The sequence below is a fragment of the Paraburkholderia sp. MM5477-R1 genome, assembly GCF_050436385.1.
Classification (GTDB): Bacteria; Pseudomonadota; Gammaproteobacteria; order Burkholderiales; family Burkholderiaceae; genus Paraburkholderia; species Paraburkholderia tuberum.
In genome coordinates this window covers 287945-403287 of sequence record NZ_JBNDMC010000010.1, presented here as the reverse complement: position 1 = coordinate 403287, position 115343 = coordinate 287945, and the positions used below count along the sequence as shown (strand labels likewise).

General features: G+C 63.3%; 101 protein-coding genes and 6 pseudogenes (2 of these 107 running past the window's edge). 68 read left to right on the top strand and 39 right to left on the bottom strand.

From position 1 onward, the window contains the following. Window positions 1-280 carry the end of an ABC transporter ATP-binding protein gene (locus OKW35_RS45680; protein WP_429555502.1) on the top strand. Its footprint begins 647 nt before the window's first position, so 280 of the gene's 927 nt are visible here — the last part of the coding sequence; its start codon lies off the left edge, out of view; it ends in the stop codon at window positions 278-280. Continuing rightward, window positions 277-1038: an ABC transporter permease gene (locus OKW35_RS45675; protein WP_184060479.1), complete on the top strand. Its 762-nt coding sequence runs from the start codon at window positions 277-279 to the stop codon at window positions 1036-1038. Before OKW35_RS45680 ends, OKW35_RS45675 begins: the two co-directional genes overlap by 4 nt. An 82-nt stretch (window positions 1039-1120) precedes the next feature. Here the strand turns inward: OKW35_RS45675 and OKW35_RS45670 are convergent, their stop codons facing one another. Then, the gene (locus OKW35_RS45670) at window positions 1121-2122 is read right to left on the bottom strand and encodes an autoinducer binding domain-containing protein (protein ID WP_429555501.1); all 1002 of its coding nucleotides are present in this window, start codon (window positions 2120-2122) and stop codon (window positions 1121-1123) included. Window positions 2123-2304: 182 nt separating this feature from the next. On the opposite strand from OKW35_RS45670, the gene OKW35_RS45665 reads away from it, so the two are divergent. The 3 genes from OKW35_RS45665 to OKW35_RS45655 all read left to right on the top strand — a co-directional run bounded on the left by OKW35_RS45665 (window position 2305) and on the right by OKW35_RS45655 (window position 5108). Continuing rightward, a complete protein-coding gene (locus OKW35_RS45665; RefSeq protein WP_184037292.1) occupies window positions 2305-3216 on the top strand; it encodes an AraC family transcriptional regulator in 912 nt (303 codons plus the stop codon). Window positions 3217-3516: 300 nt separating this feature from the next. Next, window positions 3517-3942: a DUF3830 family protein gene (locus OKW35_RS45660; RefSeq protein WP_018424716.1), complete on the top strand. Its 426-nt coding sequence runs from the start codon at window positions 3517-3519 to the stop codon at window positions 3940-3942. Between the two features lie 131 nt (window positions 3943-4073). Continuing rightward, window positions 4074-5108, top strand: coding sequence for an SGNH/GDSL hydrolase family protein (locus tag OKW35_RS45655; protein WP_429493514.1), 1035 nt, complete (start codon window positions 4074-4076; stop codon window positions 5106-5108). A gap of 74 nt (window positions 5109-5182) precedes the next feature. Here OKW35_RS45655 and OKW35_RS45650 read toward each other — a convergent pair whose 3' ends face one another. From OKW35_RS45650 to shiA, 3 genes are all read right to left on the bottom strand, one after another. Next, on the bottom strand, window positions 5183-5311 hold the full coding sequence (locus OKW35_RS45650) for an MFS transporter small subunit (RefSeq protein ID WP_090809263.1): 129 nt from the start codon (window positions 5309-5311) through the stop codon (window positions 5183-5185). Window positions 5312-5321: 10 nt separating this feature from the next. Further along, window positions 5322-6725: an L-lactate MFS transporter gene (locus tag OKW35_RS45645; RefSeq protein WP_187613591.1), complete on the bottom strand. Its 1404-nt coding sequence runs from the start codon at window positions 6723-6725 to the stop codon at window positions 5322-5324. A gap of 414 nt (window positions 6726-7139) precedes the next feature. Then, the gene (gene shiA, locus OKW35_RS45640) at window positions 7140-8459 is read right to left on the bottom strand and encodes a shikimate transporter (RefSeq protein ID WP_187613592.1); all 1320 of its coding nucleotides are present in this window, start codon (window positions 8457-8459) and stop codon (window positions 7140-7142) included. Window positions 8460-8833: 374 nt separating this feature from the next. On the opposite strand from shiA, the gene OKW35_RS45635 reads away from it, so the two are divergent. The 6 genes from OKW35_RS45635 (at window position 8834) to OKW35_RS45610 (ending at window position 14959) form a co-directional block, all read left to right on the top strand. Continuing rightward, window positions 8834-9052, top strand: coding sequence for a hypothetical protein (locus OKW35_RS45635; protein WP_429555500.1), 219 nt, complete (start codon window positions 8834-8836; stop codon window positions 9050-9052). Continuing rightward, window positions 9030-9749 (top strand): GntR family transcriptional regulator, encoded by a 720-nt coding sequence (locus tag OKW35_RS45630; RefSeq protein ID WP_013091210.1) that lies wholly within the window; start codon window positions 9030-9032, stop codon window positions 9747-9749. The genes OKW35_RS45635 and OKW35_RS45630 overlap by 23 nt, the downstream gene beginning before the upstream one ends. A 449-nt stretch (window positions 9750-10198) precedes the next feature. Then, entirely contained in the window at window positions 10199-11962 is a 1764-nt protein-coding gene (locus OKW35_RS45625) for a thiamine pyrophosphate-binding protein (RefSeq protein WP_429292371.1), read from the top strand. 24 nt (window positions 11963-11986) lie between these two features. Continuing rightward, on the top strand, window positions 11987-13234 hold the full coding sequence (gene frc, locus OKW35_RS45620) for a formyl-CoA transferase (protein WP_187613596.1): 1248 nt from the start codon (window positions 11987-11989) through the stop codon (window positions 13232-13234). 9 nt (window positions 13235-13243) lie between these two features. Continuing rightward, entirely contained in the window at window positions 13244-14059 is an 816-nt protein-coding gene (locus OKW35_RS45615; protein ID WP_429403563.1) for a fumarylacetoacetate hydrolase family protein, read from the top strand. A 54-nt stretch (window positions 14060-14113) separates the two neighbouring features. Then, window positions 14114-14959 (top strand): NAD(P)(+) transhydrogenase (Re/Si-specific) subunit beta, encoded by an 846-nt coding sequence (locus OKW35_RS45610; protein WP_429555499.1) that lies wholly within the window; start codon window positions 14114-14116, stop codon window positions 14957-14959. A gap of 90 nt (window positions 14960-15049) precedes the next feature. Here OKW35_RS45610 and OKW35_RS45605 read toward each other — a convergent pair whose 3' ends face one another. Continuing rightward, complete coding sequence (locus OKW35_RS45605; protein WP_429555498.1) at window positions 15050-15370, bottom strand: hypothetical protein; 321 nt, start codon at window positions 15368-15370, stop codon at window positions 15050-15052. Window positions 15371-15466: 96 nt separating this feature from the next. Further along, a complete protein-coding gene (locus tag OKW35_RS45600) occupies window positions 15467-16414 on the bottom strand; it encodes a LysR family transcriptional regulator (protein ID WP_018424728.1) in 948 nt (315 codons plus the stop codon). Between the two features lie 370 nt (window positions 16415-16784). On the opposite strand from OKW35_RS45600, the gene oxlT reads away from it, so the two are divergent. The 3 genes from oxlT to OKW35_RS45585 all read left to right on the top strand — a co-directional run bounded on the left by oxlT (window position 16785) and on the right by OKW35_RS45585 (window position 20692). Then, window positions 16785-18134, top strand: a complete 1350-nt coding sequence (oxlT, locus tag OKW35_RS45595; RefSeq protein ID WP_429493519.1) for an oxalate/formate MFS antiporter — start codon at window positions 16785-16787, stop codon at window positions 18132-18134. Between the two features lie 30 nt (window positions 18135-18164). Next, complete coding sequence (locus OKW35_RS45590; RefSeq protein ID WP_429555497.1) at window positions 18165-19148, top strand: LysR family transcriptional regulator; 984 nt, start codon at window positions 18165-18167, stop codon at window positions 19146-19148. A gap of 92 nt (window positions 19149-19240) precedes the next feature. After that, a complete protein-coding gene (locus OKW35_RS45585) occupies window positions 19241-20692 on the top strand; it encodes an aldehyde dehydrogenase family protein (protein WP_187619474.1) in 1452 nt (483 codons plus the stop codon). An 85-nt stretch (window positions 20693-20777) separates the two neighbouring features. Here OKW35_RS45585 and OKW35_RS45580 read toward each other — a convergent pair whose 3' ends face one another. From OKW35_RS45580 to OKW35_RS45565, 4 genes are all read right to left on the bottom strand, one after another. Beyond that, window positions 20778-21755, bottom strand: a complete 978-nt coding sequence (locus OKW35_RS45580) for a 2-dehydropantoate 2-reductase (RefSeq protein WP_429352318.1) — start codon at window positions 21753-21755, stop codon at window positions 20778-20780. Window positions 21756-21944: 189 nt separating this feature from the next. Beyond that, entirely contained in the window at window positions 21945-22565 is a 621-nt protein-coding gene (locus OKW35_RS45575; RefSeq protein WP_026226576.1) for a LysE family translocator, read from the bottom strand. A 97-nt stretch (window positions 22566-22662) separates the two neighbouring features. Then, window positions 22663-23244 carry a hypothetical protein gene (locus OKW35_RS45570; RefSeq protein WP_184060505.1) on the bottom strand — a complete coding sequence of 194 codons (582 nt, stop codon included), beginning with the start codon at window positions 23242-23244 and terminating at the stop codon, window positions 22663-22665. A gap of 150 nt (window positions 23245-23394) precedes the next feature. Next, on the bottom strand, window positions 23395-24036 hold the full coding sequence (locus OKW35_RS45565) for an IMPACT family protein (protein ID WP_184037247.1): 642 nt from the start codon (window positions 24034-24036) through the stop codon (window positions 23395-23397). Window positions 24037-24149: 113 nt separating this feature from the next. On the opposite strand from OKW35_RS45565, the gene OKW35_RS45560 reads away from it, so the two are divergent. Continuing rightward, window positions 24150-24776 (top strand): LysE family translocator, encoded by a 627-nt coding sequence (locus OKW35_RS45560; protein ID WP_429555496.1) that lies wholly within the window; start codon window positions 24150-24152, stop codon window positions 24774-24776. A 111-nt stretch (window positions 24777-24887) separates the two neighbouring features. Next, window positions 24888-25517 (top strand): 2-hydroxychromene-2-carboxylate isomerase, encoded by a 630-nt coding sequence (locus tag OKW35_RS45555; RefSeq protein WP_184060509.1) that lies wholly within the window; start codon window positions 24888-24890, stop codon window positions 25515-25517. 16 nt (window positions 25518-25533) lie between these two features. Here OKW35_RS45555 and OKW35_RS45550 read toward each other — a convergent pair whose 3' ends face one another. Further along, entirely contained in the window at window positions 25534-25794 is a 261-nt protein-coding gene (locus OKW35_RS45550; RefSeq protein ID WP_429555495.1) for a DUF2866 domain-containing protein, read from the bottom strand. 342 nt (window positions 25795-26136) lie between these two features. Here OKW35_RS45550 and OKW35_RS45545 point away from each other — a divergent pair, with 342 nt between their 5' ends. Then, window positions 26137-27252, top strand: coding sequence for a diguanylate cyclase (locus tag OKW35_RS45545; RefSeq protein ID WP_429555494.1), 1116 nt, complete (start codon window positions 26137-26139; stop codon window positions 27250-27252). A gap of 27 nt (window positions 27253-27279) precedes the next feature. Here OKW35_RS45545 and OKW35_RS45540 read toward each other — a convergent pair whose 3' ends face one another. After that, window positions 27280-29019: a peptidoglycan D,D-transpeptidase FtsI family protein gene (locus OKW35_RS45540; RefSeq protein ID WP_429555493.1), complete on the bottom strand. Its 1740-nt coding sequence runs from the start codon at window positions 29017-29019 to the stop codon at window positions 27280-27282. A gap of 321 nt (window positions 29020-29340) precedes the next feature. Then, window positions 29341-30882, bottom strand: a complete 1542-nt coding sequence (locus OKW35_RS45535; RefSeq protein ID WP_429555492.1) for a methyl-accepting chemotaxis protein — start codon at window positions 30880-30882, stop codon at window positions 29341-29343. Between the two features lie 550 nt (window positions 30883-31432). Here OKW35_RS45535 and aepX point away from each other — a divergent pair. From aepX to OKW35_RS45520, 3 genes are read left to right on the top strand one after another with little or no spacing between them, the layout of a single operon-like run. Continuing rightward, window positions 31433-33163, top strand: coding sequence for a phosphoenolpyruvate mutase (aepX, locus tag OKW35_RS45530; RefSeq protein WP_429555491.1), 1731 nt, complete (start codon window positions 31433-31435; stop codon window positions 33161-33163). Then, window positions 33160-34323 (top strand): phosphonopyruvate decarboxylase, encoded by a 1164-nt coding sequence (gene aepY / locus OKW35_RS45525; protein WP_429555490.1) that lies wholly within the window; start codon window positions 33160-33162, stop codon window positions 34321-34323. Before aepX ends, aepY begins: the two co-directional genes overlap by 4 nt. Window positions 34324-34346: 23 nt before the next feature. Beyond that, on the top strand, window positions 34347-35414 hold the full coding sequence (locus tag OKW35_RS45520; RefSeq protein ID WP_429555489.1) for a 2-aminoethylphosphonate aminotransferase: 1068 nt from the start codon (window positions 34347-34349) through the stop codon (window positions 35412-35414). Window positions 35415-35459: 45 nt separating this feature from the next. Here the strand turns inward: OKW35_RS45520 and OKW35_RS45515 are convergent, their stop codons facing one another. The 7 genes and pseudogenes from OKW35_RS45515 to OKW35_RS45485 all read right to left on the bottom strand — a co-directional run. Continuing rightward, on the bottom strand, window positions 35460-35612 hold the full coding sequence (locus tag OKW35_RS45515; RefSeq protein WP_166618176.1) for a hypothetical protein: 153 nt from the start codon (window positions 35610-35612) through the stop codon (window positions 35460-35462). A gap of 129 nt (window positions 35613-35741) precedes the next feature. Then, window positions 35742-36449, bottom strand: a complete 708-nt coding sequence (locus tag OKW35_RS45510; protein ID WP_090809333.1) for a PIG-L deacetylase family protein — start codon at window positions 36447-36449, stop codon at window positions 35742-35744. Window positions 36450-36645: 196 nt separating this feature from the next. Next, window positions 36646-37233, bottom strand: a complete 588-nt coding sequence (locus OKW35_RS45505; RefSeq protein WP_429555488.1) for a nucleotidyltransferase family protein — start codon at window positions 37231-37233, stop codon at window positions 36646-36648. Window positions 37234-37364: 131 nt separating this feature from the next. Next, on the bottom strand, window positions 37365-39578 hold the full coding sequence (locus OKW35_RS45500; RefSeq protein ID WP_429555487.1) for a xanthine dehydrogenase family protein molybdopterin-binding subunit: 2214 nt from the start codon (window positions 39576-39578) through the stop codon (window positions 37365-37367). Further along, entirely contained in the window at window positions 39575-40576 is a 1002-nt protein-coding gene (locus OKW35_RS45495) for an FAD binding domain-containing protein (protein WP_187613611.1), read from the bottom strand. Before OKW35_RS45495 ends, OKW35_RS45500 begins: the two co-directional genes overlap by 4 nt. 11 nt (window positions 40577-40587) lie before the next feature. After that, a complete protein-coding gene (locus OKW35_RS45490) occupies window positions 40588-41310 on the bottom strand; it encodes a (2Fe-2S)-binding protein (protein ID WP_429555486.1) in 723 nt (240 codons plus the stop codon). A 269-nt stretch (window positions 41311-41579) separates the two neighbouring features. Continuing rightward, window positions 41580-41663 (bottom strand): annotated as a pseudogene (locus OKW35_RS45485) (formate hydrogenlyase); the annotation flags it as partial. A 112-nt stretch (window positions 41664-41775) separates the two neighbouring features. Between OKW35_RS45485 and xth the strand changes: the two are divergent. After that, entirely contained in the window at window positions 41776-42585 is an 810-nt protein-coding gene (gene xth / locus OKW35_RS45480; RefSeq protein WP_090810451.1) for an exodeoxyribonuclease III, read from the top strand. Window positions 42586-42681: 96 nt separating this feature from the next. On the opposite strand, the gene OKW35_RS45475 is transcribed toward xth, so the two are convergent. Continuing rightward, window positions 42682-42948 carry a CsbD family protein gene (locus tag OKW35_RS45475; protein WP_013091250.1) on the bottom strand — a complete coding sequence of 89 codons (267 nt, stop codon included), beginning with the start codon at window positions 42946-42948 and terminating at the stop codon, window positions 42682-42684. A gap of 181 nt (window positions 42949-43129) precedes the next feature. Beyond that, complete coding sequence (locus tag OKW35_RS45470; RefSeq protein ID WP_090809359.1) at window positions 43130-43813, bottom strand: Pr6Pr family membrane protein; 684 nt, start codon at window positions 43811-43813, stop codon at window positions 43130-43132. A 295-nt stretch (window positions 43814-44108) separates the two neighbouring features. On the opposite strand from OKW35_RS45470, the gene OKW35_RS45465 reads away from it, so the two are divergent. Next, window positions 44109-45521: a DUF2252 domain-containing protein gene (locus tag OKW35_RS45465; RefSeq protein WP_429493533.1), complete on the top strand. Its 1413-nt coding sequence runs from the start codon at window positions 44109-44111 to the stop codon at window positions 45519-45521. 35 nt (window positions 45522-45556) lie between these two features. On the opposite strand, the gene OKW35_RS45460 is transcribed toward OKW35_RS45465, so the two are convergent. After that, window positions 45557-46390: a polysaccharide deacetylase family protein gene (locus tag OKW35_RS45460; protein WP_429493534.1), complete on the bottom strand. Its 834-nt coding sequence runs from the start codon at window positions 46388-46390 to the stop codon at window positions 45557-45559. A gap of 271 nt (window positions 46391-46661) precedes the next feature. On the opposite strand from OKW35_RS45460, the gene OKW35_RS45455 reads away from it, so the two are divergent. From OKW35_RS45455 to OKW35_RS45430, 6 genes are all read left to right on the top strand, one after another. Next, entirely contained in the window at window positions 46662-47426 is a 765-nt protein-coding gene (locus OKW35_RS45455) for an SDR family oxidoreductase (RefSeq protein WP_429555485.1), read from the top strand. 102 nt (window positions 47427-47528) lie between these two features. Further along, window positions 47529-47804, top strand: a complete 276-nt coding sequence (locus OKW35_RS45450; protein WP_429555484.1) for an oxidoreductase-like domain-containing protein — start codon at window positions 47529-47531, stop codon at window positions 47802-47804. A 41-nt stretch (window positions 47805-47845) separates the two neighbouring features. Beyond that, window positions 47846-48715 (top strand): NAD-dependent protein deacetylase, encoded by an 870-nt coding sequence (locus OKW35_RS45445; RefSeq protein WP_429334235.1) that lies wholly within the window; start codon window positions 47846-47848, stop codon window positions 48713-48715. Between the two features lie 55 nt (window positions 48716-48770). Then, entirely contained in the window at window positions 48771-49379 is a 609-nt protein-coding gene (locus OKW35_RS45440) for a DUF938 domain-containing protein (protein ID WP_429555483.1), read from the top strand. A gap of 266 nt (window positions 49380-49645) precedes the next feature. Next, window positions 49646-51055: an NADP-dependent phosphogluconate dehydrogenase gene (gene gndA, locus OKW35_RS45435; RefSeq protein WP_429403522.1), complete on the top strand. Its 1410-nt coding sequence runs from the start codon at window positions 49646-49648 to the stop codon at window positions 51053-51055. Between the two features lie 276 nt (window positions 51056-51331). Next, a complete protein-coding gene (locus tag OKW35_RS45430; RefSeq protein ID WP_429555482.1) occupies window positions 51332-51667 on the top strand; it encodes a DUF4148 domain-containing protein in 336 nt (111 codons plus the stop codon). A 153-nt stretch (window positions 51668-51820) separates the two neighbouring features. Here OKW35_RS45430 and OKW35_RS45425 read toward each other — a convergent pair whose 3' ends face one another. Beyond that, complete coding sequence (locus tag OKW35_RS45425; protein WP_090809379.1) at window positions 51821-52141, bottom strand: hypothetical protein; 321 nt, start codon at window positions 52139-52141, stop codon at window positions 51821-51823. 230 nt (window positions 52142-52371) lie between these two features. On the opposite strand from OKW35_RS45425, the gene OKW35_RS45420 reads away from it, so the two are divergent. The 3 genes from OKW35_RS45420 to ltaE all read left to right on the top strand — a co-directional run bounded on the left by OKW35_RS45420 (window position 52372) and on the right by ltaE (window position 54830). Further along, the gene (locus tag OKW35_RS45420; protein ID WP_429555481.1) at window positions 52372-52683 is read left to right on the top strand and encodes a cupin domain-containing protein; all 312 of its coding nucleotides are present in this window, start codon (window positions 52372-52374) and stop codon (window positions 52681-52683) included. A 149-nt stretch (window positions 52684-52832) separates the two neighbouring features. Further along, window positions 52833-53636, top strand: a complete 804-nt coding sequence (locus tag OKW35_RS45415; RefSeq protein WP_184037114.1) for a peptidoglycan DD-metalloendopeptidase family protein — start codon at window positions 52833-52835, stop codon at window positions 53634-53636. A gap of 186 nt (window positions 53637-53822) precedes the next feature. Next, window positions 53823-54830: a low-specificity L-threonine aldolase gene (gene ltaE, locus OKW35_RS45410; RefSeq protein WP_184060545.1), complete on the top strand. Its 1008-nt coding sequence runs from the start codon at window positions 53823-53825 to the stop codon at window positions 54828-54830. A 141-nt stretch (window positions 54831-54971) separates the two neighbouring features. Here the strand turns inward: ltaE and OKW35_RS45405 are convergent, their stop codons facing one another. Continuing rightward, the gene (locus OKW35_RS45405; protein ID WP_184072591.1) at window positions 54972-56342 is read right to left on the bottom strand and encodes an MFS transporter; all 1371 of its coding nucleotides are present in this window, start codon (window positions 56340-56342) and stop codon (window positions 54972-54974) included. Window positions 56343-57115: 773 nt separating this feature from the next. On the opposite strand from OKW35_RS45405, the gene OKW35_RS45400 reads away from it, so the two are divergent. After that, entirely contained in the window at window positions 57116-59569 is a 2454-nt protein-coding gene (locus OKW35_RS45400) for a glycogen/starch/alpha-glucan phosphorylase (RefSeq protein WP_187613623.1), read from the top strand. A gap of 113 nt (window positions 59570-59682) precedes the next feature. Here the strand turns inward: OKW35_RS45400 and OKW35_RS45395 are convergent, their stop codons facing one another. Next, a complete protein-coding gene (locus tag OKW35_RS45395) occupies window positions 59683-60072 on the bottom strand; it encodes a DUF6232 family protein (protein ID WP_429555480.1) in 390 nt (129 codons plus the stop codon). Window positions 60073-60322: 250 nt separating this feature from the next. On the opposite strand from OKW35_RS45395, the gene OKW35_RS45390 reads away from it, so the two are divergent. The 12 genes from OKW35_RS45390 (at window position 60323) to OKW35_RS45335 (ending at window position 75425) form a co-directional block, all read left to right on the top strand. Further along, window positions 60323-60646, top strand: a complete 324-nt coding sequence (locus tag OKW35_RS45390) for a type II toxin-antitoxin system RelE/ParE family toxin (protein WP_429555479.1) — start codon at window positions 60323-60325, stop codon at window positions 60644-60646. A 12-nt stretch (window positions 60647-60658) separates the two neighbouring features. Continuing rightward, a complete protein-coding gene (locus OKW35_RS45385; protein ID WP_429555478.1) occupies window positions 60659-60952 on the top strand; it encodes a hypothetical protein in 294 nt (97 codons plus the stop codon). A 525-nt stretch (window positions 60953-61477) separates the two neighbouring features. Further along, a complete protein-coding gene (locus OKW35_RS45380) occupies window positions 61478-63850 on the top strand; it encodes a DUF2345 domain-containing protein (RefSeq protein WP_429555477.1) in 2373 nt (790 codons plus the stop codon). A 6-nt stretch (window positions 63851-63856) separates the two neighbouring features. Continuing rightward, entirely contained in the window at window positions 63857-66190 is a 2334-nt protein-coding gene (locus OKW35_RS45375) for a peptidase M23 (RefSeq protein WP_429555476.1), read from the top strand. Then, window positions 66187-66810 carry a hypothetical protein gene (locus OKW35_RS45370; protein WP_429555475.1) on the top strand — a complete coding sequence of 208 codons (624 nt, stop codon included), beginning with the start codon at window positions 66187-66189 and terminating at the stop codon, window positions 66808-66810. Before OKW35_RS45375 ends, OKW35_RS45370 begins: the two co-directional genes overlap by 4 nt. 50 nt (window positions 66811-66860) lie before the next feature. Then, window positions 66861-67121 (top strand): PAAR domain-containing protein, encoded by a 261-nt coding sequence (locus tag OKW35_RS45365; protein ID WP_429404358.1) that lies wholly within the window; start codon window positions 66861-66863, stop codon window positions 67119-67121. A gap of 136 nt (window positions 67122-67257) precedes the next feature. Beyond that, window positions 67258-68004, top strand: a complete 747-nt coding sequence (locus OKW35_RS45360; protein WP_429555474.1) for a PAAR domain-containing protein — start codon at window positions 67258-67260, stop codon at window positions 68002-68004. Further along, window positions 67956-69320 carry a hypothetical protein gene (locus OKW35_RS45355; RefSeq protein ID WP_429555473.1) on the top strand — a complete coding sequence of 455 codons (1365 nt, stop codon included), beginning with the start codon at window positions 67956-67958 and terminating at the stop codon, window positions 69318-69320. The genes OKW35_RS45360 and OKW35_RS45355 overlap by 49 nt, the downstream gene beginning before the upstream one ends. Next, the gene (locus OKW35_RS45350; protein ID WP_429555472.1) at window positions 69286-72849 is read left to right on the top strand and encodes an ImcF-related family protein; all 3564 of its coding nucleotides are present in this window, start codon (window positions 69286-69288) and stop codon (window positions 72847-72849) included. Before OKW35_RS45355 ends, OKW35_RS45350 begins: the two co-directional genes overlap by 35 nt. Beyond that, entirely contained in the window at window positions 72846-74705 is a 1860-nt protein-coding gene (tssF, locus tag OKW35_RS45345; RefSeq protein ID WP_429555471.1) for a type VI secretion system baseplate subunit TssF, read from the top strand. Before OKW35_RS45350 ends, tssF begins: the two co-directional genes overlap by 4 nt. After that, window positions 74705-75220 carry a type VI secretion system lipoprotein TssJ gene (tssJ, locus tag OKW35_RS45340; RefSeq protein ID WP_429403508.1) on the top strand — a complete coding sequence of 172 codons (516 nt, stop codon included), beginning with the start codon at window positions 74705-74707 and terminating at the stop codon, window positions 75218-75220. Before tssF ends, tssJ begins: the two co-directional genes overlap by 1 nt. A gap of 58 nt (window positions 75221-75278) precedes the next feature. After that, on the top strand, window positions 75279-75425 hold the full coding sequence (locus tag OKW35_RS45335) for a hypothetical protein (protein ID WP_429555470.1): 147 nt from the start codon (window positions 75279-75281) through the stop codon (window positions 75423-75425). A gap of 74 nt (window positions 75426-75499) precedes the next feature. Here OKW35_RS45335 and OKW35_RS45330 read toward each other — a convergent pair whose 3' ends face one another. The 6 genes and pseudogenes from OKW35_RS45330 to OKW35_RS45305 all read right to left on the bottom strand — a co-directional run bounded on the left by OKW35_RS45330 (window position 75500) and on the right by OKW35_RS45305 (window position 79409). Beyond that, on the bottom strand, window positions 75500-75682 hold the full coding sequence (locus OKW35_RS45330; protein WP_429555469.1) for a hypothetical protein: 183 nt from the start codon (window positions 75680-75682) through the stop codon (window positions 75500-75502). 14 nt (window positions 75683-75696) lie between these two features. Next, the gene (locus tag OKW35_RS45325; protein WP_429555468.1) at window positions 75697-76296 is read right to left on the bottom strand and encodes a LutC/YkgG family protein; all 600 of its coding nucleotides are present in this window, start codon (window positions 76294-76296) and stop codon (window positions 75697-75699) included. Continuing rightward, window positions 76293-77664, bottom strand: a pseudogene (locus OKW35_RS45320) (lactate utilization protein B). The gene OKW35_RS45325 and the pseudogene OKW35_RS45320 overlap by 4 nt, the downstream one beginning before the upstream one ends. Then, complete coding sequence (locus tag OKW35_RS45315; protein WP_429555467.1) at window positions 77661-78404, bottom strand: (Fe-S)-binding protein; 744 nt, start codon at window positions 78402-78404, stop codon at window positions 77661-77663. Before OKW35_RS45315 ends, OKW35_RS45320 begins: the two are co-directional and overlap by 4 nt. 38 nt (window positions 78405-78442) lie before the next feature. Next, window positions 78443-78679 carry a cytochrome d ubiquinol oxidase subunit II gene (locus tag OKW35_RS45310; RefSeq protein WP_429555466.1) on the bottom strand — a complete coding sequence of 79 codons (237 nt, stop codon included), beginning with the start codon at window positions 78677-78679 and terminating at the stop codon, window positions 78443-78445. A gap of 253 nt (window positions 78680-78932) precedes the next feature. Continuing rightward, window positions 78933-79409, bottom strand: a complete 477-nt coding sequence (locus OKW35_RS45305; protein ID WP_429555465.1) for a hypothetical protein — start codon at window positions 79407-79409, stop codon at window positions 78933-78935. 645 nt (window positions 79410-80054) lie between these two features. On the opposite strand from OKW35_RS45305, the gene OKW35_RS45300 reads away from it, so the two are divergent. After that, window positions 80055-80495 (top strand): response regulator transcription factor, encoded by a 441-nt coding sequence (locus OKW35_RS45300; protein WP_429555464.1) that lies wholly within the window; start codon window positions 80055-80057, stop codon window positions 80493-80495. Window positions 80496-80555: 60 nt separating this feature from the next. Here OKW35_RS45300 and OKW35_RS45295 read toward each other — a convergent pair whose 3' ends face one another. Together OKW35_RS45295 and OKW35_RS45290 are read right to left on the bottom strand one after the other, a co-directional pair. Next, window positions 80556-81227 carry a response regulator transcription factor gene (locus OKW35_RS45295; protein ID WP_429555463.1) on the bottom strand — a complete coding sequence of 224 codons (672 nt, stop codon included), beginning with the start codon at window positions 81225-81227 and terminating at the stop codon, window positions 80556-80558. Between the two features lie 451 nt (window positions 81228-81678). Further along, on the bottom strand, window positions 81679-81891 hold the full coding sequence (locus OKW35_RS45290; RefSeq protein ID WP_429555882.1) for an ATP-binding protein: 213 nt from the start codon (window positions 81889-81891) through the stop codon (window positions 81679-81681). Window positions 81892-82425: 534 nt separating this feature from the next. Here OKW35_RS45290 and OKW35_RS45285 point away from each other — a divergent pair. The 11 genes and pseudogenes from OKW35_RS45285 (at window position 82426) to OKW35_RS45235 (ending at window position 97083) form a co-directional block, all read left to right on the top strand. Beyond that, the gene (locus OKW35_RS45285) at window positions 82426-82851 is read left to right on the top strand and encodes a hypothetical protein (RefSeq protein WP_090810464.1); all 426 of its coding nucleotides are present in this window, start codon (window positions 82426-82428) and stop codon (window positions 82849-82851) included. A gap of 17 nt (window positions 82852-82868) precedes the next feature. Further along, window positions 82869-83228: a hypothetical protein gene (locus OKW35_RS45280; protein ID WP_429555462.1), complete on the top strand. Its 360-nt coding sequence runs from the start codon at window positions 82869-82871 to the stop codon at window positions 83226-83228. 690 nt (window positions 83229-83918) lie between these two features. Then, a complete protein-coding gene (locus OKW35_RS45275) occupies window positions 83919-84200 on the top strand; it encodes a hypothetical protein (RefSeq protein ID WP_187614334.1) in 282 nt (93 codons plus the stop codon). A gap of 423 nt (window positions 84201-84623) precedes the next feature. Continuing rightward, complete coding sequence (locus OKW35_RS45270; RefSeq protein ID WP_429555461.1) at window positions 84624-85988, top strand: lyase family protein; 1365 nt, start codon at window positions 84624-84626, stop codon at window positions 85986-85988. A gap of 321 nt (window positions 85989-86309) precedes the next feature. Further along, window positions 86310-87395, top strand: coding sequence for an efflux RND transporter periplasmic adaptor subunit (locus OKW35_RS45265; RefSeq protein ID WP_429555881.1), 1086 nt, complete (start codon window positions 86310-86312; stop codon window positions 87393-87395). Further along, the gene (locus tag OKW35_RS45260; protein ID WP_429555460.1) at window positions 87392-90565 is read left to right on the top strand and encodes an efflux RND transporter permease subunit; all 3174 of its coding nucleotides are present in this window, start codon (window positions 87392-87394) and stop codon (window positions 90563-90565) included. The genes OKW35_RS45265 and OKW35_RS45260 overlap by 4 nt, the downstream gene beginning before the upstream one ends. Before the next feature lie 2 nt (window positions 90566-90567). Beyond that, a complete protein-coding gene (locus OKW35_RS45255) occupies window positions 90568-92031 on the top strand; it encodes an efflux transporter outer membrane subunit (RefSeq protein ID WP_429555880.1) in 1464 nt (487 codons plus the stop codon). A gap of 426 nt (window positions 92032-92457) precedes the next feature. Next, a pseudogene (locus OKW35_RS45250) lies at window positions 92458-92814 on the top strand (molybdopterin-dependent oxidoreductase); the annotation flags it as partial. 725 nt (window positions 92815-93539) lie between these two features. Next, window positions 93540-94727: an ATP-binding protein gene (locus OKW35_RS45245; RefSeq protein ID WP_429555459.1), complete on the top strand. Its 1188-nt coding sequence runs from the start codon at window positions 93540-93542 to the stop codon at window positions 94725-94727. After that, entirely contained in the window at window positions 94715-95170 is a 456-nt protein-coding gene (locus OKW35_RS45240) for a response regulator (protein WP_090809426.1), read from the top strand. The genes OKW35_RS45245 and OKW35_RS45240 overlap by 13 nt, the downstream gene beginning before the upstream one ends. Further along, the gene (locus OKW35_RS45235) at window positions 95170-97083 is read left to right on the top strand and encodes an ATP-binding protein (protein WP_429555458.1); all 1914 of its coding nucleotides are present in this window, start codon (window positions 95170-95172) and stop codon (window positions 97081-97083) included. The genes OKW35_RS45240 and OKW35_RS45235 overlap by 1 nt, the downstream gene beginning before the upstream one ends. A gap of 173 nt (window positions 97084-97256) precedes the next feature. Here the strand turns inward: OKW35_RS45235 and OKW35_RS45230 are convergent. From OKW35_RS45230 to OKW35_RS45220, 3 genes and pseudogenes are all read right to left on the bottom strand, one after another. After that, window positions 97257-97394 (bottom strand): annotated as a pseudogene (locus OKW35_RS45230) (transposase); the annotation flags it as partial. Between the two features lie 102 nt (window positions 97395-97496). Continuing rightward, a complete protein-coding gene (locus OKW35_RS45225; RefSeq protein ID WP_429555457.1) occupies window positions 97497-98540 on the bottom strand; it encodes an alpha/beta fold hydrolase in 1044 nt (347 codons plus the stop codon). 40 nt (window positions 98541-98580) lie between these two features. Beyond that, a complete protein-coding gene (locus tag OKW35_RS45220) occupies window positions 98581-99864 on the bottom strand; it encodes an epoxide hydrolase family protein (RefSeq protein WP_429555456.1) in 1284 nt (427 codons plus the stop codon). Between the two features lie 208 nt (window positions 99865-100072). On the opposite strand from OKW35_RS45220, the gene OKW35_RS45215 reads away from it, so the two are divergent. Then, on the top strand, window positions 100073-101032 hold the full coding sequence (locus OKW35_RS45215) for a GlxA family transcriptional regulator (RefSeq protein WP_429555455.1): 960 nt from the start codon (window positions 100073-100075) through the stop codon (window positions 101030-101032). A gap of 26 nt (window positions 101033-101058) precedes the next feature. Here OKW35_RS45215 and OKW35_RS45210 read toward each other — a convergent pair. Then, a pseudogene (locus tag OKW35_RS45210) lies at window positions 101059-101232 on the bottom strand (PLP-dependent aminotransferase family protein); the annotation flags it as partial. Between the two features lie 9 nt (window positions 101233-101241). Between OKW35_RS45210 and OKW35_RS45205 the strand changes: the two are divergent. The 11 genes and pseudogenes from OKW35_RS45205 to phaC all read left to right on the top strand — a co-directional run. Beyond that, window positions 101242-101595 (top strand): annotated as a pseudogene (locus OKW35_RS45205) (acetyl-CoA C-acyltransferase); the annotation flags it as partial. A gap of 266 nt (window positions 101596-101861) precedes the next feature. Then, complete coding sequence (locus OKW35_RS45200; protein WP_429555454.1) at window positions 101862-104333, top strand: glucose/quinate/shikimate family membrane-bound PQQ-dependent dehydrogenase; 2472 nt, start codon at window positions 101862-101864, stop codon at window positions 104331-104333. Window positions 104334-104809: 476 nt separating this feature from the next. Continuing rightward, window positions 104810-106012, top strand: coding sequence for a sodium/glutamate symporter (gltS, locus tag OKW35_RS45195; protein WP_429403504.1), 1203 nt, complete (start codon window positions 104810-104812; stop codon window positions 106010-106012). Window positions 106013-106054: 42 nt separating this feature from the next. After that, window positions 106055-106915, top strand: a complete 861-nt coding sequence (locus tag OKW35_RS45190; RefSeq protein ID WP_429555453.1) for a class I SAM-dependent methyltransferase — start codon at window positions 106055-106057, stop codon at window positions 106913-106915. A 110-nt stretch (window positions 106916-107025) separates the two neighbouring features. Continuing rightward, window positions 107026-107487 (top strand): hypothetical protein, encoded by a 462-nt coding sequence (locus tag OKW35_RS45185; protein WP_184060580.1) that lies wholly within the window; start codon window positions 107026-107028, stop codon window positions 107485-107487. 122 nt (window positions 107488-107609) lie between these two features. Continuing rightward, window positions 107610-108614, top strand: coding sequence for an AraC family transcriptional regulator (locus OKW35_RS45180; protein ID WP_184060581.1), 1005 nt, complete (start codon window positions 107610-107612; stop codon window positions 108612-108614). A gap of 212 nt (window positions 108615-108826) precedes the next feature. Then, window positions 108827-110629 (top strand): acyl-CoA dehydrogenase, encoded by a 1803-nt coding sequence (locus OKW35_RS45175; RefSeq protein WP_184037059.1) that lies wholly within the window; start codon window positions 108827-108829, stop codon window positions 110627-110629. Window positions 110630-110700: 71 nt separating this feature from the next. After that, complete coding sequence (locus OKW35_RS45170; protein WP_429555452.1) at window positions 110701-111450, top strand: electron transfer flavoprotein subunit beta/FixA family protein; 750 nt, start codon at window positions 110701-110703, stop codon at window positions 111448-111450. Window positions 111451-111463: 13 nt separating this feature from the next. Beyond that, window positions 111464-112411 (top strand): electron transfer flavoprotein subunit alpha/FixB family protein, encoded by a 948-nt coding sequence (locus tag OKW35_RS45165; protein WP_429555451.1) that lies wholly within the window; start codon window positions 111464-111466, stop codon window positions 112409-112411. Window positions 112412-112495: 84 nt separating this feature from the next. After that, entirely contained in the window at window positions 112496-112966 is a 471-nt protein-coding gene (locus OKW35_RS45160; protein ID WP_184060589.1) for a MaoC family dehydratase, read from the top strand. Between the two features lie 14 nt (window positions 112967-112980). Next, window positions 112981-114723, top strand: coding sequence for a class I poly(R)-hydroxyalkanoic acid synthase (phaC, locus tag OKW35_RS45155; protein ID WP_429555450.1), 1743 nt, complete (start codon window positions 112981-112983; stop codon window positions 114721-114723). An 88-nt stretch (window positions 114724-114811) separates the two neighbouring features. Here phaC and OKW35_RS45150 read toward each other — a convergent pair whose 3' ends face one another. Beyond that, on the bottom strand, window positions 114812-115343 hold the 3' portion of the coding sequence (locus OKW35_RS45150; protein ID WP_090809453.1) for an AraC family transcriptional regulator. 470 nt of this gene lie beyond the right edge of the window; 532 of the gene's 1002 nt are visible here — the last part of the coding sequence; its start codon lies off the right edge, out of view; the stop codon is at window positions 114812-114814.

The window sequence follows — 115343 nt, the reverse complement described above, 5'->3', positions numbered from 1 at the left end:
AGAGAAGACCGAGCTGATGCGCAAGCTCGGCACGAAGCAGTTGACGCTGCAACTGGAGAGCCCCCTCGACACGGTGCCGGCTTCGCTCGCCGGCTACGGGCTCGCGGTCGCGAACGGCGGCAACGAACTGACCTACACCTATGAAGGCGAGGGCGGGCGCACCGACATCATCGCGCTGCTGAAATCGCTCGACGACGCCGGTATCCGCTTCAAGGACCTGCACACCACGCAGAGTTCGCTCGAAGACATTTTCGTCAGTCTGCTGCGGGGGAACCCATGAACATCTACGCAATGCGCGCGATCTACAAGTTCGAAATGGCGCGCACGTGGCGCACGCTGATGCAAAGCATCATCGCGCCGGTGATTTCCACGTCGCTGTACTTCGTCGTGTTCGGCTCGGCGATCGGCTCGCGTATCAAGGAAGTGGAGGGCATCAGCTACGGCGCGTTCATCGTGCCGGGTCTGATCATGTTGTCGCTGCTGTCGCAAAGCATCGCGAACGCGTCGTTCGGGATTTACTTCCCGCGTTTCACGGGCACGATCTACGAGCTGCTGTCGGCGCCCGTATCGTATCTGGAGATCGTCGTCAGCTATGTGGGCGCGGCGGCCACCAAGTCGATCCTGCTCGGGCTCATCATTCTCGCGACCGCCGCGCTGTTCGTGCCGTTGCAGATCATGCATCCATTATGGATGGTGCTGTTTCTCGTGCTGACGGCCGTCACGTTCAGTCTGCTCGGCTTCATCATCGGCATCTGGGCGGACAGCTTCGAGAAGCTGCAACTGGTGCCGCTCCTGATCGTCACGCCGCTCACGTTTCTCGGCGGCGCCTTCTATTCGGTGGACATGCTGCCGCCGTTCTGGCACGCCGTCACGCTGTTCAATCCGATCGTTTATCTGGTCAGCGGATTTCGCTGGAGCTTCTACGAGTTGGGCGACGTCGGCGTCGGCCTGAGTCTCGGCATGACACTGCTGTTCCTCGCGGTGTTCCTCGTGATCGTCGGCTGGATCTTCAGGACCGGCTATCGCTTGAAAAGCTGATAAGACCGCGCGATTAGCAGAGGGCGCGACAGCGAAAAGCCGTCGCGCCCTCTTCATCGATACGCGCAGACGCCGACTACAACTACAACAGATACGCCTGCGCGACATTGATCAACTGCACGCGGTTGCGCACGTTGAACAGCTGCCGCAAGCGCCGCAGATGATAGTCGACGTTATGCGGCGACAGCCCGAGGAAATACGCGATTTCCTTGTCGCGCTGCCCCTGCACGACCGCCTTCAGCACCGCGTGCTGCAGCGTGCTCAGCGCGACGCGCTGCTGCTGCGCGGGCGCGATGCCGATCACGCTTTTCGCGTGCATCCAGATGAACTCATGAATCGAGTGCGCGAACATCAGCGTTTCCGCGACGATCGATTCGGTCATCCAGCGCGGGTTGCCGATCTCCGAATTGAAGCACAGGCTCGCGCTCAGCTCCGGCTCCGGCAGCGGCATCTGCGTGAGAATGCCGCTCTTGCGGCCGGTCGCCTCCAGCATGTCGATCAGCGCGCCGAGCCGCTCGCTGCGCAGCTGCGCGCGCGGCAGGTCGGCGCGCAGGTCGGCGGTATTCCACAGAAACGGCATGCCGGTCGGCGACGCGAGCGCGACGCGCGGATCGAGCTCGAAATAGCGCTCGCGGAAATAGCGCGTGAGCCATGCCTGCGACTCGTAGCTCGTCAACACGAACATCGTCTTGTGATGCGAAGACGTGCGCGTGGCGGTATAGCTGAACGAGTCGAAGCCCAATTGCATGATGCGCCGACGCACGAACTCCATGCGGTCCTGCGCGCTGCCGAACCGTCCGAGCGGACCGATCAGCGGCGCGGCCCGCCCCGCCGCGGGCGACGGCGTGCCGATTTCTTCCTCGGTGAACAGAGTCAGAAAGCCACTGCGACCCGCACCATTCGCGGCGCGGGGAGACATCTTCACTGCTTCAGCCGCGTGGGCTGATTGCGCGGCGTGCCGCGCGCCGGCCGGGTAAGCCGGTTGGGCGGATGCCGCTCTCGGGTGTGCTGCCGACGCGTGCCCGGCTTCGCCTTGCGGCGAGCCGGTCAGCCATTGCGGCAGCGTATCGCATTCATGTTCCATGAAACGGTAGCTCCGGCGTTCTAAACGCGTGAAAGACGACAACCTCAATGATTACCGATTTCGTGAAATGTCGGTAGCCGGTTCCTTGCTATCATTTTTGTGATCTTGCGCTGACAGTGGACCGGCAATACGGGTACGGCGGCGTTTCTCCTTCCATACGGCACCTCCTTCGAGGGGATGTGATGGCACGAATTCCCAAGCTCACGACGACGCTCGCCTACGACCGCTACATGGCCGGCCAGCGACTCGTGTCGAGCGTGGATCGCGAGTGGCGGCATCTGGTGCTGCGCTCGTATCTCGAGCCGGTGCGGCAAGACCTGCTCGAAGCGCCCGGTTTGCGCGACTTCACGCTGATGACGCTCGCGAGCGGCGCCGAGCATCTCGAACGCAACCTCGGCGGAGCTTGGGAAAGCGCCGATATGCGCGTGAACGACCTGTGGTTCGTGCCGCCCACGCCGATCTCGTGGCGCTGGCATTCGATCAGCGACGAGCCGTTGTCTACGTTGCACGTGCACATCGAGCGCGATTTGATCGACAGCGTCGCGCAACAGATGGGGCTCGACGCGTCGCGTGAACTGTCGCTCGGCGACGCGATGCGCTTCAACGATCCGCTGATCGCCGCGATGCTTGCCGCGCTGCATCGCGCCGCCCGCGATCCGGCCGATTCGCGTCTGTATGTCGATACGCTGGCTCACGCGCTCGCCGCGCACCTGTTGCAGCACTATTCGAGCGGCAACGACGCGCGGCGCGGCGGCGCGACGCGGCCCGAACGGCTGGTGCCGCGCCGGATTCGCCGAGTGACCGAGTACATCCGCACCAATCTCGCCGAAGATCTGGCGATCGCCGAACTGGCCGAGCAGGCCGGCCTAAGCAGTTTTCATTTTGCCCGGGTGTTTCGCCGCGAGACCGGGGAGACGCCGCATCAGTTCGTGACGCGCTTGCGGCTCGAGGAAGCGGCGAGGCTGCTGCGCGCCACGGATCGAACCGTGCTGCAAATCGCGCTCGAAGTTGGCTTCGAGAATGCCAGTCATTTCTCCGTGCAGTTCAAGCGTGGCTATGGTGCGACGCCGCTCGCCTACCGGCTGCGCGCTTGAGATGCACGCCGGCTGATGCTTGCCTGCGCACGCCGTAACGGCTCGCCTTTCTACAGTCGGAATCACGCACTTGCGCAGTGTGCTTTGCATTGCGCGGCTTGCAAACTACGAACTTTCGTGGCGGCGCGCGGTGCAAACTGGCATGGCACGTGGAGCAAGGCTTCGCGGTTCGGCCGGCCGCCCGCGACCAGGCGTGGTCTAACTGGACTGACCGCGGCGCCGACAACTGTATCTGTCGAAACCTTGCATCGGACGACAGAATCGAACCGCTTTTGAACCCCACATACCGGATAACGCGCCATGACCCGACTCAAGATGACCGCCTGCGGCCACGCCTTCATCGCCGAAACCCATCCCGATGCGCCGCAGACCGTGGCCGCCTTCCTGAAGCTGCTGCCGTACCGGCAGAAGCTGATCCATGTGCGCTGGAGCGGTGAGGGCTGCTGGGTGCCGCTCGGCGAATTCAAGCTCGAGAACGACGGCGTCGCGGTCGGCTTCGAGAATCACACGAGCCATCCATCGGTCGGCGACATCCTGTTCTATCCGGGCGGCTATAGCGAGACCGAGATCATCCTCGCATATGGCTCATGCTGCTTCGCGAGCAAGATGGGGCAACTCGCGGGCAATCATTTTCTGACGATCGTCGAAGGCAAGGAAAAACTGCGCGAGCTCGGCACGAAGGTGCTGTGGGAAGGCGCGCAGGAGGTGGTGTTCGAGAGGCTTTGAGCGAGCCGCATTTCCTTGCTGGGCATACGCGATGCTTGTTTGAAGAGCCGCGTGCGGTCAGGTATCGATCCGGCACCGACCACGCACGTGAGGCACTCGACACCGCTGGCCCGCCCGGCGAGGAGGAGCAAATGCGAGGCATAAATGACAAGGTCCGCGCTGTAGTTTTTGCCATGTCGATCGTGGTGCTTTCGGCTTGCGGCGGGGGCGGTGACGGCAGCGGCGGGTCGAGTAGCGGCGGCAGCACGGCGGCCGAGCCGGCTGGCGGCGTCAAGCTGCAGGTCGTGTCGTTCGGCGACAGCCTGTCGGACGTCGGGACTTATGCGCCGCTCGCGAGCGCGGTGGGAGGCGGGCGTTTCACGACCAACCCCGGCGAGGTGTGGTCCCAGCAGGTCGCGCAATACTACGGCGATACGCTCAGCGCCGCGTTCACGATCGATTTCACGCATAAGCTGAGTGCGCAGAGCGGCCTCGGTTACGCGGAAGGGGGCTCGACGGTGGCGACGCCGGCGAACCAGTACGACTATCTGAGCGACGTCATCGGCAACGTCGAAATGCCTGTCAATCAGCAACTGTCGAGCTATCTGAGCGCTCACGGCAGCTTCAACGCCAATCAGCTCGTGCTCGTGTGGGTGGGCGCGAACGATGTGCTCCGCGCCGGCAACCTGCCCGCCGCGGCGCCGATCGTGCAGGCGGCGGCCACGACGCTCGCCCAGCTCGTCGGGCAGATCGTGCAGAACGGCGGCGCGCATGTGGTGGTGATCAATCTGCCGAATATCGGGCTGTCGCCGAAGGGGCTCGCTTCGGCCGATGGTGGCGCGAACCTCACGCAGTTGTCGCAGCTTTTCAACGCTACGTTGAACACCGCGTTGCAAACCGATGGGCTGCAGTCGAAGGTGATCGAGGTCGATTCGTACACGTGGACGAATCAGGTCATCGGAAGCTTTCAGGCGAACGGTTTTACCGTGTCGAATACGGGGCAGGCCTGCGATCCGAAGAAAACGCCCGATGACACCGCGCTGCTATGTTCGCCGGCGACCTATGTGAGCGCCAATGCGGATCAGACTTACATGTTCGCCGATGATTTGCATCCGACGACGCATATGCATGCGTTGTTTGCGCAGTTCGTCGAGCAGCAGATCGCGCATAGTGGGTTGGGGCGGTGAGGGGAGACTACGGCGGGGCGCGCTATCGGCACCCCGCCCCTCAACCAGGCCGAGGTGCGCACCCCATCAGGTCATCACTTGAACAACTTCATCGCCTGCGTCAGCGTATTGATCACCCCCCAGGCAAGCGGAATCATCACATACACCCAGAACACCGCGAGCATCACCTTGTTGGTCGGATGTACGGTTTGAACGGTCGACATACGGATCTCCTCACGCGCCCTTGGCGACTTGTGCATCGGTCATGTGGTGCTTCTCATCCACACGCTTGACCAGCAGGTTGCAGATAAAGCCGATCACGAGCAGCACGGCCATGATGTGCACGGTCATCGTGTACGCGTCCGCTTTGGCGACACCGTTCGCGACTTCATATGCGCGGATGTAATTGACGAGCACCGGACCCGCTACACCCGCCGCCGCCCACGCGGTCAGGAGCCGTCCATGAATGCCGCCGACGAACGCCGTACCGAACATGTCGGCGAGATAGGCCGGCACCGTCGCGAAGCCGCCGCCGTACATGGACAGGATGATGCAGTACGTCAGCACGAACAGCGCGATCTGTCCGTTCGCGGCAAAGCTGGGCACGAAGTAGTAGAGCACCGCGCCGAGCACGAAGAAGATGGCGTAGGTGTTCTTGCGACCGATCCAGTCCGATGCCGACGACCACACGAAACGTCCACCCATGTTGAACAGCGACAGCAATCCGACGAAGCCGGCCGCAGCCGACGCCGTCACGGTGTTCTTGAAGCTCTCCTGGATCATCACCGAGGCCTGGCCGAGAACGCCGATCCCGGCCGTCACGTTCAGGAACAGCACGAACCAGATCAGATAGAACTGCGGTGTTTTCAACGCCTGATCGATATGCACGTGGTTGCGCGAGATCAGCCGGTGCTGCGTGACTTCGGGCGGCGTCCAGCCGGCCGGCTTCCAGTCGGCGGGCGGCACGCGGATCGCGAGCGCGCCGACCGTCATCGAGATGAAGTAGACGATGCCGAGCACGACGAAGGTCTCAGCGACGCCCACGCTCGTTGCGCTATGAAAGTGGTTCATCAGCGCGACCGACAACGGCGCCGCGATCATCGCGCCGCCACCGAAGCCCATGATCGCCATGCCGGTCGCCATGCCGCGGCGGTCCGGGAACCAGCGGATCAGCGTCGACACCGGCGACACATAACCGAGCCCCAGCCCGATCCCGCCGATCACGCCGTAGCCGAGATATAGCAGCACGATCTGATGCAGATAGACGCCGAGCGCGGACACCAGGAACCCGCCGCCGAAACAGCATGCTGCCGTGAACATGGTGCGGCGCGGACCGACGTGTTCGAGCCATTTGCCCGCGAATGCCGCCGACAAACCGAGGAACACGATCGCGAGCGAAAAGATCCAGCCGAGCGCGGTCAGCGACCAGTCATCGGGCGCGGACTGCGTGATGCCGATCACTTTGGTCAGCGGTCCGTTGAATACCGAGAACGCATAGGCCTGACCGATGCACAGATGCACGGCGAGCGCCGCCGGGGGCACCATCCAGCGCGAAAAGCCGGGCTGTGCGACGGTGGCCTGTTTGGAAAAAAATGGGGCTGAGCCTCGTTGGCCGCCCGGCTCGCTGATGCTACTCATAAGTGGGTCTCCTTACAGTTGTTCTGTTTATCGGCGCTTCGTGCATATACCTTGAGGCGGCGGAGTGTAACTTGCGCACGCCGTCGCGTCATCGCTATATGTACTTTCATTTCATATGACCTGGATCCACGTACCCAAAATCGCGCCTGGCTCGACAATAGGACCTGGACGATGGCTTCGCAATATGAAGCACGCGGACATAAGGTGTGAACCTGGTGAACCGCGGGTATTCTTCACGCGATCGTGCAAATCGTGGGACGCTCCGAGCGGGTTGCTTCGTTCTTCCGACTAGAGCCACTATGCAAAGTCAGCAATAAAGGAGACGCGCACGACGCGCGGCACAAAACGAAACGGGCCGGCGCGGCTTCTTCGCCGCGCCGGCCCGTCGTGTATCGACGGCGAGTTCCGCCGGTGTCAATCGATCTTGCGCCCGGTCTTCATGCGTGCTGCAACGAGTACCGAGATCAGACAGCCGATCGCCAGATACGCGGCCACCGGATGCCACGAGCCGCCCGCGAAGCTGACCAGCGCGACCGCGATGAACGGCGTGAATCCGCCGCCGACCACGCTCGCCACCTGATAGCCGACACCCGCGCCGCTATAGCGGTACTCGGTGCCGAACAGCTCGGTGAACATCGGCTGCTGGACGCTGACGACCATGTCGTGCGCGATGTTGGCAAGCATCACCGCGAACACGACGATCCATACTGTCGAACGCGCTTCGAGCGCGAGGAAGAACGGCACCGCGCTGAACACGCCGACCAGCGCGCCGATCATATAGATGCGACGGCGGCCGAAGCGATCCGCGAGCCACGCGAAGCACGGAATCGTCACGCAGCTGAGCGCGCCGACGACGAAGCCGATCGTCAGGAAAAACTCGCGCGGCATGTGCAGGTTCGTGGTCGAGTAGCTCAGTGCGAACGCGGTCACGATGTACATCGTGAACAGCTCGGCGAGCCGCAGCGCGATGATCAGCAGGAAGGCTTTCGGATGGCGCAGCAGCGCTTCGACGATCGGCAGGCGCACACGGCGCTCGCCATGCTGGCCGACTTTCTCGACGAACTCCTGAGATTCCTCCATGCTCGAGCGGATCCAGAGCGCGATCAGCACCAGTACGACGCTGAACAGAAACGGCAGACGCCAGCCCCAGCTGAGGAACGCGGCGTTGTCCATCGAGCGGCTGATCAGCGCGACGAGTCCCGTCGACAGCACGAGCCCGACGCCGTAGCCGACCTGCACGCCGCTGCTGTAGAAGGCCTTCTTTTTCTCGGGCGCGCTTTCGACGGCCATCAACGCCGCGCCGCCCCATTCGCCGCCGACCGCAAAGCCCTGGATTGCGCGCAGCGTGACGAGCAGCACCGGCGCCAACCACCCGATCGTCGAGAACGCCGGCAGCAGACCGATCGCGGCCGTCGACAGACCCATCATCATCACGGTGAGCACGAGCATGCGCTTGCGTCCGAGCCGGTCGCCGTAATGGCCGAACACGAAGCCGCCGAGCGGCCGGAACAGAAAGCCGACGCCGAAGGTCGCGAACGCGGCAAGCGTGCCCATCGCCGGGCCGACGTTCGGGAAGAACTCGGCGTTGAACACGAGCGCGGCGACGATGCCGTACAACAGGAAGTCGTACCAGTCGACCACGGCGCCGATAAAGCTGCCGAGCGCGGCCTTGCGAGCCTGACTGCGCGCATTGCGGTGATTGGCCACTGTGGCCTGCGGGTGGGTGGTGCTCATCGAGTCTCCTTCAATGTGATATGTGCTTTAATCGATCGCGCCGCCCGGGCAAGGCTTTCGACGCGATCGATCCGCGCAGGGAATGTCCGGAAGGTTAATGACGCGACCCGGAATTCACAATCCGCGTGATGGAGAAAATGCGCGATCATCGCTCGCGGCTGCGCGAATAGCGCGCGTTTTGCGTGTTTACACCGAGCGCCACGGAGAACCGTCGCGGGGAATGATGTGGGCGAACCCACGCAGCGCGCGGCGTGCTAACGTGAAAGTAATCTTAAAAACAACAGTCATTGATATACTACATACCGAATATTGAAAAATGCGGCGTTGCAGCATATGATTGAGGGATCAATCTTCTCAATCATCCGGAGTTACACGTGGAATTCGTGCCTCTTGCGCTGTTCGCCATGGCCGTCGTTGGGTTGGGCTGTGCCGCCACCGTTCTGCTGACCGACTGGATTCCCGAATCGGTCGCTGCACCTGCATCGCAACATGGCCGCTTCGTGGGTCTGGGCGAGCAGCGCGGCAAAACGGCGGCGCCGAATCGCGCGCATGTTCAAGCAGAGGCGATGAATGTCGTCAGAACTTCCAACTGAAACAGTGGCCACCCCGTTGACCCTGTCGTTGCAGCCAATCGGCGCGAGTGCGAGCTTGCGCGATCAGGCCTATGCGATGCTGCGTCAGGCAATCGCAGACGCGGATATCTACCAGAATCGCGAAGAAATCCGTCTCGACGAGCGCGTGCTCAGCGAATCGCTCGGCGTGAGCCGCACGCCGGTGCGCGAAGCGATGACGCTGCTCGAGCAGGAAGGCTTCCTGCGCATGGTGCCGCGGCGTGGCATCTACATCGTGCGCAAGAGCAAACGCGAAATCGTCGAGATGATCCAGATGTGGGCCGCGCTCGAAAGCATGGCCGCGCGGCTCGCCACGCTGCATGCGACCGACGAGGAAATCGGCCGCTTGCGCCATATGTTCGACAATTTCCGCGACACGACGCCGGCCGAGCATATCGCCGAGTATTCGGACGCGAACATCGCGTTTCATCAGGCGATCGTCGAGTTGTCGAAGTCGCAGATCATTCTCGATACGATCAAGAACATCTTCATCCACGTGCGCGCGATCCGGCGTATGACCATCTCGCAGAGCGACCGGGCCGCGCGCTCCATCGTCGATCATCTGCGCATCATCGAGGCGCTCGAAAAGCGCGATACCGAACTCGCCGAGCGGCTCACGCGCCAGCATTCGCTCGATCTCGCGGCGTTCGTCGAAGCCAATTGCGATTTCCTCGATTGATGGCGGCGTAGACGCTGCCTGGCTGCTGATTGCGAAAAGCCCGCGTGTGCAAGCACCGCGGGCTTTTTTGCGTGCGCGCACTTCGAGCGATCCGCAGGTCGCGCGGCGGCAAACCAAACGAGGTCGCCGCCGCGCTGCGGGATAAACCTTGCTTGACGGTCTTGAAAATATGGTATGTGATATATCAACAATGACCGGTTAACGCACGACCTGGTGTTTTCCCTTGAAATGACTGCCGCAGAGCCCTGTAGATTCGGCGCAAAGCTGCGGCAGACAAGCTCGAGCAGCACAAACTTCGCGCCGTCTATGTCTCGAAATTGGCCTTGAAGGAATGTGATATATCACATACGGTATCTTCGAAGCCGTGAGACGTCGGTGCAACCGGACGTATATCGAAGCGGACGCGTCCGTCGATAACCGTTGCACATCCGATTGATGAGGAGATGACCATGTCTGCAGTTGTTTCATCCCTGAGTCCGGCCACGGCCACCACGACCGCCGACGACACGCTCAAGCAGAAGACCCGCGACGCGGGCGTCGTGTCGGGCGGCCATCTGGTCGCAAAGGCGCTGAAAAACGAGGGGGTCGACACGATCTTCACGCTGTGCGGCGGCCACATCATCGATATCTACGACGGCTGCGTCGACGAAGGCATCCGCATCATCGACGTGCGCCACGAGCAGGTCGCCGCACACGCGGCCGACGGCTACGCGCGCCAGACCGGCAAGCTCGGCTGCGTGGTGACGACCGCCGGCCCCGGCTGCACGAACGCCGTAACCGGCATCGCGACCGCGTTCCGCTCGGAAAGCCCGATCCTGCACATCGGCGGGCAGGGCGCGCTGACGCAGCACAAGATGGGCTCGCTGCAGGACCTGCCGCACGTCGACATCATGGCGCCGATCACGAAGTTCGCCGCGAGCGTGTCGAGCACCGAGCGCGTCGCGGACATGATCTCGATGGCCGCGCGCGAATGCTTCAACGGCGCGCCCGGTCCCGCCTACCTGGAAATTCCGCGCGACGTGCTCGACCGCGAAGTCGACGTGTCGCGCGCGATCGTGCCGCGGCCGGGCCGCTATCGCGCGTCGACGAAATCGATCGGTGACCCGCGCGACATCGAGAAACTGGCGGACATTCTCGTCGATGCGGAACGCCCCGCGATCCTGTACGGCCAGCAGGTGTGGACCGCGCGCGGTCACGAGGAAGCGATCGCGCTGCTGCGCGGCATCGAGATTCCCGGCTATTTCAATGGCGCGAGCCGCGGGCTGCTGCCGCCGGGCGATCCGCATCATTTCGATCGCACGCGTTCGCAGGCGTTTGCGAATGCCGACGTGCTGATCGTGGTCGGCACGCCGTTCGATTTCCGCATGGGTTACGGCCGACGCATCAGCAAGGAATTGACGCTGGTGCAGATCGATATGGACTATCGAACCGTCGGCAAGAATCGCGATATCGATCTGGGTCTGGTCGGCGATCCGGGCGCGATTCTCGCCGCGGTGCTGCAGGCCGCGAGCGGTCGTATCAAGGACGACAAGCGTCAGGCGCGCCGCAAATGGATGGCGCAGTTGCGCGACGCCGAAGCGAGCGCAACCGAAAAACTGATGCCGCTGTTCCGCTCGAACAGCACGCCGATTCATCCGTATCGCGTCGCGTACGAACTCAACGAGTTCCTGTCCGACGACACCGTCTATATCGGCGACGGCGGCGACGTCGTGACGATCTCCGCGCAAGCGGTGCGCCCGCGCCGCCCCGGCCAGTGGATGGACCCCGGCGCGCTCGGCTCGCTCGGCGTCGGCACCGGCTTCGCGCTGGCGGCGAAGCTCGCGCATCCGCACAAGGAAGTGCTCTGCTATTACGGCGACGGCTCGTTCGGCATGACCGCGTTCGACATGGAAACCGCGAACCGCTTCGGCGCACCGTATCTCGCGGTGATCGGCAACAACTCGGCGATGAACCAGATCCGCTACGGCCAGCTTGCCAAATACGGCGAAGAACGCGGCAACGTCGGCAATCTGCTCGGCGACGTGCCGTTCAGCAAATTCGCCGAAATGCTCGGCGGCTATGGCGAGGAAGTGCGCGATCCCGCGCAGATCGCGAGCGCGCTACAGCGTGCGCGCGAAGCGATTCATCGCACCGGCCGCTCGGCGGTGGTCAACATCTGGGTCGACCCGCGCGAGTACGCACCGGGCACGAAGAACCAGACCATGTACAAATAACCCTCATCGTTCGGGAGATACGACATGGCCAAGGCACTCGACGGTGTGCGCATCCTCGATTTCACGCATGTGCAATCGGGGCCGACCTGCACGCAATTGCTCGCATGGTTCGGCGCGGACGTGATCAAGGTAGAACGGGCAGGCGCGGGCGACATCACGCGCGAGCAGCTGCGCGATATTCCCGACGTGGATAGCCTGTACTTCACGATGCTCAATCACAACAAGCGCTCGGTCACGATCGACACCAAGCATCCGGAAGGCAAGCAGGTGCTCGAAGCGCTGATCCAGAAATGCGACGTACTGGTCGAAAACTTCGCACCGGGCGCGCTCGACCGGATGGGCTTTACGTGGGAGCGGATTCAGGAATTGAATCCGCGCATGATCGTCGCCTCGGTGAAGGGCTTCGGTCCCGGTCCTTACGAGGACTGCAAAGTCTATGAAAACGTCGCGCAATGCGCGGGCGGCGCGGCCTCGACCACCGGCTTCGACGACGGCCCGCCTGTCGTGACCGGCGCGCAGATCGGCGACAGCGGCACGGGGCTGCATCTCGCGCTCGGCATCGTCACTGCGCTCTATCAACGCACGCATACCGGACGCGGCCAGCGCGTGCTCGCGGCCATGCAGGACGGCGTGCTCAATCTGTGCCGCGTCAAACTGCGAGACCAGCAGCGGCTCGACCGTACCGGCGTGATGAAGGAGTATCCGCAATATCCGAACGGCACGTTCGGCGAAGCGGTGCCGCGCGCGGGCAATGCGTCGGGCGGCGGCCAGCCGGGCTGGATTCTGAAATGCAAAGGGTGGGAGACCGACCCCAACGCCTATATCTACTTCATCACGCAGGCGCCCGTGTGGGCGAAGATCTGCAACGTGATCGGCAAGGAGGAGTGGGCCACGGACCCCGACTACGCGACGGCGCCCGCGCGCCTGCCGCGCTTGAAGGAGATCTTCGCCGAAATCGAACGCTGGACGATGACGAAGACCAAGTTCGAGGCGATGCAGATCCTGAACGAATACGACATTCCGTGCGGCCCGATCCTGTCGATGAAGGAAATTGCCGCGGAGCCGTCGCTGCGCAAAACCGGCACGATCGTCGAAGTCGATCATCCGAAGCGCGGCAAGTATCTGACAGTGGGCAATCCCATCAAGCTGTCCGACAGCCCGACCGACGTCAAACGCTCGCCGCTGCTTGGCGAACATACCGATGAAGTGATGGCCGAGCTCGGTTATTCGGCCGAGCAGATCACGGCGCTGCGCACGGCGGGCGCAATCTAGGAGCGAGGCATGCAGACGTGGATGCGGTTCATGTCGGGCGACGGCGGCATCGTGTTCGGCCGTGTCGAAGGCGCCTATCTGCACGAGTACGAAAGTCTCGCGCAGCCGGTGCCGACCGGCGCGGTACTGTCGCTGCGCGCATTGACGCCGTTGGCGCCGTGCTCGCCCGGCAAGATCGTCGCGCTCTGGAATAACTATCACGCGCTCGCGGCGAAGCTCGACAAACCCGTGCCCACGCATCCGCTGTTTCTGCTGAAGCCGGCGGCGTCGGTGGTCGGCGCGGGCGAGCCGATCCGCCGGCCGCGTCACTACGCGGGCAAGATCGTCTACGAAGGCGAACTCGGCATCGTGATCGGCCAGCGTTGCCGCGACGTGGATGCGCAGCAGGCGGAGGCGGCGATCTTCGGCTACACGCTCGTCAACGACGTCACCGCCGCCGATCTGCTTAACGAGAATCCGCATTTTCCGCAGTGGTGTCGCGCCAAGAGCTTCGATACCTTCTGTTGCCTGGGTCCGGCCATCGTCTCCGGTTTCGACTGGCGGGCGGCGCGCCTCCTGACCACGCTCGACGGCGCCGAGCGTCAGAACTATCCGCTCGCCGATATGGTCTTTTCGCCGGCCGAGCAGGTGAGTCTGATATCGCAGGATCTGACGCTCGAACCCGGCGACGTGATTGCGTGCGGCACCTCGGTGGGCGTGGGGTCGATCAAGGACGGTGCAACGGTCTCGATCACGATCGATGGGATAGGCACGCTGACCAATACCTTGAGCGCGGCGCAGCGCGACGAGCCACCGCGATCGGGCGATACCGCGAACGTCGGTTGACGAGGGCCGGACCTCGCGGCTCTTGCCTTTTCATCGCATCACGGAGGATCACGCATGCCGCAAGCCTGTGGGAGTGCCGTGTGGATGGACCTGTTGTTGCTGCTCGCCGTGACTGTCGCCGCGGCGTTGATTGCGGTGCTGATGGTGGCGTTGGCCGCGCTCTCGCGACGACAGTTCGGCCGACGTTCGGCGCAGCGGCATTCATGGGTGCGCGAACGCGATCTGACACGCAGGCCCCGGATGCTTGCATTGCTTGGCAGCGGCATCGGTTTGGCGGTCGCGTCGACAGGCTTTACGCGCTACCTGTTGGCAGCGGCGCGCGAGAACACCGAACGCATCGAACTGTTTGCAGCCGTGTTGATCGGCGCGCTGCTCTTTGCGATCTCGGCGATTGCGTTCTGCAAGCTGCGCGGCGCATTGCAACTCGAGGCGGTCGCGCGGCCGGGACATCACGTCGTCAATCTGTTTGCGCTGTCTTTATGCGGATGGCTCGGTTACGGCTTCGTCACTGAACAGGCACAGCCGTTCGGACTGGCGGCATTGCTCGCGACGGGCGCGCTGGCGTTGGCAATGGGCGTGCATCTGATGCTGAGCCGCGAGTACTCGGCCGATCCCGCTCACGCGGCGAATCGCGTCAGTTGCGCAGCGCGCATGTTTGCCTTCGCCGCGCGTAGCGATGGCCTGGCGATCGGCAAGCCGGGCCTGCTCGCGAACATCGAGTGGCATGGCGGGGAAGAGCAGACGTGGGCGCTTCGCGATGTCACGCCGGCGATGATGCGCGTGAGCGCCTCTGCAGATAGTCGGGATGGGCGTGATGGTAGACGCGGCAACGGCCGCCAGCGCGACTGTGCACGCCAATGCGCGCACGAGCGGCCGGTTCATTTCACTACACGTCGCTGATCAATGATGCATGCGCCGCCAGGAGAGCTGATTGCCAATAGCGAAGACGGCGGGACGATGATCCCGCCGCCCGAGTCTTTTTCAATGCTTCTAGTCGCCCACGGTCGCGGCGAATTCGCTGTAGTACTGCGTCTTCCTATGCAGAATCAGTTGCGCGAGAAAGTCGGCATCGTACGCCCGATGCAGGTGGCTGTGATAGCGCTCGATATAAGCGGTGATTCGCGCCAACTCGCCATTGAACTCTTTCAGCATGTCGAGCGTCGCATGGTCCCAGCGAAACCGCAGCCCAAGCTCGCTGAACGCGGCATTGTAGGCGCTCAGATGCGCATCGTCGGGTTGGTCTTCGTGATCCGCCGCCGCTGTGCGAGCGTTGCGTGTACTGATACGGGATTCAACCGGAGCGTGGTTCATGATCGGCCTCCTCGGCTCGCAAGTGAAAGAACTCGCTTGCAGCATAGAAGTCGCGATCGATTTGCAATAGTTAAAGTTTTATTGGCTTTCCATAGCCTACGGCTTATGCACGCTCAGTTCCTTCACGCGGGTGATCTTTTCGATCAGATTGGCGCCTTCCTCCATCAGGAAGCGTTTGAAGGCGACGGCAACCGGTGGCAGACGCTTGTTCTTCCGATGCACGACATACCAATTGAGCATGACCGGAAAGGTTTCGACGTCGAGCACGACCAGATGACCCAGTTGCAATTCGAGGCTGATCGTATGGGCGGACAGAAACGCGATGCCCATGCCGGCGATGACCGCCTGCTTGATCGTCTCGGTGCTCTTGATCTCCATCGCAATCTTCAGATTGGACAGCCGGCCGGCAAAACCTTCTTCCATCGAATTCCACGTGTCCGAGCCGCGTTCGCGCACGATGAACGCTTCGTTCGCGAGTTGACTGAAGCGGATATTGCGCTTGTGCGCAAGCGGATGAGTGGGCGCCGCGACGATCACGTACGGGTGCGGCGCGAACGGTTCATTGGTCGCGTCGGTTTCGTGCGGCGGACGCACCATGACCGCGAGGTCGGTCTGATTGGTCGCCAGTTGATGAAGCAGTTCTTCGCGGTTGTGTACCGCGAGATTGAGATCCACACCCGAATAGCGACGCGTGAATTCGGCGAGAAGGCGCGGAAAGAAATAGTCGCCCGCGCTAATCACCGCAACATTCAGTTTGCCGCCGGAGACGCCCTTCAACTGGCTCATCGCTTCGTCGACTTCATGGAACTGCTGCATGATCGCGCGGCTGTAGTGGAGCATTTCCGTGCCGGCCGGCGTCAGATAGATCTTCTTGCCGAGTTGCTCGAACAGAGGCAGCCCCGCATGTTCCTCGAGTTGCCGGACCTGGGTGGAAACGGCCGGCTGAGTCAGATGCAATTCCTCCGCGGCGCGGGAAAAACTCAGGTGGCGCGCTACCGTTTCAAAGACCTTCAGTTGCCGCAGAGTTGCATTGCGCATCGTCATGGTCGATGTATAAGGAAACGTGAATCAACATAATAACAAACTTTAATTATGAGTAATTCAGCAATGACCCTAGCATGAAACTTATAACAAGCCGAATAGCTGCTGTAATACGCGGGTTAACGCATAGATATGTGGTGTGGCGGACTCAATGGCGGGGGAATAACCTGTAATGCTTACCGGCTGAAGCGTGGTTCTGGTCGGAATAAAGCAAGAATTTTATAGAAGACGAGTTCGGGGATCTGCGGAAACAAAAAAGCGCCAATTGAGATTTTTCCCGAATAGGAAGTTCTCGGGCCATAACGATAAGGCGGGACACATCCAGCGCGGCGCGTCAGCCGGCTGCACTAAATAAATAGTGGAGACAAGGCTCATGAACGATATCACCCAGCAATCGACGACCCGTATGTCCTGGCGTAACCGATGGTGGCAACTCGTCATCGGCATGGTGTGCATGGCGCTGGTGGCGAATCTGCAATATGCGTGGACGTTATTCGTGGCCCCTATGCATGCGCGGCATCACTGGAGCGAGGCGTCGATCCAGCTCGCGTTCTCGATCTTCATTCTGACCGAGACGTGGCTCGTGCCGTTCGAGGGCTGGCTCGTCGATCGATTCGGGCCGCGCCCGGTGGTGGCAGCCGGCGCGGTATGCGCGGGTTTGTCGTGGATTCTCAATTCGCATGCGACTACGCTCGGCATGTTGTATTTCGCGGCGGTGATTGGCGGGATAGGCGCGGGCGGTGTGTATGGAACATGCGTCGGCAACGCGCTCAAATGGTTTCCCGACCGGCGCGGTCTCGCCGCGGGTTTGACGGCTGCGGGCTTTGGCGCAGGCGCGGCGCTGACGGTGATTCCGATTGCGAACATGATTACGCGCCGCGGCTATGAAGAGACGTTCCTGTTCTTCGGCATCGTGCAAGGCGTCAGCATTCTGCTGCTCGCGATGCTCCTGACGCGGCCGATCTTGCGTCAGCCAGGGGTACGCAAGAGCCGCTTCGCAGTGTCGAAGGTCGATTTCACCTCGCGCCAGATGATCAGAACGCCAGTGTTCTGGGTGATCTACGCGTCGTTCGTCGCGGTCGCGGCGGGCGGCTTGATGGCGACCGCGCAGATCGGCCCGATCGCGAAAGACTGGGGCATAGCGCGCATTCCGATGACGGTCTTCGGCGCGACGTTGCCGCTGCTGACTCTCACGCTGTCGATCGACAATATCTTCAACGGCTTGACGCGTCCGCTGTGCGGCTTCATCTCCGACAAGATCGGCCGTGAAAACACGATGTTCGTGATCTTCATCGGCGAAGGGCTCGCGTTGCTCGGCATGATGCAGTTCGGCAGCAATCCGTATGCGTTCATGGTCTTTGCCGCGCTGATCTTCCTGTTCTGGGGCGAGATCTTCTCGATCTTCCCGGCGACTTGCGCCGATACGTTCGGCAGCAAGTACGCGGCCGCCAATGCCGGCACGTTGTACACCGCGAAGGGCACGGCCTCGTTGCTGGTGCCGATCGCGTCCATACTCGCGGCGACGGGCGGCTGGAGCCTTGTCTTCGTCTTTGCCGCCGTCATCACGATCGCAGCCGGCATTTCCGCGAAGTTCATCCTCAAGCCGATGCGCGCGCGTTGGATCGAATCGCACAACGAACCTCAGGGCGCGCTGGCCGTCGCGGGTCATGGCAATGGCAATGCGTCGCGAATGAGTCACTGGCCCGAACAGTCTGGCGAATAACGTGAGCGTCGCGCGCCCGGAACCGATGCCATGAATGTTTCGCTGCAGCAACTCAAGGTATTCGTCGCGGTCGCGCGCGAGCGCAGTTTCACGCGCGCGGCGCGCGAGTTCGATCTGACGCAGTCGGCCGTGAGCCGTTGCGTGCGTGAACTGGAAGACGCGGTCGAATTGAAGCTGTTCGATCGCACGACACGCCAGGTCGAACTGACGAATGCGGGTGCGAGTCTCGAGAGAAGAATTGGCCGGCTGCTCGACGAAATCGAATTGACGCTGCTCGAAGAGCGCGATGCTTACGAGGGACACACGGGCGTCGTCTTATTCGCGAGTAATCCGGTGTTGTCATCGGGCTGGGTGCCGCAGGCTTTGGCGCAGTGCGCGTCGGTTTTTCCCGAGCTGGTCGTATCGGTCAAGGATCAACCTCAAAGCAGCGTACTGGCCAGTGTCGAGCAGGGCGAGGTGGATTTCGGCGCGGTCTGTGTGACTGCACCTGTCGATAGTCCTCTACTGCACGCTCAGGTACTTTTCACTACGCCACTGCAGGCGGTGCTTCCATCCGCGCATCCGCTAGCGCGGCAAGACAGCATCGGATGGCACGCGTTGCGCGAATGTCCGCTGATAACGCTGAATGCCGATACTGGCGTGCGTGCCGCGCTCGCACCGGTACTCGCCGCGAACGGATCGAAGCGCCGGCCGTTGCAGGAACTCGGACACGTCGCGGCCGTAGCGCGCATGGTCGAATTGGGACTGGGTGTCGGCGTATTGCCTGTCGATGCGCATTGGCCTTCTCCGGGCGCTTCGTTGGTGAGTCGTCCGCTGGTCCCCGAAACGGCATTGACGACGGTACTCGTGCACCGCAGAAATCGCTCGCTTCGTCCCAATGCGGCGGCTGCGTGGGCGCAGTTCGTTGCGTCGACGACTGATCATTCGCCGATCACGAACGAAGCGCCTGCCGCAGCCGCGACGCCAAGCTTCAACTGGCGGTCCGTGCGGCAAAGCCTGTTGCCGGAACCTTAGACAGGGGCCGACCAAAAAGCTTGCGCGGCGCGCGGCATTCGATCGATGCGCCGTCAGTCAACCACATAACGTCCTACTCAAGGAGCTTCATGATGGAAATCCAGACCGATCTCAGGCACCACGATCTGCTGATCGACGGCAAGCGCATGCCGTCAGGCACCGGGGAATATTCCGTCGACATCAACCCCGCGACCGAAGAGCCGATCGCACTGGTGGCGCAAGGCAGCGCAGCCGACGTCGATGCCGCGGTGCGCGCCGCGCGCGGCGCATTGAAAGTGTGGAATTCGATTCGGGCGGCCGAACGCGGGCGCATCCTGCAACGTCTCGCGGGCCTGATGCGCGAGAACATGGAAGAACTCGCCGCGCTCGAAAGTCTCGACGGCGGCAAGCCGATTGCCGCGGTGATGCGTCAGGACGTGCCCGCCGCGATCGATACCGTCGAATACTACGCAGGCTGGTGCGACAAGATCAACGGCCAGGTGGTGCCGACGCGTCCCGATGCATTGACCTATACGTTGCGCGAACCTGTCGGCGTGGTCGCCGCAATCGTGCCGTGGAATTTTCCGCTGATGATCGGCATGTGGAAGATCGCGCCCGCGCTCGCATGCGGTTGCACGCTGATCGTCAAGCCCGCCGAGATCACGCCGCTCACCGCATTGCGCATCGGCGAGCTGGCGCTCGAAGCGGGCGTGCCGCCGGGCGTGCTCAACATCGTCACCGGCAAAGGCAGCGTGGTGGGCGACGCGATGGTCTCGCATCCCGGTATCGACAAGGTCACGTTCACCGGTTCGCCTTCGGTCGGACGAGGCATCCTGCAGGGCGCGGCGGGCAACTTCAAACGCGTGACGCTGGAACTCGGCGGCAAGTCGGCCAACGTGATTTTTGCCGACGCGAATCTCGACAATGCGGTGCGAGCCGCGGCGTCGGGCGTGTTCTTCAATACAGGGCAAGTGTGCTCCGCCGGGTCGCGGATACTCGCGCATCGCGACGTGTATGACGAAGTGGTCGAGCGTCTGGCCACGCGCGCGAAGTCGATCAAGGTCGGCGACCCGTCGCTGCGCGAAACGTCGATGGGACCGCTGATTTCGGCCGCGCAGATGAAGACCGTATTGAGCTATGTCGACACGGGACGCTCGGAAGGTGCATCGCTCGTGACGGGTGGCGCGCGCGTCGGCAATCGCGGCTTTTTCGTCGAGCCAACCGTGTTCGCGAATGTCGAGCACGAAATGCGTATTTCGCAGGAAGAAATCTTCGGGCCGGTGGCGAGCGTGATCCGTTTCAACGACGAAGCGGACGCGATCCGAATCGCCAATGGCACGTCGTACAGTCTCGCGGCTGGCGTGTGGAGCGCTGACTTGAGCCGCGTGCATCGCGTGGCGCGCGACCTGAAGGCGGGCACGGTGTGGATCAACACCTACGGCTATACGGACGTGCGTTTGCCGTGGGGCGGTGCTGGCGATTCGGGCTTCGGTCGCGAGCATGGCGATGTCGCGATCGAGAACTTCACGGAACCGAAGGCGGTGTGGGTGGCGATCGATCAATAGCGGCAAATGCGAAAAAGGATCGGATGCATGGCATCCGATCCTTCAGGTCGTGTTGCAAGACGAAAGGGAATTGACGAGTACTCGGTCAATTGCCCTGTAAAGCCATCTTCTCGCGCAATTTGATCAGTGCGAGCACGACGTCGATAGTGGGTGTCGGTTCGGCAACGAGTCGCCCCATTTCCTGCACGACGGTCAATAAAGGATCGATTTCCATCGGCCTGCGGTGCTCGAGATCGACGAGCGTTGATGTCTTGTGCGCACCGACCGCACCCGCGCCATCAATACGCCTTTCCACATCGACGCGAAAGTGCACGCCGAACTGATCCGCGATTCGCTTCGCTTCGAGCATCATCGTGCGTGAGACCGCGCGCGTGCCCGGGTCACTCGTGAGCACATCGAGCGTTGCATGCGTCAATGCGCTAATCGGGTTGAAGCACAGATTACCCCATAGCTTGAGCCAGATTTCGTCGCGAATGTTGTCGCGAATCGGCGCTTCGAAGCCGGCCGCCTGCATGATCTCGTGCAATTGCTCAACGCGCGGGGTGCGCTCGCCACTGGGTTCGCCGATGGGAAACTTCTTGCCGTACACGTGTTTGATCACCCCCGGTTCGACGATCTCCGCCGCCGGATAGAGTACGCAGCCAATCGCGCGCTCGGGTCCGAGCTTGGTCCATTGCGAACCGTCGGGGTCGACGCTCGTCAGCCGAGTGCCGGCAAAGCGCCCGCCGTGCTGATAGAAGTACCAATATGGAATGCCGTTGACGCCGGTAACGATCGCCGTGTGCTTGCCGAGTAGCGGTTGCATGGAATCGACCACGCCAGGCAGCGAATGCGCCTTCAGCGTCACGATGACGAAGTCCTGGACGCCGAGTTCGCGTGGATCGGACGTGCAGCGCACCGGCGCGCTGAACGTTTCGCCATCCATGATGAGGCGCGCGCCGTGTTCACGCATCGCGGCCAGATGCGGGCCGCGCGCAATGAAGCTGACGTCCGCGCCGGCGCGTGCCAATTGCACGCCCATTAAACCGCCAATCGCTCCCGCTCCGAAGATGCAGATCTTCATGATGTCGCTCCGTGACGATGAAAAAGCCGTTCGCCCAATGCCGCATTGCAGTCATTCGCGGCCGGTCACGGTTCGAGCATAAGGTGGCGCGACGAATGCTGATAGTTAAAGTTTCTCCGTCGATGTATTAGTTATTCGTTATGAAAAGACCGCGATGTGAAGGCTGCTTCGACTGTCGGCCTCGATACCTCAGCCGCGCCGAACCAGCAGAAAACTCACGCCGATTGCCGCGAGAAATCCCCCGCAGCAGCGATTGAACCAGCGGCGGATCTGCGCGCGCATCAGCCATTTGCCGAGATACATGCCGGCCCACGAATACAATGCAATCGCCACCCATTCGAGTACCAGAAAGCTCGCGCCGAGCGCGGCGAATTGCGGCAGTATCGGCTGCGCGACGTCGACGAATTGCGGCAGGAACGCGGTAAAAACCAGAATCGCCTTCGGATTGCCCGCCGCCACGAAAAACTCGTGCCGGGCAATGCGCGAGAGCGCGGCCTCCTGGGGTTGCGACGTATCGATTGCGGGTGCGTCGCTGCGCCACAACTGGATCGCGAGCCAGATCAGATAAGCGGCGCCCGCGAGTTTGATCGCCAGAAAGATCCACTCGGACGCATGCAGCACGACCGCGAGACCGGTCGCGGCGAGTGCGAGCATCATCGCGAAGGCGAGCAGCCGGCCGCTGCCGCCGACGAACGCTTTCATGAAGCCATGACGCGCGGCCACGTTGATCGAAAGCAGGTTATTGGGCCCGGGTGCGAGGTTGATGGCGAAGCAGGCGGGTAAAAAGAATAGCCAGGCGGTAAGGGACATGACGGCTTGCATTCCGAACGGGAGATCACGATGCATCGCGCGCGATGCGTTACCGGGATTGTAGCGAAACCGCGCCGCGCCTCGGCTGGCCGCGTGCTCAGTTCACCGCCTCGATAAAGCCTGGATCGCCAATCAATGTATCGACGCTGAGCTTGACCGTGTCTTCGATCGCGATCGTGTTGCTGGTGAATTTCGGCGACTTCTGCTTCACGGTGCGCGTGGTCGTGTACATGACTTTTTGGGTCGCCGCATCGATGACCACGTAGTGCATCTTCAGCGTCCACAGCGCCGGCGAGCGCCTATCGTCCACCGTGAAGGTTTCGATGCTGCCGCTGAGCACGCGTTTGTTATCGTCGATACGAAAACCGGCCACTCGCAGACTATTCGCGACGCCATTGCGCACCACGAGGCTGACGTCGTCCTTCAGCACGAGCCCGGTCATCCCGGTATTTTCGATGCGGTTCGGCGAGATATGACCGTCGCGCGCGGACAGATACGCGAAGTCGCGTGCAGGGGCGACGCTGAGCGAGCCGGTGCCGTGGGTTTTCGTGTGCGTTGCGCTAGCGCTGCTGTTCAGGCCGAACCATGACCACGAGCACGCGGACAGCAGCGTGGGCAGCAGTATGGCGCCGCAGCCCTTGAGCACGACGGATCTCAACGGCGAACGCGCAGCAGCCATGCGGGAGAAAGCGGCGATCGAAGTCAGAGGAGTTGCCCTTTTCAGTGGAGTCATCCCGGTGAAGAACCGCATGGTATCAGCGAACCGGACCGTCGAACCTTCAAACGGATGTTTTCGGAATTGCCCGCGTCAGGCCCGGACCTGAGCCGTTCAGAAAAAGCCCGCCTTTCCTTGCGTGATATCGATCAGCGTTGCCTTGGCGTCGTCGAGTGCGTTGGCGGGCACGCGCATCGTCATTTTCACCAGCATGCCGTAGGCGCTGTCCACGAGCGCATAGCCTTCGGCGTCCATCCATCGACGGACTTTGGCTTCGTCGGCATAACTCACTTCGACGCCCAGCAACACCTGGGCAATCCTCTCGACGCGCGGCGCGTCGAGCAGCGCGGACGCGATCGCATCGGTGTACGCGCGCACCAGACCGCCCGCGCCGAGCTTCACACCGCCGTAATAGCGCACGACCGCCGCAAGCACGCCATCCAGATCGTGATGCCGCAGTACTTCGAGAATCGGCCGACCGGCGGTACCGGACGGTTCGCCGTCGTCGGACATGCCGGACTGGCCGCCCGCCAGCAGCGCCCAGCACACATGCGTCGCGGCAGGATGTTCGTCGCGCAGACGCTGCAATTCGGCCATCGCGGCATCGCGATCGGCGACCGGGATCGCATGCGCGATGAAGCGGCTCTTGCGAATCTCGAGTTCCGCGCTCAGTGGCGCGGGCAGGGTATAGGTGGGCAAGGCGGAAACGTCGGTGGATGAAAAGAAGCACGCGGTAGGCGGCGCGATGTCCGTCATGGTAACGGATCGTCGGTGCCAGCGAGGCGCAAGGGCCGCTTCGCGGGTTCGTCTACAATGGTCCGCTGAACGCGCGCCCATCATTTCGACCCCGCGCGTCGCAAGGAGACGAAATGCTTGACGTATCCACGTTGGGGACGTTCGTTGCCGTCGTGCTAGGGCTCTTTCTGATTCCAGGCCCGGCCGTGCTGCTAGTTTTGACGCGCACCATGCACGGCGGACGTAAAGCCGGCATTCTGACCGGTCTCGGTATCGCAGCTGGCGATTTCGTGCATACGCTGGGCGCCGCGGTTGGCCTCTCCGCGCTGCTGATGACGTCCGCGCTGGCCTTCAATGCGGTGAAATTCGTCGGTGCCGCGTATCTCGTCTATCTTGGCATTCGCGCGTTGCGCGAAAAGCAGGCGAGTGCGCACCTGCCGGTCGTCGCGCCGGTGTCGGGTTCGAAGGCGTTCTTGCAGGCGATTCCCGCCGAAGTGCTGAACCCGAAGACCGCGCTGTTTTTCCTTGCGTTTCTGCCGCAATTCGTGCGCCCCGAACATGGCTCGACGTTTCTGCAGTTCGCGGCACTCGGGCTGATTTTCGTTGCCATGAGCGCGCTTTATACGACGCTGATCGTCCTGACGATGCGGCCGCTGGGCAAACTCGTGAAGCGTTTGACGTGGTTGACGCGCTGGCAGAACAAGCTCATCGGTGTGCTGTTCATTTCGCTCGGCCTGCGCGTGGCAGTGCAAACACGCTGAGTCCGGAAGCGCGAGTTCAGGACGGCGCCAGCAGGATCAGCGACCCAACGACGCGACTGTTAAGCATTGCAAGGCCGCGATGCCATGGCACGCGCGATTCAGGAGACAGCGATGAATGAAGACGCAACTTCGACGGCGCGCGCAATCGAGTTCTGGTTCGACTTCGGCAGCAACTACAGCTATCTGAGCATGATGCGGATCGAAGCGTTGGCGGCCGCGCGCAACGTGACGATCGTCTGGCGGCCGTTTCTGCTCGGTCCGGTATTTCGCCAGCTCGGTTTCGACAACTCGCCCTTCGTACTGCAGAAAGAAAAAGGCGCGTACGTGTGGAAAGACATGGAGCGTCAATGCCGCAAATACGGCATTGCGCTCACGCGCCCCAGCACGTTTCCGCGCGCGGCGCTTCTCGCGATGCGTGTCGCGCTGCTGGGTGCGAACGAGCCGTGGATCGGTGCCTGGTGCCGCAAGATCATGCAGTTGAATTTCGTCGACGACCGCGACATCGGTTCAATCGATGTCGTCAGTCACGCGCTCGACTCGCTTGGCTTACCGGCGCAGAGCGTGATCGACGCCGCGCAAAGCGACGCGAACAAGCTCCGCTTGCGGGAGCAGACCGAACGGGCCATCAACAAGGGGATTTTCGGTGCGCCGACGTTTTTTGTCGGCGGGGAGATGTTCTGGGGCAATGACAGGCTGGAGGACGCGTTGGACCATTGCGACGCGATCGCGGCGCGTCATTGAACGTCAGCGGGAGCGCTTAATCAGCCTGCTGGCAGAAGCGCCGACCCGGCACGTGAGAGACCACGGCCTGGGCGATTTCGAGCGGAGTACTTTCGGCGGGAACGACGCGACGGCTCGGCTCGGGCGCGTGCTTCATCGTCCATTCGACGAGCCGGTATGAACGGCCCCAGGGCGGTTGCAGCGGATCGGAGACCTTGCAGGAGTGAATCTGGCGAGTCCATTCATGGCCGGGCATCGCACGCAGGTGTTCGACTACCATCTCCATCTCTTCAACCATGATTTACCTCCTTCTTGTGCGCGTAACCGTTTTCGGTCGCGCTTCTGGCACCCCTCAAGAAAAAGCGCCGCCGATGTTCTGGCGGCTCAACAGGGGATGTGCCACATACTTGCAGGGAACAATTAAGCGAAACTTAAGAACCGCAATCATTACGCAAACGGATCTCATTGCGTGTAAGCGAGTGCAAGTGAATGCAAGCGAGAGCTGACAACAGTGGGCATGAACGCTGGCAGGCCGGCCGAGACGTCGCGAGCCTGCCCTCAAGACCCCGGCGGATCGGCCGTTATCAGTAGGGTTGGGGCGTCGACCCCGCTTCGCCTTCAGGGCCGCTTTGCTGATACCGTGACGAATCTCGCCCAAACGCCGCTTGCCGAGCGCCTTCGCTCGCTCGTCGACACCGTGCAGCACAACGAGCGCACGTTGCGCCGCTTCCAGAACGTCGAGTTGCGGTTGATCGGCGCGCAGGATTTCGCATCGTTTCTCGATACGTTGTTCAGCCATCTGCCGCGGGAGTTCTCGCTCGCGAGCGTGGTGCTGTGGCTCGACGAGCGCGCGCCAATGCTGCTCGAACTGCTCGAGCCGGGCAACCTGCGCGCGCTCGATCATGCGCAGCTGAAGACGTCGCGCGAGGGCGGTCTCGTCGCGCAATCCTTGTGCGAAGACGATCGGCCGTGGCTCGGCCGCCCTGGCGAACTCGACGACGACACGCGCCGCGCGTTCTTCGGTGCCGCGCCAGCTCACGTGCCGGCCAGCGCGATCCTGCTGCCGCTCGCCGCGGGCACGAGCGTCAGCGGCTATCTATGCCTCGGCAGCGACGACCCCGCGCGCTTCGGCGCGGGCATGGCCACCGACATTCTCGAGCGCTTCGCGAGCATCGTCACCGCGAGTCTCGACAACGTCGCGCATCGCGAGCGGCTCAGGCAGCTCGGCATGACCGATTCGCTGACCGGCCTCGCGAATCGCCGCTATTTCGACGAACGGCTGCGCGAGGAGTTGATGCGCGCGGCCCGTTATCGCGTGCCGGTCGCGTGTCTTTTCATCGATATCGACGGTTTCAAGCGCATCAACGATAGCCACGGCCATCAGAGCGGCGACCGCGCGCTCGCGGCGGTGGCCGCCTGCGTGCGACAGCAGGTGCGGCTTGGCGACACCGTCGCGCGCTATGGCGGCGAGGAGTTCGCCGCGCTGCTGCAAGGCGATCGCAGCGACGCGTTGACCGTCGCGGAACGCGTGCGGCGTGCGGTCGAGAAGCTCGACGTGCGCGACGAGCACGGCGTGCTCATTGCATTGACCGTGTCGATCGGCGTGGCCGGGCGCGTGGTCGCCGGCAGCCCGGCCGAGGCGATGTCGCTCGGTCAGGCGATGATGGACGAGGCCGATCGCGCGATGTATCAGGCCAAGCGCAACGGCCGCAATCGTATCGAGGCGCAGGTCGATGCGCTCGATGAGCAGGGCTGATCGACCGTAACTAACACTAACTACGCGTCACACTCCTGCCGCATCCGGCGGCACCCCGAGCAGCTGCAACGCGCCGCCCATCACGCCGCTGAACACCGGTCCAGCGACCGTGCCGCCATAGTACGCCTTGCCAGCCGGATCGTCGATCATCACGGCGACGATCAGGCGCGGATCGCTCATCGGCGCCATGCCGACGAACAGCGCGCGGTAGCGGTTCTTCGCGTAGCCCGCGCCGATCTGCTTGCGCGCGGTGCCGGTCTTGCCGCCGATGCGATAACCCGCCACGGTCGCGGCGCGTCCGGTGCCGCCGGCGCCCGTGGCCATTTCGAGCATGTTGCGGATCGCGCGCGCGGTGCCGGGCGTCGTGACCGATTCGCCGCGCTCGGCGAACGACGCGGGGCCGTCCGCGTCGAGCGGCTCGCGCAGCAGGCTCACACGCCTCAGCGCGCCGTCGCCCGCATAGGCGGTGTAGACCTGCGCGATTTGCAGCAGCGATACCGACAGCCCGTAGCCATACGCCATCGTGGCCTGTTCGATCGGGCGCCAGCGTTTATATGGCCGCAGCTTGCCGGCGGCCACGCCAGGGAAGGGCAGCTCGGGCTTCAGACCGAGCCCGTATTGCCGATACTTGGTCCAGATCGTCTCGGCCGGCAGATTCAGCGCGAGCTTTGCCAGCGCGATATTGCTCGACTTCTGCACCGCCTCGGCGACCGTCATCGCGCCGTGATTCGACGTGTCGTGAATTACGGCCGGGCCGATCCGATACCAGCCGGGCGCGGTATCGATGATGCTCTGCGGCCGCACCTTGCCTTCGTCGATCGACAGTGCGACGACCAGCGGCTTGATCGTCGAACCCGGTTCGAACGTGTCGATCACCGCGCGGTTGCGCAACTGCCGGCCGGACAGGTGCGTGCGGTCGTTCGGATCGAAGCTTGGGTAGTTGGCGAGCGCGAGGATCTCGCCGTTGCGCGCATCGAGCACGACCACGCTGCCCGCTTCGGCGCGGTGCTGCGCGATCGCGGCTTTGAGTTGTGTGTACGCGAGTTGCTGGATGCGCCGGTCGATCGTCAGATGGATCGTGGCGCCGTTGCGCGCGGGCACGAGCGGCCGCGTCTCCGAGATCACGCGGCCGAGCCGGTCGCGGATCACCTCGCGGTGGCCGGGCACGCCTTGCAACTGCGCATTGGCGGCGAGTTCGACGCCTTCCTGGCCGTTGTCCTCGATGTCGGTGAAGCCGACCACGTGCGCGGCCGACTCGCCCTCTGGATAAAAGCGTTTGGTGTCGGCGATCTGCGTGATCCCGGCGAGCCCGAGGCGCGACAGATGCCCGGCAGTGTCCGCATCGACCTGGCGCTTGAGCAGCACGAAGCTGCGCTCGCCGTTCAGACGCCGACGCAGTTCCGCGAGCGGCAGATCGAGCAGCTTTGCCAGCGGCGCGAACGCGCTTTCGTCGACGAGCTTCGGCGTGGCCCAGATTTCGTAGGTCGCGAGACTGACCGCGAGCATCGAACCATTGCGATCGACGATCCGGCCGCGCGTCGCGTCGAGTTCGAGCAGGCGCTGATAGCGCTTCTGCCCTTGGTCGACGTAGAAGTCCTGATTCACGACCTGCACCCAGAACGCGCGGAGCGCGAGCGTCGCGAACGCGCCGAACACGAGCAGCACGACGAACTTCGAGCGCCACGCGGGTAGTCGCGCATCGAGCAGCGGGTTCTTCGCGGCTAAGGCATAGGGATCGGACGACGGGGGTTTTTTCTGGCGGATCATGGCGGCGGGCAGCGGACCTCACGTACTTTCGATTGAACGAGGCCGCCAAAGCCACGAGGCCTGGCGGCAAGGACTGTCGCCGGGCCGATTGTAAATAAAACGTAATTTAAATGCGAGGAATGTGAAAGGAGGTGCGTTCGAGCTGGAGCAAAGGCGAGCCGAGCCGAAGCTTGATCACGAAAAGCCGCGCGGACTTGCAAAATCCGCGCGGCTGATTCGTTCGATTGATGCGTCGACTCCGACGCGGCGTGTTGAATAGGCGCTCCCTGCCTGTGGGGCGCCTTCTTTTTTCGCGCCCGTTGCGGGCGCGGCGGGGCAAGCTCAAGCCGGCAACGCGAAACTCGCAATCGCGTCGCGCAACACGGCGACCTGGTCCTTCAGCGAATGCGCGGCGGCCGCGGCCTGCTCGACCAGTGCCGCATTCTGCTGCGTGACCTGATCCATCTCGCCGACCGCGCGATTGACCTGTTCGATGCCCGCGCTCTGCTCGCGCGACGCGTGGCTGATTTCTTCGAGGATCTCGTTGACCCGCCGCACCGACTGCACGATCTCGCCCATCGTCGCGCCCGCGTTGGCGACCAGTGACGAGCCGGTCTCGACGGTATCGGTCGAAGTTTCGATCAGCGCCTTGATCTCCTTGGCGGCCGTCGCCGAGCGTTGCGCGAGGCTGCGCACTTCGGCCGCGACCACCGCGAAGCCACGGCCCTGTTCGCCGGCGCGAGCCGCCTCGACGGCGGCATTCAGCGCGAGGATATTGGTTTGGAACGCGATGCCGTCGATCACGCCGATGATGTCGCCGATCTGCCGCGAGCTCGCGGTGATCTCGCCCATCGTGCGCACCACGTCGTCGACCACGCGGCTGCCGCGCGTCGCGACGTTCGCTGCGTCGCTCGCGAGTTGCGCGGCCTGGGTCGCGCTGTCCGCGTTCTGCTTCACGTTCACCGTCATCTGATCCATGCTCGACGCGGTTTGCACGAGCGCCGCCGCCTGCTCCTCGGTGCGCTGCGACAGGTCGGTGTTGCCCGCTGCGATTTCGTTCGCGCCGACGTTGATGTTCTCGGTGCCCTGGCGCACGCGCGAGACCGTGTCGACGAGTCCCGCCTGCATCGTGCGCAGCGCATGCAGCAGGCTGCCGCTGTCGTGCGGCTCGATCGGCACCGGCGTCGCGAGGTTGCCTTGCGCCATCAACCGTGCGTGCTCGACGGCCACTTCGAGTTCGCCGCCGAGCGAGCGGCGGATGCTGCGCAGCACCACCAGCATCACGACCGTTGAGAGCGCACCGAGCGTGACGGTGATCGCGAGCCAGCGCAGCAGGCTGCGGTAGAACGCGCTTTGCACGTCGTCCATGTACATGCCGGTCACGAGATACCAGTCCCACGGCGCGAAGTGCATCGAGTAGCTGGTCTTCGCGACGGGCTGCTCGCTGCCGGGCTTGGCCCACAAATAATCGACGAAGCCGCCGCCGTCGTGATTGCCCGAGTTGACGATATCGACGAACAGATGATTGCCGGCCGGATCGGTGAACTGCGCGAGGTTCTTGCCGATCAGTTCGGGCTTGATCGGATGCATCAGCATGACCGGCTGCGAGTCGTTGATCGACAAATAGCCGTCCTTACCGTAGCGCATCGCGCCGAGCGTCGCGAGCGCCTGCTTTTTCGCGTCGTCCTCGGACAGCGCATGCTGTTGGGAGAGCGAGTAGTAGTGGCCGACGACGTGGTTTGCCTCTTCGATCAACGAGCGCAATTGCTCGCGTCGGTCCGAGATCATCGATGCGCGGTTCTGCCACGCGCCGAACGCGCCGATCAGGATCAGGCCGACCCACAGAACGGCGATCATGGAGGCCAGTTTTCGGTTCAGAGTCATAGCGATGGGAATAGGCGTTTTGGCCGGTAAGGTCCATTGAATTGCGGTCGGATGCCGCTCGCTGTGTTTACGGCGCGAAATGGCGTTGATCGAGACAGGGAAAACCCGCTGTTCGACATCGCTATTCGTCCGATTAATAGGCGAATTCATTGAGATTTTTAAGCGGAGCTCATGCGCGCAATTCGAAAAAGACTTTTGTGCATCATTCGCGAATCTGAATTAACCGGCGATTATCGGTAAATCGCAGCGATTGAAAAATGTGCGAGAAAATCGACATGAAAAATGCCGGCGCTGGTCTGCGTAAAACCTGCTGAGCCCAATCCAGGAAGGCTCGCACCAACATCCCACAAAACGCCAATCAAATCCAAAAAATCCCGTTAAATGGTCACGCATGCAAAAAACAACACATTTTTCCACTTAAGCGCAACCACGAAAGACCGCTGAGACCTTCAAAGACTCGTCATAAAAAATTCCGCTATAGTCGCCCTTTTCCGATTGCCAGCCTGGCATCGAAGAACGCCAATAAGCCCGCCACCAGGAGTCCCGAAGAGTGAATGCACGCGATCCCGCTTTCGTTTCCCAGTCCCGCAGCGCGCGCCTGCGCCAGATGCTCGTCAGCAGCGAACTCGAATTCATGATGGAGGCGCATAACGGCCTGTCCGCGCGCATCGTTCGAGAAGCGGGGTTCAAGGCGATCTGGGGCTCGGGCCTCGCGATCTCCGCGCAGTTCGGCGTGCGCGACAACAACGAGGCGAGCTGGACGCAGGTGGTCGATACGCTCGAATTCATGGCCGACGCGAGCGATCTGCCGATCCTGCTCGACGGCGACACCGGCTATGGCAACTTCAACAACGTGCGCCGCCTCGTGCGCAAGCTCGAACAGCGCGGCATCGCCGGCGTGTGCATCGAGGACAAGCAGTTTCCGAAGACCAACAGCTTCATCAACGGCGAGGCGCAGCCGCTTGCCGATATCGACGAATTCTGCGGCAAGATCAAGGCGGGCAAGGACTCGCAGAACGACGAGCATTTCTCGATCGTCGCGCGCGTCGAGGCGCTGATCGCGGGCTGGGGCATGGACGAAGCGCTGCGCCGCGCGCAAGCGTACGCCCAAGCTGGTGCCGATGCGATCCTGATTCACAGCAAGCTGTCGCGCCCCGACGAGATTCTCGAATTCGCGCGCGAATGGGCCGGGCGCGCGCCGCTCGTGATCGTGCCGACCAAGTACTACAGCACGCCGACCGAGGTGTTCCGCGAAGCGGGCATCAGCACCGTGATCTGGGCGAACCATCTGATCCGCGCGTCGACCTCGGCGATGCAGGCCGTCGCGAAGGAAATCCATTCGAGCGAGACGCTCGTCAACGTCGAGGACAGCATCGCGGCCGTCAACGAAATCTTCCGTTTGCAGGACGCCGACGAATATTCGGAAGCCGAAGACCGCTATCTGTCGAGCGGCCGCGCGGCCGGCTCGGCCGTCGTGCTCGCCGCGAGCCGCGGCAAAGGCCTTGAAGCGGTGACCGGGGACCGTCCGAAGGTGATGCTGCCGATCGCCGGCAAACCGCTGCTGCGCTGGCTCGTCGACGCGTTCAAGAAGCAGGGCGTCAACGACATCACCGTGGTCGGCGGCTATCGCGCTGACGCGATCGATACCGCGGGCATCCGCCTCGTGGTCAACGAGCAGCACGCGCAGACCGGCGAGCTTGCCTCGCTCGCGTGCGCACTCGACCACCTGACCGGCGACACGGTCATTTCGTACGGCGACCTGCTGTTTCGCAGCTACATCCTGCGCGATCTGGTGGAAAGCGAGGCCGCGTTCAGCGTGGTCGTCGATTCGTCGCTAACCGATGCGGAGAACGCGAGCGTGCGCGATTTCGCGTGGTGCTCGGCCGCCGACGACCGCGGTCTGTTCGGCAACAAGATCGTGCTGCGGCATGTCGCGAGCGGGCGGGAGCAGTCGTCGGCGGCGGGCGTCGCCCCAGTGCCGCATGGCCGCTGGGTGGGTCTGCTGAACGTGCGCGGCGCGGGTCGCGAGCGCCTGCGGGCGGTCATGCGCGAGTTGCGGACGCGCGACGATTTCGCGTCGCTCGACATGCCCGCGCTGCTGAACGCGTTGATCGAAGCGGGCGAGTCGATCGAGGTGCAATACGTGCACGGCCACTGGCGCGGCGTCAACGATCTCGACGATTTCCGCCGCGCGGGCGACTTCGCGCACGCGCAGGCGCCGTTCGCGACGGCCGTCGGCGGCGGGGCGACGGCGAACGATGCACACGGAGGCGCGCAATGATCGAAGCAGCACAGTTCGTCGAGGCGGCGCGCGAGCGCGGTTTCGACTGGTACGCGGGCGTGCCGTGCTCGTATCTGACGCCGTTCATCAACTACGTGCTGCAGGACGAGTCGCTGCACTACGTGTCGGCGGCCAACGAGGGCGACGCGGTCGCGCTGATCGCCGGCGTTACGCTCGGCGCGAAAAACGGCCGGCGCGGCATCACGATGATGCAGAACTCCGGGCTCGGCAACGCGGTCAGCCCGCTGACGTCGTTGACGTGGACCTTCCGCCTGCCGCAACTGCTGATCGTCACGTGGCGCGGCCAGCCCGGCGTTGCCGACGAGCCGCAGCACGCGCTGATGGGCCCGATCACGCCGGCGATGCTCGACACGATGGAAATTCCGTGGGAGACGTTCCCGACTGAGGCCGACGCGATCGGTCCGGCGCTCGATCGCGCGATCGCGCACATGGACGCAACCGGCCGTCCGTACGCGCTCGTGATGCAGAAGGGCAGCGTTGCGCCGTATGAACTGAAGGACGGCGGCGCGCCCAGGCGGCGCACGCCGGTCGAGCCTCGCGCGCGGTTCCGCGACAGCGCCGCGAACGAACTCGCGACGCGCCACGACGCGCTGCAAAAGGTGATCGCGCATACGCCGCTCGACTCGACGGTGGTGCTCGCGTCGACCGGCTTTTGCGGCCGCGAACTCTATGCGATCGACGATCGCGCGAACCAGCTATACATGGTCGGCTCGATGGGCTGCGTGACGCCGTTCGCGCTCGGCCTCGCGCTCGCGCGCCCCGATCTGCGCGTGGTCGCGCTCGACGGCGACGGCGCCGCACTGATGCGCATGGGCGTGTTCGCGACGCTCGGGGCGTACGGCCCGTCGAACCTCACGCACGTGCTGCTCGATAACGGCGCGCACGACTCGACCGGCGGCCAGGCGACGGTATCGTCGCAGGTGTCGTTCGCGGGCGTGGCGGCCGCGTGCGGTTACGCGTCGGCGGTGGAGAGCGACGATCCTGCGATCATCGACGAGCTGTTCGCGGCGCCGCCGCTCGACGGGCCGCGCTTCGCGCGCCTGACGATCCGCCGCGGCACGCCCGACAGCCTGCCGCGCCCGACCATTACGCCGCCCGATGTGAAGACGCGCCTGATGCGCCACATCGGCGCGATCTGAACCCAACGCCAACAGGAGCGCCCATGCTGCTGCTCAACCCCGGCCCGGTGACGCTCACCGAACGTGTCCGCAACAGCCTGCTGCAGACGGATCTGTGCCATCGCGAGAGCGAGTTTTTCGATCTCCAGGAAGAGGCGCGCACGCGTCTCGTCGACGTGTACGGGCTCGACCAGAACGAATGGCAGGCAGTACTGATGACCGGCTCCGGCACGGCCGCCGTCGAAAGCATGACGGCCGCGCTGGTGCCGCACAACGGCAAACTGCTGGTCGTCGAAAACGGTGTGTACGGCGAGCGTATCGCGCAGATCGCCGCGCAATACGGCATCGCGCACGAAGCGCTGAAGCACGACTGGATGGACGCGCCCGATCTGGCGAAGATCGCCGAACGGCTCGACGCCGACAAGTCGTTCACGCACGTCGCGGTGATTCATCATGAAACGACCACGGGCCGTCTGAACGACATCGCGGCGCTCGGCGCCTTGTGTCGCGAGCGCGGCCTGCGTCTGCTGGTGGACGGTGTCAGCAGCTTCGGCGCCGAAACGATCGATTTCGCGGACGCGAGCCTCGACGCGCTCGCGGCGACCGCCAACAAGTGCCTGCATGGCGTGCCGGGCGCGTCGTTCGTGCTGGTGCGGCGCGCGGCGCTCGCGCGCGCGGCGAGCCGCACGTACTACCTCGATCTCGCGCGGCTCGCGCGTTTGCAGGATCAGCGCAACACGCCGTTTACGCCGTCGGTGCACGCGTATTACGCGCTGGTCGAGGCGCTGCGTGAGCTCGCCGACGAAGGCGGCTGGCGCGCGCGTCACGCGCGCTATGCGGCGCTTGCCGAGCAGGTGCGCGCGGGGCTGGCGGCGCGCGGCATCGACAGTGTGTTGCCGGCCGGGCAGTCGTCGGTGGTGTTGCGCGCGTACCGCTTGCCCAACGGTATCGCGTATCCGCAACTGCACGACGCGCTGAAGGCGCGCGGCTTCGTGATCTATGCGGGGCAGGGCGGGCTGTCGGCGGAGCTGTTCCGCATCTCGACGATGGGCAACATTCACGCGGCCGATATCGACCGGCTGCTGCAGGGCTTCAGCGACTTGATGCGCTGACGCTGCGCCGAGCGGCGCGCCGCGACCGCGCCGCTCGCGGCTCCCTTACACCGGATCCTTGTCCGGCGGCCCGTCAGGCCGCTGCGGCTCCTCGGCATGATGCCCCGGCGACGGCGGCACGAGCGGGTCGGCTTCCGGGTCGCGGTTCGGATCGGCGTTCGGGTCGGGAATCGGGCTGGTGTGCATGTCGTAGCTCATTGCGTCACCCTTGCGGTTGAAATGCGCGGGTCCGGCGGAAGCGGCTTTATACCGCCGATGTGTGCCGCCGCGTCGGCTATCTGTCTTCAAGCGTAGGCGCTCGCCGCGCTTCCTGCTCGCTCCTTTTTGCTATTTCTTCGCGCGTTTGCGGCCGGCGCTGAGCTGCCAGTAGCGCTCGGTCGCGAACACGTCGTCGTAGTTGCCGGCGCCGAACGCCCGCAACTGGCTCGCGTACGCGTTGACCGCTTCGCGTTTCAGATGCGCGCGGCGCTGCACGTCGATCGTGTGGCCCGCGCTCGGCGTTGCCGGCGTCGCGACGATGCCGCGCTGCGCGAGATCGGCGAGCCGCGCCTGCACCGCGCCCGGCGTGAGCCGGTGAATCGCTTCCTCGTAACCGAACCAGTCCAGATGCGTGAGCCGCGGCAGGATCTCGCAGCACGCTTCGAATACCCGGGCGTGATCGTCGTGATGCAGGCCAAGTGGCATCAGCAGCGTGTTCGCGGTCGTGCGGTAAATCGTTTCCTCCAGCGCCGCGGCCATCTGGCTGATCGACGGCGAGTCGGCGTACTGGCTGTCGCGAAACGGCATGCGCAGCGGGATGGCGTCGAGCACTTCGAGCGCGCGGTTGTCTTCGATCGTGCGTTCGCGGACCGCTTCGTGGGCGTTCGCGAAGCCCGCTTTTTCGTCCCACTCCGTGTGCATGTCGTGTTCGGGCGGTGCGGCGAACACGGTGCAGACGGCGGCGTCGGGATGGGCGGCGAGCAAGGCGCCGCAACTGAAGACGGCGTCGTCGAAATGGGGCGAGACGATGAAAAGGCGTGGAGTGGTTTCGCTCATGGGCTTGCGTGTGGCGATTCGAGGCGGGACGGATGAGGCATCGAGGCTGCCGGTCGTCAAGGCGCCGCGTGCGAAAAAAAATGGCGTCACCTCAGCTTAGGCGCAATTGGCGCGGCTTGCGCGCGAAACTTGCGGGCAAGATTCTCGATGTCGACCGGCTGCGGGCAGCCAGTCTCGGCGAGGCTGATGTAAGCGGCTAGAGCGTGCGCAAATCGTCCGGCGTGTCCACGTCGCGCAGAATGCCGGGATCGTCGACGTCGATGCGCATCAGCGCGTGTGACGTGAGCAGCGCTTTCGCGCCGGTGTCGCCGTCCAGCGCGAGTAGCGCGTCGCGATGCTCGCTGCCGAAGCCGACCGGATGGCCGCGCTGGCCGTCGTAGAACGGCGCGACGAGCGGCGCGCCGTTGTCGAGCGCGCGGGCTATCGCTTCGATCGTCGGAACCGCAATGCGCGGCATATCGGCAAGCGCGACGATCCAGCCCTCGGCGTCGTCGCTCGCTTCGATACCGGCGGCGAGGCTCGCGCCCATGCCGCGCTCGGCGCTCGCCGCAAACACGACATCACAGCCGGCATCGTTCAGCGCGCGGGCGAGCGCGTCGGAGCCCGGCCGCACGACAGCGAGCACCCGCGTCACGACCCGCAGCAGCCGATGCGCGGCTTCATGCGCAACCGGCTTGCCGTCGGGCATACGTGCGAGCAGTTTGTTGTGCAGCCCGTGCGGATCGAAGCGCGAGCCGAGACCGGCGGCGAGCAACACACCAGTGGCGAGCGAAGCGTAGGCCATCGGCGGATACCGGTAGACAGGAATGTCCCCGATTGTGCGATGCAACGGTGCGCGAAGCAAGCGGCAAGGCACGCCCGATGCAAGCCGGCCGCCGCTTTCGCTTTCACTCCAATTCCGGCACTGCCGCCGGTTCAGGTCCGCACCACCTTGTCCAGCGTGATCGGCAGATCGCGCACCCGCACGCCGGTCGCGTTGTACACCGCGTTCGCGATCGCGGCCGCCACGGCCGTGATGCCGATCTCGCCGATACCGCGCACGCCGAGCGAGTTGATATAAGGATCGGGCCGGTCGATGAAGGTGATGTCGAGCGTGCCGATATCGGCATTCACCGGCACGTGATACTCGGCGAGGTTCGCGTTCGTGAAGCGTCCGAAGCGCGCATCGAGCGTGCTTTCCTCCTGCAGCGCCGCGCCGATGCCCCATACGATGCCACCCATCATCTGGCTGCGCGCGGTCTTCTGGTTCAGCACGCGGCCGACGTCGTACACCGCGACCACGCGCGGCACGCGGATCGTGCCGAGCTCGGCATCGACGTGGACCTCGACGAACACCGCGCCGAACGAGTGGAACGAGTACTTCTGCTTCTCGTCGCCGGGCTTCACGGTCGCGCTCGCCTCGATCGGCTTGCCGCCCGCGCGCGCGATGATCGCCGCGGCCGGATCGCGCTTGCCCGGTTGCGAGCGGCTCACGACCCAGCCGCTTGCGACGGTGACGTCATCGAGCGGCAGGCCATGCACGGGCGACGCCGCATCGGCAAGCGCCAGCGCGATCAACTGGCTGCGCGCCTGGCTCGCCGCGTCGCGCACCGCGGGCGACACGCTGGCCGCCGACTGCGAGCCGCCCGAGACCGGCGCGCGCGGCAGCGACGAATCGCCGAGCGCGAAGTGGATCTGCTCGGGCGTGAAGCCGAGCGCATCGGCGGCAACCTGGGTCATCACCGTGTAGGTGCCGGTGCCGATGTCCTGCGTGCCCGATGCGACCACCGCGGTGCCGTCCGGCAGAATCTGCGCAAGCGCCGACGCCTCGCTGCGGTTGGCCGGATAGGTCGCGGTCGCCATGCCCATGCCGATCAGCGTGTTGCCGTCGCGCCTCGAACGTGGCGCGTGCGGGCGGCGCGACCAGCCGAACTTGTCGGCGCCGATCTGATAGCACTCGCGCAGCGACTTGCCCGACCACGGCTTGTGCTCCTGCGGATCGCTGTCTGCGTAGTTCTTCAGGCGCAGCGCGAGCGGGTCCATCTTCAGCGCGACGGCGAGTTCATCCATCGCCGATTCGAGCGCGAACGAGCCGGTGGTTTCTCCGGGTGCGCGCATGAAGGTCGGCGTGCCGACATTGAGTTGCACGAGCCGGTGCGTCGTTATCTGGTTGGGCACCGCGTACAGCATGCGCGTGACCATGCAGCAGGTCTCGGTCCAGTCTTCGATCATCGACGTGTTCGAGATGCTGTCGTGACGCATCGCGCTCAGCGTGCCGTCATGCCGCGCGGCGATCACGAAGTGCTGCTCGGTGCGCGGCCGCGCGCCGACCGGGCCGAACATCTGCGGGCGTTCGAGCGCGAGCCGCACGGGCCGCCCGGTTTGCCGCGCGGCCATCGCGCACAGCGATACGTGCGACCACGACGAGCCCTTGCAGCCGAAGCCGCCGCCGATCAGCGGCGAGATCACGCGCACGTCGGACACAGGGATCGCGAACGTCTTCGCGAGCACCTGCGCGGCGCCGCTCACGCCCTGCGTCGAGTCGTAGACCGTCAACTGCGGGCCGTCCCATTGCGCCATCGTCGCGTGGGGCTCCATCGGGTTGTGGTGCTCGATCGGCGTCGTATAGGTCGCTTCGATATGCACGTCGCCGCTTTGCATGCCGTCCTCGAAGCTGCCGCGCTGCGTGTCGGTCTGGCGGCCCTGCGGCTTGTCCGGCGCATGCGCGTGCGCCTTCGCCTGCTCGAAGTCGAGTGCCGCGGCGCCCGGCTGATAGGCGATGCGCAGCTGGCGAGCGGCATCGGCCGCATGTTCGAGCGTATCGGCGACGACCACCGCGACCGGCTCGTTGCTGTAGTGCACTTCGTTATCCTGCAGAAGCGACAGATGCCGGCCGGCCGGCGGCGCGAGCGCGGGCCGGCCGCCATTCGGCAGGCGCGGCGCGTTCTGGTAGGTCATCACGAGCAGCACGCCGGGCACGGCCTCGGCGCGGCTCGCATCGATCGACGCGATCGTGCCGGCCGCGATCGTGCTCGTCACGAGCACCGCATGCGCGAGGCGCGCCCCGGGGAATTCGGCTGCATAACGCGCGTCGCCGGTCACCTTCAGCAGTCCGTCGACGCGATCGAGGGGTTGTCCGATCAGATTCATGCGATACCTCCCGCGTTGCCCGCTGCCTGATTGACCGCACGCACGATCGCGCGCTGCGCGAGCTGCACCTTGAAGGCGTTGTCGTGGCGCGGCTGCGCGCCGCTCAATGCGGCCGCGGCGGCGTTCTTCAGCGTGGCCTGGCTGAGCGGCTGGCCGCTCAGCATCTGCTCGGCCACGTTCGCGCGCCATGGTTTGTGCGCGACGCCGCCGAGCGCGATGCGCGCGCTCTGAACACGCTCGCCATCCATCTGCAACGCCGCCGCGACCGATACGAGCGCGAACGCGTAGCTGGCGCGGTCACGCACCTTCAGATAGTGCGAATGCGCGCTGAACAGCGGCGGCGGCAGATCGACCGCGGTGATCAGCTCACCCGGCTGCAAGGTGGTATCGACATCGGGCCGGTCGCCCGGCAGCCGATGGAAATCGGCGAACGCGATCGTGCGCTCGCCGCTGGGGCCGCTCACGCGCACCAGCGCATCGAGCGCGGCCAGCGCGACGCTCATATCCGACGGGTTGACCGCAATGCATTGCGGGCTCGCGCCGAGGATCGCATGCGCGCGGTTATGGCCGTCGAGCGCCGCGCAGCCGCTGCCGGGCAGGCGCTTGTTGCACTGCGTGAACGCGGTGTCGTAGAAGTAGCCGCAGCGGGTGCGTTGCAGCAGATTGCCGCCGACCGTCGCCATGTTGCGCAACTGCGCCGACGCGCCCGCGAGCAGCGCTTGCGACAGCAGCGGGTACTGCTCGCGCACCAGCGCGTGATTGGCCGCGTCGCTGTTGCGCACCAGCGCGCCGATGCGGATGCCGCCGCCGGGCAGCGTCGTCACCGAGTCGAGGCCGCCGATGTGCGTGATATCGATGAGCCGCACCGGCCGCGCGACGCCGCCCTTCATCAGATCGAGCAGATTCGTGCCGCCGCCGATGAATACCGCGCCCGGCTGTTGCGCGGCGCGCACCGCGCTGGCGACGTCGCCGGCGCGTTCGTAGGAGATCGCATCCATGTCGGTCTCCGTCAGGCGTTGTCGTGCGCGGCGCGGACCGCGGCGACGATGTTCACGTACGCGCCGCAGCGGCAGAGGTTGCCGCTCATGCGTTCGCGGATTTCGTCGTCGGTGAGCGCGGCGGGACGCGCGCGCACGTCGGCGGTCACGGTGCTCGCCGTGCCGTTGCGGAATTCGCTGAGCAGGGCGGTCGCCGAGCACAACTGTCCGGGCGTACAGTAGCCGCACTGGAACGCATCGTGTTCGATGAACGCGGCCTGCACCGGACTCAACGCGCCGTTGCTCGCGAGTCCTTCGACGGTCGTGATGTTCTCGCCTTCGTGCATGACCGCGAGCGTCAGACACGAGTTGATGCGGCGGCCGTCGACGAGCACCGTGCAGGCGCCGCATTGACCGCGGTCGCAGCCTTTCTTCGTGCCCATCAGACCCGCGTATTCGCGCAACGCGTCGAGCAGCGTCACGCGCGGTTCGAGTTGCAGCGTGTACGCGCGGCCGTTGACGGTCAACGTGACGGGGCGCGGCGGCACCACGGGGTTGCTTGGCGGCGCGGGTGAGGCGGGCGTCGGCGCTTGCGTTTGCGCGCGCAGATGCGGCGCCGCACCGATCGTCGCGGCGGCCGCCGCAGATTGCAGGAAGCGGCGTCGTGACGGTTGGGAAGGCGTGGTGGTGGGCTCGGCGGTGGACTCTGAGGCGGGGGCGTCCCCGCAATGCTGACATTCTGTAGGCGTAGTCATGACGATCTGTTGACTCCACTGAAAGGTCAATGCAGGCTGACGACGCGTCGATGTCCAACGCATCGCGTTGAAACAAAACTATTGCGCAGCAATTTGAATGCCGTTGCAGCTAACACGGTATTAAAAACTCGCTGCAAGCGCAAAGCCGATCTGCGCAATAAAGGCAGGCCAATATGCGCAATGACCGCGATGGAGCCCGGCTGGAGCCGCGCAAACACGGGCAAAAGTTGCACGTTGCAACGGGGAAAATGCGAAATCGACCTCCGGGCTCAACGCGCCCGGCAGGCTGCGAGGATGCCTCGCAGCAAATCGATCGGCGGCGGACATCCGGGGATCGTCAAACTCACGGGTAGCTTCGCCGCGGATGTCGACAGGTTTGAACTGGATGGAAAGTGTCCGCTTTGCGGGTGATAAATTTGGAACGGGCCAACCGGGCGCGGAGCAATAGGCGAGGGAGGGATGATCATGGCGAAGCTGCGCATTGCGACGTTCAACATCAACGGTATCCGCTCGCGGCAGGCGGCGCTATTGCAATGGCTCGAGCGCGAGGCGCCTGACGTCGTGTGCCTGCAGGAACTGAAGGCGGTGGATAGCGCATTTCCAGTCGACGCATTGCGCGACGCCGGTTATGGCGCCGTGTGGCAAGGCCAGAGCGCATGGAACGGTGTGGCGATTCTGGCCAAAGGCGATGCACCGCTCGAACGTCGGCGCGGTCTGCCCGGTTTCGAAGACGACACGCATAGCCGTTACATCGAGGCCGCGGTCGGCGGCGTGCTGATCGTGTGTCTGTACCTGCCGAACGGCAATCCGCAGCCCGGCCCCAAGTTCGACTACAAGCTCGCGTGGTTCGATCATCTGATCGCGCATGCGGCGCAGCTCTACCAGAGCGGCCACCCGGTCGTGATCGCTGGGGACTTCAACGTCGTGCCGACCGACGAAGACATTTACAACCCGCGCTCGTGGCTAAAGGACGCGCTGCTGCAGCCGGAGAGCCGCGAGCGTTATCGCAGGCTGCTCGCGCAAGGCTGGACCGATGCGCTGCGCACGCATTTCGGCGACGAACGCGTGTACACGTTCTGGGATTATTTCCGCCGTCATTGGGATACGAATTCGGGGCTGCGCATCGATCATCTGCTGCTGAGCGCCGACCTCGCGCCGCGCCTGCGCGATGCGGGCGTCGACCGTTGGGTGCGCGGCGAACCGCATGCCAGCGACCACGCGCCGACGTGGATCGAACTGGAAATGGGCGCCGGCCGCAAGAAGAAGAGCGGCTAGTGAAGCGGCGGGCGATCCGCTTGCGGCGGATCGCCCGCTTTGGCGCGACTGCTGCGCCCTGTTGATCGGCGCCTATGATCCGGCGCCGTGCCTGCTTCAGTCGTAGTCGCGACCGCCGCGCGACCACAGCGCGCCCATCACGAACCCGGCGAGAGCAACCACGGCCAGCGTCGTGAACGGGTTTTCGGCCGTCGTATCGCGCACGAGGCTCGTCGTATTCGCGCATAACTGCTGCGCCTTGCCGCTCAATTCGCGCGCCTTGCCCGCCACCTGCGCGCTGGTGTCGCCGACGGCATCGCCGACCGCGCTTTGCACCTTGCCCGCGACTTCCTTTACCGCGCCTGCCGCTGAATTCGTATCCATATGCATCGCTCCTGTTGTCATATTTACGTGCGGGCCCGCTGCAATTGCAACGCGCTCGCACAAGGGCGCCGCGCAAGCCGTGCCAGTGCGGCGTGAGCCTGCGTCAGTGACGAAAGGGGTGCAAGAAGTGCGCCCGGCGACGGGACGCCATGCATCCGGCCAAACGGGACGTGCTGGAACATCATCGTCGGCGCCCGAAATTGATGCCGACGAACACGGCCAGCAGCATCAGAAAACCGCCGAACAGCAGCGCGGCATTGACGAGCACCTGGCGCAGCCCGAGCGTTTCGACGTCGATGAACGGATACGGATAAAAATCCGACAGGCTGCCGCGCCAGAACGTGATGCCGAGATAGGCGAGCGGATAGACGAGCCACAGCGGAGCGTGGCGCAACCGCAGATGAAAACGCGGCACGAACAGCACCCAGTAGAGCGCGGCGAGCATCGGCAGCACGCTGTGCAGCGACTCGTTGAGCAGGCGCCGGTAGGGCGACAGCGGCCACAGTCCGCGCAACAGCAGGTTGTACGCGAGGCCGACGAACACGATGTACGCGACCACCGCGGTCACGACCGTGGGCTGCCGGAAAAAGCGCACGAGCGGCGAGCGGTGCTTCCGCAGCACGATGCAGGTGAAGCAGAGCGCACTGGCGAGCACCGTCAGATTGGTCAGGTAGCTGCTCATGCGCGCGAGCGCGTCGAACACGGTGAGCCCGCGCGCGAGCGATCGATCGATCGTGAGGTCGGCTTGCGCGAGGATCGCCATCCACGCGATCAGCGCAATGACCGCCGCCAACGTCAGCGACGACACACTGGGCGTATGCAGCGGCAGCTCGGGCTCGCGCTGCGGAGCGAGGGTAGGGCGCATGCGCTCGATTCTACGCGCGGTGCGCGCGCGGCTGCATGGGCTTTCGCGCCCACGCGCGCCGGCGTTGGCAAAATACTACGGCGTACTACGCGAGCTACTGGCTGGCTGTAAAGCGGGTTGCAACGCGGGTTGCAAGCTCGCCGCCACGGCTGCAAGCGCCGCGCTCACAGGCGGCGATTCATCGTGTGTTTCGACCCGTTATGATCGCGGCTGCAGCCCTCGATGTTAACGACGCCGTGCGCGGCAAGCAGTCTCTGTCAGCGCCGGCTCAAGACTCGCCAAACGGAGAGAAAGCATGAAAGCCAGCACCATTGCCGAACGGGAAGCGCGCGGCCGCGCCGCGCGCGAGCATTCGAAACGCTCGAGTCACCGGGCGGTCGGCGAGTTGCACCGCGATTCGATCGAGTTGCTGAAACAGAGCAGCGCGGAGCGCGTCGAGAATCTGGTGCCGCTGCGCTATGGGCGCATGGCTGCCTCGCCGTTCTCGTTCTTTCGAGGCAGCGCGATTCTGCAGGCGCACGATCTGAGCAAGGTGCACGACACCGGCCTCACCATGCCGATCTGCGGCGACGGCCATCTGATGAATTTCGGCGGCTTCGCCACGCCCGAGCGGCAACTGGTCTTCGACCTGAGCGACTTCGATGAAGTCTCGATCGGCCCGTTCGAATGGGACCTGAAACGCCTGTGCGCGAGCCTCGTCATGGCCGCGCGCCAGATGCGCCTAAGCCGCGGCACCGCCGAGAGTCTGGTGATGAGCGCGGTCGGCTCGTATCGCGATCGCGTCGCGCAATACGCGCAGTTCGGTGCGCTCGAGCTGTGGTACGACCGCATCACGTTCGACCGCATGGCCGAGATCGCACTGACGCCCGAGCGCCGGCGCGCGGTGCGGCGCGGCATGGAGAAGGCCGCGAGCCGCACGCATGAAAGCCTGCTCGAAAAAATGGCCTCGTTCGACGGCAATCGGTGGACCATCCACGATGCGCCGCCCGCGCTGTTTCACGTGCACGGTGCGAACACGTTGTTGACGGCCGAGGAAACCGAAACCTACCGGACCGGCAACGTCGACAAGATGGTCGAGCAAGTGTGGGACGAGTACCGCAAGACGATGTCGCACGATCGGCGCGAACTGCTGGATCAGTTCACGAGGCACGACGTCGTGTTCAAGGCGGTCGGCGTCGGCAGCGTCGGCACGCGTTGTCTGGTCGTGCTGCTCGTCGATCACATGGGCAAGCCGTTGTTCCTGCAATTGAAGGAGGCGCGGCCGTCGGTCATCGCGCAGTTCTACAAGTCGCCGGCGGTCACGCATCAGGGCGAGCGCGTCGTGCAAGGACAGCGGCTGCTGCAGGCCGCGAGCGACGTCTTCCTCGGCTGGGGGACCGGGCCGCTCGGGCGGCATTTCTATTTCCGCCAGCTGCGCGACATGAAGCTGTCCGCGAATATCGAGCTGTTCGACAGCGATCTGCTCGACGGCTATGCGCGGCTATGTGGCTGGATCATGGCGCGCGCGCATGCGAAGGCGAGCGGCCAGGCGATCGAGATCAGCGCGTACATCGGCCGCGGCGATCAGTTCGGCGAAGCGCTGAGTGGCTACGCGAGCGCCTACGCGGATCAGGTCGAGCGCGACTACGACGTGTTCATCAAAGCGTGCCGCGACGGCAAGCTCGAAGCGCGCACCGACGAGGACATGGCGGCGGATTTCCGTGTGTAGCGTTGCGTGCGCGTGGTGTCACTTCACGCGCACCGTCACGCATCGGCGCGCGCTTCGTGCAGCGTGACGAAACGCAGATGGCGCTCGCGTGCCGCTTCGATCACGCTCGGCAGCACCGCGAGAATCAGCGGCTGGCCTTCGATCGTCAGCGCGGCGTTGCCATCGTGCAGCAACAGGATGTCGCGCGCGGCGAGACCATCGAGCAGCCGCCGCGCAACCACGTGAGGGTCACGCTCGCGCGTATCGTAGCCGCGCCGTGTCCAGGCCGCGAGACGCAGATCGAGCTTGCGCAGCACCGGCTCCAGGAAGAGGTTGCGCAGGCCGGCGGGCGCGCGGAAAAACATCGGCCGCGCGCCGCTGACGGTTTCGAGCGTGCGTTGCGCGGCGGCGATCTCGCGCGTCAACGCGCGCGGAAACGTGACCGAAAACGTATGCACGTGCACCTGCGAGTGATTTTCGAGCCCATGCCCACGCGCGACGATCTCGCGCGCGAGTTGCGGATAACGCTCCACCTTCGCGCCGATGCAGAAGAACGTCGCGCGCACGTCGAACGCGTCGAGCAGATCGAGCACTTGCGGCGTGACGACGGGATCGGGACCGTCGTCGATGGTCAGCGCGATTGCATCCGCGTTGCGGGGGTTCGCGGGCAGGCGGGTCCAGTTGGGCCCGAGCAGGGTGGTGCGCGGCAATAGTCCGGCGATCGTGAACAGCGCGTGATTCGCGACGATCGCGGCGAGCCACCATGGCCACGCGGCCGGTGCGACAGCCACGCCGATCAGCACGATCACGTGCCAGCCGATCGTGCCGTTCAGCAGTGCGGAGTTGCGGCTACGCGGCCAGCGGCGCGGCGGGTTCGGGCATTCATTCATCGAACGTGCTTCCAGTACGCCTTCCTCCGTCCCGGGAAGGCCGTGAATCTTGCGCGATGCGCAGCCGCGAACGATACCACTGTTGCGCTCGTCGACGTGCCGTTCGGCGGCCACGTATCCGGTGAAAGCGCGCTGAAAGACGTCGCGCGGTTTGCGATCGCCGATTCGCTGTTGTATGGTGCGGGGCGAAAAGAGTCGCGCGTGTCGATGGCGATTGGACCGATTGCCGCAACAAGCTCGCGTCGCTACCCAACACAACAGGAGATGCGTGATGTCGGAAACAGGAAACGGAAAAGTGGCGCTGGTGACGGGCGCGGGCAGCGGCATCGGCCGCGCGTGCGCACTGACGCTCGCGCAGCACGGCTATAGCGTGGTGCTCGCCGGCCGCCGCCAGGCCGCGCTCGATGCGGTCGCGCAGGAAGCGCGGGCGCTGCGCGGCGACGCGCTCGCGGTTGCCTGCGACGTGACCGACGCCGACAGCGTCGCCGCGCTTTTCGACACGATCCGCGCGCGCTTCGGCCGACTCGACCTGCTGTTCAACAACGCGGGACGCAACGGCTCGCCCGTCGATCTCGACGAAGTGAGCATCGACGAATGGCGTTCCATCGTCGATACCAATCTGAACGGCGTGTTCCTGTGCACGCGCGCGGCGTTCGGCCTGATGAAGACGCAGAACCCGCGCGGTGGCCGCATCATCAACAACGGCTCGATCTCCGCGCATGCGCCGCGTCCGAACAGCGCCGCGTACACGGCGACCAAGCACGCGATTACCGGACTCACGAAGGCGGTGTCGCTCGACGGCCGCAAATACGACATCGCGTGCGGTCAGATCGACATCGGCAACGCGGGGACCGAGATGGCCGCGCGAATGGCGCGCGGCGTGCCGCAAGCGAACGGCGAGATCGCGGTCGAGCCGCTGATGGACGTGCAGCACGTCGCCGACGCGGTGCTGCATATGGCGAGCCTGCCGCTGTCGGCGAACGTGCAGTTCATGACGATCATGGCGAGCAAGATGCCGTTCGTCGGGCGCGGCTGAGCGGCGCGCAGCACCGGCTCACAACGCCGGGGCGCGGAGCGGGGCGCGCGCGTTCAACTTATACTGGGCGCTCCGCCGTCTTTCCACGCAAAGCAAGCCGCCGTGCCCCGCGCCACACCCAGCGACGACCCGCCGCCGCAGCCGCCCGTGCGGCCCGATCTCGACGACTGCTGTCATAGCGGCTGCACGCAGTGTGTATTCGATCTCTACGATGAAGCGCTGGAGCGCTACGAGCTCGCGCTGGCTGCGTGGCACAAGCGGCAGGCGCAGAAGGCGCGGCCAGCGCGGCGACCGGACACGCAGGGCGCGAAGTCGAAACCGCAAGCCGACGCGCGTCGCTCGACACCCGCGCGCGGCAAACCGAGCCCTCGCCGCTGATTCGCGCACGAATTCGCGCACGATCGTCCACCGTCCCCGTTATGACCGACCTTCAGCTCACGCCGACCGAATCTCTCACCGATCCGCACACGCTCGACGATCTGCACCGCTTCGTGCAGCGTCATCCGCGCCTGTTCGTGCTGACCGGCGCGGGCATCAGCACTGACTCCGGCATCCCCGGCTACCGGGACGACAACGGCGCATGGAAGCGCTCGCCGCCGATCACGCTGCAGGAGTTCCTTGGCACGCCGGCGATGCGTCAGCGCTACTGGGCGCGCAGCATGGTCGGCTGGCCGCTCGTCGCGCGCGCGCAGCCGAATGCCGCGCATGTCGCGCTCGCGCGGCTCGAAGCGGCCGGTCACGTGCCGACGCTGGTCACGCAGAACGTCGACGGCTTGCATCAGCGCGCGGGCAGCCGCGACGTGATCGAGCTGCATGGCGGCATCGACGGCGTCAGTTGTCTCGACTGCGGCATGCAGCACTCGCGCGCGGCGATCCAGCAGACGCTCGAAGCCGACAACCCCGCTCTGCTCGACGTCACGGCCGAAGCCGCCGCCGATGGCGACGCGCACCTCGAGTGGCACGATCTCGGCGGTTTTCGCGTGCCGGCATGCGCGAACTGCGGCGGGTTGCTGAAGCCGTCGGTGGTGTTCTTCGGCGAGAACGTGCCGAAGGCGCGCGTCGAAGCGGCGTCGCATGCGCTCGATGCGGCCGACGCCGTGCTCGTGGCCGGCTCGTCGCTGATGGTGTATTCCGGCTACCGCTTCTGCGTGTGGGCGCAGCGCCAGGGCAAGCCGATCGCGGCGATCAACCTCGGCCGCACGCGCGCCGATCCGCTGCTGTCGCTGAAGGTGGCCGCGCCGTGCGGCGATACCTTGAGCGCGCTCGCCGGTCTGCTGGCTGGCGATTGAGAATGAGTAGATCCCGTGGATCACCGTCAAAACCTGAGGAACACCAGAGCCGACGATGACCGACTCCCGGCAACATTCGCCATCCGCCGAACGCAATCGCGAACCGATCCTCGCCGTGCTGCGCGAGGCGCTGCCGGCGAGCGGCCGCGTGCTCGAAATCGCGAGCGGCACCGGTGAGCACGCGATCTGCTTCGCCGGCGCGCTGCCCGGTCTCGACTGGCAGCCGAGCGATGCCGATGCGCAGGCGCGCGAGTCGATTGCCGCGTGGACCGCGCAGGCGGGGCTCGCGAACCTGCGCGCGCCGCTCGCGCTCGACGTGCATCAGCCGGACTGGGGCGTCGATGCGCTCGACGCCGTCGTCTGCATCAACATGATCCACATCTCGCCGTGGAGCGCGGCGCAGGCACTTTTCGACGGCGCCGGGCGGCGCCTCGTCGACGGCGGCGTGCTCTATCTATACGGCCCTTACCGGCGCGGCGGCGCGCACACGGCGCCGAGCAACGAAGCGTTCGATCAATGGTTGAAGAGCCGCGATCCCGAATGGGGCGTGCGCGATATGGAAGCGGTCGTCGCGCTCGGCGACACGGCGGGGCTCACCTGCGAACGGGTGGTCGCGATGCCCGCGAACAACTTCAGCCTGGTGTTCACGAAGCGGGCAGGGTAGCGGGGGCACCGACGGGCCGCGCATTCGTCCACGCCTTGCGCCAAACCTCGGTGCGATCCCAAACCGAACCCGCCGCGCAAACGCCGACGCGCGCACAATACCTGTCGTCACGCGCAAACATGAGCACGACAGGAGCACGAGCAACTGGCGGCTTGCCCCCTCCCAAGCGGCAAGCGCGCATTTCTTTTATCCTTTCACCCTCGACGCCGCGCCGCCGTTCTCATGGCGCGGCGCCACGACATTTTTTTGGACTCTGGAGAATTCAAATGGGCAAACAGGCAATCGGCGTGGTGGGGCTGGCGGTCATGGGCCGCAATCTGGCGCTCAACATCGAGAGCCGCGGCCACGCGGTGTCGGTCTACAACCGTAGCCGCGCGAAAACCGACGAACTCATCGCCGAATTTCCGGACCGCAAACTGGTGCCGGCTTTCACGCTGGAAGAGTTCGTCGACTCGCTCGAAAAGCCGCGCCGCATTCTGATGATGGTCAAGGCCGGTGAGCCGACCGACGCGACCATTGCCTCGCTCAAGCCGCTGCTCGAAAAAGGCGACATCCTGATCGACGGCGGCAACACGCCTTTCACCGACACGATCCGCCGCAACCAGGAACTCGCGAAGGCGGGTCTGCATTTCATCGGCACCGGCGTCTCGGGCGGCGAGGAAGGCGCGCTGAAAGGCCCGTCGATCATGCCGGGCGGTCCGCGCGACGCGTACGACCTCGTCGCGCCGATCCTCACCGAGATCGCCGCGAAGGCGCCGGACGGCGAGCCCTGCGTCGCGTACATGGGACCGGACGGCGCGGGCCACTTCGTGAAGATGGTGCACAACGGCATCGAGTACGGCGACATGCAGCTGATCGCCGAAAGCTACGCGGTGTTGAAGCAGGTCGTCGGATTGTCGAACGAGGAACTCGGCAAGGTCTATACCGAGTGGAACCAGGGCGAGCTCGACAGCTATCTGATCGAAATCACGTCGAAGATCTTCGGCAAGAAGGACGACGAAACCGGCAAGGACCTCGTCGACGTGATTCTCGACCGTGCCGCGCAGAAGGGCACCGGCAAGTGGACCAGCCAGAACGCGCTGGACCTCGGCGCGCCGTTGCCGCTGATCACCGAGGCGGTGTTCGCGCGCGTGCTGTCGTCGCTGAAGACGCAGCGCGTGGCCGCGAGCAAGCTGCTGGAAGGTCCGCAGGCGAGGCCGCTCGAAGGCGCGAAGGACGCGTTCATCGAATCGGTGCGTCGCGCGTTGTACTTCAGCAAGGTGATCTCGTACGCGCAGGGCTTCGCGCAGTTGCGCGCCGCGTCGGAAGAGTACAACTGGGATCTCGACTACGGGACGATCGCGAAGATTTTCCGCGCGGGCTGCATCATCCGCGCGCGCTTCCTGCAGAAGATCACCGACGCCTATTCGAAGGACAAGGCGCTCGCGAACCTGCTGCTCGACCCGTACTTCCGCGACATCGCGAAGAACTACCAGGCGGCGCTGCGCGAAGTCGTGGTGGCCGCGGTCAACGCGGGTGTGCCGGTGCCGGCATTCGCGTCGGCGATCGCGTATTTCGACGCCTACCGCTCGGAGCGTCTGCCCGCGAACCTCGTGCAAGCGCAGCGCGACTTCTTCGGCGCGCATACGTTCGAACGCATCGACAAGCCGGGCAGCTTCCACGCGCAGTGGAGCTGAGCGGTTGAAAAAACGGCCCGGCGCGCCATGGTGACAGGGCGCGCCGGGCCGTTGCTCCGTTTGGATCAACAAGGAAACGCCGCATTATTACCAAATGTCTCGCGGGTTAAACGCGGACTTTAAAGAATGCCAAATGATTATTGCGACGGCAGCAATAGAGTTTCACTGGTTTAAGGGTTTACCCTAGATCGAGACACCTCTAAACTTGTTTTCAATCGCTGAGGGATAAGCAGAAACCCGAAGCGCGCCACACAACAAGTCCTTTGGAGGTTAATCATGAAGACCCTGATTTCCGCTGTTGCTATCGCCGCCGCCCTCGTTGTTCCGGTCGCGTCGTTCGCTCAAGCGAGTCAGCCGGTGACCCGTGCTCAGGTTCGCGCTGAAATGATTCAACTCGAAAAGGCCGGCTACAAGCCGAGCGCCAGCGACGTGAACTACCCGGCCGACATCCAGGCAGCGCAAGCACGCGTCGATGCGCAGCGCGGCACGGCCATCGCGGCCAACCCCGCAGACACCAGCGGCTACGGCGCTCCGGCCGCCGGCACGTCGCAAGCTGGCCACGCTGTCATTCCGGCGAAGGCCAACCGTGACTCGGTGTACTTCGGCAACTAATCGCAGTAGAAGTCCGCAGATATAGTGAGTAGTTGTTGTGCGCTGTAGACGCCGCTTCGTGGAATAGCGCGAACGCGGCGGGCAAGAAAAAACGCCATCCGGTTCGATCGGATGGCGTTTTGTCGTTTACGGCGCCGTGCTGCGACGTTCCCGTCAATGCAGCGTTCGCTGCCGCCGGCCGATGTCATCGAACAGCGCGCGGCTCGGCTCCAGCGCGAGCAGCCACGATTCGTCGTAGTCGCTCAGGTTGTCGAGCGCCTCGCGCAGCCGTTCGAGCGCCACCGCCGGCAGTTCGACGCTCGCCTCGACCCCGCTCGACAGTCTCGCGATGCTCGCCAGTTGCACGAGCGCATCGGCGGCCTCGGCAACTTCGGCGGCGAAGATCAGATGCGTGTTCAGCAGTTCGACGAGGCCGGCAGACGCCGCCACATCGTCGACGTTGAGTTGCACGGCCAGAAAGGTGGCTTTGTTCATGCTCGATTCCTCCCAGAATCCCAACATTGTCGTGAGCTGCTCCGCGCGGCTTGACTGAGTATAGGCGATGGTCGATCGCCTGCAATGATCGGACGGAACGACCGTGGCGGCTTGCTCGCCCAGACGCGCGGGCCACGCGACCTATAATAGGGCCAGCCGCGCGAGCGCCGACGCCGTGGGCGCACGGCGCCGCCCGCCGGGCTTGCGCGCTTGCCAATTGCTCATCGACCATGAACATCATCCGCAGCAGAAGCTTCACCGCGTCGCGTGCCTGGGGCGCGCTCGACATCGCGAACATGAACGGCGTCACCACGCGTCTGCATTGGACCGACCAGCCGTACAAGTGGCACGTGAACGACGGCGAGGAGGTATTCGCCGTGCTCGACGGCCGCGTCGAAATGCGCTATCGCGAAGACGGCGTCGAACGCACGACAGTGCTCGAAACCGGCGACGTGTTCCATGCGTCGGTCGGCACCGAGCATGTCGCGCATCCGCTGGGCGCGGCACGCGTGCTCGTCGTCGAAAAGCAGGGCAGCGTCTGAAGAACACGGCAGTTTGACGGCGCGTGTGTGGCGGTCGCGCACGATATCCAGGCGGCAGCGGACAACCGCGACCGTGTGCAAGCGTGACGGCACGGCAATTGCTGCGGCGTCGATTGAATCGGATTGAGACACAGGTCGAGGAAAAGCAGATGACACAACAATGGCAACCGACGGCGATCCGCCTGCTGATGGCGGCGGCGCTCGGCGTGGCGATCGCCGGCTGCACGACGATGCCGTGGGAAAGCACGCCGTTTTACAGCAACGCGCCGTCGAGCACGACCAGCCTCGCGACCGTCCCGGTGCCCGCCGGCTACTATCGCGTCAATCCGGGCGATACGCTGTCCGGCATCGCTTCGGCCTATGGACGAAGGCCGCAGGAAATCGCGGCCTGGAACGGCTTGCCGGTCAACGCGGCGGTCGCGCCCGGCCAGGTGCTGCGCGTTTCACCGCCGATGGCCTCGGGCAGCGTGGTCACGCCGCCGGTCGCGGTGGCGCCGGGTGCGCCAGCCGCGCCGGGCGCGACGGCGAACGTGCCGCCGGGCGCCGTACCCGGTGCGCCGGCCCCTGCCGCCGTGCCGCAGCAGGGCGTGCTGCAATGGCCATTGCGCGGACCGATCCTGCGCGCGTTCGCGCCGGGCAAATCCAACGGCATCGTGATCGGCGGCCAACCCGGTGATCCGGTCAAGGCCGCGGCGACCGGCCGCGTGGTGTACGCGGGCACCGGCATCGAAGCCTACGGCCCGCTCATCATCATCAAGCACAACGATTCGCTGATCACCGCGTACGGCCAGAACAGCCAGCTACTCGTCAAGGAAGGCGACGCGGTGGCGCAAGGGCAGACGATCGGCGAGGTCGGTGTCGATAGCCGCGGCGTCGCGTCGATCCAGTTCGAAGTGCGCGAGAACGGCCAGCCGGTCGATCCGCTCCAGTGGTTGCCGAAGCCTGGCGGCTGAGCGTCCCCGTCGCGACTGTTGGCTCATCGCAGCCGGATCGGCGCGCTTCTCGGGGATGCGCCGATTTTCAGCGTCGTCTGAATTGAATACACTGTATGGCTCGTTTGCCGGCGCGCGCGTTCCTTCCGGAATGCACGGGCGGCCGGTTGCCGTAGGCTGTCATTCATGGACGCACAGGGACACACAATGATCGATTTGCGCAGCGATACCGTTACCCGTCCGACTCCGCCGATGCTCGCGGCGATGTCGGCGGCCGAAGTCGGCGACGACGTCTGGGGCGACGACCCCACCGTCCTGCGTCTGCAGGCCACGCTGGCCGAGCGCACCGGCAAGGAAGCGGGGCTGTTCTTCCCGAGCGGCACGCAAAGCAACCTCGCCGCGTTGATGGCGCACTGCGCGCGCGGCGACGAATACATCGTCGGCCAGCTCGCGCACACCTACAAATACGAGGGCGGCGGCGCGGCCGTGCTCGGCAGCATCCAGCCCCAACCGCTCGAAAACGCCGCCGACGGCTCGATCCCGCTCGACAAGATCGCCGCCGCGATCAAGCCGATCGACGATCACTTCGCGCGCACGCGGTTGCTCGCGCTGGAAAACACGATCGGCGGCAAGGTGCTGCCGGCGCAGTACGTCGCCGATGCGACGCGGCTCGCGCGCGAGCGCGGCCTCGCCACCCACCTCGACGGCGCGCGCGTGTTCAACGCGGCGGTCGCGGCGGGCAAGCCGGTCGCGGCGCTGGCCGAGCCGTTCGATTCGGTGTCGATCTGTTTTTCGAAGGGACTGGGCGCGCCGGTCGGCTCGGTGCTGGTCGGCAGCCGCGCGCTGATCGACGTCGCGCATCGCTGGCGCAAGGTGCTCGGCGGCGGCATGCGCCAGGCTGGCGTGCTCGCGGCGGCGTGCCTGTACGCGCTCGATCACAACGTCGAGCGGCTCGCCGATGACCACGCGAACGCCGCGCATCTGGCGGCGGGGCTGGAGACGATCGAGCAGGTGAAGGTGCAGTCGGTCGCGACGAACATGGTGTTCGCGCAGTTTCCGCAGCAGCATTGCGCGCCGCTCGAGGCGTGGCTCAAGGAGCGCGGCATCCTCACGCAGATGCTGTATGCGTCGCGCTTCGTCACGCACATGGATGTGTCGCGCGACGATATCGACACGTTCGTTGCCGCGGTGAAGGCGTATTTCGCGGCACGTTGATCGCGCCGCATGGGTCGCAAGCGAGGCGGCTCGCGCGGTTGCCGCCTCGTCTTCCCGCACTGGCTCCAACTCGCGCGCGCTCGTTCGAGACGCGCTTCATTCAGGCTTCATCCCCGCCTCACGCGCCGTCCGGCGCATATCTCACTTGACCGCCGCCTTCGCCTGCACGCCCGCGCGATGCGACGGCGCGAGCAGCCGCAAGCCGCTCGCCAGGCTCGCCGCGCCGGCGAAGAACGCGCCGAGGCCGAGCGCGAGCGTCGGCCCATGCTGGCGGCCGGCAATGCCGAAGCACAGCGCGACCAGCGCCGCGCCGGTCGCCTGTCCGAGCAGCCGCGCGGTCGCCACGATGCCGCTCGCGCCGCCGCTGCGCTCCGGCGGCGCGCTCGCCATCAGCGCCTTCAGGTTCGGCGACTGGAAAAAGCCGAAACCCGCGCCGCAGATCGCCATACGGATGCCGATGTCGAGCACGTGCGGATGGGCGGGCAGCATCGCCAGCGAGGCCATCCCCGCCGACAACACCGCGAGCCCGATCGCGCCGAGCAGCCCCGGCGGGTAGCGGTCCGACAGGCCGCCCGCGAGCGGCGCGGCGAGCGCGACCACGACGGGCCACGGCGTCATCAGGAAGCCGGTTTCGACCTGGCTGCGCAGCAGCACGTCCTCGAAATAGAACGGCAGCGACACGAACGCGAGACCCTGCGCGGCGAACGAGCACACGGCCGTCACCGCCGACAGCGCGAACACCGGCCGCTTGAACAGATCGACAGGCAGCATCGGCGCGGGGTGGCCCGCCTCGCGGCGGATCAGCAGCAGCCCGAACACGCCGGCGAGCGCCGCGGCGCTGAGCACGATCTGCAGCGACGCGCGTTGCGCCGCCTCGCCGAGCGCGAAGATCAGCGCGGCGAACGTGACCACGTTGAGCAGCGCCGCCACCGGATCGAGCGGGTGTCGGCTCTGCGCGGTATGCGGCAGCGCCGGCATCGCGAAGCTCAGCGCGAGTACACCGAGCGGCACGTTGACCGCGAACAGCCACGGCCAGGTCGCGACCGACAGAATCAACGACGCCACCGTCGGCCCGACCGCGAACGACACACCGACGATCAGCGCATTGGTGCCAAGCCCGCGACCGAGCCGATGCGGCGGGTACAGATAGCGGATCAGCGCGGTGTTGACGCTCATGATCGCGCTGGCGCCCAAGCCCTGCACGATGCGCGCGGCGGCGAGCAGCGGCAGCGTCGGCGCCATCGCACAGCCGAGCGAGCTCAGCGTGAACAGCGCGATGCCGCCGATATAGATGCGCCGATGTCCGACGATGTCGCCGAGCGCGGCGAGCGGCAGCAGCGTCGCGACCATCGCGAGCTGATATGCGTTGATGATCCAGACCGAGGCGGCCGGCGCCGCGTGCAGGTCGCCGGCGATCGCGGGCAGCGCGGTGTTGGCGATCGCGGTATCGAGCGTGGCGAGCGCGACGGCGAGCATGATCGCGGCCATCGCGCGGCGGTTGGCGGCCGACATCGGGCCGTCGGCGGGGAGAGTCGGCGTGGGGACGCCGACGGCGGGGCTGAGCTTATCGGACAAGGCGTGGCTCGCGGGGTTGGGCATGCCGCTGTCGGTCGCTTCCGGAGAGGCGACGCGCTCGGGCGGCGGTTTCGTCGTGGGTGAGGCGCGCGCGGTCGGTCCACGGGGGATCGGCGTGGCGGCTTGTGCGGCGCAACGTCGCGATTGTTGCAGAGACGGCACGATCGTGCAGGGAGGCGGGCAGGGGAGGCGGCTAGAAGATGAGGCGCTTTGATCTCAATGAAACGCAACTAACCGCCAATCCCGCCCGCCATCTCCGAATCGGTACACGCCCCGTGTCAAATCCAACACGCATACGACAGAACCGCCCGGCAGAACGGGCCGCCCGATTCGATCGCAAAATCAGGCTATTCGGGGCTTCATCCGCTCGTCACGCATCGGAAAAATAATCGATGTGCGGCTCGCAGATTCTTCGGGCGTTTGCCTTCCCCAACCCGCTTTCGTCACCCGACTCACGCGCGCCGATGCCCACCCCGAGTGCCGCTGCCACGCGGTTTTGCACCGCGTCCGGGCGCCCGCCGCGGCTCGGTCGCGCGGCAGCGGGCGAGCTCGCCGGGCACGCCGTATGCGTTACCGTCCGCTCGCGCGCCAGTGTGCGCGATCCCTAAAATGTCCTACTCTATTTTTTTAAACCGCTCCGACAGGCACGCGCCTCCCGTCCGTCTCTCGTGCGGTTCGCGTTTGCCATGTCGACCTTCCCGGAGGCTTCGATGACAGCCGTCGATCTGGAATTCGACCAGCTCAACAGTACCGTCGACGCGCTACGGCGCTCAATTTCGAATCGCATGATGTACGGCGTCGGCAAGGACGCCGTCACCGCTCACCCGCACGACTGGCTGCACGCGGCCGCGCTGGCCGTGCGCGACCGGCTCGTCGCGCGCTGGATGAAGACCACGCGCCTGCAATACGAGCAGGACGTGAAGCGGGTCTACTACCTGTCGATGGAGTTTCTGATCGGCAGGACCTTTACCAACGCGCTACTCGCGCTCGGCATTCACGATCAGATGAAGGAGGCGCTCGCGAGCCTCGGCGTCGACATGGACGCGCTGATCGATCTCGAACCCGACGCAGCGCTCGGCAACGGCGGCCTCGGCCGGCTTGCGGCGTGCTTTCTCGACTCGATGGCGACGCTCGGCATTCCGGGCTTCGGCTACGGCATCCGTTACCAGTACGGCATGTTCCGTCAGGAAATCGTCAACGGCGAGCAGGTCGAGGCGCCCGACTATTGGCTGCGCGCCGGCAATCCATGGGAATTTCCGCGACCCGAAATCAAGTACATGGTGCACTTCGGCGGCCGCACCGTGCAGCGCGGCGACAAGACCGAATGGATCGACACCGAGCATGTGAACGCGACCGCCTACGACACCGTGATCCCCGGCTACGCGACCGACGCGACCAACACGCTGCGCCTATGGTCCGCGCGCGCGACCGAGGAACTCGACCTCGGCGCATTCAATCGTGGCGACTACCGCAACGCGGTCGACACCAAGAACATGTCGGAGAACGTGTCGCGGCTGCTCTATCCGGACGATTCGACGCCGGCGGGCCGCGAGTTGCGGCTGCGCCAGGAGTACTTCTTCGTGTCGGCGACGATGCAGGATCTGATCCGCCGCTATCAGCGCACGCACAGCACGTTCGGACGCTTCTCGGAGAAGGTCGCGGTGCATCTGAACGACACGCACCCGGTGCTCGCGATTCCCGAGCTGATGCGCCTGCTCGTCGACGAGCATCATGTGCCGTGGGACAAGGCGTGGAAACACCTGACGCAGATCTTCTCGTACACGAATCACACGCTGATGCCCGAGGCGCTCGAAACATGGGATGTCGAAATGTTGTCACGCCTGCTGCCGCGGCATCTCGAGATCATCTTCGAAATCAACGCACAGTTTCTGAAGCACGTCAGCGAGCACTCGGGCCACGACGCCGAGATGATCCGCCGCATTTCGCTCGTCGATGAATATGGGCAGCGGCGCGTGCGCATGGCGTATCTGGCGATCGTCGCGAGTCACAAGGTGAACGGCGTGTCGAAGCTGCATTCGCAGCTGATGACGCGCGACATCTTCGCCGACTTCGCGCGCATCTATCCGGACCGCTTCACCAACGTGACCAACGGCATCACGCCGCGCCGCTGGCTCGCGCAGGCGAGTCCGTCGCTGTCGTCGCTGATCGACGCGCGCATCGGCACACACTGGCGCAGCAATCTGTTCGAGCTCGAGCAGCTGCGTAATCTGCGCAAGGACGACGAGTTCGTCGAAGCGTTCCGCGAGGCCAAACGACAGAGCAAGCTGCGGCTCGTGCACCGGCTCGCGCATCACACGAAGCTGCACTTCGACCCGGACGCGCTGTTCGATCTGCAGGTCAAGCGCATTCACGAATACAAGCGCCAGTTGCTGAACTTGCTGCACGTGATCGTACGCTACAACGAGATCCGCGCGAATCCGGAGCGCGACTGGGTGCCGCGCGTCGTGCTGTTTGCGGGCAAAGCCGCGTCCGCGTACCGGATGGCCAAGACGATCATCAAGCTGATCGGCGACGTCAGCGAGAAGGTCAATCATGATCCGCTGATCGGCGACAGGCTGAAGGTCGTGTTCGTGCCGAACTACGGCGTCAGCGTGGCCGAGCTGATCATTCCGGCGGCCGATCTGTCGGAGCAGATCTCGATGGCCGGCACCGAGGCGTCGGGCACCGGCAACATGAAGCTCGCGCTCAATGGCGCATTGACGATCGGCACGATGGACGGCGCGAACATCGAGATCTGCGACGCGGTGGGGCGCGAGAACATCTTCATCTTCGGTCACTCCGCCGACGAGGTGGACGACCTGCGCGCAAGCGGCTATCGGCCGCGGCGGATTTACGAGGAAAACGAAGCACTGCGCACCGCGCTCGATCAGATTCGCACGGGCTTCTTTTCGCCGGACGATCCGCTGCGCTTCTCGGATATCTTTCACACGCTGGTCGACTGGGGCGATCACTATATGGTGCTCGCCGATTTCGACGCGTTCGCGAAGGCGCAGAACGAAGTGGATGCGCGTTTCGTCGACAAGCACGCGTGGGCCGAAAGCGCGATCGAGAACGTCGCGGGGATGGGGCAGTTCTCGTCGGATCGAACGATCGGCGAGTATGCGCGCAATATCTGGCGCGTGAGTCCGCTCAGTCTCGACTGAGCGCGAGATGACGGCAACGTAGTCGTTGCTTGCGGGCAAGCAGATCGAAAGCCGTGCGAGGCTGGTGCTGATCCGTCGCGCACGGCTTCGTCATGTTCGATCGTCGCCCCGCGTCAAGCCTTCGGCGCGGCAGCCGCGGCCTTCGCCCGATGCACTGCCTCGCCGACGCGTTCGACGAACTCGCGATCCGTACTCATCAGCGCTTCGCGCTCGCCGTCGGCCGTCTTGACCATCAGCCGATGCGTGACGTCCTGGGTCACCCAGGTAAGCCAACCGACCACGATCAGCATCACCCCGCATACGAGTCCCGCCGCCGAGTGCAGCACGCCCCCGACGATTGCGCCGATCAGCCCGGCCACCGAGATCACGAGCGGCACGACCTTGTTCTTCTGCACGGTCACGACCTGCACGTCGACGATATCGCGCAGCGGGAAGACCTGACCTGCGGATGAGAGGGCGTTGCGCGTGACCGACACGCCGCGATCGTTGAAAGGGCTTTCCATCGTTTCAATGCGAGGGTGGTGAAGCGCGCAGCGTAGCAGACTTCCTTCAAATTCCTAAAGTTACGGAGTTTTCTATCCTCTCTCAGGCCCGTGTTGCAAGGGAGAGCGATTCCAATGACTAAAAAAACAGTTGAGGGATTTTGACTAAAATATGGCGGCGCGAGTCAAAGAGTGGTTGCGGCAGCCTCGTGGGTCCGGCCGATGCCGCCTACTTCGAATCGCTGCGCGCCCGAGTGCGTACTTCGCGCAAATGACGGCCAAGCCCGTCATCCCAACGCGACTGGCCAAGCAAGACGTAGAAGACGAGCTGACCGACCACCTCGTAGACGAAGGCACGGAACAGGCAGCGCTCGCGTTCATTGCGGAGATCGAGCAAGCATACGCGCATCTCGCTAACCGCTCCAACATCGGGTCACCCCGTTACGGGTATGAGCTGGACATACCGGGCCTGCGGGCGTGGCCGCTTGCTCGCTACCCGCATCTGATCTTCTACATTGAGCGCAAGGATCACGTCGAGATATGGCGCGTGCTCAACGGAAAGCGGGATATCCCGGCGTGGCTCGCTGAGCGATGACAGCGAGTTCCATTGACGCCATTTGCACGGCACAGATCCCGCGAGCAGCCACTCGGCATTGACCTGGACACAATCGTCGCCCTCACGATCCCTTCATTTCAAGGTGCCTTGGGCGGGCCGCTTACACAGGCTGTTGAAAAGCGCCCCTTCATAAATACCGAAGAGGTGTTCGGGACGTTTGCGCAGGCGAAGGGTATTCCGGACCGTCGTCTTACTCCCCGCGATGCGGCGGACCTGCTGGCCGATGCGGCGCAAAGCGTTCAGGACAGACTTGCGACTCCTGGCACGACCACGACGAAGCACTAACTGGCTCTGTCAGCAATCCAATGAAGGCGGCTTGATGCCGCCTTTTTCAATTGCACGGCGAGAAGCAGACGTTTATTCGTTTTGCATATTGTGTCTGCATATGTTGTCACGCGCGTCCATCAGATAAATCATGTGCCTCCCGACCCGACCCGAACGAAACGCGCGGGGAGATGCTGGCCATGATTGAGCGCATCGCCGAACTTCTGGAGGCGCGCGCTCGCGGCGATGCCACGCTTCTCTCTACCACACTGCGCTATCACGAGCAGCAGGGCTGACCGTTTCCCGCGCGCGATCGACTCGCATGCGTCGTTCGCCATTAGGTGTTGCTGCACCCGTTTATCACGCATTTCCATCTCGAAAAAGCAAAGGATTCCGATTTAACGATCATTCACAAAATCGTTGGCAATTTCGCACAGGGTGAGTGGAGTGATTGACGGGCAGCGGGTACCGCCCTAGATTTTTTCGGTTGAAGGTTGCTGACGCAACAGTTGTGCCTCGTTTCTTTAACCATACAGGGATGTGTGGATGAATGCTGTCACGAAAAACTTTACCGCCGCGCTCAGCCATCCGAGCGCGCGCCTGACCCAGCACCTCAGGATCTGGATCGGCTCCCAGCCCCATGACCTCGACGTGCTCGATTTCAAGGCCAGCGGTGGCTTCTGCAAGGACTACCGCGTCGACGTCACGGTTACGTCGCCACGGCTGGAGATCGACGGCAAGCAGTATGTGGGCCGTCGCGCGGGCCTGCAGATCGACGAGCAGGCGGCGGTGCCCTCGGTGAGCTACGTGCAGCCCGTCAGTCACGACGCCGCCACCTTCAACGGCGTGGTGACGAGCTGGAAGCGCATCCGCACGAGCCGCGACGAGTCCGCGTACCGGCTGCTCATTGAGCCGCGCTTTGTGGCCCTCTGCAAACGCATCATCAAAAGCGACACATTCAAGGATGTGACGTTGCAGGAGCTGATCACCCAGGCGCTGGTCGACCGCAAGAATTTCGATGCCTTCGATGTCGAATTCCAGATCGAAGGGCTGCAGGAGAAGATGGAGCAGGTGGTGATGCTGGAGGAGTCGCTCTGGAGTTTCATCGCCCGCCATTGCCGCCGCCTCGGCGTTTTCTGGTTCTACAAGCAGGGTCGCGGCAAGGACGGCAAGCTCGATACCATTGTGTTCGCCAACAATCCGCGCGCCTATATCCGCTCGGTCGACGTGCCGCTGCTGGATGCCTCGGGCCTGCACGCGAGCTGGCACGAAGCGGCCCAGGCCGTGCATGAGCAGCGCGCGCTGGTGCCGGCCACCATCGAACTGTGGGAGCGCAACTACTGCACGCCGGACGATCCCCTTCGCGCCACGGCGAATGTCTCCATCGGGACGGATGACCGCTCGTCGTTCGGGCAGATCAGTCGCAGCGTCGAAGGCCATCTGACGCCAGCGCAGGGCGAAGCATTCGCCCAGACGCGGCGCGACGGGCAGATCGCGCGTCAGGCGACGCTGGCGGGCAGGACCGACGCCAAGGGCATCGCGGCGGGCGTGGTAATGAAGCTCACCAATGCGAAGATGCCGAGCGCCGAATACGGCTTCGTGATCACTTCGTTCAAGATGAAGGGCAGCCGCACCAAGCCGGCCTATACGCGCTTCAAGGCGATGCCGGCGAACCTGACCTACCGGCCGAGGTTTGACTTTGAGCGGGACTGGCGTTTTCTGCCTGGTCCCGCTGTGGGCGTGGTCACGACGAGCGACTCCGCCCCCTACGGCGACATGGACGACCACGGGCGTTATAGCGTGCTGCCGAAGTTCCTGCAGGGCACGGGCAACACCGACAACAAGCTGCTGAGGCTGCGCCTGCTGCGTCCGTCATCGTCCTACCAGGGCGGCTTCCACTCGCCCCTGCTGCCGGGGACCGAGGTCCTGCTCGACGCCGAAAATCGCGACGTGGACCGCATCTACATAGCGGGGGCCATGCACGACTACGCCCACCCGGACGTGGTGCGCGGAGATCAGTCGCTGTTTAGCTATGCCATCTGGCGCTCGCCGCTGCTCGGTGCGGAGGTGGTGTTCAACGATCTGCAAGGAAAGGAGAGTGCGCGCCTCGCGACGGTGTACAGCCAGACGGCCTTCAACCAGGGCTACCTGCTCAACAGCAAGAAGCTCGCTCGCGGAGAGGGGTTTGAGGCTACCACTAAATCGTGGGGCACGGCACGCGCGGCGAAGGGCCTGTTCCTCTCGGCGGACGCGGCAGCCGGGCCGGATACCCCGCACCTGGACATGCCCGCCGCTGTCGCGCAGCTCAAGGCGGCCCTGCAGCGCGTGACGGATCTGGCAACGGCGACCACGCAGGCCGGTGCTGATCCGGCCGACCGCGCCACGCAGTCGGCGCTGCTCGACGGGCTGAACCAGCTTCGCGACGCAGGGCTGCTCGCGAGCGCCCCCGGCGGCATGGCGTTCGTGACGCCGAAATCAATGCAGCACTCGGCGGGGCAGAACGCGATTGTCACGGCAGGCCAGGATATGGACGTGAGCGTCGTTAGGCGCCTGCGCATGGTGGCGGGGGATCTGATTTCGCTGTGTGCACACAAGCTCGGGATGAAATTTATCGCGGCGAAGGGGAAGGTCCTGATGGCAGCGCTCACGGACGGCATGGATCTGTTCGCGCAGAAGCAGTTGCGCGTCGCCAGCGAAAGTGCGGATGTGCAGGTGTCGGCGAAGTCGAAGATCACGCTCAACTGCGGCGGGGCCTCGGTTGTCATGGAGGCCGGCAACATCACGTTCCACTGCCCCGGCGCATACACCATCAAGGCCGCCTCGTTTACGTTTGTCGGCCCCGACAACGTGCCGGCCAAGCTGCCCCTCCTGCCGAATAGCGACCTACAGCTTAACGACCGGTATACCCACACGGACTAATACGCGATGATCATCAGCCCTCCCTTTCTGCCCGAAGCGGGCATCACCTCCACCGATGGCTCGAAGCCGGATCCCATGATGGACGCCGTCGACCAGTTCGAACTGGCGCGCGGCATCTACCCGGTCGCGTCTGACCGGCGCTGGCATTGCGGCAGTCATCTGGCACCGGACACGCACGGCGAGGTTTACGCCATTGCCGATGGCGAGGTGGTGGCGTACCGGGTCTGCCAGCACGCGGTGGATCCCTATAGCTGCAATGTAGGCTTCGCCCTGCTCAGGCATTCGACCGAAACGGGTGACGGTCGCAAGCTGACGTTCTATTCGCTCTACATGCATCTGCTGCCGCTCGCGGAGTACCAGTCATTCGGGCACGACGGGACACGGTTGCCGGAGTTCCTGCAAAAATCCTCCGGCGTGGACAGGAAAGGGCAGGTCACGCCTGCGGCGAAGGGCAGTGGCCAGAAGGTCAGGCGCAAGGATGTCCTTGGGTTTGTCGGACGCTACCAGGGCGTGACGCACCTGCACCTCGAAATCTTCATGGTGCCAGACGATTTCACGGCGTATTTCGGGCATACACAGCTCGGCGTGGCATCGCCAGCCACGGCGACAACGCCGGACTGCTGGGGCCACACCTATTACACGATTCCGGCCGGGCAGCAGTTCTTCGCGCAGCCGCCGGGAACCGGGGCGGACAACAAGCTGCACGGGATCAGGTTCACGCCGGGGCAGACGGACAAAAACGCGCTGCAACTCGTCGTCGAGATGTACTTCAGCAAGGGGGCGAAGTACACCAACGTCTGGAGTATCGCGACGGACGGTTCGCGCACGCTTCTGACGCCGGAGCCCGTCGAGGAAAAGGACTACGAATACGATCTCTACCATCGCGCGACGGCGCTCTACGATGCCTGCCCGAGCGACGGGTACGAGATGCAGCGCTTCGGGCGTGTCCTGTCCTCGGCCGTGACCCCGCCTCCAAACCCGCAGACCTGGGTGCAGGTGACCTACGCTGCGGGGAAGCAGGGGTATATCGATATCAGCAAGGCGGAGATCAGGAAGTTATCCGATGCGGATTTCCCGTCGTTCATGGGCTGGCAGAAGATCAGCGACGCCAACACGCCATTCGATAGTAACGGGATGTGCGATATCAACGCACTGAAGAAACTGGTCAAGGATGCGGGGGATACCGGCGAGCTACCGGTGATAGAGGACATGACGGAGGCACGGAGGGCGCAAGCGCTGTCAACCTATGTGAGGATGAACGATCCGGTGCGTCAGGCACTACGCGGATTTATCTGCAACGCGCCGAGCGAATGGGATAGCAAGAACAACGAGACGCGCTACACGAAGCTGCTCGATGAGGGCGGGTTCTACCACGGCAACCAAACGGGTTACGACGATTTTCTCAAGTACCTCAGGGAAGTCCAGTTCTGGGATGTGACCGGCTTGCCCGCCGGGGAGAAGCTCTGGTTCTTCCATCCGCTCGCGTTTATCCGGCACTTCAGGAAGTGTGCTTGGTTCTCCAAGGATGAGTTCGCGTTGATTTACCCGGACAGTCACATGTCTGGCAACGCGGCCGTTATTCGAGAGAAGTACAGAAAACCTCTGAACTTCTCTCTGCGAAAATACGGGATGTTGAATTACCTGAAGCAGTCGCACTTCTTAGGGCAGGGTGCAGTGGAATCTAACTTTCTCTGTACTATGCAGGAGTCGAGTATGGTGGGTAACGTGACGGCAACTGCTGTTTACGGTACTCACATAAATCCAGTATCGGTAAAATCAGAGAAAGATCTTGGGCATTGGTATGGTGCAATTCCGTCTGAAGACGACCCGTACTACAGATTGGCAAAATATAGTTCAAATGGTGGTTTAATCACCTCATCATATGACTGGAGAGGTGGGAACTGCGACCGAGAGGATGCCCAAAAATTTCGCGGTCGCGGGTTTAAGCAACTCACCTTCAGAAGTAATTACGCGGACTATTGGTTATATCGAGCATGGATTGAGCAATCGAGTTTTACTGCGTCGTGGTGGAGCGATCCACAATATCACGCGAAACATCGCGCACTGATGACAAAAATTCCTGCGCGCGTTGATAATCCTGAAGTTATCGCGACAGTGCCAGAGAATTGCTTGGACTCTGGGGCGTGGTACATAACCTGCCTCAGGCCGAAGGTTGTTCGTGCCATTGATAGTGACAGTTTTAACATACCGAAAACTGCAGCTGAACTCGCAAAAGAAGAGCAGATAATAAAAGATGTCACAAGGGGTATCAATGGTGCGCTTATCGGGCTTGATAAGCGAATTAAGTTTACTCGCATGATCAAGGGGGTTCTTCTGTGAAAACAAATTTTCTCGTATTTGTAGGTCTGCTCGCTGCATCAGTCCAAGCCTACTGCAATACTACTAACTCCACGAACACGGCAGCATCTTTTAATTTGTCTGTGCAGACCAAGGCCGGTGACTTTCACTGCTTGATAGACGAAGAACCCATTGACGTTGCACTGAGTTCGGATGGTGAGGCAGTTATCGTCTCGGGTACCGGCTACGTCCCCATAGGCGAGTTAAGTCATTGCAAGACTGACACGCCTGTTCACGTGAGGCGCGCAGCCCCGCACGTGGGGTTTCTATCGGACATAAATATCAAGGCTGGTATTTACGCATCAATGGTCCCAGTTAGCGTTTCACCTTTGAGTTTTTTAGCGGTTGTTGGAAAAATCGGGAGCGACAGGAATTTGGTTGAAAAACCGGGATTCTATAGAACCACTGTGAGAAAGTCTAAGTTGGAAGAAGAGGCATCTTCGGATATGGATCCAGTCATATCGCTTGATGGAAAATATATATCAGTAGACCGGCGTCAGTGCGGATCAGATCCTGATATTGACGTGATTGAAATCAAAACAGGAAAGACGATTGTAATCGACAACAAAGCCTGCAGCAGGTTGTTCAATTGGATTAAGTGATTGTTCAGCAGCCGGTGATGACTGCCACAATCAATTTATGGTCAATCGAAATGAAATCCCCTATCCGAAAAGGTGACAATCTTGAGAACGGCGGTGAAGTCACAGGCGGCTCGCCGTGGACTGAGTTCATGGGCCGTCCGCTCGCCCGAAAGGGTGACACGGCTATATGCAACCAGCACGGCCCGACCGTCATAGACGAAGGTTACGCGCGGTTTCCCGACCGCGATGGCAAGGAGGTCGCCTTCCATCATTACCGCTGCGCGTGCGGTTGCCGGCTGATCTCGTCGCTGCAGAACGTCAATATCGCGTAATGCCAGTCGATCTTTCTCCAGCCGGACGCCCGAGCGCCTATCCGCGCCGCCCCAGGTTCTGGCCGTACGATGTAAAAAGTCCGCCCTTGCGTTGGCGCGAGACGCAAAATTCATATCGAGTATTGGGGGATCAACCGTGAAAAAATATTTGTTTTTATTTTTCTTGATGATTTTTCTCGGTAATGCGTGCGCAGCTGTTGTCAGTTCCTGCGATGGAAATTATTTGGCAATGGACGATGTCCGCGGCCAAGTAACAATAAAACATGATGGGCGAAATATCGGGTTGGCGAAAATCGATCACGCTATTCGTGGGGGAGTTTTTAGCCTCGATGGTTCGATGTTGGTTGTATTCGAGTTGCCTACAAAAATTGATGCGAATTATCCGCAAGTCACACATCTATCTATATTTTTGGTAAGGCCAAAAATGCAACTCATTGAAAGAGAGGTGTATGGTGGTGGAGTATACGATGCTGCCTTCAGTGTTGATCAAAATTTTATCGTTGTCGAGAATCAATTCGGGGTTGATGTGATAAACCTCAAGAAAAAAAGGCTCAGTCATTCGATGCGGCGTATATTCCGAAATTCAAGACTCAGCAATGTTCAAAAAATTAATTTCCTAAAAATGCAATCTCCTGTCCGTAAAGGCGACAAACTCGAACACGGCGGCGAAGTGACCGGTGGTTCGCCCTGGTTCGAGGTCATGGGGCGACCGCTCGCCCGCAAGGGTGCCGAGGCCATCTGCGAACAACACGGTCCGACTACAATTGACGAGGGCTACGCCAAGTTTCCCGACCGTGACGGCAAGGCCGTCGCTTTCCATCACTATCGCTGCGCATGCGGCTGCAGGCTGCTCTCGTCGCAGATGAACTTCAACATCGCGTAATGCCGGTTGATCTTTCTCCAGCCGGACGCCCGAGCGCCTATCCGCGCCGCCCCAGGTTCTGGCCGTGGTGGTTCTGCATCTGGCTCGCCTGCAATGTATTCGGCGTTGCCATTGCGATGCTGCTTTGGCCGAAGGGAGAACCGGCGCGCGGCGCATGGTTCTGGCTCTGTTTCGTTGGCTTTCCTAACGGTGCGTTCGTGTTCCTGTTTGCCATTGAGCGTGCTGGCTTCGAGGCGCTCTGGTACCGCGCGCGCTGGCGCAACCATCATCGTAGCCAGTGGCTGGCGGATCGGCTGCGCATCGCGCAGAAGCCACTCCAAGTGCTCGGCGTTGGCTATTGCCTGCCGCTTGGTGGAGAACCCGAACAGACGCTGGCCGGCGTGATAGCCGCCAAACAACGTCTGCCCGCCTCGCAGGTGCCGCGCGCCGGCTCGAAGCCCATCGAACATGCCCGCTTCGAGGAGGCCGACTGGCTGGTCGACGAACCGGTTGTCGTCGATCGCCTTACTGACGACCAAGCGATCGCTGCTCTCGGTCCAGCGAAACAGGTTTCGCTGCTCGCGCTCAAGATGGCCAAGTCGCTTGAGTCTCTGGCGACGAGCCTGCGAGCGCTCACGTGCTATGAGCGGGTCTGGTGGCCGCAGGTCCGCGTGCTGGCCGCGCCGGGCAAGGAGAAGGCGGATGTCGCGCGGGTCATCGATGCCCTGCGCATCGCGGGCCTGCCGCCGCTGGTGGTCCAGGCGGCACCGGCGACGGACGGGTTGATGGTCGCCGACGCATGGCTCGATGCCAAGGAGCGCCGCCCGCTACTCGTCGTGGCAACGGCGTGGCATGAGGACGGGCCACCCGAAGGCAGCACGGAGGGATGTGTCGCCGTGCTGCTCGCACCGGGCTACTTCCATCTGCCCGAGGAGGTCAGGGTGGCCGCATTGCTGCACCGGCCCGTTCAGGGTCTTCCGGGCGAAGCCAAATACGGCTTCGCCAATGCGGCCGTATGGGGCAACGCTGCTTACACCTCGCTCGTGCGTGCCTGGATCACCCGGCCCGCCGACGGCGGCGACAAGGCGCTCAGTGCTGCCCATATGGATGCCATTGCGAAAGACGGAGCGCAGCGGCGGCCCGACCGTATCGTCGGCGACCTTGGCGACGGCAACGGCTGGCTCTCCATTGCAGCGGCCATCGAATCGGGCGCGGCAGAGGGCCCGCAACTCATCATCGACGGCGTACAGTCCGCGCTCCTGTACGTAACTCCTGCAACAACAGATATCAACCGGAATACTGATGACAGACCCCAGGCTTACCCTGCGCTCGCTTGAGCCCACAACCACGACGGAGGTATCCGCGCCATCGGGCCGTCTGGCGATCTGGGGGCTACCCGTCGCAGCCCTGGTCGTCGCCCTGCTTGCGATCGGCATCGTATCGCTGCGCGGCGACATAGTTGGAGTAACCACAGCCGAGTCGCGGCTCAAAGCGATTATCGCCATTCTCGTAACTTTCGCGGTCGTCGTCGTCGCTCACCTCGTCCTGTTCGCAACCGGCGCTTACGCCTTTGCGGGACGCCTCTTTCACCGGGAAACCGGCGATCACACGAAGGCAGCCAAGCCGCTCAGGCGCGATGCGCGGCTGCAACGCGTGTACGAGGAACTGCGCGTCTCGCACGGCTGGTTCTGGCGGCACCGCCTGCGCTGGCTGCTGGTGAACGGTACGGATGAACGCGTCGATCAGGTCGCGCCCGGTCTCAGGCAGGCGGGCGTCATGCATGTGGACGAAACCATCCTCGTGCATGTGTCGCCGGACGGGATCGAGGCGGCGAAGTGGCTGGGCCAGATCCGGCAGTTGCGCCGCCGCTACCCGGTCGATGGCGTCGTTCATGTCGCACGCGCGGACGATACGGATACCGAACTGCCCCGTGCACTTTCGGGCATCGCCACTGCGCTCGGCTGGGCCGCGCCCGTCACGTTCCTGCACCCGGTCGAGGCGAAGGGTAGCCCGTCGGAGCGCTTCGACGCGGTCGGCACCTTCATGCCGAACGATTCGCGCAGGCGGGCACAGGAAGCCGCCGCCAGGTTGCCGGATGTGCTGAACAAGGTCGAGCAGAGGTCTGCGGACGCGGGCGTACACCTTTGCACCCGCAACAACCTTCGGATGACCTGGCTGATGGAGATCTCGAAGTACGTCGGCGACCATTGCGAGCGCATCGTCGATGGCCTTCGGGGACTGGCTGCATCGAACTGGCTGCGCGCGCCGCTTGCGGGCGTCATGTTCGCGCCGGTTTTTCCGGGGCCGACCGTCGTACCGGTGCCGGTAGCCAACGGCGACGGGACGCCCGGCGAGCCCGCCGACGCGCCACCGGCAGTAACCGTCCTGCGCGTGCAGCCCGCCGCGTTGCTGCCGGTGTGGCGCGAGATCGCGGCGGGGGCGCCCAACTACCGGGGCCGGCGCGTCGGCTTCTACTGGCCCAACGCGCTCGCCACGCTCGTCACGGCTGCGGCGATCCTGTGGTGCGTATGGATGACGGTGTCCTTCGTCGGCAACCGGCAGTTGATGCGTGAGGCCAGTCAGACAGCGCAGGCCGCTGTCGATGCAAAACCGCAAACCGCCGAGGCCTGGCGAGCCCAGCTCGCGCTCCAGCAGCTGATGGAAAAGCTTGAGTACCGTCGGCAGCATGGCGCGCCCTGGTATCTACGCGCGGGCGTTTCTTCGAACGACGCCCTTCTCGCTGCGATGTGGCCGCCATACCGTGTCGCCGCGAGGCATAACCTGCAGGAGCCCGTGGTGCGAACGATCACCGACCTGCTGAAGGCTGCGGGCGAAGCGCGGGCCGACGCGCTGCAGTCACAGGAGGCGCGCGGCAGCACCTACAACGCGCTCAAAACCTACCTGATGCTTGGAGACCCCGCCCGCGCCGACGCCGCATTTCTGCGGCGCTCGCTTGTCGCGTTGTGGCGCCGCCCGGTCGATATGCCGGAAGGCGAGCGCGACGATACGGGCGGTCGGCTGGCAGCCTTTTACGCCGATCACCTGCAGGCGCACCCCGAATGGCGCATCACACCCGACCAGAGCCTCGTGAGCACGACCCGCAACATGCTGGTGACGCAGATGGGCCTCGCATCGGCCGACGACACGGTGTACCAGAGCATCCTCGACGAGGTCAAAGGCAAGTACGCTGACGCATCACTCCAGACGTTGCTCAACGGCGCGGACGCGCAGGGCCTTTTCGGCACATCACAGACGGTGCCTGGCATCTACACGCGTGCCGCGTGGGACGGCATGATCGCGGACGCGATCGACAGGGCGGCGCGCGAGCGACGCGTCAGCGGCGACTGGGTGCTGACCGGCGCGCAGCCATCGCAGACCATCGGTAACACCCTCGCACAGGGTACGATCCGCACCAGCGCCGCCATCGACGAGAAGCGGGCGGCCGAAGAACTGAAGCAGCGACTGACAGCGCGCTACTTCGCGGAGTACACCGCCGCCTGGCAGACCATGCTCAACAGCCTCCAGTGGCAGCCAGCGAAGAACCTGAACGGTTCGATCGACCAGCTCACCCGTCTCGCCGATGCGCAGACCTCACCGCTGATCGCGCTGATGAAGTCGGTGCAGTATCAGGCGCAGGCGGGACGACCCTCACAGGCGCTGACCGACACGCTGGTGCGCAAGGCGCAAAGCCTGATTGGCAACAACGACGACGCGAATGGCCCGACCGTCAATCCGCTGGACAAATCATTCGGCCCGCTGCTTGCATTGATGGGAGAGAGCGGCGTTGCAGCGACGAACAGCGGAAACGGCAAGGCCGGTGCATCGACGAACGTCGCGCTGAGTGGCGTCAGCCTGTCGCGCTATCTGACGGCGGTCACCACGATGCGACTGAAGCTTCAGCAGATCGCAGGCAGTCCCGACGCGCAGGCGATGGCGCGCTCGCTCGCGCAGGCGGTCTTCCAGGGCAAGCTCTCGGAGCTGTCTCAGGCGCGTGACGATGCGGCGCTGACAGCCGCAAGTCTCGGCTCCGCATGGGCAGGCTTTGGCAATGCGGTGTTCGCACAGCCGCTCGAAGCGGCGTGGCAGACCATTCTGCAACCCGCCGCGGCGAGCCTGGACGAAGCATGGCGCGCAAGCGTGGCTGCACCATTCAACGCGGCGATGAACGGCCGCTATCCGTTCTTTGACACGCAGGCCGATGCATCCTTCGCCGAACTCGGCCGCTTCGTGCGTCCCGACACCGGCCTGGTCGCCCGTTTCATCTCGACGCAACTCGCGGGCGTACTCAAGCTCGAAGGCGATCACTGGACACCGAACGAACTGGCACCACAGGCACTCCAGTTCGATCCGAAGTTCATTGCAGGCCTGCGCCAGCTCTCGACGGTCGGCGCGCAACTCTACATAAAGGGCGATGCCAACGAGCGCTTCGAGATGATGGCCTTGCCGACGCCGGACGTGACGCGCTCGGAACTGTCGGTGGACGGCAAGCAGATCGTCTACTTTAACCAGCAGGAAAGCTGGACGCCGCTGGCCTGGCCCGGCGACGGGCTGAACGGGCATGCGGGTCTGACGTGGCAGACACTCAACGCGGGCCTGAGGCAGGCGTTCGATTCGACGGGCGACTGGGCATTCCTGCGCCTGCTCGCAAAAGCCGATGTGAAGCAGCTCGACAGTACCCGCTACCAGCTCACGTGGAACGACGCAAATGGCGACCCGTTGCGCTACGTGCTGCGAACCCAGGTTGGAGCCGGTCCGCTCGAACTGCTGAAGCTGCGCGGCTTCCAGATGCCCGAAAGGATTTTTGTTGTCGGCAAGGCTGGTGCCGTACCGATGCTTCCTCCCCTGCCACCGGAATTGCAACCATGACCGCACCCTGGAAGAAAAACCCGACTGAGCACGAGAATCCGTTCCTCAGGTACTACGACGAAGAGATGCGCTACCTGCGCGAGGCAGGCCGCGAGTTTGCGCAGGCGCAGCCTGACGCCGCGCGTCGCATGGGGATGCTCTACGGCGAACCTGAGGGGGCTGTGCGCGCGGTGAACGAAGCCTTTGCATTTCTCTCGGCGCGGCTACGCATGAAGCTCGACGACGGCATGCCGGAAGTGACCGAAGGGATGCTCGACAACCTTTACGAGCATATGGCGCGGGCGATCCCGTCGCTGTCGATCATCGAATGCTCGCCACTGAACCGAACGGGCGCAACTGCGGTGCCGATCCCCGCCGGAGCCGTCGTACGCTCAACGCCCGTCGGTCCCGATAAGGTTCAGTGCGTGTACCGGACGACGCAGCCCGTCGAGCTGTTACCGCTCTCGGTAGAGGACGCGGTCGTCGCCGTACGTGCCGACGGGCGTACGGTGATCCGCCTGACGTTTGGTCTCTGGCTCGGGGAGCAGCGCGAGCGCATGGACCTGTCGCGTATCCGCCTGTACCTGCATGGCGACCGGCCCGCTGCGGCTACGCTATACGCGGCGCTGACGCGGCAGGTTGCGTCAATCGGGCTGCGTCTGCCGTCAGTACGGGACGGCGCCTTGCAGCCGCTGGACGGGGTGCATGTCGAGGCGGCAGGCTTCGGCCCGTCGACGCGGCTATGGCCAGTCACAGACGCGAAGCGCGACGGGCAACTGGACCGCGAGCAGACGATGCTGGAGTATTTTGTGTTCCCGCAAAAGTTTCACTTCGTCGACCTGTGCGGGTTCGATGCTGCGGCGCTGCCGGCGGGTGAAGCGCAGATGACCTTCGAGATTGAACTCGATGCCCGGATGCCTGGCGACTATCCCGTCAGCCGCGAGAATTTCCGCCTGTTCTGCACGCCTGTCATCAACCTGTTTGAGGTCGATGCGTTGCCGTTGGAACCTGTCGGCTGGCACGACAGGGAGCACTGCATCCGCGTACAGCCTGGCATCGCCTCTCATGTCGAGCCGTACGATGTACTCGCGGTGATCGCCGCCGACCCGGAGGACAGCGCACGGCACGACTACCGGGCGTTTACGAGTTTCCGGCATCGTGGCTGGGCGTTGCGTCACGAAAAGCCTGAGCGCTACTTCCATACGTCGACGCGTTTCGGTCCGCTTGGGCGGGAACTCTGGGTCACGCTGGCGGGGCAGCTATGGGCCGGAACGTACCGGCACGCAGAGAACGACGAGGACCGTCCCGATCCGGACCGCTACCTGACGGTACGCGCGCTCGCCAATAACGGGCGTCTCCCGCGCATGGCGCTGGCCGAGGCGACGATCACTGAAACCGTATCGGACTTCACCGGGATTGCATCGGTGCGCAACCTCACGGCACCGTCCATGCCGCTCTATCCGCCGCGCTATTACCCGGGCTACGACTGGCGCGTATTGGGGCACTTTACGGCGGGTGGCGCGAACGAACTGAACCGGATCCATATGGAGGGCGCACCGGCGCTGCGTGAGACGCTGGAACTCTACGACTGGACGCCAGACGACGGGGTCTCGCGTCGTATCGACGCGATCAGGGACGTACGTTTCTCCGAGAAGCAGAAGGTGGAGCGGGCATACGTACAACGTATTGCGTGCGCATATGTCGAACTCGATCCGACCGCGTTCGACGGGCCGGGCGATGCTGCGCTATTCGGCGAAGTGCTCAATCACTTTCTGGGGCGCTACGCGAGCCTTCATGTTTCCATGCAACTGGGACTGAGCATCGGTGGCAAGGAGACCGTCTATCCTCGCATCGACTTCGAGGGAGCACCTTTGTGATGAGTGTCCGGATTTTGCGGGGTGCGCTCGGCGTGGGCCTCGCGCTGGCCGTCTCGGCGTGCGGGACCTGGCAGTCGGTGAAGGACGGCACCGTGGATGTCACACGCGCGGTGTTCAAGACGAAAGTCAAACAGATGAACCTCGTGGTGACGGCACGCGGCGCACTGAACGAGGATGTGCGTGGCGCGTCGCTTCCGGTTGTGCTGCGCATCTACCAGTTGAAGGACGACAAGCCTTTCGTAACAGCGACCTACGCGCAACTGCTCGCGGGCAACGAGGCGCTGAAGGCCGCGACGCTCTGGAGCCGGGACGTGACGCTGGGACCGGGGCAGACGCTGAAGATCTCGGAGCCGATCGGCGACGCAGCGAACTACGTAGGCGTGGCGGCGTTCTTCCTCGATACGGCCAACACCGAATGGTCCGTGCTCGTGCCGAAATCACAGTGGAAGAAGACCGATCCAGTGAGGCTGCTGGCAGTGGACCGCACACTGCAAATTGACGCGGAGCATCGATGAGGCTTCTGTACAGCTGGATGGTGGCCGTTACCGCTATCTCGCGCCGGGTGGTAACAGCGTGACCTACGTCGAATACAACGGCAAGGTCTATGTTGGTGACTTGCTTCAGTCCGGCGATATCCATGACGTGCGGCCTGCCGCGTACAACCGCATTGCCGCCGATTTCATCTCCCTGGAGCAGCAGCGGATCGGACTATCGCAGTAGCCCGCCTGAGGGCATTGCTGGAAGCTGAAACGCAACGGGTCGCAACGCGCAATCGCCTGCGGTTCGTCGCCCTGTCATGCCCGGAACGGCAGCGCCTCTCCCCCGGCGCTGCGTTCTTTTACGCCCGCGTCCGAGCAATCCCCAGCGGGCGCGGCACAGATGAGGCCGGCCTTGAAGGCCTCGGACAGGGGCAGGCGATGCCGTCCGTGGCTCAGGAACCGTATCATCGCGTTGCGGCTGGCGGCTAAACCGTTCATGGAGGTGTCCTGCGCTAGCGCGCGGTACCCGGCCTCGCGACCGGTATGACCGTCAGCGACCGGATACCCTGCGCACCGCGAACCAGTACGCCCTCGATGTCCGCGGTCGCCGACGGGCCGCTCATCAGCACCGCGTAGTTGGCCTCGAAGAACTCCTTGCGGTGATACGCCTGATGCAGATTGCCCACGATATCCGCGGGATCCAGCAACGCGATCAGATGCTGCGACAGGTAGCCGAGTGCATTGACGTTGTATTGCGCTTCGCTCAGCCAGATGGACCCTGTCTCGGCGACAGCAAACGCCGGGCGCACGATCCCGACATCCACGTCATCGAGCGCACGGGGATCGTCAACCAACGCGATGTCACGCGTGCCCGTGAACTCGGGCGTCGCTGAACAGAACACCGTGGCATCGCGGAAACGCGAGCGGACAAATTGCTCGAGGCTGGTGTCCTCCGGCAGTAGGCACCAGACGCCGCCAAGCCGGTCGAGCGATTTGCGGAAGCTCTTCACCACCGGTGGCAATGCGCTATCGAACATCGGCACCTCCGGCAAGCGGCGCGGCACGGGTGAGACCTCGCGCAAACGGGACAAAATCATATTGCGGCTGCTCATTTGCTGTTCCTCTTGAGATACCAATCGCGAAATGTTTCCTTGGGCGCATCAGGCACCTCACGGTGCCTGCCCCACGCATTGAGCGGGTTGTAGAGCACGGCGCGCGGCAACACGGAAACGGCCGTCCCGGCTGTCTTGACGGCCGCCGGTACAGCGCCGGGTGCGACAGCACCTGGCCGGCCACCTTCATGGCCTCCTGCTTGACGAACGGAAGCTCGTGCTGCTCGGCGACGATCTGCCGCCACTTGTAGATCTGCTCGTGTATGTTGATCCTGACGGGCACACGCTCGTGCAGCTGCCGTTCATCGTCGAGGCAAAGGGCAACGAGCTGTACTTCTTCAGGTTGAAAGTCGGATTGATGATCGCGCCGATCGGACCCGAATAGACACCGCCATAGCTCAGGCCGCTGCTGCGCAGGTAGACAGGGCATGTGTTCATGCACGCTCCGCAGCGGATGCACTTGAGCGAATACCAGAAGTCGTCCATGCCGAGCCGTTCTGAACGGCCGTTGTCGACCAGCACGAAATGCATTTCGCTATCCTTGCGTGGACCGCGAAAGTGCGACGTGTACTGGGTGATCGGCGAGCCGATGGCGTTGCGCGAGAGCAGGCGGATAAAGACGCCGAGATGTTCGAGCTTCGGAATCAGCTTCTCGATGCCGATCGACGCTATATGCAGCGGCGGCACGTTCGCGCTCAGGTCCGCGGTGCCCTCGTTGGTACAGACGGTAATGCCGCCCGTTTCCGCAACCGCGAAGTTGCAGCCGGTCATGCCCGCATCGGCGTTGAGGATAAGCGGATGCGTGGCTTTTCTCTGCGCTTCGGCAAGCTTAGGGATGTTGCTCTCGTTCGTGTTGGTGCCAATCTTCTCCGAGAAGATCTTCGCTACGTCCGTGGCGAGCTTGTGCACGGCCGGGACCACGATATGCGAGGGAAGTTCGTCGTCGAACTGCTGGATTTGTTCACCCAGATCCGTTTCCACGACGGTGATGCCGCGCTCCTCAAGGTACGGGCGTATCTCGCACTCTTCGGTCAGCATCGACTTGCTCTTGACGAGCAGCCTCGCGTGACGCTGACTCAGGATCTCGTAGACGATGCGGTTGTGCTCTTCGGCATCTTTGGCCCAGTGCACAGTCACGCCGTTGGCCGTCGCATTACGCTCGAACTGCTCCAGATAGTCTGCGAGGTGCGTGAGCGTATGCTCCTTGATCCCCGAGGCGAGCGAGCGCAACTCCTCCCACTCGGCGATGCCATGCACCTCTGCGTCGCGTCCGGTGCGCAGCTCCCACAGGCGTTTGTCGTGGAACTGGATGTGCTTTTCGTCAGCGATGAACTTCTCCGAAGAGCCGACATGGTCAACACGTTTCATGCTTGTGCTCCATTGAGAATCTGCGCGATATGGATGAACTTCAGGCCCAGCTCGAGACGGTCCGAGCAACCTTTCTGGTGCATGAGGCACGACGAATCGGCCGACACGATGTACTCGGCGCCATTGCGCTTGTGATCGCGGACCGTGTCGGCGCCCATGCGCGCCGACACCGGCTCCTCCGACACGCAGAACGTGCCGCCGAACCCGCAGCACTCGTCGGGACGGTCAGGCCGGATGAACTCGATGCCCCCGACACCCCTGAGCAGGGTCAATGGCTTCGAGAAAAACGGCTCATCGATCTCTGACATCTTCGCGGTGCGCAGCGAACGCAGCGTGCCGCAACTGTTGTGCAGGCCGACCTTGTGCGGAAATTCGGCCCACGGGAACTCTCGTACCTGCAGCACGTCGTGCAGGAACTCCACCAGTTCGTAGGTGTTGGACCGCACTGCCAGCGCATCGGGCGTCTGGTCTGCCGCGCTCAAGTGGTCACGCACGTGGTGCACGCAACTGCCGCTGGGCGCGACGATGTAGTCGTAGCCGGTGAAGTTGCGCACGAAGAGGTTTTCGGTGGCGACGGCTTCCTTCTCGCAGCCGCTGTTGCCCATCGGCTGCCCGCAGCACGTCTGATCCAGTGGATAGTCGACGTCGCAGCCGAGGCGTTCCAGCAATTGCAGTGTCGCAATGCCCACATCAGGAAAGAACGCGTCAATGAAACAGGGAATGAAGAGTGCGACTTTCATGGCCAGTCCTTGAGCAAGTTGAGTGGGGAGCGGGCACGTCAGTAATAGGCCTGGTCTTTCGAGACCTCGCCCCGGAACACCCAATACGCGACACACGTGTACGGCACGATGAGCGGTAGCACGAAGAGCCCTGCGCCCCAGCACATGAATGCTTGCGACGCCGGCGGCGCAGCGGCATCAGACAACGTGACTTGAAAAGGAATGTAGGGCAGGTAAGACCCCGCCAAAGCGAGAAGCAGCAGTACGAAGCTTGCTGCTGTGTAGAGGTCGAGCACTCGGACCTCAGAAAGGCCGATTTGACGTCGAGTGCTACCGGTGAAATGAGGGAAGTCGGATAGAAATGTATCGACTACTATTGGATGCAAACTCTGCAAAGGTCGACGGTTCTCCGGTAGACGTTCCGCTTAAGCCATGGGACATAGGTGTATTCGTCGTAAGCGTTCGCGCCGACGTAGATCCAGTTATGCAAACAGTTGGACATGAAAGTCACCTCAAAATGAAGGTTGGGGAAAAAGCGTTGTCGGCGCGTCAGTCGCGTGGCGGCGGTACGGCTACTTCAAAAACGTGACTGTGGTTGCGCTTGTCACGACCATTCCTGCCAGACGAGGAAAACGCGCAAGCGAGAAACAATGTTTTCGTTACGCAGTCGATGAACGAGACGGCTGGTACCAGGAGCGAGTCTGTGAGCTCCAGTGGAATGGCCGGACCGACTGCAAGCACGCTCATCGCGCACAGAAAACAGAAAACGGGCCGCGCGAAGGGGGCGTCGCCTACGACCGCGAGTCCAGACACCACCACGATCAGTCTTGTGCCTACTGTCGCGCCGAGTGCCGCGTCGCTGTCGGTCAATGCGAAGTCCAAAGTTATCTTGATCAATTCCCACCAGCAGACAGCAAGTGCCGAAATGGTGACTGCGAGCCCGGCCGGTCGGCCGATGCTGTTGCCGTTGGACGCCTTTGTTTCCGCCCGCGGAAAACAGCGATGACCTGTGCGTTTGCTAAACATGGTTAACCTTTGACCGGCATGCCGAGACGAAAACGTGTGTCTCCAACACGTAACGCATCTGAGCCTGTCGACGCACACAACGACTTGCAGGTCAACGCTCACCGATAGGCGGGGGCGGGACCTGTCGTGCCTGTAAAGGGAGTCGACTTGTCAGCAGCACCGCCTATGATTGCCAAGATAGACGGCCGGGTGGTATCGAATCCATTCTGCGAGCGTTTGGACTTTCGCCCACCGTTGTTTGTCGAGCTCATACGTCGGTATGGCTCGGCTTACCGTCGGTCTGAAAGATCCGAAGCGTAGGTTTTTGCGTTTGAAGACAACGTCGACGCGGGCCGCCGTGGAGCAGTTCAGTCGCGATAAACGGTAATGGAACGTGCCGGACTGCGCGTCTCGCTCTGCAGAAGACTCTAGGCAACCGTAAGGAAAAGATATGGGGACAGTCAGAAGAGGTTCGGGGGCAACATTCCGAGGCAGCACCGCGGCGGTAAGATTAGCCACGAGAGGTGTTCGTACGATGAAACCTTGAGCGAGGGCGCGCCCGGCAAGTCTCGATGCGGGCACCAGACGCACTGCGTCTCATCATTCCGGAAGGGATAGTCAGACATACGTCGGTATGATGGACAAGTCGACGCTCCAGGGTCTAGATTGAATAAGCAATCATTGGCAAGCGACCTTATGTCCTCCCGAAGCCCCTCGCAACGACAGCCGCGAGCTTCCGTTTCCGGGATCGTCTGGATTGTCGACGACGACGAATCATCCCGCCTGGCGCTCGAAAGCCTGGTGCAATCGCTTGGCTATTCGACCGAAACTTACTCGCTGCCTGCGGACTATCTGGCGGCGCGGGCGTCGCACCTTCGCACCGAAAACGGAGTCCTGCTTTCCGACGTCCGCATGCCCGGCATGTCAGGACTGGAGTTGCTTGACCGTCTTGTCGCACTGGGCGCCGCGCCGCCGACGATCTTCGTGAGCGCGTTTCCCAGCGACGCGCTGCGAGCGCAGGTGCAGTCCAGCACAGCCATCACGCTGCTCGACAAGCCCGTGGACGCGGCGCTCCTGAAACGAGCACTCGGCAACGTCGGGATTTAGGCAGGGGCGCTCAAAACAGCGTTTTCGGACCTCTTTCCGTCAATGGCGGCTGGCGCGAGCCTAAGGGCGCGGCTTTGTTTGTTGCCGCCCAATTTCGAGTGCGGCGGCCTTGAAAACGAGATCCGGAAGTGAGCGCGCCTCCATTTTTTTCATCAACTGGCCGCGATGGATTTTCACCGTGATTTCGCTCAGGTTGAGTTGCGCGGCGATCTGCTTGTTGAGCATTCCGCTGACCACTAGCGCCAGGATCTCGCGTTCGCGCGGCGTCAGCGAGGCATACGCGGCGCGTACAGCCGCGAGGCTGTGTTCCTTTTCGAGGCGTTGCGAGTCTTTCGAAATTGCCTCGGAAATCGCGTCGAGCATATCCTGGTCACGAAACGGCTTCGGGAAAAAATGGAATGCACCAGCTCTCATTGCTCGCACCGACATTTCCATGTCGCCGTGTCCCGTCATGAAGAGAACCGGCATTTGCAGTCCCTCGCGTGCCATCGCCTGCTGGAACGCCAGACCGCTTTCGCCTTTGAGCCTGACATCGAGGATGAGACAGCTCGGGCCGGCGGGTTTGCGAAACGTCACGAATTCCTGCACGGAACAGAACGTCTCGACGGAATACCCGACGGACTCCAGTAGATCGCACAGCGCGAGGCGGATGGACTCTTCGTCGTCGACGACGAAGACTGTCGAGCCGCGGATTCCACCCGTGGACGACGGTACATGCCGATCGGTAGCCATAAACGAGTCCTCAACACGCCACAATGCGGCGGACTGATGAAACATTTCGCCCGCTTGACAGAGACGCATCCGCGCCTTTTTGCGCCCGTAAGACGCGTTTCAAGTATGACACGGTAAAACGAGAGTAGGTAAATGTCCGAATGGAGGTTCGCCGCCGCCCAAGCGGCCCGCTACCCTTGCATCTACGTCTGCAATGCATCGCACGAAGCGGCTGGAACATGAACCGCGGCGTGGGGCGAGGGATACACCCTCTGTTCGGAGCTTACTATGTCGTCGATGCCAGAGGCGTGCTGCAGGTTTACCTCTGCGCGCCTTGGCAAGCGCAGCCACCCGGCCCCGCTTGACGCGGGGGCAGCACAAGAGCAGGAGATACCGGAAAACAGCTGCTGTTGGCCGCTGCATGCCCCGGCAGCACAAACGCAGCCGCAAACCGCCCCTGCCGCCGCCGGCTTTAAACCTGCGGTCTTAGGCGCGCTGAGTTGCTGCACGCGGACAATCGTGCCGTTCGACAGGGATGGCGAAGCGAAACACCGCACTGCCAGGCTTGTTCGGCGCCTGCGTCGATGCGCTCGCCATGACTCTCGGCGATGGACCTGCAAATGGCAAGGCCCATGCCCTTGCCTCCCGCTTTCGTCGTATAAAACGATTCAAAAAGGTGTTCCAGCTCTCCGTCGCACAGCCCCGCGCCGGTGTCTCATGCTTCGAGCGATGGTATCCGGCGCTCGCGGGCAACGATCACGCTCACCATATCGCGGCGTAGAGCCCCCGCTTTGGCGCGGTGACCCGGAAGAGCTGCTCGAGCAGCATGCGGCTACGGCCCCACAGTCGCCCACTCGCGTCGCGTACGCAATCGTTATCGAAATCTCGGAGGCAGAGCCTATACGCCCGTATATTCACGCAACACTGAGCACCGTGCCGGTGCATCCCAACGTAGAGGCGTTCCTTCCTTCCGTGTGATAGCCCAATTTCGGTCGCGGCTGTACCGTAAACCCATGCCCGATGCAGCCGCGCTTTGCGCTTACAACGGCCTCCGGTCTGACTAGCGCGGGCGGCTTCGAGCCAAATCGAGGTTCCGTCAAAACTTCGCGTCGCTTGTATTCGCAGCAGCCCCTTTGCCCCGGCGGCGACGTTTGATACTTGGAGCGCAGGTTGCCCGTTGTCAACGACTGACCGATGCGAAAGACGCAAAGAGGTGGACATGAAAAGCCGGAGCTTCCTGACACGTCAGGAGATTTTCGACCACGCTGTAGAGCATTTATTCGGCCAGGCGCGAGCCTCCCTGCTGCCTCGCGGCGGCGGCGCCTATCGAGGCTACTGCGGTAGCTGTCCGGTCGGCAGCTTCATTAAGCCGCGCGACTATATGACGGCAATGGAAGGTGTGCCCATCCGCTACGTCGCAAAACCGCCAAAGGACGTGCCGGCTTATATGGATATCGGTGTCGCGGCGCTCAAGCGCGCGCTGCTTCGCTCGCGCATCGATGTGTCCGATCCGGTGACTGTCGAATTGCTTAGTTGTCTGCAGAACGTCCACGATGTATTTGGCACATGGGAATGGAGTGAGCGGCTGGCATCAATTGCTCGACAATTTGCCCTGTCGGCCACGTTTCTGAAAGCCGCTGCTTGAGGGTTGCAGGTGTCGCGATGCAGTGCGCAAGAAAGATATACGAGCGCGTCAGCGCTCATCTGCTTAACCAGGGGGCCGTCTCGGAGGACGAGAACGGCTCATGCCGGCTGCGCGGCGACAACGACCGCGTGTGCGCGGTCGGATCGCTCGTTAGCGACGAGTTCTATCACCCGGACATCGAAGGGATCGGCATTTCGTACTATCGGCACGCCCGGGACGGCAAGCTGCTGCAGGCGCTGTATGCATCCAACGTCAATGCCTACGATCCGGGCATTGTCGATCTGCTGTGCGAACTTGAGGAGATTCACGACGGCGCCAGCGTCGATCAGTGGCCAGATCTTCTCGCCGCTCTCGGTAAGCGGTACGGGTTCGTCTGATGCGAGGGTTCGCGAGTGGTAGCGGCCGGTGGCATGCTGATTGATTAGCCACAGGATAGTGAAGCGTGCGTCGCGACCAGATTCCGTCCTTTGCGAGGAAAACCGACGTGCGTTTTCGCCACGACCGTCGTCGCGCACTTCCAGGAGGCAGTCGCGGCCGCTTCGCTCCAGTGTATTGGTGACGGTATATGTTGATACCTCGACGGACGCGACAAACGTTTGGCTCGTCACCGATATCTCGGTAAAACGATAGCTGCTGCGGTGCAGGCGCGAGCGAGTGAGATGGCGAAAAAAACGAATCGCTTTATCGCGGCCACCGGAACAACACGCATGGGTACACGCCGGCTTTCCGCACGCTGCTGAACGACGGTATTGGACCCTACACCTGAGCGGATTGGTCTTATCCCTGTCGCCGCCTGCGCTATACCGCCGTATAGGCTTTAGACGGGCAGGTAGAAGCGCGATAACCGACAGTACGATATCTTCCTGGGTCGCTAGCGTCTATCGTGGGAAATGTGGACAGCGCCTTTGCACAGGGGCGATCGACGGAGTCTGATTCATCCGGCGGCGTCCGAAACGTGATGGTCCAGTGGCGTTCGCGTGGCTCGGATGCACGGTAGCGTGCGAGCCAGACCTCGATACGCATACTGATAATGGAGATCCCGTCACACCCTCCTGGAGAAGTAATCCATGTTTGACGAACGAGCACGAGTGAAGGCATTGCAGTTTGCGCAAGCACATCCTTGGCGTCGGGACGTCAAACGGCGAAATACCGGATTCGCTGTCACCGCTGCGACGCATGTCGTCTCCTGGCGAACGCTCATCCAGACAGTATCTGACTTCCTGTTGAACATCGGTGACGCTGCGTTCACCTCGGCGGTGTCGACAAGACCGGTGTTGTTGGCCCAGGCATTGCCGCGCTACTCGGCGCTCGCCATGCCGCTAAAGTTTTCTCTTTCCTGTGCGCGATGAGTCTTTTTTTGCGTTGCCCCATCGACCCCAATGGCGTTTTAGCGTCCGCGCGCCTTGGCTTCGCGATAGTCATCGACAGCGAAACCGGGGTATTTCCTCGGCCCGTTTCTGCGCCGAGTCGGTGCACTCCGATTAGCCGTCAGAAATTACCCGCATTGGTCGCCGGAAATCAACATGCGGCTATACACCGGCTTCACGAGATCGTGGTCTCACCAACGGCTGCTAAGGAAATGACATGTCAAACATTTTGCGTAACTGGCTCTATGTAGGGACCAATGCCTACCGAATATAGCTTCTCGCCTCGTTCGACCGGAACGCATACCGACGAACCCCGTCCGAACCAGCTCTGCCTTTGATAAGCAGAGCGGCCGCTATTGGCTACTGCGTGTGTTATGCAAGCACTCATCCTTGGCAGGAGTGAATATGGAGATCGGCAGACCAGGTTTCCGGGTCGAATACGATTCGCTGGGCAAGCGGGAAATACCCGAGGAAGCGCGATATGGCATTCACACGCCTGGCGCCGTCGAGAACTGTCCCATATCGGGGACGCCGGTAGGCGCATACCCAAACCTGCGGAATGCGCTGGCGGCAGTCAAGCAGGCTGTCGCAGAAGTGAATGCCGAGTTGCATCTACTTGAACCCCCACTTGGTGACGCAATCGTCGCCTCTTGCGTGGAGGCGCGGAAAGGGCGCTTGTGTGACCAGTGCTTCGTCGACGTGACTCAGGGCCGCGCTGACACTGAGAACGATATGAACGCCAACGAGGTGATATGCAACCGCGCTCTTGAACTTCTGGGTCGTCCGCGCGGCGACTATGTTCATCTGGATCCAGGTGCGCGCATGTGTCCCGGAGGCGGCAATGTCTATTCGACCGCACTTAGGATCTCGATCTGCGTTGCGATTGAACACCTATGTGACGGGTGCGATGCGTTGCGGTCCGCCTTCGTCAGAAAGGCGGAGGAATTCCGCGATTTGCTGCAACTCGACCGAACCACCCAGTTATACGATGCAGTTCACTCCACGCTGGCTTTCAAGTTTTTGACGCATGCGCTTATGCTGGACGAACAGATGGTCAGGTTGCGAGCGTCATCCGTGCAGCTTCGTGAAATCTATCTTCGCGCGAGGATTGACGCGGGCGCTACGGCCCATTCCGGATATGAAGTCGAAGCGGTTGAAGTTGAAGCGGTTGATGCGGCAAACGCAATGATTGCGCTCGGTTTGCCTATGGCGTCAACTCCGATTGAAAGAACCCAGGAGTGTGCCGCGTATTTGCGGATTCCCGGCATTTTGACCGACATCGCCGCCGAGCTTTCGAACGCGTGCAGTGACCTCCATCTGATATCCATCCGGGCACTATTCGACGTGCCCGAAATCGATTTCGCGTGGATGCGGACCGACTCCTTTGTCACGCCTGGCAGACCGAATGCGGTGATTTCCGATGTCGTCCGTCAGATGGCACTCCGGATTTTGGCGAGCGACGTCGCGGTCACATTCGCGGCTGAATCGGTTCAGGTGCATCCATGTAAGACGCTGGCCGAGCATTGCATCAGGGAGATCGCGGCCAATTCTGAACAGATCCGGGAGATGCCCGAGTGTCGTCGCGCGATGGCGACTGCGGCAAATCCCTATATTGGCGGCAAGAGTGCTCGCATACCCGGCGCGCATTCCAGATACAGCATGCTAAGAGAGGCGGTGCTGCACCGGCAGCTGATACCCGAGGAGGAACTCGACCGGGCCCTGCGCGCTGGCGCAGGCGATTTATCGGTAGTTTTGTCGATGCCGGGGTAGAGAGCAAAAGACCCGTGAGGCAAGTGTGCATGTAAGCGCGCGAATCAGACGCTGAGTGCGCGCGTCCCATCGGGAGGGCACATGTCGCCGGGATGCCATGGCAATACGTAGGAGTCCAGCGTATTGATAGAGATTGTATGCGCACCCATGCTGACGGCGAACCGTGCTTCATTGCATGGCGGGTCTACAGCATCGGGAAATTTTTTACCTGGATCAATCCTCTGCCTTGTGAACATCGTGAAACATTCCGTTCCTGTCGCGCCTAAAATTGCACGTATCTTTTTATCTTCGTTCATACGATCGCCCAAGCGGACGCACGTGATGGTCGCGGCTTGCAGCGCAATCCTGCTGTCGGCATGCCAGCCGCGCGAAGCCGCCGCTCCTGAGCCGAAGCCCGTGGTCGCCCTGGCCGTTCACGCTGACGGGCGCGCGGCAAGTGCGTCGCTGCCGGCTCAGGTGCAGGCGCGCTACTCCACGGCGCTTTCGTTCCGGGTGGGCGGCAAGATCATCGAACGGCGGGTTCATCTCGGCGATGCCGTCAAGGCGGGACAGGTTGTTGCACTGCTCGACCCGACCGACCTGCGCAATAACCTGGCCAACGCACGAGCCCAGCTCGATGCCGCCGAACATCGACTTGTCTACGCGAAGCAGCAGCTCGACCGCGATCAGGCGCAGGCGCAGGCGAACCTGATCGCGCCGGCGCAACTTGAACAGACGCAGGACGCCTACGCCTCCGCGCTCGCCCAGCGTGATTCGGCGCTCGCCCAGATGGCGCTCGCCTCGGACAATCTGCGCTATGCGACGCTGACAGCGGACCACGACGGCGTGATTGCCTCGGAGGACGCCGACACGGGCCAGAACGTTCAGGGAACCCAATCGATCTATCACCTCGACTGGACGGGCGACGTAGACATCGTCTGCGACGCGCCCGAGCGCACGCTGAGCTCGCTGACAGTCGGCAGCATGGCGCGCGTAACGCTGCCGGCGCTACCCGGCAAGACCTTCGAGGCGCGCGTGCGCGAGGTATCGGCTGCTGCCGATCGAGAAAGCCGCACCTGGCGCGTCAAGCTGACGCTGGCCGCCCCGAGCCGCGACGTGCGCCTCGGCATGACGGCGAATGTGGGGTTCGATGCCGTCGGCGACGCGCCCGTGGGGCAGATTTTTACGCTGCCTGTGACGGCGCTCTTTCACCAGGGTGAGCACCCCGCTGTCTGGGTGGTGCGCGCCGGCAGCGACACACTCGAACTGCGCCCGGTCACTATCCAGCGATATGACGAGCGCACCGTCTCGATCGGATCGGGCCTCCGCGACGGAGACCGCGTCATGCTCCAAGGCGCACACGCCGTGAGCGCAGGCCAGCATGTGCAGGTGGTGCCCCCGCTTCATCCCGAGGACTTCCCGTCATGAGGGCCCGCGACAGTGAATCCGCAGGCAACAGCGCGCCCGTCCCGCGTTCCGACGCCGAAACGCCGGGTGAAGGTGGCTTTAACCTGTCTGCATGGTCGTTGCGCCATCAGCAGCTCGTGATCTTTCTGATCGGGCTCGCCACGCTTTTCGGCGTGATCGGTTATACGCAACTCGCGCAGTCGGAAGATCCGCCGTTCACCTTCCGCACGATGGTGATCAAGACCTACTGGCCTGGTGCGACTGCGCGCGAGGTGCAGGAACAGATCACGGACCGGATCGGCCGCCAGCTGCAAGCGGCGCCGTATATCGACTACATCAAGAGCTACTCGCGCCCCGGCGAGTCGATGATCTTCTTCGCCATGAAGGACTCCGCGCCCGTCAAGGAAGTGCCGGAAACCTGGTATCAGGTGCGCAAGAAAGTCGGCGACATTGCCGCGACGCTGCCGAAGGGCACAGTCGGTCCGTTTTTCAACGACGAATTCGGTGACGTCTACACCAACATCTATGCGCTCGAAGGCGACGGCTTTTCGCCGGCGCAACTGCACGACTACGCTGACAAGCTGCGCACAGTCCTGCTGCGCATACCCGGTGTGGCCAAGGTCGACTATTTTGGCGACCCCGATCAGCACATCTTCATCGAGATATCGAATGCGCAGCTCACGCGGCTCGCAATCACGCCGCAGCAACTCGCTCAGGCCATCGACGCGCAGAACACCGTGGCGCCCGTCGGCACCATCACGACCGCGGACGACCGCGTGTTCGTGCGGCCGAGCGGCGCGTTCAAGGACGTGCAGGCGCTCGCGGACATGCTGATCACCATCAACAAGCGCACGTTCCGGCTGGGCGACATCGCGAAGATCACACGCGGTTATGACGATCCACCGGTGACCCAGATGCGCGTCGGCGGCCACGCGGTGCTCGGCATCGGCGTGACGATGCAAAAGGGCGGCGACGTGATCGACCTCGGCAAGGCGCTCGACGCAAAAGCCGCCGAACTGCAGGCCACGCTGCCGGCGGGTCTGAAACTCGCGCCGGTGTCGAGCATGCCGCACGCGGTGAAGCACTCGGTGGATGAGTTCGTGAAATCGGTTGGCGAAGCGGTGGCGATCGTGCTGGTCGTGAGCCTCGTCTCGCTCGGTCTGCGCACCGGCATGGTCGTCGTGATCACGATTCCGATCGTGCTGGCGGCAACCGCGCTGTGCATGCACATCTTCAATATCGGCCTGGACAAGGTCTCGCTCGGCACACTCGTGCTCGCGCTGGGGCTGCTCGTCGACGACGCGATCATTGCCGTGGAAATGATGGCGGTGAAGCTGGAGCAAGGCTGGAGCCGGGCGCGCTCGGCAGCGTTCGCGTATACCAGCACGGCATTCCCGATGCTCACAGGCACGCTCGTCACCGTATGCGGCTTCCTGCCGATTGCGCTCGCCAAATCGAGCACGGGCGAATACACGCGTTCGATCTTCGAAGTGTCGGCCATCGCGCTGATCGTTTCGTGGTTCGCGGCCGTCGTGCTGGTGCCGTTGCTGGGTTATCACCTGCTGCCGGAACGCAAGCCTCAACCCGGCGGTGCACACCATGATCCGCATGAAATCGGCAACACCGGCTTCTACCGGCACCTGTCGGGATGGGTTGCGTGGTGCGTCGAGCGTCGATGGGTCGTGCTCGGCGTCACCGTCGTGCTCTTCGCGATTTCCATGCTGGCCTTCACGCGCGTGCCGCAGCAGTTCTTCCCGAACTCGGAACGGCCGGAACTGCTGGTCGATCTGCGATTGCCGGAAGGCGCCTCGTTCGAGGCGACGCTGCGTGAAGCGAAGCGCCTGGAAAAGGTGCTCGACGGCAAAGCCGGGATCGATCACTTCGTCGACTTCGTCGGCACCGGCGCGCCGCGTTTTTACCTGACGCTCGACCAGCAGCTTCAACAGCCGAATTTCGCGCAGTTCGTGATTACCGCTAAGAGCGTAGAAAACCGCGAGGAACTGATGCGTTGGCTCGACGGCATGCTCGAGAAGGACTTCTCCGGCATGCGCACGCGCGTCTCCCGGCTCGAGAATGGTCCGCCGGTCGGCTTCCCGATCAAGTTCCGCGTGAGCGGCGACGATATCGCGACCGTGCGATCGCTTGCTCAAGAAGTGTCGGACAAGGTCCGCGCTGATCCCCGCACGCGCAACGTCCAGTTCGACTGGGACGAGCCGGCGGAGCGCTCGATCTCGTTCGAGATCGATCAGAACCGCGCGCGCCAGCTTGGCGTCACGTCGGAAGACGTGTCGAACTTCCTCGCGATGACGCTATCGGGCTACACGGTGACGCAGTACCGCGAGCGCGACAAGCTGATCAACGTCGATCTGCGCGCGCCCAAGAGCGAACGTGTCAATCCGGCGCAGCTTATGAGCCTCGCGATTCCGACGCCCCACGGCCCGGTGCCGCTCGGTTCGCTCGGACACGTGCGCGATACGCTCGAGTACGGCGTCATCTGGCAACGCGACCGTCAGCCGACCATCACGGTGCAGGCGGACGTGCGCGGCGACGCGCAGGGCATCGACGTGACCCACGACATCGAACGTGCGCTCGCGGCGGAAACCGCCCGGCTGCCGGTCGGCTATCGCATTCAGGTGGGCGGCGCGGTCGAAGAAAGCGTGAAGGGCCAGACGTCGATCAATGCCGAAATGCCGTTGATGATCATCGCCGTGCTGCTGTTGCTGATGATCCAGCTCAAGAACTTCGCGCGGACCTTCATCGTCGTGCTGACCGCGCCGCTCGGCCTGATTGGCGTCGTGGCCGCGCTGCTGCTGTTCGGCAAGCCCTTCGGCTTCGTCGCGCTGCTGGGCGTGATTGCCATGTTCGGCATCATCATGCGCAACTCCGTGATTCTGGTCGACCAGATCGATCAGGATATCGCGGCAGGGCAGCCGCGCTTCGACGCGATTATCGGCGCAACGATAAGGCGTTTCAGGCCGATCATGCTGACCGCCGCCGCCGCCGTCCTCGCGCTGATTCCGCTGCTGCGCTCGGGCTTCTTCGGTCCGATGGCGACCGCACTGATGGGCGGTATCACGATTGCGACGGTACTGACCGTGTTCTTCCTGCCCGCGCTGTACGCGGCGTGCTTCAGGGTCCGGCGCGACGAGCGCGGGATGCAACCGGTCGTGGACGAGCATACGGAGGTTTGATGATGAGCTTCGCCTACAAGACATCCGTGATGGCCGTGGCTGTGGCCGTCGCACTGACGGCCTGCACGTTCGGCCCGAACGGCGCACCTCCGGCGATGCCTTCGCCTGCGCACTACGGCGCAGAGGCGCAGCCTGCCAGGACCGTCACCGCGGGCGGCGTGGCGCAGCATTTCGATATCGGCGCAGTGGGCGTTCCGCAATGGTGGCAGCTTTACCGGTCGGACGCGCTGAGTGCACTGGTCGAGGAAGGCTTGCGCAACAGCCCCACGCTCGGGGCTGCGCAGCGGACGCTCGCAGCCGCGCAGCAGGAGTTGCGCGCCCAGGTCGGCGCATCGACGCTGCCTTCAATCGATGCTGCCGCACAGGTCGATCGCGGGCGTACACCGCTTGTGCCCGGCATTGGCCCCAGCGAGGTTCGCTATAACTTTTTTGCCGGACAGTTTCTCGCGTCCTACACCTTTGACCTGTTCGGTGCGACGCGTTCGGCGAATGCGGCCAGCGCCGCTCGCGTAGACGTGCAGGCGTATCAACTGGAGGCGGCGCGGCGCGCGCTGGCGGCAAACATCGTCGGTACGACGATCAGCGTGGCGGCACTCGATCGCCAGATCGCGCTCACCGAACGGCTCGTCGCCGTGGCCAGGACGGCCGCGGACGAGGACCAGCACCGCTACGCACTCGGCTCGGTCTCGCGTGCGCAGGCGCTTGCGTCGACGCAGGATGCGGCTTCGGCTGCGGCGAGTCTTCCTGCGTTACGCCAGCAGCGCGCCACAGCCATCCATGCGCTCGCGGTGCTGATGGGCCGCACGCCGGACAACGCCCCGGCCGTTCCCGACCTCGACAGCCTGACGTTGCCCGAACACGTGCCTGTCGAGGTGCCGTCGGTCCTGCTGCGTTCGCGCCCCGACGTTCAGGCAGCCGACGCCGCCCTGAAGGCCGCAGCCGCCGATGTCGGCGCTGCGACCGCGCAGCTCTTTCCGAGCCTGTCGCTGACGGCCTCTATGGGCCGCGGCGGTTTTAGCTGGCCGGCGGTGCTCTCAGGCGCGGGCGGACTCTGGGCCATTGGTGCGAGCCTGACGCAACCGATTTTCCATGGCGGCGCGCTGCTCGCGCACCGCAAGGCGTCGATCGACGCTTACGATGCGGCCGTGCTGAACTACAAGTCCACCGTTCTGTCGGCGTTCCAGAATGTCGCGGATTCGCTTGCCGCACTGGATAACGACGCACAGACACTCGCGTCGACGGAAGCGGCGGCGGAGGCCGCGAGGGCGGCATTCGATGATACGGCGTCGCGCCATCGCATGGGCTCCCTGCCTTCTACGGCACAGTATGCCAGTGAGCAGCGGTTTCTAAGTGCACAGCTCAGTTCGATTCGCGCAGCAAGCCAGCGTATGAGCGATACTGCGGCGCTGTTCCAGTCGATGGGCGAACTGCCGGCCGGTCAGTCGGTAGCCGCGTCAAGAGAATGATCGTCCCTCGATGAGTTCGGGATGAGCGGCCCTTGACCGGGTCGCCATCCATCGAGAGTAGCTGTGGTGCCAGGCGCTAGTTAGGCACCCACAACATAAATGAGCCGGCATTTCAGCCGCGTCGAATGACACCAGAAAACTCATCCTGGTCGGTCCGTATGGAGCGTCAGAAACTGATTGCCTGCCGGGAATGCGATCTGCTATTTCGCAAACCTTCGCGTCTGAAAGGGCAGGTTGCCAGCTGTTCGCGCTGCGGTGCGAGCCTGAAAGGGATGCATGGCACCGGGCTGCCGCTTGACTGGATCTGCGCTGTGACCCTTGCAGGTTGATTACTTTTTGTATAGCGCAGGCTTTCCCTGTCATAGAACTCAAAGCTAAGGGTATGGCGTCCGAGGCCACGCTGTTCGGCGCGGTGCAGTCGCTTTGGATACCGAAAGTACCGACAGGGCCTATGCGGGATTCGAGGGGACTCCGCGGCGCCTGTGGGCCAAGGAACTCGGCATTGAGTTCGTTCATATCGACCCGCACTGCAACCCCACCGCGCAGTTGCTGGGCGGGCGCTGGATTCCGGTCCGACCGCAAACCGATGCTGCTCTCGCCACCGCCATCATGTATGTGTGGGTCGTGGAGGGCCTGTACGACGAGGATTACATCGCCACCCGCACGACCGGGTTCGACGAGTGGAGGGCCTATCTTCCGGGCGAAACCGACGGCGTTCCCAAGACGCCCGAGTGGCAGGAGGGCGAAACCGGCGTGCCCGCCAAGGACGTCCGTGCGCTTGCCATCAACCCGAATCCGATGCACGTTGAGGCGAATTCGGTCAACGCGTTTCGGCCAACGCAAGGCAGCGACATAACGGTCTTCGGCTTTCGTGTCTACGCCGTGCTTGGGTACGAGCAGGACGACGGGACGTTCAAGAAGGGCCGCGGCAATGCGTTCGCGGGCCCGCTGTACGGCGCTGTGCTGTCCGCTCCCAGCGACGCGGTCGAATCGCGCGTGCGCGATGCTGGCAGCAACGCTACCGTGCGCATGGTGATTCCGTTGTTGCTGACCGCGGTGGTCTGCAGCCCGTCTTGACGCGCGGCGTCCGTACCTTCACGGTGCAAGGCTTCCTGTCTGCCACGCCTCTTCGGCGCCGAAGTCAGGCTGGAGCCTGCCAATGACCGCTTCTCCAGAGAGCCGAATGGGTACTTCCGACCCATTGAACCCGGCACCCCATCTGCGGCAGCTACTGAACCCCTGAGCTGCCATTCGCCGATTTGCTTATCCATGTTTGTCAAGCGGTGTTGAGCGGTTTAACGGAAGACTTCTGGCGGTCTATTTGGCAGACGAATCGTTGGTGGACCACACCCGCACCATCGCGATGATCGAGGCGGACAACGGGCACAAGCATGAGCCGGCTCGCCAACGCATCCGCGTTGGGGCGTCCCCGCCTGCTCAACGATCGGAACCGGGACGACTATAATTTTTAGTTCAGGGGATCCGCACCTTTGGCAATGAGGCGAAGCTTGGCGCACTTGCACCTGGACTTGCAAAGTCGCTCACCGATTCTGCGCTACGGCTTATCCGTCGTCTGCGTTGGGGCTGCACTTGGGCTGGCGCTCGTGTTCCGGTTCTTCGGGATCCACGACATCTACGGGTCCCCTTTCAACTTCGCCATCGGGGTTGCTTGCTGGTACGGAGGGGTAGGACCTTCCGTGCTGGCAGTCGTGCTATCGGCGGCATCCTACGATTATTTTCTTTCTGCGCCGCTGTACACCATCGGTCTTCAAAGCAAAGATTTTCCGCGTTTTTTAGTTTTCACGGCATGGGGCTTGATCTTTGCCGGTTTCGTCGCTGCTCGACGGCGAATCGAAACTGAGCTTCGTCACACCAGCGATCGCCTTCAGGCCGAATTGCAACAGAGTCAGCATAAAGAAAGCGAGATTCACAGGCTCAATCAGGAAGTCACCGCGCGGGCTGAGCAGCTTGAAACGAGTAACAAGGAACTGCAATCCTTCGCCTATTCCGTCTCGCACGATCTACGTGCGCCACTTCGCCATGTGATCGGATACTCCGAGCTACTACAAAAACAGGCGGCCTCTTCGCTCGATGATAAAAGTCGTCGCTACATACAAACGATTGTCGACGCGGCAAAAAGAATGAGTAACCTGATCGACGATTTGCTGGCCTTTTCCAGGGTCGGACAGGTGGAGACCACAAAGACGCCGGTGAGCCTCGATCAGCTCGTCAAGGAGGTCGTTGCGGAGATCGGGCAAGAAACGAGCGGGCGAGACATTGTATGGACAATCAACCCTCTGCCGGTCTGCTACGGGGATCGTTCCATGCTCCGACTGGTTATCGCCAACCTCGTCGCCAATGCGGTCAAATTCACACGCATGCGAACGCGGGCCGAAATCGAGATTGGTTGCGTGGACCCAAATAAAGACGTGGTGGAGGTGTTTGTGAAAGATAATGGTGCAGGCTTTGACATGCGGTATGCGCATAAACTGTTCGGCGTTTTTCAACGTCTGCATCTCCCGGAGCAGTTTGAAGGTACTGGCATCGGACTAGCTATCGTTCAACGCATCATCGTCCGCCACGGAGGCAAGGTCCGTGCAGAGGGGGGGGTGGATCAGGGCGCTACTTTCTATTTTTCAGTGCCTAAGGCACACGGTGCAACGGCAAAGACTGCGAGGACACCATGGACCAACTAGGACGCATTCTGCTCGTCGAGGATGACCCGAGAGACGTCGAACTCACTCTGGCCGCGCTGTCAGACTGTAACCTGGCAAACGAGGTAGTGGTTGCCAGAGACGGACAGCAAGCCTTGGATTACCTCTATTGCAGGGAGGAATTTGTCGATCGCTACGACGAGAACCCTTCAGTCATGTTACTGGATCTGAAACTCCCCAAGGTCGATGGCTTGGAAGTCCTGGACACAGTGAAGTCGGACGAACGTTTGAAGCTCATTCCCGTGGTGGTGCTCACATCGTCGCACGAAGAGAAAGATATGATGCGAAGCTATAAACTCGGGGTAAACGCGTACGTAGTAAAGCCGATCGACTTTCATGAATTTATAAATGCCATCAAGGAGCTAGGCGTATTCTGGGCACTGATCAATGAGCCGCCGCCAGGCAGCATGAGGAAGGGGCAATAATGTCGGGGCTTCGCATTGTGTTGCTGGAAGATAACGCGAATGACGCCGAACTCATTCAAGAGTTCCTTCAAGCCGATCATCTCTGCTGCGAAATCGTTCGCGTGCAATCGCGTGCGGACTTCGAGGCTGCGTTGAAAACCGTTGGAATCGACCTGATTCTCGCGGATTACAAACTTCCGGCGTTCGACGGCCTCTCGGCATTGGAGGTCACTCTGCGCGAACGTCCCGAGGTGCCCTTTATCCTGGTTTCCGGCACGCTTGGCGAAGAACTGGCGGTAGAGGCGCTGAAGAGTGGCGCTACCGATTTCGTTCTGAAGACGCGGCTGTCGAGGCTCGTGCCCGCAGTGCGGCGCGCGCTGCGCGAAGCAAGTGAGCGAGCCGAACGCAAGAACGTCGAGCAGGCGCTACACCGGAGCGAGATGTATCTGGCGGAAGCCCAACGACTGAGCCACACAGGGAGTTTTGGCTGGTACCTGTTGAGCGGCGAGATCTATTGGTCAGATGAGACTTATCGAATATTCGAGCTCGACGCTGCCATCAAGCCCACCGTGCAGGCCATCATCGACCGGACGCATCCGGACGATCGTGTCCGTGTGCAGCAAATCATTGACCGCGCCGCAAGCGAAAGGAAGGCATTTACGGTCGAGCATCGTCTGCTGATGGCTGATGCTTCTATCAAGTATGTTCGAGCTGTGGCGCATGGCGTGAGCGGCTGTGATCCGGATCGCTTCCGTTTCGTGGGCGCGGTAATGGATATCACCGAGCGCAAACGCACCGAACAAACACTGCTCGAACGCGAGTCGAAGATCCGGCGCCTCGTGGATGCCAACATCATCGGCATCATTGTCTGGAATTTCGATGGTGAGATTCTCGAGGCCAATGACGCATTTCTGCGCATCGTGGGATACGAGCGTGAAGATATAGGCTCAGGTCGCGTAGGCTGGAGGGATCTGACGCCGCAGGAATGGCTCCCGCGCAGCGAACGGGCCCTGGTGGAGGCCGGGCAGACGGGGCGCGCCCAGCCTTACGAGAAGGAGTACATCAGGAGAGACGGTAGCCGTGTGCCCGTTATGGTCGGTTTGGCCACGTTTGACGCAAGCGGGACGGAAGGTGTGGCATTCGTCGTGGATCTGACCGAGCGCAAGCGTGCCGAAACCGAAGCCCACGAGAGCGAGCTGCGTTACCGGGAGGTGCAAAGGGAGCTGGCGCACGCGAACCGTGTCGCGACCATGGGCCAACTCACGGCCTCGATCGCTCATGAAGTCAACCAGCCGATCGCCGCGACGGTCACCAACGCCCAGGCGGCGCTGCGATGGCTCGCCGGCCAGCCTCCTGAAGTCGAGAAGGCCCGGCAGGCGCTCGGCCGGATCGTCAACGACGGTAACCGAGCGGGGGACGTAATCGGCCGCATCCATGAACTGATCAGGAAGACGCCGCCACGGAAGGAACCGGTGGACATCAACAAGGCAATCCGCGAGGTGATTGAGCTCACCCGTGGCGAAGCGTGGAAGCACGGCGCCTTGGTGCAGACGCATCTCGCGGACCGATTACCGCTAATTGAAGGAGATCGGGTCCAGTTGCAACAAGTCCTCCTTAATTTGCTCATCAACGCGATGGAGGTTATGAGCGGTGTCAGCGATGGCGTGCGGGAATTGCTCATCAGCACGGCAAGAGCCGACTCGGGCTGTGTACTCGTGACGGTGCTCGATTCGGGGCCTGGCTTTGCCGCGGACAGTGCCGAGCGCCTTTTCGCTCCTTTCTACACCACCAAGCCGACCGGTTTGGGGATGGGGCTGCCGATCTGCCGTTCGATCGTCGAGGCACACGGCGGCCGATTGTGGGCAAGCGCGAACGTGCCGCGCGGCGCGATCTTTCAATTCACGGTGCCCGCCCATCCAGACGCTTCATCGTAACTGCGAGCAGCACGAGAACTTCCTCGCGCTGCTGTCCGTCCGTTGGCCAAGGCAGAGATGCTATGTGGGACTACCCAAGCCAGACCCGTCTAGGGCAACGCTAATTAAGTCCACCGAACTGGTACGTCAGGCGTCAGAGATCGGATCGAACGAGGAAGGCGAAACAGGATGAAGCAGGCGAAGTCGGCCAGATTGAACCAGTGCTGCACGAAGTGGATCCGCAGCATGCGCTCAAGACCAATAGGCGGGCGGCCATTGCCGCGCTTCGGATAATTCGGCTCGATCACCGCGCACAGTTGCGCCCATGGCACCTCGGCGTCGCCGGGTGCAAGTCCCTGGGAAAATGAGTCCGATCGAGTGCATGTTCGCGCGCCGCATACTGAGGTGCGCGAACATCCACATCGGCTTCGACGCTAGTAGCGCGCCACTTCGATTATCGCGTCCGCAAACGCCTGCGGTGCTTCTTGCGGCAAATTGTGACCGATGCCGCCTCCGATCGTACGTTGCGTGTATCTGCCGACGAATTTCCTCGCATACGACGCGGGATCCGGATGAGGGGCGCCGTTCGCGTCGCCTTCCAGCGCGATCGTCGGCACATTGATGACAGGCGCTGCCGCGAGACGCTTCTCCAGCGCCTCGTATTGGGGCTCCCCATTCGACAGACCTAGACGCCAACGGTAATTGTCGACTACGACGGCAACGTGGTCCGGGTTCTCGAACGCGCTCGCCGAGCGCTCGAAAGTTGCATTGTCGAAGCTCCATTTCGGCGACGCGAGTTGCCAGATCAGCTTCGCAAAGTCATTCCGGTTCGCTTCATAGCCCTTCCTGCCGCGCTCGGTGGCGAAGTAGAACTGATACCACCACGCGAACTCCGCCTTCGGCGCCAACGGCTGGGTGCCGACGCCCTGGCTGCCGATCAGATACCCGCTCACCGACACCAGCGCCGTGCACCGTTGCGGCCACAGCGCCGCGACGATATTTGCCGTGCGCGCTCCCCAGTCGAAGCCGCCGAGAATCGCGTGCTGGATCTTTAACGCGTCCATCAGCGCGATGACGTCGACAGCGAGCACGGACTGCTGAGCGTTGCGGATCGTCGCGGACGAAAGAAAACGTGTCGTGCCATAACCGCGCAAGTGTGGAACGATCACCCGATAGCCCGCCGATGCGATCCGCAGCGAAGCGTCGGCGAAGCTGTGGATGTCGTATGGCCAGCCATGAAGCAGTATCACCACGGGACCGTCGGCGGGTCCGACTTCGGCATAGCCGATGTTCAGAACGCCGGCGTCGATCTGCTTGATCGTCGCGAACGATGCTGGTCGCGGCGCATCGCTACCGTTTGTATTTCCTGCAACAGACTGCGCATTCGCCCAGCCGTTCAAACCGAGATTGAGCGCGCCGACGCCGATGGCGGCGCTCCCGAGAAGGCGTCGACGACGCCTGTTGATTTCATCCGACATTGCGAATCTCCTTCGAACCTTACGCCGTGCGAGACAGCGATCAGCGCAGCGACCTGAAGGCAGCGCGAATTTCTTCCGAGAAAAGTTGCGGTTGTTCCCATGCCGCGAAGTGGCCGCCCTTGTTCACTTCGTTGAAGTAGATGAGGTGGTGATAGCTGCGCTCGGTCCAACTGCGGGGCGCCTGATAGATCTCGCCGGGAAACACCGTCACGGCGGCTGGGATCGAGATGTTCACGCTATTGAAGTTGTTCGCGTTGTTGGTCCAGTACAGCTGCGCCGCCGACGTGGAGGTATTGGTCAGCCAGTACAACGTGATGTCGTCGAGCATCTCGTCTTTGGTCAATGACCGTTCAGGATCGCCGCCGCTGTAGGTCCAATCCGCGAATTTGTCGTACATCCACGCAGCCTGCCCGACCGGAGAGTCCGCGAGCGCATAGCCGATCGTCTGCGGACGTGTGACCATCATCGCCGCATAGCCGCCGCCGCGCGTGTACAGATTGTTCAGCGACTGGTAGGCGATTTTCTCCTTGTCGGAAAGTCCGCGCGGCGGCGGATCGCCTGCCTTCAGCCGTTTTGCGATTTCGGGCGGGACAGTCGCTGGCATGTTGACGTGAATGCCGAGCAAGCCCGGCGGCTTTTGCGCGGCCATCTTGTCGGCGATCACCGAGCCCCAGTCTCCGCCCTGCGCGACGTAGTGCTGATAGCCCAACCGCCGCATCAGTTCTTCCCACGCTCGCGCGATGTGATCAGGCGTCCAGTCGGCCGTTGCCGGCTTGCCCGAAAACCCATATCCGGGCATCGATGGCAGAACCAGATCGAACGAATCCTCCGCCCGTCCTCCGTACGCTAGCGGGTCAGTCAACGGTCCGATCACCTTGAGCTCTTCGAAGACCGAGCCGGGCCAGCCATGCGTCATGATGAGCGGCAACGCACCGGGATTTTTCGAGCGTACCCAGATGAAGTGAATATCGACGCCGTCGATCGTGGTCACGTACTGCGGCAGCGCGTTGAGCTTCGCTTCAGCGTTGCGCCAGTCGTAGTCGGTGCCCCAATACTGCACGAGCGCCTGCAGCTTCGCCAGCTGCGCGCCTTGCGACCGATCCGTCACCGTCTCCGGTTGCGGCCAGCGCGTCTGCGCGATGCGTTGCTTCAGGTCGGCTAGCTGCGCGTCGGAAAAGTGCGCCGTGAACGGTCGGATCGCCGTGTCGTCCGTCGACGCAGCCGACGTCGCGGCCGCTTCGGCCGCAAGCGCGGTCGCCGGCAAGTTCGCGATGGCGGGCGCCGCCATCAGCGCGGTGACGAGTAGGGATTTGAGGACTTTCATGAGGAGTTCTCCTGACCTGCGATAAGGAAACGGTGACTAGAATGGGAACTGAAAGAGTCGGTCGACCGCTGGTGCGGAAGGATCGTCGAGGGCCGCTTATTCGCGTTCAATCAAATCCGCGCATCCATAGCGCATTTATATGGGCGGCCGCCGAGATCGCAAAGGACGTAGAAACTACGGTTTCAGGACACCACTCAAAGGAATCGCCGTGCCGTCAGTCGCGTTCGTCGTGTTCGATGGGTTTCACGCCATGTCGCTCGCCGCGCAGCCGGTGTTTTCGTTTGCCAATCGGAAATTCGGTGAATCGTTCTACGAAGTACTCACGCTGTCGGAACATGGCGCGCCGGTCAGAGCGATCGGTGGTCCCACGGTGATGACCGAACCCTTCGAAGAGCGAACGTTCGACACGGTCCTTTTCACGGGCGGCGATCCGGGCGGCGATCCGGGCGCGGCGCGGCCGTCCCATGGGCTGCTCGCCTACGCACGTCACAGCGCGGCGACGGCCCGGCGCGTCGCCGCTATTTGCACGGGCGCCTTCGTGCTGGCCGAAGCGGGCCTTCTCGACGGCAAGCGCGCCACCACGCACTGGGTCTATGCGTCCGCGCTGCGGAAGCAGTTTCCGCGCATCCGTGTGGAGGAAGACCGGATTTACGCGGTCGACGGTTCGATCTGGACGTCGGCGGGCATGACGGCGGGAATCGATCTCGCGTTGGCGCTGGTCGAGGCCGATCTGGGCGTGGAGGTTGCGAGATCGGTCGCGCAAACGCTCGTCGTTTCTCATCGACGCGCCGGTGGTCAGTCCCAGCATTCGGCGTTGCTGGAACTCGATGCGAAATCGGATCGCATTCAGTCCGCGCTGACGTACGCGCGGAAGAATCTCGCGCAACCGCTGCTGGTGGAACAACTGGCCGAAGTGGCGCGGCTCAGCCCGCGTCAGTTTAGCCGCGCGTTCCGGGCGGAGACGGGGCAATCGCCCGCCAAGGCCGTCGAGAGACTGCGTCTCGAAGCCGCGCGGCTCATGCTGGAAAGGAGCCGCCATACGGTCGAACAGATCGCCCAGCAGACCGGATTTTCCGACCCGCGCCGCATGCGCGATGCGTTCACTCGAGCGTTTGGACAACCGCCACAGGCGATACGTCGCAATGCGCGCTGGGCCGCGCCGGGATGATGGGGGCGGCCCAGCGCAGTCTTCGATCAGTAGGTCTGGTCGGCAATGACCCGCGCGACCGTTTGCAGCGACTGCTCGAGCGTCGTCAAGCTGACCGAGCCGAGCGCGAGCCGGATCGCGTGCGGTACGTGCGCCGACGCGGCGAACGGATGCGCGGTCGAAACGGCGATCTTCTCGCGCCTCAGGGCCATGGCGATCGCCTGGCGCAACGCGGCGCATTCGATGCCGAACTCGTCGCCGTCGAAATAGAAGGGCGCAAGGGCAGCATCCAGTTCACGCGCGACGAGCAGCCGCGTCCGGAAACGACCGTGGAAACGCTGGCAAAGCTGCGTCCCGCGTTCCGTCCCGATGGCATGATCACGGCGGGCAATGCGCCCGGCCTGAACAGCGGTGCGGCGGCAATGGTCGTGGCCGAGCGCGGTTATGCCGACGCCAGGGGCATCGAAGCGAGTGCGCGTCTTGCGGCTTTCGGCATCGCCGCCGTCGAGCCCGGCATGTTCGGTCTCGGTCCCGTGCCGGCCGTGCATATCGCGTTGGAGCGAGCGGGCTGGAAGCTCACCGATCATCGCTGTGGCGCAGCATGATTCAATTGACCGTCGCCAACGAAGCGGCATATCTTGAGCATTGCCGACGCTACGCTCTCGACCACCTGGGCCAACAGGTCAGATAGCGAAGTATCGGTTGCATGTCCGCGGCAGGTTCGATCTCATCGCTGCACGCGCGATAACGCGCGAGAAGTCACGCGCCTGCATCGAACAACAGGACAGACCAGGCCCATCTTTTGCGGTCTGCGCGCGCACGTCGTTCTTGATTAGGGTGGAAGATCATCATGTCGAGACAGCCCGGTTGGTCAGTCGTCATCGGTGCAATCACACTTGTGTTTCTCGCGCTCACTTCGCTTTACCTCGTGATCGGCGGAGCATGGCTGATTGCCGTAGGCGGGTCGTGGTACTACCTGATCACGGGCCTGCTGCTCGCAGTAGTGACGTGGTTGCTTTACCGGCGCAAGCCCGCTGCGCTCGTTCTCTATGCGCTCGTGATGATTGCGACGGCGGTCTGGGCACTGTGGGAGTCCGGCACGGACTTCTGGGCATTGGCTCCGCGCTCCGGGGTGCTGGTCATTTTCGGCGTGTGGCTACTGCTGCTCGTGAGCTGGCGGATGGAGGGCGCACGCGGGCTCGGCATTGGTTCGCTCGTCGTTGCATTGGCTGTCTGGGCGGGCGTGCTCGTCTACGCGAACTTCAACGATCCGCAAACGGTCAACGGGAGCTTCAGTGCGGCATCGGCGGCCCCCGCAGAGACCGGTGATAGCGCCGCCGACTGGCCGGCCTACGCGCGCACCCAGGCCGGTACCCGCTATTCCCCGCTGACTCAAATCACGCCTGCAAACGTCAAGGACTTACAGGTCGCGTGGACCTTCCGGACCGGGGATAGCAAAGGCCCCAACGACCCCGTCGAGATTACGGACGAAGTCACGCCGATCAAGATCGGCGAGACCTTGTTTCTATGCTCGCCGCATCAGATCCTATGGGCGTTGGATGCGCGGACCGGCAAGTTGAAATGGAAATTCGATCCGCAGCTGAAGGCCGATCCGTCGTTCCAGCACGTGACCTGCCGTGGTGTGTCTTACGTCGATCTTTCCGCGGCCGGTCCCGCGCCGACGGCTGATCAGCCCTCGGGCGCATCGGCCGCTGCGCCGGAGCAGCAGGCAGCGTCCGCCGCGGCGCCCGCTCAGCAGCAACCGGCGTCTGCGCCCGCTGCGACTGCCGCGACCGCCGGGGCCTGCATGCGCCGCATCTATCTGCCCGTCAATGATGGCCACCTGTATGCGCTCGACGCGGAGACAGGGGCGCTGTGCAAAACCTTTGCCAACGGCGGCGATCTCGATCTCCAGCACAACCAGCCGGTGACGACCCCCGGCATGTATGAGCCGACCTCGCCGCCGGTCATCACGAACGACGTGATCGTCGTCGCGGGCGCGGTCGAGGACAACTATTCGACGCGCGAGCCGTCGGGCGTGATCCGCGGCTTCGATGTGCGTTCCGGCGAACTGCTGTGGGTGTTCGACCCGGGCGCGAAGGACCCGAATCAGAATCCTCCCGCCGGCGGTCACTACACGCTAACGTCCCCGAACTCGTGGGCGCCCGCTGCATACGATCCCAAGCTGGACATCGTCTATCTGCCGATGGGCGTGACCACGCCGGACATCTGGGGCGGCAACCGGACGGCGGAGCAGGAGCGTTTCGCGAGCGGCCTGCTCGCGCTGCACGCGTCGACGGGCAAGCTCGCGTGGTTCTATCAGACGGTCCACCACGACCTGTGGGACATGGACCTGCCATCGCAGCCCACGCTCGCGGACATTACCGACGTCAAGGGCAATACCGTGCCTGTCGTGTATGCGCCGGCCAAAACCGGCAACCTGTTCGTGCTCGACCGGCGCACGGGCGTGCCGGTGGTGCCGGCTCCGGAGCGTCCGGTGCCGCAGGGTGCGGCGCCCGGCGACCATGTTTCGCCTACCCAGCCGTTCTCCGGACTGACCTTCCGGCCATCGAAGGATCTCACCGATGCCGACATGTGGGGCGCCACGATGTACGACCAGCTGGTATGCCGGATCATGTTCCACAAGCTGCGCTATGAAGGCACCTTCACACCTCCATCAGAGCAAGGAACGCTGGTCTTTCCGGGCAATCTCGGCATGTTCGAGTGGGGCGGCATGGCGGTCGACACAGATCGCCAGATTGCGGTCGCCAATCCGATTGCGCTGCCGTTCGTTTCGCGGCTGATTCCGCGTGGCCCGGGCAATCCGATTCAGCCGGTACCGGGCGCGAAAGGTTCGGGGACGGAGACTGGAATTCAGCCGCAATACGGCGTTCCGTTCGGCGTGACACTGAATGCGTTCATGTCGCCGGTCGGTCTTCCTTGCAAGCAACCTGCCTGGGGCTTCATTTCGGCGATCGATCTGAAGACCAACCAGATCGTATGGAAGAAGCGGATCGGAACGGTGCGGGACAGCTCACCGCTTCCGTTGCCGTTCAAGATGGGGATGCCGATGCTCGGCGGCCCGATCATCACGGCGGGCGGCGTGGCGTTCATCGGCGCGACGGCCGACAACTACATTCGCGGCTTCGACGTGAACAACGGCAGGCAGCTCTGGCAGGCGCGTCTGCCCGCCGGCGGGCAGGCAACGCCGATGAGCTATTCGGTCAACGGACGTCAGTTCGTGGTGATTGCGGCAGGCGGTCACGGCTCATTCGGTACGAAGCTCGGCGACTACGTGATTGCCTATGCGTTGCCGCAATAGCAAAGCGGTGAAGCAGGGTGGACGTGCGTGGACAGGACTGCCACGTCCACGCACGGCAATGCGGTCATCTGTTTGACACTGACTTGCGGCGGACGGCGAACTGCTCGCCGCCGGCGGTAGAGAATTGGTTTCATGACATCTCCTGGTTGGGTGGCATCCGATCAATACTTGCGACGCAATCAGACAGCGCTCGTCGGGCTATCCTGCAGAGCTACGCATCTCCTGTTCCCGCTACATTGAATTCACGTCAGTGCGAGAATCTGTCGGTCACTCCGTGTACTGAGAAACCCAATATGGGCTCCGACCTTGCCGGATAAAACCCAAGGAAAAACATACTTTGCCCGGACGGATTGGCTAAGATGTCGCAGGTTCGCGCGCGCTCCGGATGACGACAAAGCCTTGCCGCATTCCGATGCGCCGCGGCGTCGCGCCGGGAAAACAGAAAACGTTGTCACGCTCCCGCTCGGAGGCCATTCATGACTATTGGCGTATATGCCACGCTGGTCGCGACGTCGCTCGTGCTGCTGCTCGGCGAAAAGCTCGTGCAGTGGATCGGCGTGCTAAGGACCTATTCGATTCCGGCGCCGGTGGCAGGCGGGCTCATCGTCGCGATCTGCGTGCTGATCACGCGCCTCACCACCCACGTGCAGGTCAGGTTCGATTCGACGTTGCAGGCGCCGCTGATGCTCGCGTTCTTCTCGACGATCGGTCTGAATGCGCATCTATCGAGTTTGAAGGCGGGCGGCCCGGTGTTGATCCGCTTTCTCGCGCTGGTCTGCGGGCTGCTGATCCTGCAGAACGTGGTCGGCTTGCTGCTCGCGTTCGCCCTCGGCGTCGATCCGCTGCTTGGGATTCTCGGCGGCTCGGTCACGTTGTCGGGCGGCCACGGTACTGGCGCCGCGTGGAGCCAGATCTTTACCGAGCGTCACGGACTGGAGTCGGCGACCGAGATCGCGATCGGCTGCGCGACGTTTGGCCTCGTGATGGGCGGCGTGCTCGGCGGTCCGATCGCACGGCTGCTGATGCGGCGGATCAGCGCCGACGAGTTGCTGCGCGTCAAACAGCTAAAGGACGAAACGCTGGTCTTCGAAGAACCGAAGGCGCAGCAGGCCACCACGCCCGCCGCGATCATCACGACGCTCGCGCTGATCTCGATCTGCCTCGCGGGCGGCGAAATGTTTGCCGACTGGATCGCGGACACCGCGTTCGAATTGCCGACGTTCGTCTGCACGCTGTTCATCGGCGTGATCCTGAGCAACGTGCTCGCGCTCGTGCGTGTGCGGATCGACCAGCACGCGGTCGCGCTTGTCGGCAACGTCGCGCTCGCGCTCTTTCTCGCGATGGCGCTGATGCGGCTCGACCTCTGGGGGCTTGCCGCGCTCGCGGTGCCGATCATCTCGATCCTCGCGGCACAGACGCTGCTGATGGCGCTCTACGCGGTATTCATCACGTTCCCCGCGATGGGCCGCAACTACGACGCGGTCGTCTTGTGCGCGGCGCAATGCGGCCTCGGACTTGGCGCCACGCCGACCGCGATCGCGAACATGCAGGCGATCACGAACCGCTTCGGCCATTCTCATATCGCGTTCCTGATCGTGCCCTTGACGGGCGCGTTTTTCATGGACATCGTCAACGCGATCGTCATCAAACTGTTTCTCGCGCTGCCGTTGTTCCATTGAGCAGCGGTGGCATTGGCACCTCAACCCAAGCGGGCAAATACCATGAGCGATCCACGACACATCGCACCCGACAGCACCGCCGCGCGCGTCGCGTTATGGCGTGCGCTGCACGTGCAGGCCGACGCGCCGCCGCACGTGCTCGAAGACGAAGTCGGCTTGCAGTTGCTGGCACCCGCCGAAGACTGGCGCAGCCGTGGCGACATGGATCCGCGATTCACGCGGCCGTTTCGCGCGTCGATCGTCGCGCGCGCACGCTTTATCGAGGATCTGGTCGTCGAGCAGACCGGGCGCGGGGTGGATCAATACGTGATTCTGGGCGCCGGTCTCGACAGCTTCGCGCAACGCCGGCCCGACATTGCGTCGCGGCTCACCGTGTACGAGGTCGACCCGCCGGGACCGCAAACGTGGAAGCGTCAGCGGCTCGGCGAGCTTGGTTTCGGCCTGCCGGACTGGCTGCGTTTCGTGCCGGTCGACTTCGAAGCGGGCGATAGCTGGCGGCAGCGTCTCGTCGCCGAAGGCTTCGACGAAAGCAGGCCGGCCGTCGTCGTGTCGACCGGCGTCAGCATGTATCTGACGAAAGAGGCGAATGCGGCGACGCTGCGCGAAGTGGCCGGGCTGGCGCGCGGCTCGACGTTCGCGATGACGTTCCTGTTGCCGCTGGAGATGGCGGACCCGGACGTGCGCCCCGGACTCGAAATGGCAGAGAAGGGCGCGCGTGCGAGCGGTACACCGTTCATCAGCTTCTTCATGCCGCAGCAGATGATCGCCATGGCGCGCGCAGCGGGCTTTGACGACGCGCGGCACGTGTCCGCGGCCGATCTGACGCAGCGCTACTTCGCGGCTCGAACGGATGGGCTGCGACCGCCGGGCAATGCGGAGGAGTTGCTGGTGGCGAACACCTAAGGGCGATGACGCCAACCGAACTTACCAACCCGGCATGTGAGTCGTGAATACGCAATCGCTTTCCCCGCACCGCTATAATCGCGCTCGACCATGGCCTCCGAAGTCTACTCATGAAAAAGATCGCTGCCTTCGCACTCGTCGCATGTGCACTCGCCGCCTGCTCGTCCCCGGAAAAGCAGGCGCAGCGCGCCCAGCAGGAGATCCTTCATAGCGAGCCGAACCTTCGCGCCGCGCAACGCGACGCGGTGATCGACTGCACACCGGCGAATTGCGATGCCGCGTGGGCGGCGACGAAACGCTATATCGAGCAGCATTCCGACACGCACGTGATCCGCGCGGACGCGGTCGCGATCGATACCGACGTGCCCGACGATTCGGGCAAAGCCGCTTTCTCAGCGACCCGCGCGAACAAGAGCACGGGCGGCGCGACGCTGTCGCTGTTCGCGCAGTGCCGCGGCATGTATGGGCCCGACAGCGCGAAGGGCGACGACTATGACGCGTGCGCCGAGAAGATCCTGAAGATTCAGAACGGCTACGTGCCATATCTGCGCTCGCACGCATCGGCGCAATAGGCGGCAAGCTACCGGAACCACGGGGCCCCGAACGCGGCACTCGCGTAGCGATTCGCCGAACCCTCGCCACGATGCGGCGGGAGGCGCTATGCTGATGCGTCTTCGCCTCGCGGAACCTTCTCATGCAAGCTCCTGGCGCAACCGTACCGATCTCGCTCGTCAACGGGTTCCTCGGCAGCGTCGGGACGCGGCCGGATATCGTCGACCGGCATCTGTCGGGCGCGAACATTCCGCGCGCGCTTCTGGACCAGCCTGGAGCGCGCGTCACCGAGGAACAGTTCTCCACGCTCTACCGCTCGCTCGCGATCGAACTCGACGATGAGATGCCCGGCGTTTTCTCGCGCCCGCTGCGCAGCGGCGCGCTGAAGTTTCTTTGCCTGAGCCTGCTGGATGCGCCGAATCTCGAATCCGCGATGCACCGGTTCGGCCAGTTCTTCCATCTCGTGCTGGACGACTTCCGCTTCGAGTCGCGCCGCGGCGACCTCGTCGCGAGCCTGGCGCTGCGTCCGGGAAGCACGGGAGCGCAACCCAGCATGCTGGGCCAGGAGCTGATGCTGAAGCTTGCGCATGGGATCGCGTCCTGGCTGATCGGTCAACGGATTGCGTTGTTGCAGGTGCAGTTCGCCTTTCCCCGTCCCGCTCACGCGCTCGAGTATCTTTATCTGTTTCCCGGACCGGCGAAGTTCGACTGCAATCAGACCTCGATGCAGTTCAGCAGCAGCTATTTCGACCTGCCCGTGCGTCAGCGCAAGGCGAACCTGCGCAGGTTTCTCGCTCGCGCGCCGGAAGACTGGATCTTCGTTTCGTTCAACGAGCAGTTGTTCAGTCATCGCGTGCGGGAACATCTCGCGTCCCGGCTGCCCGACGTCCCGTCCATCGAAGAGGCGGCGGAAGGCCTGCACTGCTCGGTCAGAACGCTGTGCCGTCATCTTGCCGCCGAAGGCACGGCGTTCCAGATGCTCAAGGACGAATTGCGCCGCGACATCGCGATCCAGCGCCTGACGGGCACGCGCGAGCCCATCGCCATCATCGCGGGCGACGTCGGCTTCGGCGACCCCACCGCATTCCACAGAGCGTTCCGTCACTGGACCGGCAGCACCCCGGCGGCCTATCGCCGGGGTGGCTGATCGCGTCATATCGAAGCGTCGGCAACACCCGCCGACGCAGTTCCCACGGGGCGCTTACTCCCTCCGACGTGGCCAGAGATGTCAATAGATCGTCCGGTTTGGACAACCGGGCAGGGCCTGTCCGACGCTACGATTCAGCCATACGTTACCCCGGCCGCATCGGTGCCAGACGGGTGACTTTCCCTACGGACTATCTGATCGGAAGAATGGTAATGAGCTACGTCGCGCCTCTCAAAGAAATGTTGTTTGCACTCACGGAACTGGCCGGAATCGACCAACTGGCGGGCTTGCCCGGCTGCGAGGACGCAACCGCCGACACCGCTCGTGCGGTGCTCGAAGAGGCCGCGCGGCTGCACGAAGGCGTGCTCGCGCCGCTGAACGTCGACGGCGACCGCAGCCCGAGCACCTGGAAGGACGGCGTGGTGACCGCCACGGCCGGTTTCAAGGACGCGTTTCGCCAGTTCAGCGAAGGCGGCTGGCAGGGTTTGCAACATCCGTCTGAATACGGCGGTCAGGATCTGCCCAAGCTGCTGTCGACGCCCTGCATCGAAATGCTCAACGCCGCCAACCTGTCGCTGGGGCTGTGCCCGCTCCTGACCGACGGCGCGATCGAAGCGCTGCTGACGGCAGGTAGCGAGGAGCTGAAGCAGCGCTACGTGCCGAAGATGATCGCAGGTGTTTGGACCGGCACGATGAATCTGACCGAGCCGCAAGCCGGCTCCGACCTCTCGCTCGTGCGCAGCCGCGCCGAGCCGCAGGGCGACGGCTCGTACCGGATCTTCGGCACGAAGATTTTCATCACCTGGGGCGAGCACGACATGACGGAAAACATCGTGCATCTGGTGCTCGCACGCACGCCGGGCGCGCCTGAAGGCGTGAGAGGCATTTCACTGTTCGTCGTGCCGAAGGTCCTCGTCAACGAAGACGGCTCGCTCGGCGAGCGTAACGACGTGCATTGCGTGTCGATCGAGCACAAGCTCGGCATCAAGGCGAGCCCGACCGCCGTGCTGCAGTTCGGCGATCACGGCGGCGCGATCGGGCAGCTCGTCGGCGAGGAGAACCGCGGTCTGGAGTACATGTTCATCATGATGAACGCCGCGCGCTTCGCCGTGGGGGTACAGGGCGTGGCGATCTCGGATCGCGCGTACCAGCAGGCCGTCGCGTATGCGAAGGAGCGCGTGCAGAGCCGTCCCGTGGATGGCTCCGCGAAGCAGTCGGTCGCCATCATCCAGCATCCCGACGTGCGGCGCATGCTCTCGACGATGCGCGCGCTGACCGAAGGCGCACGCGCTCTGGCCTATGTGTCGGCGTCGCATTGCGATCTCGCGCATCGTCATCCGGACGGCGCGACGCGCGCGAATCATCAGGCGATCTACGAATACCTGGTGCCGATCGTGAAGGGCTGGAGCACGGAGATGTCGCTGGAGGTGACGAGTCTCGGCGTGCAGGTGCACGGCGGCATGGGCTTCATCGAGGAAACCGGCGCCGCGCAGTACTACCGCGATGCGCGCATTCTGCCGATCTACGAAGGCACGACGGCGATCCAGGCCAACGACCTCGTCGGCCGCAAGACCATGCGCGACAACGGCGAGGTGGCCGGGATGCTGCTCGCGCAGATCGACGCGACCCTGGCCGCGGTGCAAGCGCACCCCTCGTATGGTTCGAGCGCGGCTTTTCAGGCGATGCATCGTCATCTGTCCGCCGGCCGCGAGGCGCTGTACAGCGCGGTGCGCTACGTGGTCGAGAACGTCAAAAGCGATCCGAATGCGGTGTTCGCCGGCAGTGTGTCCTATCTGATGCTCGCGGGTATCGTGCTCGCGGGTTGGCAAGTCGCACGGTCGCTCGTGCTGGCGGCCGACAAGCGCGACGAAGATCCGTCCTTCCATGACGCGAAGATCGCGACCGCGCATAGCTACGCGACGCAGGTGCTGCCTCGTGCAATCGCGCTCGAAGCGGCGGTTCGCGGCGCTCGCGATGGCGAAGGCGCGCTGGCGCTGCGCGAAGACCAGTTCTGATCGATCAACGGACGTAATGTGTCATTCAAAGCGGTAGGGCTCGGCCCTATCGGTGTGGGAAGGAGAGTGTCGTGAGAGTTCTTGTAGCAGTCAAGCGAGTGGTCGACTACAACGTGAAGGTCCGCGTGAAATCGGACGGTACGGGCGTCGATATCGCGAACGTGAAAATGTCGATGAACCCGTTCGACGAAATCGCGGTTGAAGAAGCGGTGCGTCTGAAGGAAGCGGGCGTCGCGACCGAAGTGATCGCCGTGTCGGCCGGTGTTGCGCAGGCGCAGGAAACGCTGCGCACCGCGCTCGCCATCGGCGCGGATCGCGCGATCCTGATCGAATCGAACGAAGACCTGCAGCCGCTCGCCGTCGCGAAGCTGCTCAAGGCGCTCGTCGACAGGGAGCAGCCGCAGCTGGTGATCCTGGGCAAGCAGGCCATCGACGACGACTCCAACCAGACCGGCCAGATGCTCGCCGCGCTCGCGAATCTGCCGCAGGCGACGTTCGCGTCGAAGCTTGTCGTGGCGGACGGCAAGGCGACGGTGTCGCGTGAAGTGGACGGCGGCGCGGAAACGCTGTCGCTGACGCTGCCGGCCGTGGTCACGACCGATCTGCGCCTGAACGAGCCGCGCTACGTAACGCTGCCGAACATCATGAAGGCGAAGAAAAAGCCGCTGGAAACGCTCAAGCCCGAAGACCTCGGCGTCGATGTCGCGCCGCGTCTGAAGACGCTGAAAGTCGCCGAGCCGCCGAAGCGTTCCGCCGGTGTGAAGGTGCCGGACGTGAAGACGCTGGTCGAGAAGCTGAAGACCGAAGCGAAGGTGCTGTGAGGAGACCCGAGAAATGACGAACCTGATAATTGCAGAACACGACAATGCGTCGATCAAGGCCGCGACGCTGAACACGATCGCAGCGGCACAGAAGATCGGCGGTGATATTCACGTGCTGGTCGCGGGACATAACGCGCAGGGCGCGGCCGATGCGGCCGCGAAGATCGCTGGTGTCAGCAAGGTGCTGCTCGCCGATGCGCCGCAACTGGCCGCAGGCCTCGCGGAAAACGTCGAAGCGACGGTGCTGACGCTTGTGCAAGATGCGGCGAAGCACTACACGCATATCCTCGCGCCGGCCACCGCCTACGGCAAGAATGTCGCGCCGCGTATCGCCGCGAAGCTCGACGTCGCGCAGATCAGCGACATCACGGCAGTGGATAGCGCCGACACGTTCGAGCGTCCTATCTACGCGGGCAACGCAGTCGCGATCGTGCAATCGGCTGATCCGATCAAGGTCATCACCGTGCGCTCGACCGGTTTTGATGCCGTCGCGGCCGAAGGCGGCAGCGCAGCGGTCGAGAAGATCGAAGCGGCAGCCGACGCAGGCCTCGCGCAGTTCGTGAGCCGCGAAGTGACGAAGCTCGATCGTCCGGAACTGACGAGCGCGAAGATCATCGTGTCGGGTGGCCGTGGTCTGGGCAATGGCGAGAACTACATGAAGGTGCTGGAACCGCTGGCCGACAAGCTCGGCGCGGCACTGGGCGCATCGCGTGCGGCGGTCGACGCGGGCTTCGTGCCGAACGACTATCAGGTCGGTCAGACCGGCAAGATCGTCGCGCCGCAACTGTACGTCGCGGTCGGCATCTCGGGGGCGATCCAGCACCTCGCCGGCATGAAGGACTCGAAAGTCATCGTCGCGATCAACAAGGACGAAGAAGCGCCGATTTTCAGCGTGGCCGATTACGGCTTGGTTGGCGATCTGTTCACCCTCGTGCCGGAACTCGAGCAGGCGCTCGGCTAACCGCATCCAGCGGTTAGCGTCCGGCACAACGCGCAGTACGTGCCAGAAGAGAGGGCAAATACGCGCCCAGCAAGCGGAATAATCATGAATGAGCTTAACGGATACGATTTCGAAGACCTGCAACCGGGCATGAGTGCCCGGTTCGCCAAGACCATCACGGAGGCGGACATTCTGCTCTTCGCGGGCGCGTCGGGAGACATCAACGCGGTTCACATCAACGAGGAGTTTGCGCAAACCACACCCTTCAAGGGGCGCATCGCTCACGGCATGTTGACCGCCAGCATCATCTCCGCGGCGATCGCGGGGCGGCTGCCGGGCCCGGGCACGATCTACCTCGGCCAGAACCTGCGCTTCAAGGCGCCGGTTCGACCCGGCGACACCGTGCAGGCCGAAGTGACCGTCAAGGAACTGATTCACGACAAGCGCCGCGTGGTGCTGTCCACCGTTTGCACGGTCGGCGGCAAGGTGGTGATCGAAGGCGACGCCGTGGTCATGCCGACAACCTGCCGCGACCGTGTCGTCGCGGACGCGGCTTGCGCCGTCGGCAAAGCATGATAGCGAGCCCCGCCATGAGAATGCCATTCAGCATGCCACACGAGTTTTCCACGGGCTGGGTCAATGCCGGCTTCGATTTATGGCGTTTTTCGCCGGTCAAGGATGAATACGCGACGACGGTGCCCGACACCGACGGCTCGGACTTCGATTTCAACGGGCCGTTTGCGCGAGGCTCCGTGACCCACACGAGCGCCCACTATCTGCAACAGCAGGCGCAACTGTGGAGCGACGCCGTCGCCGGATTGATCGGCGGGCGCACGGAGTTGAAGGCGGTCGCCGAGCCCGAGCAGGGAGACCGGCGCTTTCACGCCGACGACTGGTCCAGCAACGGCTGGTACAGCCTTCTGAAACAGAGCTATCTGATCAATGCCCGGGCACTCGCGGAGTTCGTCGAGGCGAGCGCGCTCGACGAAAAGGGCAAGCACAAGCTGCGCTTTTTCATGCGCCAGTTCATCGACTTCGCCAGCCCCGCGAATTTCGTCGCGACGAATCCCGAAGTCATCCGGGCGGCGGTGGAATCGGGCGGATCGAGCCTGCTCGCGGGCGTTACGCATCTGCTCGACGATCTGGGCAGCGGCTCGATTTCGATCACCGATCAAAGCGCGTTCGAAGTGGGCCGCAGCGTTGCCACGTCCAGTGGCGCGGTGGTCTATGAGAACGATCTGTTTCAGCTGATCCAGTACGAGCCGCTGACACCGAAGGTCGCCGCGCGGCCGCTCGTGATCGTTCCTCCGTGCATCAACAAGTTCTACATCCTGGATTTGCAGCCGGAGAATTCCTTCGTGCGCTTCGCCTGCGAGCAGGGCCTGACGGTGTTCGTCGTGTCCTGGCGCAACCCGCAGCAGGACATGGCGCAGACCACGTGGGACGCCTACCTCGAGGACGGCGTGATGCAGGCGATCAGCGTCGCGCGTGCGATTAGCCGGGCCGACCAGGTCAATGCATTGGGCTGGTGCGTGGGCGGCACGATGCTGTCGTCGGCGCTGGCGGTCATGCGTGCGAACGGCGACGACTCCGTGGCCAGCCTGACGCTGCTGACGGCGTTGCTCGACTTCACCGACCCGGGCGATCTCGGCGTGTTCATCGACGAGCAGGGCGTGGCGATGCGCGAGCATGCGATCGGTGGCGGTGGGCTCTATCCCGGACGCGAACTCGGCTTCGTATTCCAGTCGCTGCGTGCCAACGATCTGATCTGGCCGTATGTCGTGAACAATTACCTGAAAGGCAAAACCCCGGCCGCGTTCGATCTGCTGTACTGGAACGCGGACACGACCAATCTGCCCGGTCCGATGTACAGCTTCTATCTGCGCAACATGTACCTCGAAAACAGTCTGCGCGTGCCGAACAAACTGAAGTTCTGCGACACGCCGGTGGATCTCGGCAACATCGATATTCCAAGCTATCTGATGGCGGCCGAGGAAGATCACATCGTGCCGTGGCGGTCCGCCTATCAGTCGACGCAACTACTGGGCGGTCAAACCGAGTTCGTGCTGGGGGCAAGCGGCCATATCGCGGGTGTGATCAATCCGGCCTCGAAGAACAAGCGCAGCTACCGAACCAACGATGCCTGCGACGAGAACGCCGACGAGTGGCTCGCAACGTCGGTTCAGCAGCGCGGCAGCTGGTGGAATCACTGGATCGACTGGGTCAAGCAGCATTCCGGCGAGCAGGTCGAGGCGCGCACGAAGCTCGGCAACAGGAAGTACAAGGCAATCGAGAGCGCACCGGGCCGCTATGTGAAGCTTCGCGCCGAGTGACCGGATGGCGATAGCGGGTGCGGCAAACAACGGAGGGTAATGCTCAGTGCATCACCCTCCGTTTTTTTGTCTTCACTGCCACCGGCCGTCACTTCGCATGGCTCGCGCGCCAGTCGCGCGGCGTCATGTGGAAGCGCGACACGAACCAGTTCGTGAACGATCCCTGTTGCGCGTAGCCGAGAAGCGCCGAGACCCGTCCGATCGGATAGGTGGGATTGCTCATGTAGCGCACGGCGAGTTCGCCGCGGACTTCCTCGACCTGATCCGAAAAGCTGGTGCCGGCCGAATTCAACTGCCGTTGCATGGTGCGCACGCTCAGATGCAAATAACGTGCAACCAGCTCGGCGTTCGCCTGCTCGAGCGGCAGCAGCAGGTAGATCGCCTTGCGCACTTCCAGCGCGGCCGATTCCGCGGCGCTCACGTTCAGCGGAGAGGCGAGGCTTTCCGCATAGCGCACGAGTTCAGGATCGGCCAGTGGATTCGGGTAGTCGAGGTCGGCGCTCGCGCAGACGAACCCGTTGAAGTCGCTGCCGAACACCAGCGGACAGCCGAAGAAGCGTCGATGAAACGTCAGGTCTTTGGGCGCCGGATGCGTGAAGTGGACCTCTCGCGGTTTCCAG

Coding starts and splice junctions, on each gene's coding strand:
- OKW35_RS45675 (WP_184060479.1), top strand. CDS start 277: ATGAACATCTACGCAATGCGCGCGATCTACAAGTTCGAAATGGCGCGC.
- OKW35_RS45670 (WP_429555501.1), bottom strand. CDS start 2,122: ATGGAACATGAATGCGATACGCTGCCGCAATGGCTGACCGGCTCGCCG.
- OKW35_RS45665 (WP_184037292.1), top strand. CDS start 2,305: ATGGCACGAATTCCCAAGCTCACGACGACGCTCGCCTACGACCGCTAC.
- OKW35_RS45660 (WP_018424716.1), top strand. CDS start 3,517: ATGACCCGACTCAAGATGACCGCCTGCGGCCACGCCTTCATCGCCGAA.
- OKW35_RS45655 (WP_429493514.1), top strand. CDS start 4,074: ATGCGAGGCATAAATGACAAGGTCCGCGCTGTAGTTTTTGCCATGTCG.
- OKW35_RS45650 (WP_090809263.1), bottom strand. CDS start 5,311: ATGTCGACCGTTCAAACCGTACATCCGACCAACAAGGTGATGCTCGCG.
- OKW35_RS45645 (WP_187613591.1), bottom strand. CDS start 6,725: ATGAGTAGCATCAGCGAGCCGGGCGGCCAACGAGGCTCAGCCCCATTT.
- shiA (WP_187613592.1), bottom strand. CDS start 8,459: ATGAGCACCACCCACCCGCAGGCCACAGTGGCCAATCACCGCAATGCG.
- OKW35_RS45630 (WP_013091210.1), top strand. CDS start 9,030: ATGTCGTCAGAACTTCCAACTGAAACAGTGGCCACCCCGTTGACCCTG.
- OKW35_RS45625 (WP_429292371.1), top strand. CDS start 10,199: ATGTCTGCAGTTGTTTCATCCCTGAGTCCGGCCACGGCCACCACGACC.
- frc (WP_187613596.1), top strand. CDS start 11,987: ATGGCCAAGGCACTCGACGGTGTGCGCATCCTCGATTTCACGCATGTG.
- OKW35_RS45615 (WP_429403563.1), top strand. CDS start 13,244: ATGCAGACGTGGATGCGGTTCATGTCGGGCGACGGCGGCATCGTGTTC.
- OKW35_RS45610 (WP_429555499.1), top strand. CDS start 14,114: ATGCCGCAAGCCTGTGGGAGTGCCGTGTGGATGGACCTGTTGTTGCTG.
- OKW35_RS45605 (WP_429555498.1), bottom strand. CDS start 15,370: ATGAACCACGCTCCGGTTGAATCCCGTATCAGTACACGCAACGCTCGC.
- OKW35_RS45600 (WP_018424728.1), bottom strand. CDS start 16,414: ATGACGATGCGCAATGCAACTCTGCGGCAACTGAAGGTCTTTGAAACG.
- oxlT (WP_429493519.1), top strand. CDS start 16,785: ATGAACGATATCACCCAGCAATCGACGACCCGTATGTCCTGGCGTAAC.
- OKW35_RS45590 (WP_429555497.1), top strand. CDS start 18,165: ATGAATGTTTCGCTGCAGCAACTCAAGGTATTCGTCGCGGTCGCGCGC.
- OKW35_RS45585 (WP_187619474.1), top strand. CDS start 19,241: ATGGAAATCCAGACCGATCTCAGGCACCACGATCTGCTGATCGACGGC.
- OKW35_RS45580 (WP_429352318.1), bottom strand. CDS start 21,755: ATGAAGATCTGCATCTTCGGAGCGGGAGCGATTGGCGGTTTAATGGGC.
- OKW35_RS45575 (WP_026226576.1), bottom strand. CDS start 22,565: ATGTCCCTTACCGCCTGGCTATTCTTTTTACCCGCCTGCTTCGCCATC.
- OKW35_RS45570 (WP_184060505.1), bottom strand. CDS start 23,244: ATGGCTGCTGCGCGTTCGCCGTTGAGATCCGTCGTGCTCAAGGGCTGC.
- OKW35_RS45565 (WP_184037247.1), bottom strand. CDS start 24,036: ATGACGGACATCGCGCCGCCTACCGCGTGCTTCTTTTCATCCACCGAC.
- OKW35_RS45560 (WP_429555496.1), top strand. CDS start 24,150: ATGCTTGACGTATCCACGTTGGGGACGTTCGTTGCCGTCGTGCTAGGG.
- OKW35_RS45555 (WP_184060509.1), top strand. CDS start 24,888: ATGAATGAAGACGCAACTTCGACGGCGCGCGCAATCGAGTTCTGGTTC.
- OKW35_RS45550 (WP_429555495.1), bottom strand. CDS start 25,794: ATGGTTGAAGAGATGGAGATGGTAGTCGAACACCTGCGTGCGATGCCC.
- OKW35_RS45540 (WP_429555493.1), bottom strand. CDS start 29,019: ATGATCCGCCAGAAAAAACCCCCGTCGTCCGATCCCTATGCCTTAGCC.
- OKW35_RS45535 (WP_429555492.1), bottom strand. CDS start 30,882: ATGACTCTGAACCGAAAACTGGCCTCCATGATCGCCGTTCTGTGGGTC.
- aepY (WP_429555490.1), top strand. CDS start 33,160: ATGATCGAAGCAGCACAGTTCGTCGAGGCGGCGCGCGAGCGCGGTTTC.
- OKW35_RS45520 (WP_429555489.1), top strand. CDS start 34,347: ATGCTGCTGCTCAACCCCGGCCCGGTGACGCTCACCGAACGTGTCCGC.
- OKW35_RS45515 (WP_166618176.1), bottom strand. CDS start 35,612: ATGAGCTACGACATGCACACCAGCCCGATTCCCGACCCGAACGCCGAT.
- OKW35_RS45510 (WP_090809333.1), bottom strand. CDS start 36,449: ATGAGCGAAACCACTCCACGCCTTTTCATCGTCTCGCCCCATTTCGAC.
- OKW35_RS45505 (WP_429555488.1), bottom strand. CDS start 37,233: ATGGCCTACGCTTCGCTCGCCACTGGTGTGTTGCTCGCCGCCGGTCTC.
- OKW35_RS45500 (WP_429555487.1), bottom strand. CDS start 39,578: ATGAATCTGATCGGACAACCCCTCGATCGCGTCGACGGACTGCTGAAG.
- OKW35_RS45495 (WP_187613611.1), bottom strand. CDS start 40,576: ATGGATGCGATCTCCTACGAACGCGCCGGCGACGTCGCCAGCGCGGTG.
- OKW35_RS45490 (WP_429555486.1), bottom strand. CDS start 41,310: ATGACTACGCCTACAGAATGTCAGCATTGCGGGGACGCCCCCGCCTCA.
- xth (WP_090810451.1), top strand. CDS start 41,776: ATGGCGAAGCTGCGCATTGCGACGTTCAACATCAACGGTATCCGCTCG.
- OKW35_RS45475 (WP_013091250.1), bottom strand. CDS start 42,948: ATGGATACGAATTCAGCGGCAGGCGCGGTAAAGGAAGTCGCGGGCAAG.
- OKW35_RS45470 (WP_090809359.1), bottom strand. CDS start 43,813: ATGCGCCCTACCCTCGCTCCGCAGCGCGAGCCCGAGCTGCCGCTGCAT.
- OKW35_RS45465 (WP_429493533.1), top strand. CDS start 44,109: ATGAAAGCCAGCACCATTGCCGAACGGGAAGCGCGCGGCCGCGCCGCG.
- OKW35_RS45460 (WP_429493534.1), bottom strand. CDS start 46,390: ATGAATGAATGCCCGAACCCGCCGCGCCGCTGGCCGCGTAGCCGCAAC.
- OKW35_RS45455 (WP_429555485.1), top strand. CDS start 46,662: ATGTCGGAAACAGGAAACGGAAAAGTGGCGCTGGTGACGGGCGCGGGC.
- OKW35_RS45445 (WP_429334235.1), top strand. CDS start 47,846: ATGACCGACCTTCAGCTCACGCCGACCGAATCTCTCACCGATCCGCAC.
- OKW35_RS45440 (WP_429555483.1), top strand. CDS start 48,771: ATGACCGACTCCCGGCAACATTCGCCATCCGCCGAACGCAATCGCGAA.
- gndA (WP_429403522.1), top strand. CDS start 49,646: ATGGGCAAACAGGCAATCGGCGTGGTGGGGCTGGCGGTCATGGGCCGC.
- OKW35_RS45430 (WP_429555482.1), top strand. CDS start 51,332: ATGAAGACCCTGATTTCCGCTGTTGCTATCGCCGCCGCCCTCGTTGTT.
- OKW35_RS45425 (WP_090809379.1), bottom strand. CDS start 52,141: ATGAACAAAGCCACCTTTCTGGCCGTGCAACTCAACGTCGACGATGTG.
- OKW35_RS45420 (WP_429555481.1), top strand. CDS start 52,372: ATGAACATCATCCGCAGCAGAAGCTTCACCGCGTCGCGTGCCTGGGGC.
- OKW35_RS45415 (WP_184037114.1), top strand. CDS start 52,833: ATGACACAACAATGGCAACCGACGGCGATCCGCCTGCTGATGGCGGCG.
- ltaE (WP_184060545.1), top strand. CDS start 53,823: ATGATCGATTTGCGCAGCGATACCGTTACCCGTCCGACTCCGCCGATG.
- OKW35_RS45405 (WP_184072591.1), bottom strand. CDS start 56,342: ATGTCGGCCGCCAACCGCCGCGCGATGGCCGCGATCATGCTCGCCGTC.
- OKW35_RS45400 (WP_187613623.1), top strand. CDS start 57,116: ATGACAGCCGTCGATCTGGAATTCGACCAGCTCAACAGTACCGTCGAC.
- OKW35_RS45395 (WP_429555480.1), bottom strand. CDS start 60,072: ATGGAAAGCCCTTTCAACGATCGCGGCGTGTCGGTCACGCGCAACGCC.
- OKW35_RS45390 (WP_429555479.1), top strand. CDS start 60,323: ATGACGGCCAAGCCCGTCATCCCAACGCGACTGGCCAAGCAAGACGTA.
- OKW35_RS45380 (WP_429555477.1), top strand. CDS start 61,478: ATGAATGCTGTCACGAAAAACTTTACCGCCGCGCTCAGCCATCCGAGC.
- OKW35_RS45375 (WP_429555476.1), top strand. CDS start 63,857: ATGATCATCAGCCCTCCCTTTCTGCCCGAAGCGGGCATCACCTCCACC.
- OKW35_RS45365 (WP_429404358.1), top strand. CDS start 66,861: ATGAAATCCCCTATCCGAAAAGGTGACAATCTTGAGAACGGCGGTGAA.
- OKW35_RS45355 (WP_429555473.1), top strand. CDS start 67,956: ATGCGGCTGCAGGCTGCTCTCGTCGCAGATGAACTTCAACATCGCGTA.
- OKW35_RS45350 (WP_429555472.1), top strand. CDS start 69,286: ATGACAGACCCCAGGCTTACCCTGCGCTCGCTTGAGCCCACAACCACG.
- tssF (WP_429555471.1), top strand. CDS start 72,846: ATGACCGCACCCTGGAAGAAAAACCCGACTGAGCACGAGAATCCGTTC.
- tssJ (WP_429403508.1), top strand. CDS start 74,705: ATGAGTGTCCGGATTTTGCGGGGTGCGCTCGGCGTGGGCCTCGCGCTG.
- OKW35_RS45330 (WP_429555469.1), bottom strand. CDS start 75,682: ATGAACGGTTTAGCCGCCAGCCGCAACGCGATGATACGGTTCCTGAGC.
- OKW35_RS45325 (WP_429555468.1), bottom strand. CDS start 76,296: ATGAGCAGCCGCAATATGATTTTGTCCCGTTTGCGCGAGGTCTCACCC.
- OKW35_RS45315 (WP_429555467.1), bottom strand. CDS start 78,404: ATGAAAGTCGCACTCTTCATTCCCTGTTTCATTGACGCGTTCTTTCCT.
- OKW35_RS45305 (WP_429555465.1), bottom strand. CDS start 79,409: ATGTTTAGCAAACGCACAGGTCATCGCTGTTTTCCGCGGGCGGAAACA.
- OKW35_RS45295 (WP_429555463.1), bottom strand. CDS start 81,227: ATGGCTACCGATCGGCATGTACCGTCGTCCACGGGTGGAATCCGCGGC.
- OKW35_RS45285 (WP_090810464.1), top strand. CDS start 82,426: ATGAAAAGCCGGAGCTTCCTGACACGTCAGGAGATTTTCGACCACGCT.
- OKW35_RS45280 (WP_429555462.1), top strand. CDS start 82,869: ATGCAGTGCGCAAGAAAGATATACGAGCGCGTCAGCGCTCATCTGCTT.
- OKW35_RS45275 (WP_187614334.1), top strand. CDS start 83,919: ATGTTTGACGAACGAGCACGAGTGAAGGCATTGCAGTTTGCGCAAGCA.
- OKW35_RS45270 (WP_429555461.1), top strand. CDS start 84,624: ATGGAGATCGGCAGACCAGGTTTCCGGGTCGAATACGATTCGCTGGGC.
- OKW35_RS45265 (WP_429555881.1), top strand. CDS start 86,310: ATGGTCGCGGCTTGCAGCGCAATCCTGCTGTCGGCATGCCAGCCGCGC.
- OKW35_RS45260 (WP_429555460.1), top strand. CDS start 87,392: ATGAGGGCCCGCGACAGTGAATCCGCAGGCAACAGCGCGCCCGTCCCG.
- OKW35_RS45255 (WP_429555880.1), top strand. CDS start 90,568: ATGAGCTTCGCCTACAAGACATCCGTGATGGCCGTGGCTGTGGCCGTC.
- OKW35_RS45240 (WP_090809426.1), top strand. CDS start 94,715: ATGGACCAACTAGGACGCATTCTGCTCGTCGAGGATGACCCGAGAGAC.
- OKW35_RS45235 (WP_429555458.1), top strand. CDS start 95,170: ATGTCGGGGCTTCGCATTGTGTTGCTGGAAGATAACGCGAATGACGCC.
- OKW35_RS45225 (WP_429555457.1), bottom strand. CDS start 98,540: ATGTCGGATGAAATCAACAGGCGTCGTCGACGCCTTCTCGGGAGCGCC.
- OKW35_RS45220 (WP_429555456.1), bottom strand. CDS start 99,864: ATGAAAGTCCTCAAATCCCTACTCGTCACCGCGCTGATGGCGGCGCCC.
- OKW35_RS45200 (WP_429555454.1), top strand. CDS start 101,862: ATGTCGAGACAGCCCGGTTGGTCAGTCGTCATCGGTGCAATCACACTT.
- gltS (WP_429403504.1), top strand. CDS start 104,810: ATGACTATTGGCGTATATGCCACGCTGGTCGCGACGTCGCTCGTGCTG.
- OKW35_RS45190 (WP_429555453.1), top strand. CDS start 106,055: ATGAGCGATCCACGACACATCGCACCCGACAGCACCGCCGCGCGCGTC.
- OKW35_RS45185 (WP_184060580.1), top strand. CDS start 107,026: ATGAAAAAGATCGCTGCCTTCGCACTCGTCGCATGTGCACTCGCCGCC.
- OKW35_RS45180 (WP_184060581.1), top strand. CDS start 107,610: ATGCAAGCTCCTGGCGCAACCGTACCGATCTCGCTCGTCAACGGGTTC.
- OKW35_RS45175 (WP_184037059.1), top strand. CDS start 108,827: ATGAGCTACGTCGCGCCTCTCAAAGAAATGTTGTTTGCACTCACGGAA.
- OKW35_RS45165 (WP_429555451.1), top strand. CDS start 111,464: ATGACGAACCTGATAATTGCAGAACACGACAATGCGTCGATCAAGGCC.
- OKW35_RS45160 (WP_184060589.1), top strand. CDS start 112,496: ATGAATGAGCTTAACGGATACGATTTCGAAGACCTGCAACCGGGCATG.
- phaC (WP_429555450.1), top strand. CDS start 112,981: ATGAGAATGCCATTCAGCATGCCACACGAGTTTTCCACGGGCTGGGTC.